Annotated in this window: 105 protein-coding genes and 10 pseudogenes (2 of these 115 only partly in view); 66 read left to right on the top strand and 49 right to left on the bottom strand. The window is 58.3% G+C overall.

Annotated elements, in window-relative coordinates:
* Positions 1-560, bottom strand: the 5' portion of a protein-coding gene (locus HU752_RS20425) for an aldo/keto reductase family oxidoreductase (protein ID WP_186676043.1). The gene continues 310 nt to the left of window position 1, outside the view; 560 of the gene's 870 nt are visible here — the first part of the coding sequence; it begins with the start codon at positions 558-560; its stop codon lies beyond the left edge, outside the window.
* Positions 561-653: 93 nt separating this feature from the next.
* On the opposite strand from HU752_RS20425, the gene HU752_RS20420 reads away from it, so the two are divergent.
* Positions 654-1,553, top strand: coding sequence for a LysR family transcriptional regulator (locus HU752_RS20420; RefSeq protein ID WP_186676046.1), 900 nt, complete (start codon positions 654-656; stop codon positions 1,551-1,553).
* Positions 1,554-1,790: 237 nt separating this feature from the next.
* Here the strand turns inward: HU752_RS20420 and HU752_RS20415 are convergent, their stop codons facing one another.
* From HU752_RS20415 to HU752_RS20405, 3 genes are read right to left on the bottom strand one after another with little or no spacing between them, the layout of a single operon-like run.
* A complete protein-coding gene (locus HU752_RS20415; protein WP_186676049.1) occupies positions 1,791-2,099 on the bottom strand; it encodes a YciI family protein in 309 nt (102 codons plus the stop codon).
* 24 nt (positions 2,100-2,123) lie between these two features.
* Positions 2,124-2,756 carry an FMN-dependent NADH-azoreductase gene (locus HU752_RS20410; RefSeq protein ID WP_186676058.1) on the bottom strand — a complete coding sequence of 211 codons (633 nt, stop codon included), beginning with the start codon at positions 2,754-2,756 and terminating at the stop codon, positions 2,124-2,126.
* A 57-nt stretch (positions 2,757-2,813) separates the two neighbouring features.
* Positions 2,814-3,518, bottom strand: a complete 705-nt coding sequence (locus tag HU752_RS20405; RefSeq protein ID WP_225920037.1) for an alpha/beta fold hydrolase — start codon at positions 3,516-3,518, stop codon at positions 2,814-2,816.
* Between the two features lie 241 nt (positions 3,519-3,759).
* On the opposite strand from HU752_RS20405, the gene HU752_RS20400 reads away from it, so the two are divergent.
* The gene (locus HU752_RS20400) at positions 3,760-4,794 is read left to right on the top strand and encodes a GlxA family transcriptional regulator (protein WP_186676060.1); all 1,035 of its coding nucleotides are present in this window, start codon (positions 3,760-3,762) and stop codon (positions 4,792-4,794) included.
* Between the two features lie 227 nt (positions 4,795-5,021).
* Positions 5,022-5,258, top strand: coding sequence for a casein kinase II subunit beta family protein (locus HU752_RS20395; RefSeq protein WP_186676151.1), 237 nt, complete (start codon positions 5,022-5,024; stop codon positions 5,256-5,258).
* Here HU752_RS20395 and HU752_RS20390 read toward each other — a convergent pair.
* The 3 genes from HU752_RS20390 to HU752_RS20380 form a co-directional block, all read right to left on the bottom strand.
* On the bottom strand, positions 5,251-6,447 hold the full coding sequence (locus HU752_RS20390; protein ID WP_217838491.1) for an IS256 family transposase: 1,197 nt from the start codon (positions 6,445-6,447) through the stop codon (positions 5,251-5,253). The genes HU752_RS20395 and HU752_RS20390 overlap by 8 nt on opposite strands.
* A 466-nt stretch (positions 6,448-6,913) precedes the next feature.
* Entirely contained in the window at positions 6,914-7,306 is a 393-nt protein-coding gene (locus tag HU752_RS20385) for a tautomerase family protein (protein WP_186688158.1), read from the bottom strand.
* Positions 7,307-7,367: 61 nt separating this feature from the next.
* On the bottom strand, positions 7,368-8,279 hold the full coding sequence (locus tag HU752_RS20380) for a DMT family transporter (RefSeq protein WP_186688159.1): 912 nt from the start codon (positions 8,277-8,279) through the stop codon (positions 7,368-7,370).
* A gap of 100 nt (positions 8,280-8,379) precedes the next feature.
* On the opposite strand from HU752_RS20380, the gene HU752_RS20375 reads away from it, so the two are divergent.
* Entirely contained in the window at positions 8,380-9,270 is an 891-nt protein-coding gene (locus tag HU752_RS20375; protein WP_186688160.1) for a LysR substrate-binding domain-containing protein, read from the top strand.
* Between the two features lie 274 nt (positions 9,271-9,544).
* Here the strand turns inward: HU752_RS20375 and HU752_RS20370 are convergent, their stop codons facing one another.
* Together HU752_RS20370 and HU752_RS20365 are read right to left on the bottom strand one after the other, a co-directional pair.
* Entirely contained in the window at positions 9,545-10,915 is a 1,371-nt protein-coding gene (locus HU752_RS20370) for an MFS transporter (RefSeq protein ID WP_202894699.1), read from the bottom strand.
* A gap of 64 nt (positions 10,916-10,979) precedes the next feature.
* Entirely contained in the window at positions 10,980-11,912 is a 933-nt protein-coding gene (locus tag HU752_RS20365) for a ketopantoate reductase family protein (RefSeq protein WP_186688161.1), read from the bottom strand.
* A 224-nt stretch (positions 11,913-12,136) separates the two neighbouring features.
* Here HU752_RS20365 and HU752_RS20360 point away from each other — a divergent pair, with 224 nt between their 5' ends.
* Together HU752_RS20360 and HU752_RS20355 are read left to right on the top strand one after the other, a co-directional pair.
* Entirely contained in the window at positions 12,137-12,544 is a 408-nt protein-coding gene (locus HU752_RS20360) for a MarR family winged helix-turn-helix transcriptional regulator (RefSeq protein WP_202894700.1), read from the top strand.
* A 675-nt stretch (positions 12,545-13,219) separates the two neighbouring features.
* Positions 13,220-14,776 (top strand): methyl-accepting chemotaxis protein, encoded by a 1,557-nt coding sequence (locus tag HU752_RS20355; protein ID WP_186688167.1) that lies wholly within the window; start codon positions 13,220-13,222, stop codon positions 14,774-14,776.
* A gap of 806 nt (positions 14,777-15,582) precedes the next feature.
* Here the strand turns inward: HU752_RS20355 and HU752_RS20350 are convergent.
* Positions 15,583-16,211 (bottom strand): annotated as a pseudogene (locus HU752_RS20350) (IS5 family transposase); the annotation flags it as partial.
* A 276-nt stretch (positions 16,212-16,487) separates the two neighbouring features.
* Entirely contained in the window at positions 16,488-17,051 is a 564-nt protein-coding gene (locus tag HU752_RS20345; protein ID WP_186688169.1) for a hypothetical protein, read from the bottom strand.
* Here HU752_RS20345 and HU752_RS20340 point away from each other — a divergent pair.
* Positions 16,987-17,262, top strand: coding sequence for an abortive infection family protein (locus HU752_RS20340; RefSeq protein WP_225920036.1), 276 nt, complete (start codon positions 16,987-16,989; stop codon positions 17,260-17,262). The two genes, HU752_RS20345 and HU752_RS20340, sit on opposite strands and share 65 nt — an antisense overlap.
* Before the next feature lie 208 nt (positions 17,263-17,470).
* Positions 17,471-18,658, top strand: a complete 1,188-nt coding sequence (locus HU752_RS20335; RefSeq protein ID WP_186688171.1) for an MFS transporter — start codon at positions 17,471-17,473, stop codon at positions 18,656-18,658.
* A gap of 81 nt (positions 18,659-18,739) precedes the next feature.
* Here the strand turns inward: HU752_RS20335 and HU752_RS20330 are convergent, their stop codons facing one another.
* Complete coding sequence (locus tag HU752_RS20330) at positions 18,740-19,672, bottom strand: LysR family transcriptional regulator (protein WP_186688174.1); 933 nt, start codon at positions 19,670-19,672, stop codon at positions 18,740-18,742.
* A gap of 103 nt (positions 19,673-19,775) precedes the next feature.
* Here HU752_RS20330 and HU752_RS20325 point away from each other — a divergent pair.
* The 5 genes and pseudogenes from HU752_RS20325 to HU752_RS20305 all read left to right on the top strand — a co-directional run.
* Positions 19,776-20,067: pseudogene (locus tag HU752_RS20325) on the top strand (integrase core domain-containing protein); the annotation flags it as partial.
* A 168-nt stretch (positions 20,068-20,235) separates the two neighbouring features.
* Positions 20,236-20,523, top strand: coding sequence for a PqqD family protein (locus tag HU752_RS20320; protein WP_225920035.1), 288 nt, complete (start codon positions 20,236-20,238; stop codon positions 20,521-20,523).
* Positions 20,520-20,933 (top strand): lasso peptide biosynthesis B2 protein, encoded by a 414-nt coding sequence (locus HU752_RS31985; RefSeq protein ID WP_186688180.1) that lies wholly within the window; start codon positions 20,520-20,522, stop codon positions 20,931-20,933. Before HU752_RS20320 ends, HU752_RS31985 begins: the two co-directional genes overlap by 4 nt.
* A 10-nt stretch (positions 20,934-20,943) precedes the next feature.
* Entirely contained in the window at positions 20,944-21,900 is a 957-nt protein-coding gene (locus HU752_RS20310) for a phosphoenolpyruvate carboxykinase (ATP) (RefSeq protein ID WP_186688183.1), read from the top strand.
* On the top strand, positions 21,897-22,751 hold the full coding sequence (locus HU752_RS20305) for a sulfotransferase domain-containing protein (RefSeq protein ID WP_186688186.1): 855 nt from the start codon (positions 21,897-21,899) through the stop codon (positions 22,749-22,751). The genes HU752_RS20310 and HU752_RS20305 overlap by 4 nt, the downstream gene beginning before the upstream one ends.
* Positions 22,752-22,831: 80 nt before the next feature.
* On the opposite strand, the gene HU752_RS20300 is transcribed toward HU752_RS20305, so the two are convergent.
* Together HU752_RS20300 and HU752_RS20295 are read right to left on the bottom strand one after the other, a co-directional pair.
* Positions 22,832-23,293, bottom strand: coding sequence for a PAS domain-containing protein (locus HU752_RS20300; protein ID WP_186688189.1), 462 nt, complete (start codon positions 23,291-23,293; stop codon positions 22,832-22,834).
* Positions 23,294-23,323: 30 nt separating this feature from the next.
* Positions 23,324-23,425, bottom strand: a pseudogene (locus HU752_RS20295) (DUF2256 domain-containing protein); the annotation flags it as partial.
* A gap of 149 nt (positions 23,426-23,574) precedes the next feature.
* On the opposite strand from HU752_RS20295, the gene HU752_RS20290 reads away from it, so the two are divergent.
* Positions 23,575-24,033 carry an Hsp20 family protein gene (locus HU752_RS20290; RefSeq protein ID WP_186688192.1) on the top strand — a complete coding sequence of 153 codons (459 nt, stop codon included), beginning with the start codon at positions 23,575-23,577 and terminating at the stop codon, positions 24,031-24,033.
* A gap of 157 nt (positions 24,034-24,190) precedes the next feature.
* On the opposite strand, the pseudogene HU752_RS20285 reads toward HU752_RS20290, so the two are convergent.
* From HU752_RS20285 to HU752_RS20270, 4 genes and pseudogenes are all read right to left on the bottom strand, one after another.
* Positions 24,191-24,433, bottom strand: a pseudogene (locus HU752_RS20285) (transposase domain-containing protein); the annotation flags it as partial.
* Positions 24,434-24,436: 3 nt separating this feature from the next.
* On the bottom strand, positions 24,437-26,362 hold the full coding sequence (locus HU752_RS20280) for an asparagine synthase-related protein (RefSeq protein WP_186688194.1): 1,926 nt from the start codon (positions 26,360-26,362) through the stop codon (positions 24,437-24,439).
* A 38-nt stretch (positions 26,363-26,400) separates the two neighbouring features.
* Positions 26,401-26,559 (bottom strand): hypothetical protein, encoded by a 159-nt coding sequence (locus HU752_RS20275; RefSeq protein ID WP_186688196.1) that lies wholly within the window; start codon positions 26,557-26,559, stop codon positions 26,401-26,403.
* A gap of 67 nt (positions 26,560-26,626) precedes the next feature.
* The gene (locus tag HU752_RS20270) at positions 26,627-27,376 is read right to left on the bottom strand and encodes a hypothetical protein (protein WP_186688198.1); all 750 of its coding nucleotides are present in this window, start codon (positions 27,374-27,376) and stop codon (positions 26,627-26,629) included.
* A 66-nt stretch (positions 27,377-27,442) separates the two neighbouring features.
* Between HU752_RS20270 and HU752_RS20265 the strand changes: the two genes are divergently transcribed.
* Positions 27,443-28,174, top strand: a complete 732-nt coding sequence (locus tag HU752_RS20265; RefSeq protein WP_186688200.1) for a class I SAM-dependent methyltransferase — start codon at positions 27,443-27,445, stop codon at positions 28,172-28,174.
* 52 nt (positions 28,175-28,226) lie between these two features.
* On the opposite strand, the gene wecB is transcribed toward HU752_RS20265, so the two are convergent.
* The 4 genes from wecB to HU752_RS20245 all read right to left on the bottom strand — a co-directional run bounded on the left by wecB (position 28,227) and on the right by HU752_RS20245 (position 34,139).
* Complete coding sequence (gene wecB, locus HU752_RS20260) at positions 28,227-29,321, bottom strand: non-hydrolyzing UDP-N-acetylglucosamine 2-epimerase (protein ID WP_186688202.1); 1,095 nt, start codon at positions 29,319-29,321, stop codon at positions 28,227-28,229.
* Positions 29,312-31,000: an ATP-binding cassette domain-containing protein gene (locus HU752_RS20255; RefSeq protein WP_186688204.1), complete on the bottom strand. Its 1,689-nt coding sequence runs from the start codon at positions 30,998-31,000 to the stop codon at positions 29,312-29,314. The genes wecB and HU752_RS20255 overlap by 10 nt, the downstream gene beginning before the upstream one ends.
* A 92-nt stretch (positions 31,001-31,092) precedes the next feature.
* Entirely contained in the window at positions 31,093-32,844 is a 1,752-nt protein-coding gene (locus HU752_RS20250) for a glycosyltransferase (RefSeq protein ID WP_189656794.1), read from the bottom strand.
* A complete protein-coding gene (locus tag HU752_RS20245) occupies positions 32,835-34,139 on the bottom strand; it encodes a hypothetical protein (protein ID WP_186688207.1) in 1,305 nt (434 codons plus the stop codon). Before HU752_RS20245 ends, HU752_RS20250 begins: the two co-directional genes overlap by 10 nt.
* Positions 34,140-34,244: 105 nt before the next feature.
* On the opposite strand from HU752_RS20245, the gene HU752_RS20240 reads away from it, so the two are divergent.
* Positions 34,245-35,405 carry a nucleotidyltransferase family protein gene (locus tag HU752_RS20240; RefSeq protein WP_186688209.1) on the top strand — a complete coding sequence of 387 codons (1,161 nt, stop codon included), beginning with the start codon at positions 34,245-34,247 and terminating at the stop codon, positions 35,403-35,405.
* Between the two features lie 119 nt (positions 35,406-35,524).
* Positions 35,525-36,697, top strand: coding sequence for a sugar transferase (locus HU752_RS31820; RefSeq protein ID WP_225920034.1), 1,173 nt, complete (start codon positions 35,525-35,527; stop codon positions 36,695-36,697).
* On the opposite strand, the gene HU752_RS20230 is transcribed toward HU752_RS31820, so the two are convergent.
* A complete protein-coding gene (locus HU752_RS20230) occupies positions 36,627-37,559 on the bottom strand; it encodes a class I SAM-dependent methyltransferase (RefSeq protein ID WP_186688211.1) in 933 nt (310 codons plus the stop codon). The genes HU752_RS31820 and HU752_RS20230 overlap by 71 nt on opposite strands.
* Before the next feature lie 225 nt (positions 37,560-37,784).
* On the opposite strand from HU752_RS20230, the gene HU752_RS20225 reads away from it, so the two are divergent.
* The 10 genes from HU752_RS20225 (at position 37,785) to HU752_RS20180 (ending at position 49,178) form a co-directional block, all read left to right on the top strand.
* Positions 37,785-38,999 carry a hypothetical protein gene (locus HU752_RS20225; RefSeq protein ID WP_186688213.1) on the top strand — a complete coding sequence of 405 codons (1,215 nt, stop codon included), beginning with the start codon at positions 37,785-37,787 and terminating at the stop codon, positions 38,997-38,999.
* Complete coding sequence (locus tag HU752_RS20220; protein ID WP_225920190.1) at positions 38,999-39,925, top strand: NAD-dependent epimerase/dehydratase family protein; 927 nt, start codon at positions 38,999-39,001, stop codon at positions 39,923-39,925. Before HU752_RS20225 ends, HU752_RS20220 begins: the two co-directional genes overlap by 1 nt.
* Positions 39,922-41,322, top strand: a complete 1,401-nt coding sequence (locus HU752_RS20215; protein WP_186688217.1) for a hypothetical protein — start codon at positions 39,922-39,924, stop codon at positions 41,320-41,322. Before HU752_RS20220 ends, HU752_RS20215 begins: the two co-directional genes overlap by 4 nt.
* Positions 41,323-41,337: 15 nt before the next feature.
* Positions 41,338-43,179, top strand: a complete 1,842-nt coding sequence (asnB, locus tag HU752_RS20210) for an asparagine synthase (glutamine-hydrolyzing) (RefSeq protein ID WP_186688219.1) — start codon at positions 41,338-41,340, stop codon at positions 43,177-43,179.
* On the top strand, positions 43,172-44,170 hold the full coding sequence (locus HU752_RS20205; protein ID WP_186688222.1) for a class I SAM-dependent methyltransferase: 999 nt from the start codon (positions 43,172-43,174) through the stop codon (positions 44,168-44,170). The genes asnB and HU752_RS20205 overlap by 8 nt, the downstream gene beginning before the upstream one ends.
* 14 nt (positions 44,171-44,184) lie before the next feature.
* Positions 44,185-45,471 (top strand): hypothetical protein, encoded by a 1,287-nt coding sequence (locus HU752_RS20200; RefSeq protein WP_186688224.1) that lies wholly within the window; start codon positions 44,185-44,187, stop codon positions 45,469-45,471.
* A complete protein-coding gene (locus tag HU752_RS20195) occupies positions 45,440-46,222 on the top strand; it encodes a WecB/TagA/CpsF family glycosyltransferase (RefSeq protein ID WP_186688225.1) in 783 nt (260 codons plus the stop codon). Before HU752_RS20200 ends, HU752_RS20195 begins: the two co-directional genes overlap by 32 nt.
* Before the next feature lie 14 nt (positions 46,223-46,236).
* Positions 46,237-47,463 carry an O-antigen ligase family protein gene (locus tag HU752_RS20190; RefSeq protein WP_225920033.1) on the top strand — a complete coding sequence of 409 codons (1,227 nt, stop codon included), beginning with the start codon at positions 46,237-46,239 and terminating at the stop codon, positions 47,461-47,463.
* Positions 47,464-47,784: 321 nt separating this feature from the next.
* Complete coding sequence (locus HU752_RS20185) at positions 47,785-48,495, top strand: hypothetical protein (RefSeq protein ID WP_186688226.1); 711 nt, start codon at positions 47,785-47,787, stop codon at positions 48,493-48,495.
* Between the two features lie 56 nt (positions 48,496-48,551).
* On the top strand, positions 48,552-49,178 hold the full coding sequence (locus HU752_RS20180; protein ID WP_186688227.1) for a hypothetical protein: 627 nt from the start codon (positions 48,552-48,554) through the stop codon (positions 49,176-49,178).
* An 89-nt stretch (positions 49,179-49,267) separates the two neighbouring features.
* Here HU752_RS20180 and HU752_RS20175 read toward each other — a convergent pair whose 3' ends face one another.
* The 6 genes from HU752_RS20175 to HU752_RS20150 form a co-directional block, all read right to left on the bottom strand.
* A complete protein-coding gene (locus tag HU752_RS20175) occupies positions 49,268-49,633 on the bottom strand; it encodes a DUF6124 family protein (RefSeq protein ID WP_186688228.1) in 366 nt (121 codons plus the stop codon).
* A 431-nt stretch (positions 49,634-50,064) separates the two neighbouring features.
* Positions 50,065-50,580 (bottom strand): hypothetical protein, encoded by a 516-nt coding sequence (locus tag HU752_RS20170; protein ID WP_186688229.1) that lies wholly within the window; start codon positions 50,578-50,580, stop codon positions 50,065-50,067.
* A 37-nt stretch (positions 50,581-50,617) separates the two neighbouring features.
* Complete coding sequence (locus HU752_RS20165) at positions 50,618-50,872, bottom strand: hypothetical protein (RefSeq protein WP_225920032.1); 255 nt, start codon at positions 50,870-50,872, stop codon at positions 50,618-50,620.
* Between the two features lie 104 nt (positions 50,873-50,976).
* Positions 50,977-51,354 carry a TIGR03745 family integrating conjugative element membrane protein gene (locus tag HU752_RS20160; RefSeq protein WP_186688231.1) on the bottom strand — a complete coding sequence of 126 codons (378 nt, stop codon included), beginning with the start codon at positions 51,352-51,354 and terminating at the stop codon, positions 50,977-50,979.
* Between the two features lie 37 nt (positions 51,355-51,391).
* On the bottom strand, positions 51,392-51,625 hold the full coding sequence (locus tag HU752_RS20155; protein ID WP_225920031.1) for a TIGR03758 family integrating conjugative element protein: 234 nt from the start codon (positions 51,623-51,625) through the stop codon (positions 51,392-51,394).
* A 2-nt stretch (positions 51,626-51,627) separates the two neighbouring features.
* Positions 51,628-51,957, bottom strand: a complete 330-nt coding sequence (locus HU752_RS20150; RefSeq protein ID WP_186688247.1) for an integrative conjugative element protein, RAQPRD family — start codon at positions 51,955-51,957, stop codon at positions 51,628-51,630.
* Between the two features lie 302 nt (positions 51,958-52,259).
* Here HU752_RS20150 and HU752_RS20145 point away from each other — a divergent pair, with 302 nt between their 5' ends.
* From HU752_RS20145 to HU752_RS20130, 4 genes and pseudogenes are all read left to right on the top strand, one after another.
* On the top strand, positions 52,260-52,442 hold the full coding sequence (locus HU752_RS20145; RefSeq protein WP_186688249.1) for a hypothetical protein: 183 nt from the start codon (positions 52,260-52,262) through the stop codon (positions 52,440-52,442).
* Between the two features lie 48 nt (positions 52,443-52,490).
* Positions 52,491-53,362 (top strand): annotated as a pseudogene (locus HU752_RS20140) (IS3 family transposase); the annotation flags it as partial.
* Between the two features lie 288 nt (positions 53,363-53,650).
* The gene (locus tag HU752_RS20135) at positions 53,651-54,736 is read left to right on the top strand and encodes an IS110 family RNA-guided transposase (protein ID WP_217838494.1); all 1,086 of its coding nucleotides are present in this window, start codon (positions 53,651-53,653) and stop codon (positions 54,734-54,736) included.
* Positions 54,737-54,752: 16 nt separating this feature from the next.
* A pseudogene (locus HU752_RS20130) lies at positions 54,753-55,049 on the top strand (integrase core domain-containing protein); the annotation flags it as partial.
* A gap of 190 nt (positions 55,050-55,239) precedes the next feature.
* Here the strand turns inward: HU752_RS20130 and HU752_RS20125 are convergent.
* The 4 genes from HU752_RS20125 to HU752_RS20110 form a co-directional block, all read right to left on the bottom strand.
* Complete coding sequence (locus HU752_RS20125) at positions 55,240-55,644, bottom strand: helix-turn-helix domain-containing protein (RefSeq protein WP_186689324.1); 405 nt, start codon at positions 55,642-55,644, stop codon at positions 55,240-55,242.
* A 235-nt stretch (positions 55,645-55,879) separates the two neighbouring features.
* A complete protein-coding gene (locus tag HU752_RS20120; protein WP_186689323.1) occupies positions 55,880-56,209 on the bottom strand; it encodes an integrative conjugative element protein, RAQPRD family in 330 nt (109 codons plus the stop codon).
* A gap of 242 nt (positions 56,210-56,451) precedes the next feature.
* On the bottom strand, positions 56,452-57,105 hold the full coding sequence (locus tag HU752_RS20115) for a hypothetical protein (RefSeq protein WP_186689321.1): 654 nt from the start codon (positions 57,103-57,105) through the stop codon (positions 56,452-56,454).
* A gap of 84 nt (positions 57,106-57,189) precedes the next feature.
* A complete protein-coding gene (locus tag HU752_RS20110; RefSeq protein WP_186689318.1) occupies positions 57,190-57,627 on the bottom strand; it encodes a hypothetical protein in 438 nt (145 codons plus the stop codon).
* A gap of 579 nt (positions 57,628-58,206) precedes the next feature.
* On the opposite strand from HU752_RS20110, the gene HU752_RS20105 reads away from it, so the two are divergent.
* Complete coding sequence (locus HU752_RS20105; RefSeq protein WP_186689316.1) at positions 58,207-58,407, top strand: hypothetical protein; 201 nt, start codon at positions 58,207-58,209, stop codon at positions 58,405-58,407.
* A 55-nt stretch (positions 58,408-58,462) separates the two neighbouring features.
* Positions 58,463-59,014 carry an STY4526/YPO1902 family pathogenicity island replication protein gene (locus HU752_RS20100; protein ID WP_186689314.1) on the top strand — a complete coding sequence of 184 codons (552 nt, stop codon included), beginning with the start codon at positions 58,463-58,465 and terminating at the stop codon, positions 59,012-59,014.
* A gap of 183 nt (positions 59,015-59,197) precedes the next feature.
* On the opposite strand, the gene HU752_RS20095 is transcribed toward HU752_RS20100, so the two are convergent.
* Positions 59,198-59,608 carry a hypothetical protein gene (locus HU752_RS20095; RefSeq protein ID WP_186689311.1) on the bottom strand — a complete coding sequence of 137 codons (411 nt, stop codon included), beginning with the start codon at positions 59,606-59,608 and terminating at the stop codon, positions 59,198-59,200.
* Positions 59,609-60,207: 599 nt separating this feature from the next.
* Here HU752_RS20095 and HU752_RS20090 point away from each other — a divergent pair.
* Entirely contained in the window at positions 60,208-61,404 is a 1,197-nt protein-coding gene (locus HU752_RS20090) for an IS256 family transposase (protein WP_217838493.1), read from the top strand.
* A gap of 265 nt (positions 61,405-61,669) precedes the next feature.
* On the opposite strand, the gene HU752_RS20085 is transcribed toward HU752_RS20090, so the two are convergent.
* A complete protein-coding gene (locus HU752_RS20085; protein ID WP_186678837.1) occupies positions 61,670-62,311 on the bottom strand; it encodes a TetR family transcriptional regulator in 642 nt (213 codons plus the stop codon).
* Between the two features lie 35 nt (positions 62,312-62,346).
* Positions 62,347-63,120 carry an IclR family transcriptional regulator gene (locus HU752_RS20080; protein WP_186678839.1) on the bottom strand — a complete coding sequence of 258 codons (774 nt, stop codon included), beginning with the start codon at positions 63,118-63,120 and terminating at the stop codon, positions 62,347-62,349.
* A 233-nt stretch (positions 63,121-63,353) separates the two neighbouring features.
* Between HU752_RS20080 and HU752_RS20075 the strand changes: the two genes are divergently transcribed.
* The 3 genes from HU752_RS20075 to HU752_RS20065 are packed head-to-tail and all read left to right on the top strand — an operon-like array spanning position 63,354 to position 69,101.
* Positions 63,354-64,490 (top strand): efflux RND transporter periplasmic adaptor subunit, encoded by a 1,137-nt coding sequence (locus HU752_RS20075; RefSeq protein ID WP_186678841.1) that lies wholly within the window; start codon positions 63,354-63,356, stop codon positions 64,488-64,490.
* A gap of 52 nt (positions 64,491-64,542) precedes the next feature.
* The gene (locus HU752_RS20070; protein WP_186678843.1) at positions 64,543-67,692 is read left to right on the top strand and encodes an efflux RND transporter permease subunit; all 3,150 of its coding nucleotides are present in this window, start codon (positions 64,543-64,545) and stop codon (positions 67,690-67,692) included.
* Positions 67,689-69,101, top strand: coding sequence for an efflux transporter outer membrane subunit (locus HU752_RS20065; protein WP_186678845.1), 1,413 nt, complete (start codon positions 67,689-67,691; stop codon positions 69,099-69,101). Before HU752_RS20070 ends, HU752_RS20065 begins: the two co-directional genes overlap by 4 nt.
* 161 nt (positions 69,102-69,262) lie before the next feature.
* On the opposite strand, the gene HU752_RS20060 is transcribed toward HU752_RS20065, so the two are convergent.
* Together HU752_RS20060 and HU752_RS20055 are read right to left on the bottom strand one after the other, a co-directional pair.
* Positions 69,263-70,264 carry an amidohydrolase family protein gene (locus tag HU752_RS20060; RefSeq protein WP_186678847.1) on the bottom strand — a complete coding sequence of 334 codons (1,002 nt, stop codon included), beginning with the start codon at positions 70,262-70,264 and terminating at the stop codon, positions 69,263-69,265.
* Between the two features lie 73 nt (positions 70,265-70,337).
* Positions 70,338-72,110, bottom strand: coding sequence for an acyl-CoA dehydrogenase C-terminal domain-containing protein (locus HU752_RS20055; protein WP_186678849.1), 1,773 nt, complete (start codon positions 72,108-72,110; stop codon positions 70,338-70,340).
* Between the two features lie 213 nt (positions 72,111-72,323).
* Here HU752_RS20055 and HU752_RS20050 point away from each other — a divergent pair, with 213 nt between their 5' ends.
* From HU752_RS20050 to HU752_RS20010, 9 genes and pseudogenes are all read left to right on the top strand, one after another.
* The gene (locus HU752_RS20050) at positions 72,324-73,553 is read left to right on the top strand and encodes an acyl-CoA dehydrogenase family protein (RefSeq protein ID WP_186678860.1); all 1,230 of its coding nucleotides are present in this window, start codon (positions 72,324-72,326) and stop codon (positions 73,551-73,553) included.
* A 39-nt stretch (positions 73,554-73,592) separates the two neighbouring features.
* Complete coding sequence (locus tag HU752_RS20045) at positions 73,593-74,102, top strand: flavin reductase family protein (protein WP_186678861.1); 510 nt, start codon at positions 73,593-73,595, stop codon at positions 74,100-74,102.
* Positions 74,103-74,172: 70 nt separating this feature from the next.
* On the top strand, positions 74,173-75,102 hold the full coding sequence (locus HU752_RS20040; RefSeq protein ID WP_186678870.1) for a VOC family protein: 930 nt from the start codon (positions 74,173-74,175) through the stop codon (positions 75,100-75,102).
* A gap of 37 nt (positions 75,103-75,139) precedes the next feature.
* Entirely contained in the window at positions 75,140-76,009 is an 870-nt protein-coding gene (locus HU752_RS20035) for a fumarylacetoacetate hydrolase family protein (protein WP_186678871.1), read from the top strand.
* A 67-nt stretch (positions 76,010-76,076) separates the two neighbouring features.
* Positions 76,077-77,012 (top strand): 3,5-dioxohexanoate:acetyl-CoA acetone transferase, encoded by a 936-nt coding sequence (kce, locus tag HU752_RS20030; protein ID WP_186678872.1) that lies wholly within the window; start codon positions 76,077-76,079, stop codon positions 77,010-77,012.
* 143 nt (positions 77,013-77,155) lie between these two features.
* The gene (locus tag HU752_RS20025; RefSeq protein WP_186678883.1) at positions 77,156-78,334 is read left to right on the top strand and encodes an OmpP1/FadL family transporter; all 1,179 of its coding nucleotides are present in this window, start codon (positions 77,156-77,158) and stop codon (positions 78,332-78,334) included.
* A 115-nt stretch (positions 78,335-78,449) separates the two neighbouring features.
* Positions 78,450-79,202 (top strand): TetR/AcrR family transcriptional regulator, encoded by a 753-nt coding sequence (locus HU752_RS20020; protein WP_186678886.1) that lies wholly within the window; start codon positions 78,450-78,452, stop codon positions 79,200-79,202.
* 761 nt (positions 79,203-79,963) lie between these two features.
* Positions 79,964-80,092, top strand: a pseudogene (locus HU752_RS20015) (DUF2256 domain-containing protein); the annotation flags it as partial.
* Between the two features lie 183 nt (positions 80,093-80,275).
* Positions 80,276-81,526: a DUF1173 family protein gene (locus HU752_RS20010; RefSeq protein WP_186678889.1), complete on the top strand. Its 1,251-nt coding sequence runs from the start codon at positions 80,276-80,278 to the stop codon at positions 81,524-81,526.
* On the opposite strand, the gene HU752_RS20005 is transcribed toward HU752_RS20010, so the two are convergent.
* The 3 genes from HU752_RS20005 to HU752_RS19995 all read right to left on the bottom strand — a co-directional run bounded on the left by HU752_RS20005 (position 81,504) and on the right by HU752_RS19995 (position 83,682).
* Positions 81,504-82,139 (bottom strand): hypothetical protein, encoded by a 636-nt coding sequence (locus tag HU752_RS20005; protein WP_186678891.1) that lies wholly within the window; start codon positions 82,137-82,139, stop codon positions 81,504-81,506. The genes HU752_RS20010 and HU752_RS20005 overlap by 23 nt on opposite strands.
* 196 nt (positions 82,140-82,335) lie before the next feature.
* On the bottom strand, positions 82,336-82,962 hold the full coding sequence (locus HU752_RS31815; RefSeq protein ID WP_225920030.1) for a hypothetical protein: 627 nt from the start codon (positions 82,960-82,962) through the stop codon (positions 82,336-82,338).
* 186 nt (positions 82,963-83,148) lie between these two features.
* Positions 83,149-83,682 carry a DUF3577 domain-containing protein gene (locus HU752_RS19995; RefSeq protein ID WP_186678901.1) on the bottom strand — a complete coding sequence of 178 codons (534 nt, stop codon included), beginning with the start codon at positions 83,680-83,682 and terminating at the stop codon, positions 83,149-83,151.
* Positions 83,683-84,222: 540 nt separating this feature from the next.
* Between HU752_RS19995 and mobH the strand changes: the two genes are divergently transcribed.
* Positions 84,223-86,148 (top strand): MobH family relaxase, encoded by a 1,926-nt coding sequence (gene mobH / locus HU752_RS19990; protein ID WP_186678912.1) that lies wholly within the window; start codon positions 84,223-84,225, stop codon positions 86,146-86,148.
* Between the two features lie 120 nt (positions 86,149-86,268).
* Here the strand turns inward: mobH and HU752_RS19985 are convergent, their stop codons facing one another.
* Positions 86,269-87,297: a GlxA family transcriptional regulator gene (locus tag HU752_RS19985; protein WP_186678914.1), complete on the bottom strand. Its 1,029-nt coding sequence runs from the start codon at positions 87,295-87,297 to the stop codon at positions 86,269-86,271.
* A gap of 116 nt (positions 87,298-87,413) precedes the next feature.
* Between HU752_RS19985 and HU752_RS19980 the strand changes: the two genes are divergently transcribed.
* On the top strand, positions 87,414-88,517 hold the full coding sequence (locus tag HU752_RS19980; protein ID WP_186678917.1) for a cis-3-hydroxy-L-proline dehydratase: 1,104 nt from the start codon (positions 87,414-87,416) through the stop codon (positions 88,515-88,517).
* 67 nt (positions 88,518-88,584) lie between these two features.
* Positions 88,585-89,511, top strand: a complete 927-nt coding sequence (locus HU752_RS19975; RefSeq protein ID WP_225920029.1) for an ornithine cyclodeaminase family protein — start codon at positions 88,585-88,587, stop codon at positions 89,509-89,511.
* Positions 89,512-89,717: 206 nt separating this feature from the next.
* Here the strand turns inward: HU752_RS19975 and HU752_RS19970 are convergent, their stop codons facing one another.
* Positions 89,718-90,554 (bottom strand): DUF3037 domain-containing protein, encoded by an 837-nt coding sequence (locus HU752_RS19970; RefSeq protein ID WP_186678920.1) that lies wholly within the window; start codon positions 90,552-90,554, stop codon positions 89,718-89,720.
* Positions 90,551-91,294 carry a HipA family kinase gene (locus HU752_RS19965; RefSeq protein ID WP_186678924.1) on the bottom strand — a complete coding sequence of 248 codons (744 nt, stop codon included), beginning with the start codon at positions 91,292-91,294 and terminating at the stop codon, positions 90,551-90,553. Before HU752_RS19965 ends, HU752_RS19970 begins: the two co-directional genes overlap by 4 nt.
* A 628-nt stretch (positions 91,295-91,922) precedes the next feature.
* Here HU752_RS19965 and HU752_RS19960 point away from each other — a divergent pair.
* From HU752_RS19960 to HU752_RS19905, 15 genes and pseudogenes are all read left to right on the top strand, one after another.
* Positions 91,923-92,390 (top strand): hypothetical protein, encoded by a 468-nt coding sequence (locus tag HU752_RS19960; protein WP_186678926.1) that lies wholly within the window; start codon positions 91,923-91,925, stop codon positions 92,388-92,390.
* 927 nt (positions 92,391-93,317) lie between these two features.
* A pseudogene (locus tag HU752_RS32245) lies at positions 93,318-93,406 on the top strand (type II toxin-antitoxin system MqsR family toxin); the annotation flags it as partial.
* Positions 93,407-93,408: 2 nt separating this feature from the next.
* Positions 93,409-93,810 (top strand): type II toxin-antitoxin system MqsA family antitoxin, encoded by a 402-nt coding sequence (locus HU752_RS19955; RefSeq protein WP_186678928.1) that lies wholly within the window; start codon positions 93,409-93,411, stop codon positions 93,808-93,810.
* A gap of 307 nt (positions 93,811-94,117) precedes the next feature.
* Entirely contained in the window at positions 94,118-94,786 is a 669-nt protein-coding gene (locus HU752_RS19950) for a GntR family transcriptional regulator (protein ID WP_186678930.1), read from the top strand.
* A gap of 72 nt (positions 94,787-94,858) precedes the next feature.
* Entirely contained in the window at positions 94,859-95,665 is an 807-nt protein-coding gene (locus HU752_RS19945) for an ABC transporter substrate-binding protein (RefSeq protein WP_186678932.1), read from the top strand.
* 12 nt (positions 95,666-95,677) lie between these two features.
* Positions 95,678-96,454, top strand: coding sequence for an amino acid ABC transporter permease (locus HU752_RS19940; RefSeq protein ID WP_186678934.1), 777 nt, complete (start codon positions 95,678-95,680; stop codon positions 96,452-96,454).
* A 2-nt stretch (positions 96,455-96,456) separates the two neighbouring features.
* Entirely contained in the window at positions 96,457-97,236 is a 780-nt protein-coding gene (locus tag HU752_RS19935; protein WP_186678936.1) for an amino acid ABC transporter ATP-binding protein, read from the top strand.
* 21 nt (positions 97,237-97,257) lie between these two features.
* Positions 97,258-98,349: a polyamine ABC transporter substrate-binding protein gene (locus HU752_RS19930; RefSeq protein ID WP_186678946.1), complete on the top strand. Its 1,092-nt coding sequence runs from the start codon at positions 97,258-97,260 to the stop codon at positions 98,347-98,349.
* 26 nt (positions 98,350-98,375) lie between these two features.
* Positions 98,376-99,986, top strand: coding sequence for a gamma-glutamyltransferase family protein (locus HU752_RS19925; protein WP_186678948.1), 1,611 nt, complete (start codon positions 98,376-98,378; stop codon positions 99,984-99,986).
* 417 nt (positions 99,987-100,403) lie between these two features.
* Positions 100,404-100,730, top strand: a pseudogene (locus HU752_RS32240) (PAS domain-containing protein); the annotation flags it as partial.
* Positions 100,731-100,781: 51 nt separating this feature from the next.
* A complete protein-coding gene (locus HU752_RS19920; RefSeq protein ID WP_437182381.1) occupies positions 100,782-101,969 on the top strand; it encodes a methyl-accepting chemotaxis protein in 1,188 nt (395 codons plus the stop codon).
* Between the two features lie 96 nt (positions 101,970-102,065).
* Positions 102,066-102,908: pseudogene (locus HU752_RS32235) on the top strand (MCP four helix bundle domain-containing protein); the annotation flags it as partial.
* Positions 102,903-103,766, top strand: coding sequence for a methyl-accepting chemotaxis protein (locus HU752_RS32230; protein ID WP_437182380.1), 864 nt, complete (start codon positions 102,903-102,905; stop codon positions 103,764-103,766). The pseudogene HU752_RS32235 and the gene HU752_RS32230, both read left to right, overlap by 6 nt.
* A 202-nt stretch (positions 103,767-103,968) precedes the next feature.
* Complete coding sequence (locus tag HU752_RS19910) at positions 103,969-104,286, top strand: helix-turn-helix domain-containing protein (protein WP_186678958.1); 318 nt, start codon at positions 103,969-103,971, stop codon at positions 104,284-104,286.
* Entirely contained in the window at positions 104,279-105,541 is a 1,263-nt protein-coding gene (locus HU752_RS19905; RefSeq protein WP_186678961.1) for a type II toxin-antitoxin system HipA family toxin, read from the top strand. Before HU752_RS19910 ends, HU752_RS19905 begins: the two co-directional genes overlap by 8 nt.
* A 185-nt stretch (positions 105,542-105,726) precedes the next feature.
* On the opposite strand, the gene HU752_RS19900 is transcribed toward HU752_RS19905, so the two are convergent.
* The 4 genes from HU752_RS19900 to HU752_RS19885 form a co-directional block, all read right to left on the bottom strand.
* Positions 105,727-106,833: a class II histone deacetylase gene (locus tag HU752_RS19900; protein WP_186678964.1), complete on the bottom strand. Its 1,107-nt coding sequence runs from the start codon at positions 106,831-106,833 to the stop codon at positions 105,727-105,729.
* Between the two features lie 14 nt (positions 106,834-106,847).
* The gene (locus HU752_RS19895) at positions 106,848-108,026 is read right to left on the bottom strand and encodes an MFS transporter (protein ID WP_186678967.1); all 1,179 of its coding nucleotides are present in this window, start codon (positions 108,024-108,026) and stop codon (positions 106,848-106,850) included.
* A 21-nt stretch (positions 108,027-108,047) separates the two neighbouring features.
* Positions 108,048-108,929 (bottom strand): transporter, encoded by an 882-nt coding sequence (locus HU752_RS19890; protein WP_186678970.1) that lies wholly within the window; start codon positions 108,927-108,929, stop codon positions 108,048-108,050.
* Between the two features lie 111 nt (positions 108,930-109,040).
* The gene (locus HU752_RS19885) at positions 109,041-110,003 is read right to left on the bottom strand and encodes a helix-turn-helix transcriptional regulator (RefSeq protein ID WP_186678972.1); all 963 of its coding nucleotides are present in this window, start codon (positions 110,001-110,003) and stop codon (positions 109,041-109,043) included.
* A gap of 426 nt (positions 110,004-110,429) precedes the next feature.
* Between HU752_RS19885 and HU752_RS19880 the strand changes: the two genes are divergently transcribed.
* Positions 110,430-111,773 carry a GGDEF domain-containing protein gene (locus HU752_RS19880; protein WP_186678974.1) on the top strand — a complete coding sequence of 448 codons (1,344 nt, stop codon included), beginning with the start codon at positions 110,430-110,432 and terminating at the stop codon, positions 111,771-111,773.
* Positions 111,774-111,776: 3 nt separating this feature from the next.
* On the opposite strand, the gene HU752_RS19875 is transcribed toward HU752_RS19880, so the two are convergent.
* The gene (locus HU752_RS19875; RefSeq protein WP_186678975.1) at positions 111,777-112,682 is read right to left on the bottom strand and encodes a LysR substrate-binding domain-containing protein; all 906 of its coding nucleotides are present in this window, start codon (positions 112,680-112,682) and stop codon (positions 111,777-111,779) included.
* Positions 112,683-112,791: 109 nt separating this feature from the next.
* Between HU752_RS19875 and HU752_RS19870 the strand changes: the two genes are divergently transcribed.
* Positions 112,792-112,888: the beginning of a glutathione S-transferase family protein gene (locus tag HU752_RS19870; RefSeq protein WP_186678976.1), read on the top strand. 515 nt of this gene lie beyond the right edge of the window; only the first 97 of its 612 coding nucleotides appear in the window; its start codon is at positions 112,792-112,794; its stop codon lies off the right edge, out of view.

Here is a 112,888-nt window from a genome sequence, read left to right as displayed (position 1 = left end):
TGATTCTGCACTTCGACGATCGTGCAGATGCGGCGTCCTTCGGACACCTGCAGCGGCGTGACGTTGCTCAGCCCAATGTTTTTAACCAAACCACGGTGCTGGAGTTCAGCCAGCGCTGTGAGTGGTTCTTCGATTGAACCATCAGCCGGACCATGTGCATTGAACATGATGCGCAGGTTGACGACATCAAGCACCTCCCTGTCCAAGTTGCGCAAGTTGTCGTGCACGGCCTCTACCAACTCTTGGTGCGACATCGCCGTCAGCCATGCTCCGTCAGCGCTGCGACGTGCACCGATCTTGGTAGCGATCACAAGGTCATCACGATAGGGATACAACGCCTCGCGAATGATCTGGTTGGTCACATGCGGGCCGTAAAAGTCGCTGGTATCAATGTGATTCACGCCCAGTTCAACGGCTTCGCGTAGGACGGCCAGTGCTGCAGAGCGGTCCTTGGGCGGACCGAATACCCCAGGGCCGGCAAGCTGCATGGCGCCGTAGCCCATGCGCTTGACCGTGCGCTCGCCAAGGTGGAAGGTGGAGTGTTCATTGTTGATTGACATAGCCAGTCTCCTGAGTGGTGGAGTCAAAGTAAGCGTTGGCCAGTCGTGCGACAATTGGGCATATTTGATACGGGTTGTGCGGAACGACGAACAATGCAGATAGACCTCGGCGAGTTGAGCGCCTTCGTGGCCGTGGCGCGCGCAAAAGGATTTCGCGAAGCAGCCCGAATCAGCAACAGCAGCCCCTCCGGATTGAGCGAGGCGGTGCGCCGGTTGGAAGCGCGCCTGGGTGTGAGGCTTTTAAATCGCACCACGCGCAGCGTAGTGCCTACAGAGGCAGGTCAGCGTCTGCTTGAGCGCCTGGCTCCAGCCCTTGGTGAGGTTGAAGCCGCGGTCGATGTGGTCAACGGATTTCGCGAACGCCCGATGGGCACCTTGCGGCTTAACGTACCAGTCAGTGCGGCACGGCTGGTGTTACCGTCCATCCTGCCGCGCTTTCTCATCGAATACCCTGACATTCGCGTAGAGGTCGTCACTGAGGAGAGCTTCGTCGACGTGCTCGCAGCGGGCTGCGATGCCGGCATACGCTACGAAGAACGACTGGAGCAGGACATGATCGCGGTGCCGATCGGCCCACGCATACAGCGGATGGCAACCGCCGCGGCGCCTGCTTATCTCGATCGTCATGGTCGCCCCAAACATCCTCGCGACTTACTTGGCCACGCCTGCATCCGCACTCGATTCCGCAGCGGAACAACGCCGTCGTGGGAGTTCGAGCGCAACGGTAAAGTACTCAAGATCGACCCTGACGGATCGCTGCGGGTGTCCATTGGCGGTATCGACCTCGCAATCGAAGCGGCCATCGCTGGAACGGGCGTTGTCCATCTCTTTGAAGAATGGCTTCGCCCCCACCTGACAGAGGGTTCGCTTGAACCCGTATTGGAAGGATGGTGGCAGCAGTTCAACGGACCGTTCCTGTATTACTCCGGACGGCGCCTGGTACCCACACCGCTCAAGGCTTTCATCGACTTCATCAAATCGGCGTCCATCTGACTCAGAGCGCCGACACGTGACCCTCACCGGTACCCTCGGATGTTCGCCGCGCCGCTGTGTGTTCGAGTCCGCTTTTGGCCGAAAGCTGCCTCTCACAACCGTCTGCTCTGGAACGATAACAGGCGCTCGCATGCGACTGCTTTCGTCCCATGCCGGCCGTTGGCCGAGATCGGCCAGCGGCCAGAAGCTGCCCTTGAAGGTGTCTACGAAAGTGGGGAAGACTCAGTCATAAGTGATTCATACAGGCTTCGCATCGCGAGCCCAATGAGCCGCGAAGTCTGAAGAGCGAATCGCAGGGTCAGACTCTACGATGTCGAACGTGACCAGTCGGTGAGCAACAAATGGGTCCTCTGCCACTATTTTCTGGATGTCCAACAACTGTTCTGCGTGGGCAAGAATGAATCCGCCACTTTCATCCGTGAGCGGGCCGGCAAAGACAACATTTGCGGACTTGATGTATTTCACCAGCCAGTCCTTGTGCGCTTCCAGGTGCTCTCGAATCTGTTCGGCAGGACTGATGTAGGTCAGCGTGATTGCATATAGCATACGTTCATTTCCTCATCTCAAGCGTTATAAAGCGGCTACCGACAGATGTGCCACGGCAGCGGGAATGGCGTTCCTGGCGATCGCTACGCCTTTATTGCGAATCGGCTCGCCTTTAGAGGCGCCTTCGGCACGAACGAACTCGATATCGGTAATCCCTAGAAAGCCAAAAAATGTTTTGAGATAACTTTCCTGGAAGTCCATGTCTTGCAAGGGGCCTTCAGCGTAAAAACCTCCACGCGCTGAAACAACGATGATGCGCTTGTCGCCGGACAAGCCAACAGGGCCGTATTCGGTGTATTTAAACGTCCGTCCCACCTGGGCGATTCTGTCCAGCCAGGCCTTCAACTGGGTGGGAACGCTGAAGTTGTACATGGGCGCACCGATGACCAGCACCTCACTGGCCAGGAACTCGGTCACCAAAACTTCCGAGAGTTGATGCTCCAGCAAAGTGGCCGCCGGAAAATCACTGACCCCGGTTTGCCGGAATCCTGCGGCAATCGAGCCGCTCAGATGCCTCACTTCATCATTCGCGAGGTCGCGGTGCTGCACGTGAGTATCGGGATGACTGGCCTGAATGCGCGCAACGATGGCAGCGGTAAGATCACGGGTGATGGAGTCGCTGCCCATGATGCTGGAGTCAATATGCAGTACTTTCATATTTGATGCCCTCAGGATAAAGCGTGGGTGTTTTCAAAAAGCGTTGTGACGCCAAGCTCATCGTCCCAATTCGCTTGCAGCGTGGTCGATGAGCTTGGCGACGGCATCGGGATGGGACGCCAGCGACAAGTGGCTGGAGCGAACGGATACTGCCTTGGCACCAATCTGTTGCACGATGGACTGCTGCACCGATGGGGAAAGGGCATGGTCCTCAGTGGTTTGCAGGTACCAGCTTGGCTTGTCGTGCCACGCCGCGTGCTCGACCTTGCCGCTAAAACAGGCGGCGGCAATCGGTTGCTGTACCGATGCCAGCAACTGGGCCTTCTGCATCGGTAGATCTGCCGCCATGACTTTGTGAAACTGCGATGGATCGTCCAGCCAGATCAGTCCATCCGCGTCAGGGGTGAGGCCCGTCATCGGTGCCTTCAACCGTTGCAGGAGATCCGCCGCAGACTCGCCACTGTCCGGCACGAGCGCGGACAGATAAACCAAGCCTTTCACATTACTGGCGTTGCCTGCCTGTGTTATCACCGCGCCGGCCCAGGAATGCCCCACCAATAACACCTCACCCTGTTGCCGGCGCAGGACCCGTTCGGTGGCAAGCACGTCATCGCTTAATGAGGTCATTGGGTTCTGCACGGCGGTGACGTGATAGCCGATCGCAGTTAGCCGCTCAATCACCTGCGACCAACTGGAGCCATCGGCGAACGCGCCATGCACCAGTACGATATTGCGCACGGTATGTTCGGTTGATGCAGCCATGGCGGGGCCTCCAGAGACCAACAGGGACAATCCCCATGCGAGGGTGAGTCGACCCAGCCACCTCAGTGGGCTGGGCTGACTTTCTTTTTCGGGGGGGACATTCAGGTGGAATGGCATTTTCATGCGGGGGCCTCTGCAGTATGTGTTGCCAGTCTAGGCAGGCCCGGCCTAAACCGTGAGATACCAAACTGGACATACTTCATGCAAAATTCGCCATCTGGATCATCAGGTAGGATCTACCATGCGCATTGCGATCATTGCCTTAGAAGGCAGCTTGATGTCTGCCATCACGGGGTTGGCTGATCTGTTCTGGATGACCAACCAGGCGTTGCGATCTCCTCCAGCGGGGCTGCCACCCGCCTTAAATCGCAGAGTCTGCAATGAGTTCGAGACGCTCATAGTCAGTGCAGATGGCAAGGCGTTGCGAGATCCTCAAGGCCGGCTGATCCCCGTTGATGCCGGATTTGACAATGTGGGGCCTTGCGATGCTGTGCTGGTTACAGGAATGGGTCTCGGACCGGATCGACTGCCGCCCACCTCCGAATCACTCACGCGAGCCGCGCGGTGGGTCAACGTCAATCATCAACAGGGCGCACTGGTCGGTGCAGCGTGTGCAGGTACGTTTGTACTGGGGGAGGCTGGCCTATTGAACAGCCGGCGCTGTACGACAACGTGGTGGCTTCACCATGTGTTTAAACAGCGATTTCCCAAGGCACTACTGGCATGGGGCTCGGCAGTGGAGGTGCAGGATCGCGTCGTGACTACCGGAGGACCTTTATCCTGGGTTGATCTGGCGCTTTATGTGATCAGGGTTTTCGCAGGGAGCGACGTCGCGAAATTAACGGCTGATATTTCTGTGACCGATAGTTTGCCATTGCCCCAGTCGGTGTACGCGCCCCGAGGTTTTATAAACAATGCTGATCCACTGCTGCTGGAAACAGAGCAAATTATTCGACACGGCAAGCCTGGATTAACCGCCGTCGAGCTGGCTAAGGCTTTGAACGTAAGCGAACGGACTCTACATAGGCGAGTTAGGAGTCTAACCAACGAGTCGCCCAAGGAACTCATCACACGCATCAGAATAGAAACCGCCTGTGTCCTGCTACAAGTACCAGGGGCCAGCGTTAAACAAGTGGCGCTTAACTGTGGCTACAGCGAGGACACCTCATTTCGCCGAGCCTTCATCCAACTGACAGGTATGACCCCCGCAGATTATAAACGTTGGTCGAAAGGGCGCGCTTTTGAAGACGTCGAGGCGGGAACAATTGAGGACTGAGGATGACCTTTTTTGTCCAACCGCTTCCGGAGTGGAGGTTTTCTAGGATGACCGCTTCTGGCCGTTAGCCGACCTCGGACAGCGGCCGGTATAGGTGGGTAGTTGCCATCCGCGACAGTTCTCGGCTTCAAGCGAGGACCTGCAAACCAATGGCTGACAGGCACATCCGTATACCCCTTCTCGCGGGTATGCTGAGTCACACGCACGGGATGGAGCAAAGGAAACGCATGAGCTACAACATCGTCATCTTGAAGCCGATGAGGCCTGGCATTGCTGATTTGGCAAACGTCGATGAAGTGCTGGACATTGGGGATGAAGCATCGGTGCTCGAGTCTCTGGCGCAGGTGTTGCCAGGGTGCATTCAAGGAGTATTCGCAAAGGATGACTCGTTCACGATTGGATCGTGTCCCAGGACGTGGTGTAACTCATCATCGCTCTGGCCACTGAGTTTGCCGTTTAGTTGATCACGGCCGACAGCTTGGCCTGCGGATTATCGCTGACCGCCTCGAAGGCCTCCAACTGCATATAGCGCCGTTGCAGGCACCACTCGTCGTTCTGCTCCAGCAGCATCGCCCCAACCAACCGTGTAATCGCCGGATCGTTGGGGAAGATGCCCACCACTTCGGTACGCCGCTTGATCTCAGCGTTTAGCCGTTCCAGCGGGTTAGTGCTGTGCAACTGCTGTCGATGTGCCTTCGGGAAGGCCATGTGCGCCAGCACTTCATCTTCGCAACCGTCCATGAGCGTGGCGATCTTGGGGTATTTCTCACGAAGTTGTTCAGCCACCAACCGCCATTGCTGATGGCATTCGGTTCGACTGTCCTGGGCAAACACCGTGCGCAGCAAGGCCGCTACCATGGTGCGCTGGCCCTTGCCGACATGGGCCATGGCATTGCGCATGAAGTGAACGCGACAGCGTTGCCAGGTCGCGTGGAAAACCTTGGAAACAGCGGCCTTGAGCCCTTCGTGAGCGTCAGAGATCACCAGTTTCACACCCCGCAGCCCGCGTCGCATCAGGCTTCTCAGGAAGTCCGTCCAGAACGGTTCGGCTTCCGACGGGCCAACCCGCATACCCAGCACCTCGCGCCCGCCGTTGGTGTTCACGGCCACAGCGATTATGACGGCGACCGAGACGATGCGCCCGGCCTCCCGCACCTTGACGTAGGTAGCGTCAATCCACAGGTAGGGCCAATCGCCCTCAAGCGGTCGATCAAGGAAGGCGTGGACGCGCTCATCGATCTCGCCAGCGAGCCTGGATACTTGGCTTTTCGAGATGCCGGACATGCCCATGGCCTTGACCAGTTCGTCGACCGAGCGCGTCGAAACGCCCTGGATATAGGCTTCCTGGATCACGGCTGCCATGGCCTTTTCGGCGGTGCGTCGTGGTTCGAGAAAACCGGGAAAATAGCTGCCCTGGCGCAGCTTGGGGATCTTCAGGTCAACGTCGCCAGCGCGAGTTTGCCAGAGGCGATCGCGGTAGCCGTTGCGGCTGTTTGTTCGGTCAGGGCTTTTGACGTCGAAACCGGCGCCGCACAAGCCCTCGACGTCGAACTCCATCATGCGCTGGGCAACAAACTGGATCATTTGCTTGAGCAGATCAGCGTCTGCCCCTTTCTCAACCAACTCGGTCAATGCGATAGTGGGCTTGGTCATCGTGGTTTCCTGGTGAAGGTTAAGTCCGCAAACTCAACGTTAGCCAAGAACCACGATGACCCACCTCTTTCGCCCGCAGGGCGCCTTCGGTTGGTTCAGTTACACCACTTCTCGGGACACGATCGTTGCCGACGCCCTCGTACCCAATTACAGTATCTTTTGCGCGTATTCCGATGGGCTGTACTTCGATCCGCACGCCGATGTCTGGGACGATTTTGATAACTATGGACGGTGGATCTGCGCAGCGGACGCGTCTGAAGGTTTTCGGCTCTACCAATGGCTATGTATCTAAACGTGAGCGATTGCCGACATGCGCTGAAAGTCCATACGGGTGCCGACTCTCCCGAAAGTCAGATCCAAATATATGCGGAATTCAGACCCTAACCGAGGTCGCTCGCCTGGATGATATGTATTTTATTTGATCGCTCTCGCAGCGTAGAAGGCGACAGCGACCGCCGCCACCGCATCAGTCGTTAGGAGCGTATTGCATTTCGCCGTTCCCGAATGACCAATCTTCTCGCTTGACATCTACCAGGCTAATCCAGACATCCTGTTTTCGAATTCCGGTTTTGGCATGTATGCCATCCGCAATAGCCATGTAAAATGCTTTCTTGACCTCAACGGTTCTCCCGGAATTCCAGGTGACTTGAATAAATACTATGCCGGGAGTGTAGGTAATACCCAAGTAGCCGGCTGAAGGGTAAACAAGTTCATCCCCGCGGTGACGATTAATTATCTGGAATTTGTCATGTTCTGGCACGTCCGCGTTGGTTACCATGGCACCATATATGACGCCGCTGATTTCTTTAACAGTATTTTCGGAGAAGTCAGCAGATAAATCGATTCTAACTAAAGGCATTTTATACCCCTTCGGATTGCGAATTTTGAATGGTTTATTTTTTATGCAGCTGCAGTTTTCATCACGACGACGGCGAGGTTGATGGCCTCGACTGCGTGGACTTTCCGAGCTGGAGAATGTAGACCCCAGCGATGATGCATACTAGTGCTAGCAGGTCGTTGATGTGCAAAGGCTCATGGACTAGTAATGCACTGATACCCATTGCCACCACAGGTGGAATGTAGGTCACGCCGGAAGCCCTAATCGCACCGAGATGCTGAACGAGAAAATAGTAAAGAATATAAGCCACACCGGTTCCCAGTATTCCGAGTCCGAAAACCAGTCCGGCTAAGGCTCTTGGGTTATTTGAAATACGCTCGATTCCCTGTAGATCGGTCGTAAAAACAAGCACTAGAAGAGCCAACCCGATTTGGTATGTCGACAAAGCGAGCGGCGAGAGGTCTTTATTCACCAGAAACCGTTTTGCGTAGACAAATGAGCAACCCAAGCTAAGCGAGCCACCAATCATATAAACTACGCCGTTGATATCAATTCCGTCGCCGTTACTGCTCCATGGGCGAGCGATTAAAAGCACTCCCACAAATCCAATAATCAACCCGGCTACCGACAAGCGATTGATTTGCTCTTGCTGCAGAAAGAGACATGCCGTCATAAAGGAGAAGAGCGGGATCGCCCCGCTGAGCATTCCTGCGATTCCCGAAGGAAGTAGCGCCGCACCTTTGGCAAATGCCAAATAGTAGAACGTAGTCGCTAGCAACGACATGACTAGAAAATGATGAGCGTAACGAGCATGAGACCATTTCAGCGCACAACGTGACAATGCCAAGATCAACACTGGAACGAAGCCGAAGAGGACGCGCAATAGAACCGTTTGGAGCGGGGAAATGGTCTCGGTAGCCCACTTCATAAAAATGAAATTGCTTCCCCAGACTATCCCGAGCAGGACAAAAGCCGGGTAGACGAATTTTTTCATGATGGCCTCTGTGCGTAGGGGGTTGATACGCGAATGTATTTCAGAAAAACTGAGCTAGACAAGCGATTAAAAAACCCACATGAAATAGAAAAACTACATCATGAACAGCGTGCCTCCAATGAAGGCTTTATTCGCGTTTGACGCCGCGATGAAGCACAACAGCTTTGCTAAAGCGGCATTTGAGCTTCATGTCACCCCGGGCGCGATCGGACAGCAAATTCAGAAGCTAGAAGATTGGCTGGGGACGCCCCTTTTCACGCGTTCAATCCGCCAGGTCCGTCCCACTCCAGCAGCTTTGAAATACTGGGCGGAGATACAGCCATCGTTGCTCCAGATACAGCAAGCTAGCACCCATCTGCGCCTACGCCACGTGAGCGAGGTATGGTTGTCTATGCCGCCAACTTTGGCAGCAAAATGGTTTGCGTCTCGCATGGCCAATTTCTTGACCTTCAGGCCAGACATAACCTTGCATCTGAGTGCCTCTACAGCGCTTATCGATTTCGAACGCGACAGAGTCGACCTCGCAATTCGATACTTTGACGGTGTGGACCCGTCGCTGGATTCCACACTACTTTACCGAGATGAAGCCCGCCTTTATTGCTCACCCGAGTATGCTGCAAAGCTTAACTTACAGCACCCTGATGATCTGGCTCGTGCAACTTTGCTTCACACTACTCTCCTCCCTCACTGGAATCATTGGTTTAAACGATACAGTAACCTCTCCGACGAGCAAATTGCTGGCATCGCTTGCCAACATTGTGACCAATCTATTCTCGCTATTGAGACCGCACGTCACGGACAAGGTGTTCTGCTAAGCAGCGCTATTCTGACTGAAGCCGAGGTCAAAAACGGATCGTTGTTCGAGCCCTTCGGGATGCGGCTCCCGGTGTCCAAAGGGTATTACCTTGTTCACGACCGCCAATTTTCTTTAAGGCCATCAGCTGCAACGTTAAAAGCCTGGTTGATCGATCTTGCTGCGAGAGAACAATAAAGTTTTCTATCCCCGCACGGGGGAAGGTACTTAATATCTGCAGCCCAATTAGGTTGAACCTTCTGAGGTTATGCCACTTCTCTTGCAGACCATTATGGAAATGCAGTTATTTAACCGAAATCGCAGATGACAGCATGGGTAGCTGTTGGCTTGGGCATGTTGGTTGTGCAGGAGCAATGTCAGAGCATCTGCCGCGGCAATTCCGGCGCGGCAGTGCCGTGGTGGGTGCCGTGTATCTTCGATCTTCTAGCTTCTAGCTTCTAGCTTCTAGCTTCTAGCTTTTAGCTTTTAGTGAAAGTGCCGATAGGGAAGCTAGCAACCCAAATAATGCCATTAGTAACCAAGCTGTAGTGTATTGGCCCGCACTGACAGCGGTCCCTGATACGGATACGAATACAGCTACGCCCATCGCAGCGCCTATCTGCCTAGATGTATTAATTATTCCTGTGCCCGCAGCGTAATTTTGCGGTTTTAATTCGGCAGTCCCTCCCACTATAAAACCTGTTTGTCCAATACCTGCAGCAATACCCGTTAAAATAAGTCCCGGTAATAATGACGTAACGTATTCCGAATTATCTCCTAGTGTATAGAGCCACCAGATCCCAGCACCGAGAAAAAGAAACCCTGAAATAAAGGTAAAATAAGTCGCTGATAATTTTATTTTGCCTGTAAGTAGAGAGGCTATTACGGCAGTTCCCGGGCCTACGCCGACAGCAGCGCCTGCAATCATAGGATTAAATTTCCATATTTGAGTCATGAATAGCGTAGTTCCAAGAAGCATAATGGCGAAGCCCATGTAAAAGCACGCCATTCCGATTGTCGCAACTGTAAAATTTGGCGATCTGAACACACTAAGATCTAGTGCAGGCGAATCAACATTAAAGCACCGTCTCACAAATATTCCTAAAGATAACGTCGTGACACAGAGCGTCAACAAGAAGCTAGGGCTCTTAAAGCCCCAAGTCGGCGCATAAGAGATTCCGGCCACTAAGCATGCGATTCCTATGATCAAAAAAAGTGTCCCGATAATGTCAGGTAAAGCGCTTTTCTTTTTTGCGCTTTCTACTAAGTATCGACTGAACCACAGTGCAATGAATGCAATTGGGATGTTAATAATGAAAATAAGACGCCAGTTGATATCTACCAAGGCTCCGCCAAGGGTTGGACCTAGCGCAGCGGCCACAGAGCCCGTGGCTGCCCAAATGCCGACCATTTTTTTATGGCTTTCTTTTGGATAAGACGCTAACAAAAGACCTAGACTGGTTGGTATGATCATAGCGGCTGCTATACCTTTACACCCGCGAGCAATGATCAAAGATAAGATATCGGGTGCAACAGCGCAGGCCAAGCTTGCAATGGCGAAAGCTGCTATCCCCGCTTTGAAAATGCGTTTACGTCCATAGATATCGGCTAATGTGCCGCATGGCACTAAAAATGCTGCAAATGAAATTGAATAGGCGCTTAGGACCCATGCCATTGCAAGATTGCTTGCCCCCCCGAAGCTGTCGCGTATTGTAGAGAATGCCAAATTCACCACGAAAAGATCGAGGGACGATAAGATGCTTCCAGCGCCGACTGCGACCATGACCCATGGTGATACAGCTGAGCGTGAATCTTTAACGGAATTGAGGGTTTTTTCTTGCACAAACTTTGCTCCGAAATATGATGCGGGTCGGCACTGGTTGGTATCTATTATTTCGCGGTATACGTTATCTGTCTTTTTGCAGTTTCAATTGTCTTTCATTTACTTTCAGGTTTGCATATGCAAGCGTAAGTAATGGAGATTCAATTTTGAAATTTGCAGCCCTGGTTAGCAGATCGCCAATTATCTGTTCGCTTTCGAGTTGTCTCCCTGCCAGTAAATCCCTAAACATAGAAGATGTCTGAGCAGAGTCGGCTAAGGTGAGTGTTTGACGAGCGCTTGCTACAAACTCTGCGCTAGGTTCCTCGCCCACAGTCCGAACAATTTTCAGTACTTCATCGATCACATTATTTGCAAATTGCAGTCCGCCTTTTACGGCGACTACGTCTCCGATGCTCCCGCGCATTAAGCAATTTATGCATCCCATCGCGGCTAATAGCACCCATTTTTCCCACAGCAACCGGCGTATGGTCGATGAAGTTTCTGCTTTGAAACCAGCTCCACTCAATAAGTTGTGTACTCGCAGTAGTCGTTCAGAAACTTTCCCGTCAAGCTCGCCGTAGTAGACATCGCAAAATGTACCTTGTTGTATGATTGTTCCTTGGTCATTAAGATTGGTGGCTAGCTTGCATACACACCCGAGTAAGTGATCTGCTCCAAACCTGTCTTTGATTTGCTCTATATGTTTAATTCCGTTTAGTAACGGTAGTATCACGGTGTTTGGCCCGACAGCATTCGCCATGTCCGCTAGAGCAAAATCCAACGAATACGCCTTAACCGCGAGGAGAATAACGTCGTACGTGCCTACAATCTGGTCCGAAGTTACTAGTTTTGGATCGAAGTGCATCTCTTTTGATGGCGTCACAACCCGCAAACCCTGCTGTCGCAGTTGTTCAGCTCGCCGCTCGCGAACCAGGAAAGTGACGTCTCGTCCTGCTTGCGTTAGTAACGCGCCAAAAAAGCCTCCGGTTGCACCGGCCCCTACGATCAAAACGCGCATTTTCTACCTCCAGACCCGCAAAGAAGATTTTTAATAAGCGTGCATATGCACGCAAATCAATCTATGTGATAACGCTTGGGTCGTCAAGCGAGCTCCAGAGACGGCCGACTGAGAAGCATTATCCTGGGGTAAGCGATCGTAAGCCTCCATTCGGAATATTAAATTTACTCCTGCGACAAACGGGGCTATTGCCAGCGTGCTTTTGCGTGTATATGCTTGCGTCTATGACCATCGACCTGAAATGCTATTCCTTCTTAATGCGCGCTGCGACTAGGCGCATTGTGTCTACCTATGATTCGGCCTTGTGTCACCTTGGCATTAATGTTGAGCAGTATTCGCTTTTGGTGTTGATCCAGCGCTCTGGAAGAGTGAGTCTCACCGAACTCGCACGATTGGCTCATTTGCAGAGGTCTACTGTCAGCCGGAACGTACGAGTTCTGGAAGGTAAAAAAGTAGTAAGTACCGGGCGAGGTGGGTCTGATTCGAGGGAAATTCTTGTCGCTTTGACTGAAGCCGGCATTCTTGTGGTCGCAGAGGCAGCTCCGATTTGGCAGCGCTGCCAATCTGAAGTTGAAAGCCAGGTGGGAAGTAGTGAAATGGAGATTTTGAAAAGGATCCTCAAAAAGATTTGATTTTTTTTGATGCGTGTAGGTACACGTATTTTTTGCTTATTTCCAGGGATGCCCGTTTTACGGTGTTCAAGGACAGCTGCACCTTTCGTTTAGATGATCGACTGCCGTGCATCTCTTTGATAAATAAATGCACTGCGTGAGTGAATCCAATGTTTCTAATATAGGGATGCAGCTAGGTAGCTTGACCGGTTTTTGGGGGAGGTATTAAATCAACGCTAAGCTAGGATGTGAATATGCGTGGTTCCTCATATTTGATAAGGGTAGTTGTTCTCGTCTGTTTTTTAGTAGTCGTCTTGGACGTTGTAATCTTGAATTGCGTAAAGCTTGGGTGGCTCTGAAAATGGTGTAATGAAAATGCGCTCAGACCGATGAGGTCTCGCTTTTTTCACCGTTCTAGCGTAATCGCAGCACGACGTCACAGAAAGTTTGTTCGCACTCAATTAATACTAATAATAATCTCGAGGTGTAGCATGTTTGAAGTGGAGTCTGGATTTTTTTTGCAGGTTTTTCGCAGGAATCTTATTTCTCCATCGTGGCGTACGGCCTTTGTAAATTTTAGCCTCGCATCATTACTGAATTCCTCCGAGTAGCGCGACTCCAGACTCAAAGCGATACAAATTTCCTCAAATTAGGGTGTTAGTCATCCTACTAGAGACGATTTAGTTAGGAGTAGGTATGTTTGGTTGGATTGGTAATATTCGTGTAAGAACGAAGCTGATTTTTGGCTTCGGTCTAGTGCTGGCGCTATCGTCTCTGCTTGCTTTGGGTGGATGGGTCGCTATTGATAGTCTTGATGAGAGAGGGATCAAGATTGAAAACATCGCCCATGTCGCTGAGATGACCAAGGACTTGCGGGTTCATCGATTACAGGTGGAACTCAACCCTAAGGGCAATGGCGCAGAGCTAATTTCTCAGACGCTTGATAAACTTAATAGGCATTTGAATACTGCCCGCGCTAACTTAGAAGATCCTTCGGATCTGGTATTGATAGATCGGCAAGTTGCTGCTGTCGATGTTTACCGTGACGCACTGACTGCCCTGCGCAATAGCTCAGCCGAGTCGCCTGGAGTGTTCGCCTCGATGGCTACCCAAGGTGACATTTTGCTTAGCACTACGCAGCAGTTGATTACCTCGCAATCTGCTAAACGGGATGTAGATTCGGCATTCGCTAAATTTATGTTGAGCAGTATAGCTATTTTGGCATTCATTCTCGGGATCGTCGCAGCATGGGTGATTACACGACAAGTTGTGACTCCCTTACAATATGTTCTACTTAACGTAGATCGCATAGCAAAAGGGGATCTAGGAGTTGATTTTGATGTAAGTCGTGGTGATGAACTCGGTGATCTACAGCGGCGTTTGAATCATATGATCGTCAATCTCCGGGAGCTGATCGGGGGAATAAGAGCAGGTATCATCCAGTTGTCCAGTTCTGCTGAGGAGCTATCAGCCATAACTGAGCAAACCAGTGCAGGTGTAAACAGCCAAAAGGTTGAAACAGATCACGTTGCGACAGCGATGAATCAAATGGCTGCGTCAGTACAAGACGTTGCGCGAAACGCGGTAGAAGCCTCCATGGCCGCTGCTGAAGCTGACCGTCAAGCTCTTGAGGGAGACAATGTCGTTGCTGAGGCCGCGGCTCAAATAGAGCGTCTGGCAATCGAAGTGAATAACTCCACAGTTGCTATGTGTAACCTGAGAGAGGAAAGCGAAAAAATTGGTGGAGTGCTCGATGTTATTAAGTCGGTCTCGCAACAAACTAATCTTCTCGCGCTAAATGCCGCGATTGAGGCTGCCCGTGCGGGGGAGGCTGGAAGAGGTTTCGCAGTGGTCGCGGATGAAGTTCGCAGCCTAGCCCAGCGAACTCAGCAATCCACCGAAGAAATTCAGAAGCTAATTTCTAGTTTGCAGGAGGGTACTCGAGAGGTATCTGAGGTCATGGATGTAAGTCGAGCGCTGACTGATAGCAGTGTTGAATTGACCAGACGTGCTGGGAAAGCTCTTGAGAGCATCACTCAAACAGTATCAACAATTCAACTTATGAATCAGCAAATTGCGTCGGCTTCTGATCAGCAAACTGTGGTTGCTGAAGAGATCAATCGTAGCATTTTGAACGTTCGTGACATTTCTGAGCAGACTGCGAGCGCGAGTGACGAGACTGCCGCCTCTAGCGTCGATCTAGCGCGTTTAGGCCATGAATTGGACCGATTGGTCAATCGATTTCGATTGTAGGTAAGAAGCGTATCGAGCTTTCGCGAGCCGGAGATCTAGACCGAGCCTGAGCGGCTGCTTCTCACCAACAGCTGACGGTCATAACGATTCACGGGCATCAGGGGCGATTCATCGGCAGTTGGCAGATTGCTGAGAGCTATTAGGACTTCTCTCGCTTAATGTGTACTCTTGGTAGATCCAAGGAGCATGACCAAATGTCTCGTCCCATAAATGTGTTTAATCAGCTTTTCTTTCAAATTCATTGGTTTCACCAGAGCGTACGCGTGTGCGAGCGTAAATGATTTAGCTAGTTTCCTTCTTTACCGTGAGAGTTAGGACAAATGGAAGAGGATAGTAGGCGGGCTGAGCTACAACGCTGCAATCGAGGCGGGTTTAGAGCTCGGCTCATATGAATATAAGGATGTTCCTGAAGCTGTGTGGACAGCACGGCTTGATTTTAAGGTTTGGTCAAATCAGACTGCCGCTGGCAACCTTAGGTGTTACCTAACTTCACTTGCCGACAATTGCCGCTACCTATTATCGGCATTCCGTCCAAAGCAGCCGGGCAGCCGACGCTATTCGCCTAGAGATGACGGCATCGACTTCTCGCAACCTGGATTGAACGGTCAGACGTTTTTGTTGGAAGTTGGTAGAAATGCGAAAGGCAAGGTTTCATGGGGCGGCGCGAAGCTCAATCAATGAGTCTGAAGCGCTCCTTGTAACTGGCCGCTACCGGCTACGAAGCTTTTGCTCGGATGCCTGATTCCGGTCGAATGCTGTTTTTAGCATCTCTAACCGTGTATCAAGAGAGCGCAAATCTACGTGTGCATGCGATATCGGTCACAGTAGCGCCGCAGTGCATCAGCGTCGTAGCCCTTGTCGGCCAAAAGCCAGCGGCAGCGCTTGCTAGGTCGGCCTCGCTTGCTCGTCGGGATGCGGACATCATCCAGCAATGGCTGTGCGTAGCTGATGTCGCTGGCTTGACCGCCAGAAAGGAGAAAGCGCAATGGCACGCCATTGGCGTCGCAGAGCATATGAATCTTGGTGGTGAGGCCACCGCGACTGCGGCCTAGAGCGTGATCGGCGGGTTCATCAGGCCCCCTGTTTTACCTGCACCTGATGAGGCGCGGGTAACACGGACAGCAGTTGAATCGATCATCCAGGTTTGCAGGTCAAGGAGCCCTTGATCATTGAGCTTGAGATGCAATCGCTTGAGCATCTGATCAAATGTTCCCCGGTTTCGCCAAATTCGGAAGCGGTGATAAACCGTTCGCCAGGGCCCAAAATACCCGGGCATGTCCCGCCAAGCAGCACCTGAACCCAACACTCAAAGCACTCCATCGAGCATTAGGCGATCACTTGATCGCGGCCTACCTCTACCTCTGGCGTGGGTTTGGGTGAAGAGATCCGCGACCACATCCCATGCTTCATCCGAAATTTCGTAGCGCTTAGCCATCACAGGATTCCTTTCCTTAGATGGCTGAAAACCTTACAAAATCTCAGCGCTCACGGCAGTGGTGTTCGGTTTCTCCGAATTTCAGACAGAACCTAGGAAAATTTATTGGTGTTCGGGCGAAAAATCATGGCCACTGAGAGGGGGCGCCGCCGGTGGAGAGGGGCCTGGCGGACGCCAGGCCTCCCGAACCAGGTCTGATTCACTCTTCCAGCCGTGCGCAGCAGCAGCGGCCACTGGATGTGGCCTGCGCCGCATCCATGAAAGGTCAGACCGTGGTCAAACGCGGATAGGTACACGCACCGGTAGTGGGGTGTGCAACCAGTTGCGCTGCGTGAGCGCACGCATGCCTGCCGCCCGGACCTGGGTGTCGCCATCAAGCGAGCGAATGGTGACGATGATCTGTACGGGCAAAGGGTCGGTCAGGTTGGGTTCGTATGCCCTCAACAACGCAGTAGCCTGCAGACCCCAGTTGGTGCCGCTGATACCACGGGGGAAGGCTTTTCGATGGACCTTGACCGGCGACCATTTGCTGCCGTTGGCGATCTGGGCACTCTCGTACCCGCTCTGACCTTCATCGCTCTCCATCGGGACCTTCCCGGTGATGTTGTTGCCATCGATGAGACCGAAGCTCAGCTCCACGTTTGCGCGAACGTACTCGCTCCCTGCGTTCGAATCTAGTGGTGGGGCATAGACCGCGGTGATAATGATTTCGCCACGGAACTTGCCATCCTGCATCAGCACATCCGGCATCGGATAAGGCGTCTTCCGCCAGAAGGTGACTAAGGCCTTACAACTGGTTCCCGATGGTGTGAGTGATGCAGCCAAAGGTGCTGAAAACATCAAAAATGTACTCCGCAACCTCACCCAGTTAACCAGCAATCTCACGCAGTTAAGAGGGTTATACGGTACTGGGCATGGGAAAGATGGCCAGCACCGCGGGCTGCAGCCGAGGCATGCTCGGCTTGCGGTTGCGGCAGCGGTGGCATTTGTCGATTTCGTATCGGAAACGCATCGATATCGAGAGGCTACGCAGCCAGAGGTAAAGCGGTAGCTACGCTCCCATCATCACCGAAATTGACGTTTTCATGGCCCTGAGACGGCTTGTGTCAAACTATATTGTAAAAACTGAGGGCTTTATTTGGTGTGCCTCGGGGATGTGTCAATCTATGTTGCGACACCTTCGCAAGGAAGACGTTCTCCAGGTCACATATTTCAGGGGGGCTGTGTCAAACTATGATGTCAGCACCCAGTGCCCACCCATGTCTGCTTACGAATCACCCCCTTCGGCGGCTTCTGTTGCAAAAGGCGCCGGCATCAGCGTCGCGATACTGGCCTTCTCAGCCTTTCTCATCGTTACGACCGAGTTCCTGATTGTCGGACTGCTCCCGAACCTTGCCAGAGACCTCAACATCTCGATTTCTGCCGCAGGGCAACTGGTCACGCTGTTTGCGTTCACGGTCATGGTCTTTGGCCCGCCCCTGACAGCGGCGCTTTCCCATCTCGATAGAAAAAAACTGTTCATCTCGATCCTTTTGATCTTCGCTGCAGCGAATGCGCTCGCTGCGGTCTCGAGCAACTTCTGGATTCTTGCGGTTGCGCGGGTAGTGCCCGCGTTGGCGCTGCCCGTATTTTGGGGAACAGCGAGTGAAACCGCAGGACAGCTCGCTGGCCCAGCACGAGCAGGCCAGGCTATTTCCAGGGTTTACCTGGGCATCTCAGCAGCCATGCTACTGGGCATCCCGCTTGGCACCGTTGTCTCCAATGCCATTGGCTGGAGAGGCGCCTTCTGGTTGCTGGCGGGGATGTCCTTGATAATGGCTGTGGCGATGTTGGCCTATATGCCGAGTGTTGTCCGCTCTGCCAAAGTCGATTTTCTGAAGCAGGCGCGGATATTCAAAGAGGCCTACTTCCTCTCCAACGTCCTTCTGTCGATCGTCGTGTTCAGCGCGATGTTCATCGCTTACACCTACTTGGCCGATATCCTTGAACGGGTAGTCGGCGTTGCCCAGGAAAATGTGGGGTGGTGGCTCATGGCATTCGGCGCCATCGGGCTGGTAGGTAACTGGATCGGCGGAAAAGCCGTCGACAAGTCCCCCATCAAGGCGACCGTGCTCTTTTTGCTCCTGCTGGCCATCGGTATGGCTGCGATTGTGCCGCTGGCGCATGCAGGCTTGCTTTTCTGCGCTGCATTGGGCCTGTGGGGAATTGCCAATACTGCGCTTTATCCGGTGAGCCAGGTGCGGGTCATGAGCTCGGTTTCGCACTCTCAGGCGCTCGCGGGCACCACGAATGTTTCCGCCGCCAACGCAGGTATCGGTATCGGCGCGGTTGTCGGCGGCATGACGATCCCAAGTCTCGGCGTGGAGTTTCTCGGCTATGTTGCAGCCGCAGTGGCGGTGCTCGCTTTAGCTGTTGTTCCGGTGGTGCGTCACTTGGCACCCAGATAAAGGGTTAAGCGCATACGGGGCTTGAGGGCAGAAGCGGAGCGGCTTCGAGTCAGACCGCTGCTCCGTTTTGCTGCCAGCCTTCTACGAGTCCATGGGCCTTGTGCCGTGGGCGGTCAACCGGGGAAGCAGGTAGTCCAATACGGCGCGAACCTTGGGAAGCCCTTCGCGGCTTTTCAGCCACACCAGATTCATCGGTAGGCCATCGGTCGCCAGATCAGGCAGCACCTCAACGAGAGCGCCAGAGTCTACGTGCCGCTGAGTCAGCCAGGTGGGTAGCTGACCTATCCCGTGACCTGCTAACACCGCTGCGACTTCTCCCTCTCCATCGCCCACCGCAATGCGTGGCTGGATGGTTCGGCGCTCCATCTCCCCAGCATGACGGCCCTTGAAGAACCAGGGGGTGACCATCCCATCGCTATGCCCGTAACCCACACAATGGTGATGTTCGAGTTCGCGTTCGTTCTGGGGAGTGCCGTTGCGCTCCAGGTACTGAGGGGATGCGCAGAAGATGAGGCGCTGTGCACCAAAGTACTGGTGCCCCAGATTCGACGGCCACGCGTCAGGCCCGCCAATGCGAACGACGATGTCGATGCCCTCGTACGCCGGATCGATAAAGCGATCCGTGAACGATATGTGGGGTTGCAGCATGGGATGCAGTAGCAAGAAATCCATGAGCAACGGGAGCACATGTAGCCGTCCGTAGGAGGCTGGAAGATCGATACGAACCTTGCCGTGGGGCTCATTGCCTTCAGCCACGATTGCATGCTCGACCTCTTCCAGATCCGCCAGAACCGATAGGCAGGTTCTGTAGAACACGACGCCGGAATCCGTGAGCGACAACGTGCGGGTCGTACGATTGAACAGTCGGGTTCCCAGACGCGCCTCTAGACGAGCTACGCTCTTGCTGACTGCCGAACTTGTCAAATTCAGCCTTTGAGCCGCAGCCGTGAAGCTCCCGAAGTCAGCAACAGCGACGAAGACGTCGATTCCTTTGAGCCGCTCGGATGAGAACATCGAAGGTTTCCATTGATGAAATTTATTCAGCTTACTCGGTAGTGCTTCACGGCGATATGCCCGAATTTCTCCAATAGGCTAGATCGCTCGCGAGGCTGAGTGAAGAGACCGGCCTCAAGGGTTGCACTCTCACTCGGACAGTGCTCGCAATACGTAGTCGTCAGTTTCGCCAACGGCGCTGGCGTTACCGCATACGCCAAAGCATGAGCCGTCGTGGAAACTGTTGGGAGAGTGCGCCGATGGAGCGCGTGTTTCGCAGTTTGAAAACAGGATGGGCCCCTATTGGGTCCTACATGAAGGCTCAAGAAGCGCGCCTAGACATCAGTCATTAACTGATGCATCGGTACAACTGGGTTCGACCGCACCAGTTTAACGAATCGCTGGCCCCGGCTTAGGCCGAAAAACCTAACGTCCTATCCGGGGTCAGTTGACCCCTACAGATCCCACTCAACGCAGACAGCTACAGCCCGGGAAGGCCAATCGCCCGACTTCAGCATATGGACTTGTGGATCGTCTGAAGGCTCGGCATTATGGGCTGCGCTTGACTGGGGGGCGGAACTAAAATGATGAGCGAAATCACTGGAGAGGCGACTGTTATCAGGAATGCTAACGTTCTAGTCGCCGAGATCGGTGGGGAATTGGTGCTGATGAGTGTATCGCAGTGGCACTACTTCGGCCTTAATTCCGTCGCTAGCGAAATTTGGGAGCGACTCGCTTCGCCAATGCGTGTAGATGCCTTGTGTGACACACTGGCGCTTGAGTACGACGCGGACATCCAGGTAATTCGTCAGGATGTTATGGAGCTGCTGAGCAAGCTGGCCAGTCGTGAACTTATTGAGGTTCAGGCTTGATTAGTGCTCACCGTCTTCGCGTTATTGAAGCCGTTCTCTTGTTTTCGGTTACTCCTGTCTTATGTCATCTTTTTTCGTGGCGCCTTTTGCTGAGTCTAAGTGGCGCTCGCATTGAGTCCGCATCACCTCATTTAAATCTCGCATTGTCGCCGACGGCTCGTGCTGTGCGCGATGCCGTGGCCGTGGCTGTCCGGCGACTTCCCTGGAAACCTCTTTGTTTGCGCCAAGCATTAGTGGCCGCTTGCATGTTGCGCTTGCGCGGAAGGCGGTCCGTGCTTTGCCTGGGTGTACGCAGAGAGGGTGACTCCATAGGCGCACATGCATGGCTGGTATTGACGGGGAAGGATGGCGGCGTCGTTTGCGGAGCGGAGAATATGGGCAATTTTCGCGCCTTGAAGCAGCAAAATTAGGTGTCCCGCTATGTATGACGATTACTCGCTTTGCGGCTGGCGTGTGCGCAGTGATTTGCCGCTGCCGGAGCTATTGCCCTGGGCAGGGGATCTACAGGCCCCTATAGACCTGCATATCGAGCTCGGTGCGGTTGAAGCACGGCTGCCGGATACTGAATATGAGGGCCCCATTCTGCAAATGGGCGCCGATGGAACCTGTCGTTTCGCTGTCGAGTCAGTTGCGACCTATCGCATAGCACACGATGGCCGCGCGATTCGTGTACAGCCCAGCCACTCGGTGGATGCCCCAGCAGTAAGGGCGTTTTTATTCGGTACAGTGTTTGCCATTGTTTGCCAACGCCGAACCGTTTTACCTCTACATGCCTGTTGCGTGAAGCTGCCGTCTCCTGAGGGGGATGTGGCGATCGCCTTTACCGCGCCTTCAGGCACAGGGAAATCGACCCTGGCATCTGCCTTCATGCGGCGGGGGTACCCGATTCTGGCGGACGATGTCACGGTGCTGAGTCTCGACCAGGAGCGGGGGGCGGTTGCGTTGCCTACTTTCCCCAGGATCAAGCTCTGGCAAGATGCAATGAGCCAGTTTGGCCATGCCGTGGGGGACGCAGAGCGCGTGCGCCAGGGTATGGACAAATTCTCTGTCGGCTTGGGGGCAGAGCACTTCGCCCAAGGCGCGCCATTGAAACTGGCAGCGCTTTACCATCTTGAACGAGTCGAGGATGCCAAGTTTGCGGGGCTGGAGGCGATTGGTGGGTTGCCGGCCTCGGTTCGCTTCTCCAAGGCCTTGTATCAGGAGCGGGTACTAATGACGGTTGCTCCTGCTAAGGGCGCGCACTTCACGCTGGTCACTCGATCGGCGGCTAGCATTGCGCGGCATGTTCTGGTTCGACAGCTTTCAGGCTTTGAGCATTTGGATGAACTCGTCGAGCGCATCGTGGCGTTTCACGTCGGGGCTAGCCATCAGGCATGAAGGGATTCTACTGGCTGGCGTCCTACCCAAAGTCAGGTAACACTTGGCTGCGGTTGGTCCTCAATAGTTATCGTCTGGGCGGATCGGAACCAGACTTCTCTCGCAAGCAAAACTTCGCCCCTATTGCCAGCAGTCGTCGCCGTTTCGACGAGCTTCTGGGCATCGCCTCGTCTGATTTGCTCCCTGATGAGTTGTTGACCTTGCGTCCACGCATGTATGAAGCGCAATTAACAGAGGCGCGCGAACCATTGTTCAATAAGGTTCACGACGCTTGGCAATTGACTTCGCTCGGGGAGCCACTGTTTCCCGCTACAAGCACGCTTGGCGCTGTCTATATCGTGCGTGATCCTCGAGATGTGGTGCTCTCGTTGGCCGGACACATCGATATCAGTGTGGACAGGGCGATCGACCTTCTCCTCGACGAGGCAGCCATACTGTGTGACCAAAAGCTCGGGCTCAGAGATCAGCTACCTCAACGACTCAATAGCTGGAGTCGGCATGTTCTGAGCTGGATAGATTTGCCCGCGCCCTGGAGCCCTTTGCTCATTCGCTATGAAGACATGTTGGCTACGCCGATGGCGAGCTTTGCCTGTGTCATTAAGTACTGTGGCTGGGCGCTGGATGACAAGCGCCTTGAACAAGCCTTGGAGGCTACCCGCTTCGACCGGCTGCAGGCTGCGGAGGCCAGCCACGGTTTCAGTGAGAGGCCGCAGCGCGCCGCTCGCTTTTTTCGAGAGGGACGTGCTGGAGGATGGCGTGAACAATTGAGCCAAGCTCAGCTACGCCGCATTGAGGATGCCACCGAACCGGTGCGAGCACGTCTTGCTTATCACTCGGCGTTTGAATCGTAAGCGAACGGCAAACACGCCTACCAAACTCCAGTTTTAAGGGCGATGGTGTCCGTCTTTTTTTGCCGTTTTTCTATAGCCCTCTAAGTCGATGAAATGCTTCGTTGTAATCGAGCCAGCTGAATTTTCAGATCCTCGACTTCAGCCTCCAACTGACGGGCACGTTCGCTAGCCTCAACCTGGACGGTAACGTCCTTTTGGATGCCGATGTAATAGGTGAGTTGATCCTCGTCGTTAAACACTGGGGTTATCGAAAGCTCATTCCAGAAAACACGGCCGTCTTTGCGATAGTTTCGAATGATTTGCCGGCAAGGCTGAGAATTTTTTATTGCTTCGCGGATAGCAGCAATGCCTGGTTGATCTCGGTCATCGCCCTGCAGGAACCGGCAGTCCTGATACAGGGTTTCATCAATGCTATAGCCGGTCAGGTGCTGAAAGGCTTGGTTGGCGTAGATGAGGATGTGTTCATCGCCTTCCTGCTCTGCCACCACAATGCCATCGTTGGAAGACTCGATCATCAGTTTCAGCAGTTCTGCATCGATCATTTTCGGAGCCCTTATGAGTTTCAAAGAAGTCTATACCAACCTTTCCGATCTGACCTTGAGAGGCGATTTGCGCCAGCAACGCTTCGAGCAGTAACGCACTTCATCCCAGCAGAGTGCCCATTTCTTCCTCCAAGCTAGTAGATCACGGCGGGATCAGATCAGCGCTAAAAATTTTCCGAGCGCCCTTGAATTTTTGTCTTCGGTGCCTACTTAGGATTTTGCGCGATGCCGAATGCGGGTCGCGCCTCAAATCACTTGGAGAAAACTCAGGAGATTTAGCAATGGCTACTACTCTTTCGTTGGCCCCACTTTTCCGTCACTCGGTCGGCTTTGACCGTTTCAACGACCTTTTCGAATCGGCGCTTCGCAGTGAGGCCGGAACTTCCTATCCTCCTTACAACGTTGAAAAACACGGTGATGACCAATATCGAATTGTCATCGCGGTGGCTGGCTTGGCTGAGGAGGACTTGGACATTCAGGTTGAAAAGGGCGTTTTGACGGTCGCCGGCGACAAGCGAGAAAGCAACGGTGATGTCACTTACCTGCACCAGGGTATCGCTCAGCGTGCTTTCCGGCTGTCGTTCCGCTTGATGGATCACATCGAGGTGCAGGGCGCGAAGCTCGCTAACGGTTTGCTGAACATAGACTTGCTTAGAGTGGTACCGGAGGAAGCGAAGCCTAAACGCATCATGATCGGAGGGGCTGAGTCTGCTGACTCGAGGCCGGTCAGTGAGCAGTAAGGTGAACAATGGGGCGCTCTTCGGAGCGCCTCTTTTTTGTGGGTATCTCAGGCTCCTTCCTGACGACGCAGCAGTGACCTTCACCTTCAGAGCATGGCGGTTGCGCTATGCAATCTCCTGATTGGGGAAAGCGTCCGCCCAACTCACCTTGCCTAAGTCAGGCCGGCATCCACTGATGCGGCAGCAACTGCCCAATCTCACTGGTCCGTTGGGTCGCCAGCCGCGCCAGCACATTCTTTAGATAGGCATACGGGTCATACCCATTCATGCGTGCCGACTGGATCAAACTCATGATGGTCGCAGCCCGCTTACCGCTGCGCAGGGATCCCGCAAATAACCAGTTCGAACGCTCGAGTACCCAGCGTTTCAGGCTGTAATCGAGGGCTTTGGCCGTGGTCGAACGCTAATTCTTGAGCTGGCAGCCACTTTCGATCCACTGCAGGAACACGCCAAAGTGTAGGCCTCGGTGAAGAAATATGAGGTGCTCTGGGCTCGCGAGCTGGTTTGGCCAGTTCGAAAGCAGTGATCTCATTCGTTTAAGGTCTAGCAGGCGTTGGGCAAGCGCAGAGGCCTCCAACTCTTCGAGACGGTTGCCGAGAAACGGGCGCACTTCACTCATGCGATGAAGGTATTCAGGGCATTGCATGCCGCGTTTGCGATTGTTGACCACTTCGCTAGGCAGGCGGTCCGCTGTCACTCGGCGGGCGAGAAGGCGAGATACGCCACCTTGCAAGTAGAGGCTATCGGGAAGTGAAAAGCAGAATTCCAGTAAGCGCCGATCAGCCATGGGGTCGCGAACCTCGAAACCATGGAGTGCGCGTACAAGTCCTGTTGCCTGCAGCGCTGACTGGCGTTCCCTGAACCACGCCTGCCGTAGTTGCCAGCTTGCCATCGAAGCCATTTTTTTGCGGCGCCTGACTCCATCCTCGGTCCGAATTCGTGCCTTTATGCTTGGCTCAATGGGAGATTGGTGCCCCCAATACGAGGCGTTCGACCTGGCTTGCAGTTTTGCTATCCAGCGCTGAAGGATGTCGGGTGCAAACGGGGCCAGGGTGGTTCGCCACATCTGGCGAGCAAGGTTAGCTTTTTGTCCGCTCGTGCGGGCAAGAGCGTAGGACTCTTGAAAGGCTTTGAGCCAGCGACCTTCCCTCATCAATCCGGTAAGGGTGCCTTGCCCATCCCAAGACAACGTCACATTACCGAGCGCCCCGGCCAGCAGTACACGTCCTCCTTTGTGCCTTATGTGATCCCGGGCCGAGCCCATCCACGCCATGTTCATCACATTGCGCCAAGGGACGCCTGTCAGCTGGAACATCTGTAGCCAGTCGGTATCCCATCGATGTTGCAGTGGCGCATTAAAAAACAGCGGCTGCAATCCTGGGGCTTGTGCGCAGATGCTTGCTACATAACGCCGCTCACTCATGTAGTGATGATCTGAGTCCGGCGGTTCGGTATTGACGGCAGGGAGGCAGGTGATGGTGGTCAATGTATTGCCAGGCAGGTGTTTAACGGCTGTCACTGACACGGCGGAGGAGTCCAATCCTCCGGTGAGAGAGGAGAATGCAGGACCCTCGATTCTCAGGCAGTCTTTGACTGCGCGTTCGAATAATTCACGTGCGGCCTCGACGTAATCCTCATCTCTGGGCAAGCGTAGCTCGGTTCTTTGCTCAGGTGTCCAGTAGAAACGTTGCTTGAGGTGGCCTGAGCTTAAAACTGCGACCGAGCCTGCAGGGAGAAGGCGCAAGTGTTTATACGGTGTGCCGTTGTCGGGCACGGGCAAGTCCGATAGCTGGGCGACAAAGTAATCTTCGTCCAGTTCGGGGTTGATACCCGGAACTGCCAGCAGGGCTGTTGGGTTAGTGGCGAAAGCAAAGAACCCATTCCCCTCGTGGTAATACAGAGGACGTTGGCCGACTGCGTCACGTGCGAGTATCAGGCTGCGATCGGCAAGATTCCACGCCGCTAGCGCAAAATCTCCGAGCATCCGCTCGGGACCGCCCGCTCCCCAACGAGTGATCGCTTCAAAGGCAATGGCGCTATCGGCCCAGGCGCGTGCTTGCCTGGGGAGATTCAGAGCCTCTATGAGTTCATTGCGATTAATCAGGTAGCCGTCAAACACCAGCGCCAGGGGCACATCATTGCGAATGATGGGCTGATGATCCTGGTGATCCTCTGGGGCTGTGATGCGTAGACGATGGGTGAAGTGAAGGCCTGGAATAGACCAGTGGCGCGGTGTTTCCAGTCCTGGCGCATGGAGCGCAGCAGCAAAGTGCTCAGGTAGTTGCGCAGGTATGGCTTCCGCGGAAAGCAGACCAGCAAATGCGCTCATCGGTGATCAGGGGAGTAGTAATGAATGCGCATGCTGGTTTAAGAGACGTTGGAAAAGCCAAACGTACCGTCATTGCCGCTTGTGGCGAAAATAGATGAAGTCACATCCGAGATGGAGACCTCAATGATTTCCGGCTTCTCCCACACTTTACGTTGATGCTCGATCTCATTGGATTCGTTGGTGTCTTGCTCGGCCATCTTCTAACTCCTGTCAGTCGTCGGGTCAAATTACATGAAGTGCTCGCATGTTTGCAATTGGGATTGGCTAGGGGGTCGCAAGATAGGAGACAGGCTCAGGATACAGAGCTCTGCCTTGGGTGAATTTTTTGTAGCTCTCGTCACCCAATTGGTACGCAATCTGCACCCAGGTCATCATTGTCAACGCGGGTTGTCTCGCCTTGGGCGTAGCGGGCTGGCGCAGTCGCTGCAGCAGTTCCCGCTCGGCGGCAGCCAGATCATCGCTGAAGGTGAATTCATTTGAAGGACCACAGTGGACCTCATATTCAGTGCAGCCGCGCTTTATGCTAAGGGAGACGCCGGCGCCAAGCTCAGGTGTAGCGAGTACGTGTTCTCGGACTCGTTGGTAAGCTTCGCGGGCACTCTGTAGCCCATCAAGGTAGAACAGGGCTCGGTAGGGGCCTGCTTGGTAACGTGCATTCAGGCTGGCACCGGCCTTATAGGCATAGGGCAGATCATGTGCGATCTTCTGGGTCGCAATCAGCTGTTCCAAGCTGGTTGGATGAACCTGTACCTTGTAGCAGTGGCGGCAGCCTACTGGTACGGCCGCTTGAGCGTAGGCCTGGCGGAATAGGAAGCCTAGGAGTTTCCCGCAGGGAAACGGTGTTCGGTTTGGGCCGAACACCCAGTTTTCAGCCAATCGTGCAGGGCGCTTCAATTCCCAGGTGGCATCTTCGTGCAGAATTACATCGCCTCTTTCGCGTGCAATCAGGAGATTTTCCCCAATGGTGGACTTGCCCAGTTTGAGGTTAAGAAAGTTCGTGCTTGTGGTGGTCAAGGTAACCCGCTCCGCATCCTTTGTTGACGAACAGTTTCCTTGTCATAGAGATTAGGGTAAAGCGAATTGAAGCGTCTTTGGTTGTTGCGCGAATGGGTGCGTTTCATTGTGCAGGTTTTGCGCGGCGGCGAGCGACGGAGTTCTGCTCTGCTGATGCGGCGGCGCCCGCCGGGCTTGTTTCAGCCGTACGGCACGACACAGGAAGATCGTTACCCCGAGGTGTTCCACTCGATTCGTCAGGTAGTGGCGGATGTTGAGCAAACGCACATCTTGTCGTTCGGCTGCTCCACGGGCGAGGAAGTGTTTACCTTGGCCCGCTATTTCCGGTATGCCCATATCCGTGGCTTGGATATTGATGCGGGGCGTATTGGTCGCTGCTGGGCACGGTGGCAGTGTGAGGGGCGAGAGCCTCGCCTGAGCTTTGCCTGTGCGGGTAATGTCGCATTGGAAAAAACCGCCAGCTATGACCTGGTGCTGGCTATGGCCGTCTTCCGCCATGGAGCGCTTGGGGGGAGCCCCGTTGATTGTTCTTCCTGGATTCGCTTCGCAGACTTTGACCGCCTGCTTAGTGATCTTGTCAGAGTGCTCAAGCCGGGTGGTTTGCTAGTGATCCGCCACGCTAACTTTCGCTTCGGCGATACAGGCGTGGCAGGTCAATTTGAGTGCTTGCGTGGCGAGCCGGGGCAGGGGTCGCCGGTTTACGGGACGGACAATCGGTTGCTGCCTGGTGTGTCTGGGGATGACGGAATCTATCGCAAACGGTCAGCGCCTCCTACCTCGTCGCACATGGCGCGCTAGCGTTTATCCGAAGCTTCGTCCCGCGGTGGAGGGCTACTGCCACCCTCGGTCTCTATGGCTTGCCGGTTCCGAAGTCATTCAACAATACCTGCAAAATCCGTTGCCCGGCCTGACCGTCGCCAAAGGGGTTGCTCCAGGTAACGCGTGAATGGAGCAGCTCATCGGCTGCCTCGATCAAGCTGGTCTCTGTCTCCACGGGCGCCAGCCTGGAGCCTCCGCAGTCAAGGCTTTCCGGGCGTTCGGTGTTGTCCCGGAGCACCAGGCAGCGGCGTTGCAGCACGCAGGCCTCCTCTTGCAGGCCGCCACTGTCAGTCATTACCAGATCAGCGCCCTGTACCAACGCTAGCATGTCGATATAGCCAAGGGGGTCAGTGGTCTTTATCAACGACGAGCGCTCGATGATTTGCCAGTGTTTTAGACCCAGCCGTGGATGGACGGGGAAAATCACAGGCCTACTGCGTGCTGCAGCCAAGCGTTGCACGGCTTCGATCAGCGTGGTGAAGTGTGCGATATCGTCGGTGTTGGAGGGGCGATGGCAGGTCAGTAGCAGGTAGCGTTCTGCTCTAAGCCCCAGTCTCTCTAGAATGTCCGTGTTTGCTTGGGCTGCCTGGGCATAGCGCAGGGTGGCATCGTTACCGGTGTTACCTGTGATATGCACATTGCGGCCTTCAATGCCCTCACTGGCAAGTAGCTCGACTTGGAGTGCTGAGGGGCAAAACCAAAAATTGGACATGTGGTCCAGCGCTATCCGATTGGTTTCTTCCGGCATGGTCTTGTCGAAACTACGCAGACCAGCTTCAACGTGGGCAATCGGGATATTGGCCTTTCGCGCAGCAAGCCCTCCGGCTAACGAGCTGTTGGTGTCGCCCTGGACAATCACATAGTCCGGCTTCATGGCCTGCAATATTGGCTCGATACCCATGACCATGCGCTTGACCTGAACCTGCGCGACATCAGAGCCCACCCTTAGGTTGAAGTGCGCGAGTGGTAGCTCAAGTTCCTTGAAGAAGAGCCTGTCCATATTTGCAGCGTAATGCTGGTTGGTATGGATCAACGTATAGCGAATGCCGCGTTCAATGCATGCACAAATCAGCGAGGAAAGCTTGATGATTTCGGGGCGTGTGCCCAATACAAACGCTAAATGCATGAAGGGTAACGCTCTGCAAAGTGGCTAGGCTGATCGGGCTCAACTGAACAGGTGAAATCCGTGAGTGCGCCGTCGGCCATGAGCATGTTGCGGTCTGTATGGCGCAAGGCGGTGAGGCGATGGGTGATCAGCACCACGGCAAGCTCGGGCCTGGCTGCGCGCAAGGCTTGCAGAAAGCGGCTCTCGCTCACTTGATCCAATGCTGCTGTGGCCTCGTCCAGAATCAGCAGCACCTGTGCATGGGCAACCGCGCGAGCAAGCCCGATGCGCTGTCGCTCGCCGCTGGATAGCTGTTGCTCGACCGCGTCCATGGGCGTGTCCAGCCCTTGAGGGAGGCGGTTCAGCAGGACGTCAACGCCGGCAATGGCTAATGCTTCGCTGAGTGTCTGTTCTGTACTGCAGCCCAGGAAGGTCACGTTGTCGCGCAGCGTGCCCGGAATTAGCGTCGTGCCTGAGGCCGCATAGCCAATGGTCCGATGCTCGACGGGTAAATCGATCCATTGCAGCGAACCGTGGCTTGGCTGCCGTTCACCGATCAGTACATCCACCAGTGTCGATTTACCCACGCCCGATTCGCCGACCAAGCCTACCCACTCACCTTGGCCGATGCTCAGGTTCAAATTGTTGATAACAGCATGGCTGACTTGGGGGTAGCTGTACTGGAGTTCTTCGCACACGAGTACCGGCCTGGGCGAGGCACGAGTAGGGGCGGTGAGCGGCTGGGCTGGGGCTTGCGCAGGGCAGGAGGCTGAGTCGGGCGCAGTTAACTCCTCGAAATAGGGACGTGACAGGTGCAGCGTCTGCAGGCTGAATAGGACACGACGAAAACCTGATAGCAAACGCAATCCCACGGCTGAAAACAAGGCGATCGCATGCAGCTCAGTTTGCCCGCTTCCTTGGCTGGCCACTGATACGCACAGCACCAGCATCATCAGGAAGAACAGCTCCATGATGGGGGACTGGACCTCCACTAGCGTACGTTCGCGTGCCGTGGCGCGGGCGAAGCCTTTGGCTACCGGGTAGTAGCGCTCAAGCACCGCATCGACGAGGCCATACAAATGTATTTCGCGCAGGCAAGAGATGCTGTCGGCCACCCAGCGCTGCATCAGTACCTGGCTTTCACCTCTTCGCGTTTCCCTGATGTTATTGAGCCGCGCCGACAGAACGCCGCCACCGACGGCGGCCATCACTAAAGCCCCCAGCAGCATTGCCGTCGCCAGTGGCTCCAGAGCGAGCAACACGCCAAGCAGGACTGCGACCACCAGTGTCTCGGTGAGCAGCTCCAGACTTGGCAATAGTGTGCCGATGACAATTCTGGGCGCCATGAAGTTGACCGCCACATTGCTGTCCTGCGCCGTTGTGTTTGAGCGCTGCGCAGCGGGGCGTGTCAGTTCGTGCTGAAAAATGCTCAACGAGATCTTCAGCGTCCAAGCGTCGATCAGCCGGCTGCGTGCCACCGATAGCAGTGGCGCCACCACCCCTTTGCTCAGTACCAAGACCGCCACAAGCAGCGGCAGCGCGGATAGGCCGCTTCCGGCAAACGCTTGCCACTGCATTTCGAGTTGTGCATACCAACCGGAGGGCGTGCGCCCCGCGGGAAGAAATGTGCCCAACAGGATCGCGACCAGTAACGCACTAGACGCATCGATGATGGCCTTAGTCAGTAGTAGCGTTAGCATCGACACTAGGCTGGACGTACTGGCACCACAGCGTCTGACGAATGCCAGTGTCCGGGGAGGGAGGTCGAACAGTGCAAACGATTTTAAAAGTTTCATGGGCTTACGGCGATCAAGGATTTGGGCAGGCCCAGAATTCGTTCGCGGATGATACGAGCGGCAGGAAACAACATCTGCATCTGTCTGCGAGTTAGGAGGCGGGCGCTGTCGACCAGTTGCTCGGCCTGTCCGTGGTCCACTGCCCTTGGCCAATGTCCCAGTGCTGTGTGGCGTACCAGCCAGATCTTGAGGCGACGAGGTAACCAATGGAAAAATGGCGTCATGCAGTGTGGTTCTAGCGGGCACCAGAAATCGGGTGTCTGAATAAAGTAGCGCTCAGCGACGCGTGCCAACTCACTGGCAAAGCGTTCGACACGCTCCGGGTTGCCCACATGCTCAATCACCGAGTTGGAATGCGCGATGTGAAAAGCGCTATTTTCGAACTGACTGAGGTCGCAGCCATCGGCGCATACCGATCGGAAAGGAGACTGCGGTATCTGACTGGCAGGCCTGGTGTTCAGCAACGTGATCGACACACGGCGCGAGGCCAAGTAGTCGGCCGGCAGAATATTCCAATAACGTTGCGTACCACCTACATCCAGAACGTTGACGTAGCCATAGCGGGCGTAGGTCTGCTCAATCATTTCTCGTAATGGTCCGGCACGTCGTCTGCGCAGCCACGTTCCCAGCGCATGCGGGTTGTCATAGTCGGTAAGGTGGACCGCCAGGCGCTTCATCCAGCCAGCCGGACGTTGTCGCTGCACGGCCTGGTTGTAGAAGGCAACCAGCTCGGCGGCCTTGCGTTGCCAAGTAAAACCTTGACGGACTGCCTCGACTACCGTGGCCGGCACAGTGCGCTGCGCGCTCTGTGCGGCACACGCGCCCAGGGCCGGGATGTCGCCCAGGGCGAACACCCCATTCCAGCCGACGGCATCGGTGATCGCGCGGCATCCTTCAATATCTGAGCAGGCGATAGGTACGCCGGCCAGCAGCGCTTCAATAATGACCGTCGGCATACCCTCGCGCTCGGAGGCGAGGACCATTGCTTTGCAACCAGCCATCATCTGCTGGGTCACGGCATCGTCTTGCCAGCCATGAAAGCGGACACGCGAGGACAGGTCCAATTGTGCTGTCAAGGTTTCCAGTCGTGAGCGGTCGACGCCTTGCCCGACGATGTGAAGTACCGCTTTGGTGAGGGGGGGCGTTTTCAGCGCGGCTATGACATCGTCGAGACGTTTGACCGGATCCAGGCGCCCGATAGATAGCAAGGCAGGTTCCCCCTCCAGCGGCACTGGGTGGGTGATGGTCGGCTGGCGATGATCGTCAACGCAGTTGGGAATGGTCAGCACCCGCTTGGGCTGCAAGCCGCGTTGGGCAAGGTCGGTTTCCCACCCCTTATGCAGCAGGACCACAGCGCTCGCGGCACGAACCATCAGGCGCTCAACGGTGCAGTCCCAGAGGCGCTTAAGCCGGCGCAGCCATTTTGAACCGGTATCATAGTAACAGTGCGGGGTGTACACCAGCGGCCGGCCTCGAACGATAGCCAGCAGCGCGGTGAAGGCTGCAAACGGGGTACGGGCGCCATGCACATGCACCAGGTCATGGTCAGCTAGGGCTGCCCATAGGCTAAGATAACCCCCTTGGCGTACGTCGAGGTCGCGGCTGGCTGCATCCACCAAAGGGGCAAGAATAGTAATGCGTGTGGCGTCATCGCTCTGTATTGCGGTGGCCAGACCCTGGATATGACGAGCCACGCCACTGGACAGAGGGAAAAACTCCTTGCTGACCTGCAGAATCCTTATCGCCATGCCACAGAATCCTCACTTTTGGCTTGCTCAAGCCGTTGCAGTAAGTGGGTGAGCCCGTTGGAGTGCTTGGTAAAATGGCTGCGTAACCATCGGTTCTGCGCTTGTCCCATCGTTTGGCGAAAGTCCGGGTCATCGCGCAGGCGCGTATAGAGGATGGCCACTTGCTGAGCTGACTCGGCCTGCAAGGGCGCGGCCATCGCCTGGCGTACCGCGCGGTTGCCTGGTAATTCCAAGTGCAACGTCAATATCCAATGTCCCGCAAGCGCGGCCTCCAGCATGGCAGTGGAACAGTAGCCCACCACCAACTGCGGCAGGGTGCCACGTGGTTGCAATTCTGGGTGCGGTGGGCGGTGAGTAGCGCAGGCTGCTGCACCGCTGTAAGGCTGGCCTTCCTGAGGATGCAGGAGAATGCGGGCATCCGGCACGCAGTGCAGCAACTCATCGGCAAAGTGTGCCAGGGCTTTGCCAATACCCTCGCCCAGTACCTGGGCATGGGTTTGCGAGAGCAGGGCAATGCCTTGAGGGGCATGCGCAGCATTGTCCAGTCCTTCACCCCGGCCCAATGCGTCCTCTACCAGTAGGGTGCTCGACGTGTCATTGGCCTCGAACACCCGGCGACTTGCGTCTCCCCATACAAGGTAGTGGTCGGCCTGGGTCGGAAAGAACTCATCTGTGGCAATGCCGTGTTGAACGCAGATGGTGGCTAGTCCCTGACCAATCGCTGCGCGGCTCATCAGGTCGAAATCGTTGTGCAGCAGTACGACGCCAGCGCGATCTTTCAGCGTGCGCCGTAGGCTGGCGGCCCAGAGTACCCGGCGGGCCAGGCAACTGGCGATCAACAGCGGCTGCCGTTGCCAGAGCGCAGCGATGAACACCCGCAATGCTGAGCGCCAGGCCCCTAAATCGGGCGGCGCCGGTCGGATGCAGGGCAACGAGGGGGATACATCATCAGTGATCAGACGCGGGTGCAACAACACCAGCGGCGCATAGCCTGCCGCTAACACGGTGGGCAGCGCCCGCTTCAGGGTGGACCAACCACTCGCGCCAGCCAGAGTGGTCAACAGGATGGCCTGTTTGGGCCTCGGCGCGTTCAGGTCAGCGCTCGTGCGTCTGAGCAAAAGCCAGCAGTCACGCAGCAGGGCCGCCAGGGCGCGGACTCCGGCGGACATCTGGCTTTTTCCAGCGTGTAGATAGAACAATTCATGGCGTACATCTACTGCATCCGGGCCAAACTGCTGGCGCACGTTTTCAACGTGCTCCGTGAAAGTTTCCCGTAGCCAGGCGGATGACTTCATAGGGTATTATCCAATTTCTCTTATGGCCGCCACGCTACAGCCAGGAAGCTGAATTGCCAACCACGTTCAGCTGTTTGTGTCGTGCACATGGATACATGCCTCGTTATGTCCACGCTCCATTCTTACTGCACCGCCAGCGCCGCCGGACAGAGCGCTGATGAGACTAATGGCGACGGTGTCGAACTGTTGCAGGCAACCTTGTATTTGATGGGGTTCGAGCAGCCATTTACTGCTCCCGCCGTACCCGCCTTGTGCCAATTCATCCGCCACCATGGGGTGGCCGGGCTACTGCAATCCGATAGAGCACAAAGCCAGGCCCCTGAGTGCGTCGCCGCGTTGAAGGTCGAACGTCAGCGCATTGCTTTACGTGCGCTGGCGCTGGCTGCCGGGCTCAAGCGCCTGGTCACTGCATTGACAGTGCACGATCTGCAGCCGCTGGCTCTGAAAGGGCCGGCGCTGGCTGTGCAAGCCTACGGTAATCTTGGCGCGCGGGGCGGTGTGGACTTGGACATACTGTTGCCGTCCGAGCAGTGGGCCGATGCATTGGTCATATTGCAGGACATGGGGTATCGCGTGGCCCCAGGCCAACATTGGCCCTTACCCGATGCCACTCATGAACTGTTGCTGATACACGATAATCAGCCGCGCGTCGAACTACACCGCCGCCTTCTACGACACCAACATCTGCTCCACGCGCCGCAGCAAATCACTCAGGTGCTCGACCTTCAGGGCACCCACGTGACGTGCTTGGCACCGGCCTATGCGCTGCCGTATTTAATTGCCCATGCCAACCAGCATTGTTTCCGCCGCTTGATTTGGCTGATGGATATACATGCGCTGTTGCTGTGTGCCGACTTAGACCATGAACTGCTCGCCAGGCAGTTAAAACGCAGCGGCACCTGCGCGATGCTGGACACCTGCCTCAGCTTGTTGACCCTGCTATTTGGTCTGCAGGTGCCGGCGCCTCTGCAGAAGGTGCGTCGTCCTTGCCAGGCAAGTCGGGAGATGGTCGGGCTGGCTCTAGAGGCGCTGCGCGGCTCATTGAGTGATGATCAGGTGGCGACGGGTCGAGGTTTCTTTAAACGAGTGAGGTTGGACATCGCGTTACAGGACACGTTTTCGGCGCGTTGGCAGGCGCTGACGGGCTGGTTGAGCCCGACGGCAAAAGACTACCAATGGTTGGTGCTGCCGCGCGGGCTGAGCTTCCTTTATCCGTGCGTGCGTCTTTTGCGGTTGGCGTTGCGCAAGCAGGGGCGCGAAGCTTGACTCTAGCCTTCCCCCTCTCTCGTTTACTGGCTCGTGGTCTGAGCGTCGCCCTCAGCCCTTTCTTAATGGGCTGGCTCGTCGATTCCGGGGTAGGGTGCCCAAGCTCCCTAGGCCTTGGTTTGGCTGTTTCAGTTCCGTTCATGGGGCTGGACTGGATGCTGTTACGTCCCCGTCATCGCCTTGCTGAACGCCTTGCCACAGGTATCGGGCAACTGTTTGTGCTGGTGGGTGTGTTGGCCTGTCTGGCAGGCCTGTTCGGCAATTCACTCTCGGTATGGTGGTCGCTAGTCTGGCTGCTGTTGTCCAGCGTCCTGCTTGCTCTGCTGGAAGTGGGCAATGAGCGGGTCGCATTTTGGCGTCTCGGCGTCCCCCGCATGTTGCTCGCGGGCGCTTGCTCACATGTCAATCTGTTCGCGGAACAACTGGGGCAGACCTGCGTTCGCTTGTCGCGCGAAGACGCCCTGTGCTGGATGATGTCGCAGTCCACTGGGCAACTGCCGGAGCGGGTGGTGATTTTCGACACCTGCCTGCACGCTACAATGCCTCACTGCGAGCGATGCTCTTGCCCCGCGTGGCCTGTACAGGACGGGCATGTTCTTTCCTCAGGAGCTGCGGCTGCCAAGCGCTTGTTTGACTGCTTCAGCGCGCTGGTGCTGCTCAGCTGCTGTGCGCCGCTGCTGGTGGTTATCGCGCTGATTGTTCACCTACAAGATGGCGGGCCGGTGTTATTTCGTCAGCAGCGTCTCGGCTTGCACGGTTCGATCATCACGGTGCTCAAGTTCCGCAGCATGCGGGTAGCTGCCGGCAGTGACCTGCTGGCGCCTCAAGCGTGCCTTGATGATCCGCGTATCACGCCATTTGGCAAGTGGATGCGCCACTGGGGCATTGATGAACTGCCCCAGTTGATAAACGTGTTGCGCGGTGACATGTCCCTGGTTGGCCCACGACCCCACGCGGTGGCTCATGACCTGCATTACGGCGCCAAGGTTTGTGGTTACACCGCGCGTCAGGCAACCAGGCCTGGTATTACTGGCCTTGCCCAAATTCGTGGTCGGCGTGGGGAAACCCGCGCCGTATCGGACATGGCTTCACGGGTGAGCGATGACCTTGAGTACATCGCGCGTTACTCGTTTTGGCTGGACCTGTACATCTTGCTAGCCACCCCAATGGCCTTACTGCGCAGTGGCCATCGGCGCTGTGAGCCGGAGGACTCAGTCCCCTTCACAGACGAGCAAGCCGCCACGCCATCCGAGGATAGCCGTTACGCAGACTCAAAGGCCGAATCTGTTTGAGGATGTGAGCTTGTAGGTCGTGCACGGGCGTGGGGAGTGGCGCGACCTCAGGTTTCGCCGTTTCGCCCAGCCTTGCGTACGCGCGCAGATTGCCTTCGTAGATTCCGTAGGCTTCCCGGGACCAATGCTGGACATAAAACCCATTTGCGTTCAGCAATTTCTCAAGCGTTTGTTGGGAAAAATAGCTTCGGTGCGAAACATGCACCTGCAGCAGACCAAGCTCGTGCCAGTCAGCTTCGATATCCGGCACCTCGATCACCAGCCAGCCCTTCGGATCCATCAGTTTGGCTATCCGGGCCAGTGCCTTGCCCGGCTCCTGAATATGCTCCAAAACATGGAACAAGGTGACCAACTGGGGGGCAAAAGGCAGCTGTGTCTCTTCGTCAAGTTTCTCTGGCCGAACGTGTCCGCCCAAGCCGAGCACCTGAACCGCATGATCGTACTGGGGGCCGCCTGGCTCTAGGCCTATGTAGGAATCATAATTGTGGGCACGACAAGCCGCGAGGAAAAATCCCAGGCCGGCACCAACATCCATCACCGATTGGCATTGACCAACAACGGCGCTAATTTCACTAAAGCGATAGCCAGCGATTAACTTGTAATTCCACATCGCTTTGGTCGCGGGTGGTTGTCGCATAAGGCGGGGGTATAGCTGGCCATAGAAGCGCGCTTGGGTATCGTCTTTCATGCCTCGCGCCAGATAAACCAGGCCGCAATGGCGACAGGCCGACAGATTAACTCTCAGAAAATAACGGTCATATCGCCAGATAAGATGCGGGTCGTCTTGGTCGCAGCCAGGGCAGGGAAGCTCGACGAGATGCCGATTGATTTGGCGAAGCTGATTGAGCAGAGAAAATGCCATCTTTGCCTGTTCTCGCATTGAATCGAAGCAGTCCGTAAAAGAATCAATACTCTAACAGTCTGCAAGAGGATGGTAATGGACTGATTCTAACCATTGCTTGCCCCGAACAATGTCAGCACATTGCAGCGGCCCAGTGGCTGTGGCAAATTCTCCTCCTTTGCGACATCACCAAAAGGCCGCTTGCCTTTTTGCAGCTAGGCCCAACAGATTGGAATGATGCAGACAATGCCCACCGCTAGACCTATCACGCCTAACGATGAAATTTCGCTGGCGGAGTTGGCGCTGCGAGCCGTTAAGTTCTATGGACGATTTGGACGCCTTTTGCTGCTACTTGCTTTGCTGGCGGCATGTGTTCTATCAGCCTGGGTAGCCAGTCGGCCTCTGTACAGCGTGTCCGCACTGCTTGAAGTGCCGAAGGTAACGCTTGAAGAGTGGCGACAGGCGCAGTCGTTTCTCTGGGACAAACGCTGGGTTGATCACGCTTTTGGCGGCGATCAGCAAGCGCTCGGGCCTGAGCGCCGTCAGTTGCGTAACCGCGCGCTCAACCCTGAGTACTGGGTCCAGACTGTTCGCTATCGCTCCTCCCTCAACCGGGACGATGCCCGGGATATTCCTGTCGCGCAAATTCAGAGCAGCACAGGTCTTGGCTTGGAGTTCTCCTTGCGGGTACCCGATGAGGAGCAGGCCAGCCTGACCATCAATACCCTCGCAAGTCAAGTGCGCGAAGCTTTTCTGGCCAATGCTCTGATCGACTTGGTGAGGACCAGCCAGGCCGCCCTGGATCATCGGCCACAACTCAAGCTTGAGGTGCTCAAGGCCCAATTCGATATTGAACAGAGCCACCAGCGCATCGCCGACATGCGTCAGTTGCTGGAGCGCTACCCAGATCTACGTCATTTGGAAACCAGCACTCTGTTTTCAGTCAGCGACGGTGGGGGCAAATACCTGTCACCCTTGGCGCAAATTGTTGCCTTGGAAAGCACGGTTTCCGAACTGCAGGCCAAGGCAAGATCGGCTCAGCGTGAACTGGAGAAGCTAGACTGGACCGAGCGGCTTTTGGCTGGCATGGACGAAACGATCCGTAACGCGACCTCAGGGCAGGTGATTCTCGACAAGCTCAAGAGTAATCGTGAAAAGTTGTTCGCGAGCGCGACGCAGCTGGATTCCAGCGCTCGTGAGGCAGCCGAGGATATGAATGTCAAACTCACCCAGGCAGAGTCTCGGCAGCAGGCTATCGGTATCAAGACCCGTTCGGCGATTTCCACGGCACCGGTGTCGCTGCGCAACCCCTTGATAATGGGCGTCGCGACATTCGTGCTGGTGTTCGTGGCGCTGTCCATTTTGCTCGCGCTGCACGTTGCGCTGCATAAAGGGCGTGAAGTGCTGCTGTGGCTGCCCCGTCCGATCCGCAGCAGGCTGATTGTGGAGCCAAGGTCTTGATGCGCCTGTTGGTGACGGGTGGGGCCGGTATGTTGGGCCGCCGTGTCGTTCGGCAATGGCGGGCCGCCGGCGGTGAAGTGGCAGTGCTGGATAATCTCTCCAGCGGCCTTGCGATGCCGCTTGAGGCCAGTTGCACTGTCCAGGCTGACCTTCGCGACGCACAGGCACTGGCCGGCCTCCTGGCCTCCTGGCGCCCCGATGCCATCTTGCATCTGGCGGCGGTGCACCACATTCCCACCTGCGAGATTCAGCGCGCACATTGCCTGGACATCAATGTGGTGGCTACCGAAAGCCTGTTGGCCGCAGCAGAAGCGGCGCTGGTGAATCGTGTGGTTATTGCCTCAAGCGGCGCAGTCTACGGTTGGCAGGAAGGGCCTCTGTCGGAACTGTCCAGCCCCTTGGCAGCCTGTGACAACTATGCCTTGTCCAAATATTGCAACGAGCAGCAGTTGCAATTCTGGTGCGGACGAGGCGGGCACATCGGCCGAGTGGCACGGATTTTCAATGCGGTCGGTCATGATGACCCCAATGCTCATCTGATCCCCGACGTGTTGAAGCAACTGCGCCAATCCAGTGACGGCTCAATACGCTTGGGCAACCTGACACCCCGACGCGACTATCTGCATGCCGATGACATTGCACGAGGTCTGATCGCCCTGCTCAATGACCCGCGTACAGATATACCCTTCGACGTGTTTAATCTGTGTTCGGGGGTGGAGCATTCCGTCGAACAATTGGTGCGGCAACTCGGCGAGATAGTGGGGGTGCAGGTCAAGGTAGACGTTGATCCGGCCCGGCAGCGGAGGGTTGATCGCCCCAGTCAGTTGGGCGACCCCCGACGCACCCTTGAGTTGCTGGGCTGGCAGTCTCGCCTGTCGTTTGCCGAAGCTCTGCGCCTGGTCGTGTTTCCGGACCAGGTGTCTTGAGCGTGGCGCTGAGGCGACCACCTTCGCCCTCTTTTCCAGAACGAAAGGAACCGGCAGGTAACAAAGATTCATTGACGCAATCTCTCATGCTTGCGGCAGCGACTTTTGCCATCGGTCAACTGGCCAACCTCGCGTTCCAGGTCGTTCTGTTGAAGGCGTTGGGAGGCGCCAGCTACTCGGTGGTTGGCTTGGCACACCTGCTGCTGCTGACACTGATTTTTTTGGCCGACCTGGGCTATGGCTCACTGTTTTTGCGTGAAGACCGTAACGCCAGCCACTGGCCCGTTACCTGGCGTTGCGCTCTGGGGCAGCGCTTGCTCGCGACCCTGGTGTTGATGAGCCTTGCCTTGACGGTCTGGTTGTTTTACAGCGATGACCAAGCTGGGCGCCAGTACCTGTTCAGCGCCGCCCCTGCCAGCCTGTTTGCGCTGTTTAATTTTTCTGCGCCGCTCATCGCCGGCGGCCAGCGCCTGAGCGGGCTGATGGCAACGCAAGTTGCTTGGCCGGCGGCTTTGCTGCTGTGGTGGCCGGTTAGCGTCGGTCTGCCCCTTTCACCGGCTGCCAGCGCAGGGATGGCGGTCAGTCTGGGATACTTTGTCCAGGCCACCGTCAATGTCGTCATGAGCGGTCAGCGGCTGCTGTGGTTGCCCTTGTTTGGCAAAGGTCAGTTGGGGGCGGCGCTGCAACTGTGTGCATTAAGTGTGTTCGGCACCTTGCATGACCGACTCACCCCATTTCTTCTAGCGCCCCTGGCACCAGGGTTCATGCCGGTCTTTCTGCTACTCAACCATGCCCTCAGTGGTCTTTCTGGGGTGCAAGGTCAACTGTCCCGTCTGTTGTTGGGGGGGGCCAGCGGCGCGGGTGGTCGCCAGCGGATCGTGGCAGTGGCTTCTTTGCTGGGCTTTGCAACCTCCAATGTGCTTATGCTTGGCGCATTGTTGCAAAGTCTGGATCTGCCGATCGAGTGGCGTCAGTGGCTGGCATTGGCGGGACTGGTGGTGCTGGCCTGGGGGCTGTCTGCTTCCAGCGGTTTTCTTGTGTTGCTGCTGATTGGCGAGCGTCGCGAAGGGCATTTTGTGCGTCCTTTTTTTCTGGGGCTGGCCGCCAGCGCGCTGCTGCAAGTCATCGCCGCCTGCTGTGAGGCGACGGCCTCTGTGTTGTGGGCCAGGGTTGTGGGTATGTTGTTGGTGATGAGCGTATTACTGGTAATGCTCAAGCTGCGCCCGGGGCCTTGGGGGCTATTTGCTTTGCTGGGAACATTGGCAACATGCGCGCTGGGGCAGACGAGCTGGGCCTCCGGCTTGGCTGCCATGCTGGCGGTTCCGATCCTGATCGGTTTACTGGGAGGACGGCCTTGCTACCTGGAACCACGTCGCACAAGGGGGATGGATGAATAGGCGCGAGTACGGCTCATGTGCGGGCTGATCGCCGTACGCGCGCTGAGCGCGGTAGCGGATCTGCAGCAACGGGCGAGCAGAGCGTTGGCCAGCCTGGCCCGTCGTGGTCCTGATGGAGAGGGACTGCTGATGGTCGAGACAGCGCCACCGACGCTGCTCGGGCACCGCCGTCTGGCCATCCTCGATACCAGCAGTTGCGCTAGACAGCCAATGCGTTGCCCGGTCAGTGGTACGGTCCTGGTGTTCAACGGTGCTATCTACAACTTTGTCGAACTGCGTGACGAGCTGCGTGCGCTTGGCTGTGTGTTCGTGACCGATGGTGATACCGAGGTCATGCTGCACGGCTGGCGCATCTGGGGCGAGGGTCTTTTCTCCCGTTGCAACGGCATGTGGGCATTGGTGATCTGGGATGCGTCAAGCGGCGACCTGGTGTATAGCCGTGACCGGTTGGGGGTAAAGCCCCTGTACTTGCACCATGATGGTCAGCAGTTGGTGCTAGCCAGTGAAATCAGCGCCATCGCCCAGATGATTGGCGGTTACCCGGCGCCGAATCCTGATAAGTTGTTTGACTTCTTGCTTACAGGCTTTTCCGAACAGGGCACGGCCACCTTCTTTCAGGGTGTCCGGTCGGTTCCACCTGGTGTGGTCGGGCGCATGACTCGAGCAGGTCGATTTAGTCAGACGCCCTATCACCACTGGCCTGAACCTGGAAACTTCCAGCCTCTGTCCAGTTTGGAACTTCGTGAGCTGGTACAGGACGCGGTGCAGTTGCGGCTGCGGGCGGACGTGCCCGTCGCCAGCCTTCTTTCCGGCGGACTGGACAGCTCTATTATCACCCAGGTGGCGCTTAGCGCCTGCCGACAACCCCGGCGGCGGTTCGATGCCGCGTTCACCTATGGCTACCGTGACGTCGAACAGGTTATGTTCGACGAGTCGGCGCGAGCCTCGCTGTTCATGGCCGAACGTGGTCATGGCGACCGGCATCACGTGCTGCGCTTTGCCCCCATCCCATCGGCTGATGAGCTGATGAATCTGGTCACCGTACAAGGTGAACCCTTCAGTACGCCCTCGGTACTGGCCAGTTTTCGAACCTACCGGGCTATCGCCGATCATGGCGTCAAGGTGGTGCTCTCCGGCGAAGGTGCCGATGAACTGTTCGGCGGCTACTCTGCCCGTTATCACTCTCTGGCTGCCCGGGATGCGCTCTGGTCCGGACAGCTGATGCAGTTGATTCAACGATTGAGGCAGCGCACGTTTCCTGTCAGCTTGCTCTTCAACCGTCTGGCCTGGGACCTGCCATCCGCACTGTTGGGGCCGCTATTGCGTCGCCATCGTCCCAGTGTTGGAGTGATGAGCGCCGAGTTGTGGGAGTCTCAGCACCAGCGGCTGGAGCTAATACGTGAGCGGATGTCCAGTCCCTTGGAAAGGCGCATGCGCGAGGACCAGCTGGACAATCTATTGCCCATGGCACTGCGTATGGCCGATCGCAACAGCATGAGTGCTGGCATCGAACTGCGTAGCCCCTTTATGGACTATCGCCTGGTCGAGCGAGCGTTTCGTACGCCGGCCCAGGAGCGGATAGGCGTAGGCCTCTCCAAGGCCCTGCTGCGCGATGCCTTCAAGGGGGAGTTACCGGATCGGCTGGTCGCTGCACCGAAAAATACCGGATTCGGCCATGCCGAACAGTTCTTGGTAGCGCAGTTGCCTTGGTATGAGCTACTGCAGGACCTGCCCTCGCAACTGAATGACCTCATCGACCTGCAGGCGCTGCGTTCGCACTTGGCCAGGCCGCCATGCCACAGCACGCTGTGGCAGGCACTGTCCGTGGCGCTCTGGTACCGGAGCATTTATGCCTGAACATTTCCACGCGGATTGGCTGGCGCCGGATACAGGTCAGTGCCGCGTGTGTGGTAGCAGCGTTGCACAGCGCTACTTCTGGCACGAGGTCTATACACATTCAGGCCAGGCTCTGATGCGCTGCGGCTATTGCGCAACGGTCTATCTGGCTCCAGGCTTCAGTGCAGCCGGGCTTGAGCGCTTTTACACCGGGCCCTATCGTCGCTTGTTTCCTGCAGAAGTGCCCTGGCGCAATAGGGCCCGTTTTTTTTCCTGGCGTGGGGATACCGATGTGGCGCGCGAACGCTTTGCGCTGATTGACGCCAAGCTGCCGCCACAAGGGCGGCTGTTCGAAATGGGCGCAGGTTTTGGGGCCTTTCTCGGGCAGGCCGCGCAGCAGCGACCCGATTTGCAACTGAGCGCCAGTGAGCCGGACATCGCGCAACGTCAAGCCTTGACCGGCCAGGCTTCGGTGCACTTTGTCGAGAGCTTGGCTGCCCTGCCGGAGCAGAGCCTGGATGGCGTTGCGGCCTTCCATGTACTCGAGCACCTGATCGACCCCCGTGGTTTTCTTGAACTGGCCGCTCAGCGGCTTCAAAGCGGTGGGCGCCTATGGCTGGAGGTACCCGACCTTATGAGCGAATGGCAGACCCGGCTGTTCGTCCATCCGGCTCACTTGAGTTACTTCTGTGCCGACAGCCTGCGGCGCCTAGCTGAAGCGGCCGGTCTGCAGGTTCTATACTGCGGGGCCCATCCCGTCTGTGCGTTGGCGGGGACGCTGTGGTTGGAGGCGCTGCGCACAACGCCGCCGGTGTGTCGGCCTGTGTCGCCGGCAGCGCAACAGCAGGTGGAGGCTGTCGATCAATGGATTGCACGGGTCGGCTGGGGGTACAGAGACCGGATCAAGGCGCTGTTAAAAGCGCTGGGGCTGCGTGTTCTGGGGCCAGGCCTTATAGGCGAGTGGCAGCGCTGGCTACAGCATCGTCGTCACTTAAAGCGGGGGCGGCGATGAGATACAGGATTGTGTTGCTGATCATCCTCTGGATGCACCTGGGCGACCTGGTCAGTGCCTGGCTATATGGCGACGGGGCATGGCCGGGAGTAGGGGTACTGCGCTACCTGCGTGACGGACTGGTAGTGGTGCTCGCCGGTTGCTGCCTGCTCAGCACTCGCTTGCCGAGTCGCCTGTTGCTACCACTGGTGGCCTACTGCGCCGTCGCGCTGTGCTACCTGTTGGCCAACAGGGCGAACATGTCAACGAGCATCCTAGTGGGTTCTTACGGCACGCTGATGATTCCCGTGCTTTTTTTTCTGCTGGGGTTCTACTGCGTACGCCAACCTGAACAGTTGCGAGGATGTGTCAGTTTGCTGGTGCTGCTGGGCATTGCCAGTACTTTATTTGGCATCTGGGAGCAGCAGAACACCACGTTTTGGACCGAGACGATTGGCTATCCCCGTTACATGCGAGATATCAAGGGCATGGCGTTGGGCGCCAATTGGGAAACTGGCTTGCCGTGGAACTTCTACGGCGGTGTTGATCTAGAACGCCGTGCGGCGGGTCTGTTGGCGGCACCGTTGGCGCAGGGAATGTTTCTGGCGGTTGTGGCCGTGGCTGCGATCGCCTGGTCGCAGCGACGTACTGGCTACTTCAGTCTGCTGCTGAGTTGCCTGCTGTTTGTGGGCGTATGGATGTCGGGTACGCGCGGCGCCATGCTGGCCGGCAGCTTGGCTTTGATCGGTTACTTGGCCAGTGGTAGCTCACTGTTTCGTTACCGCGCGATACGCTGGTTGATCGCAGCTATCGTCTGCTGCGCCATAGCGATGGTGTCCTACAGCGTCGTCCAGATGAGCATCAATTTTCTCGACGGCTCAACGATCGGCCACTGGAAGGCCTTGCAGAAAAACTTGTTGGATCTGCCTAACGTGCTGTTGCTGGGCGCAGGGATCGGTGCTCAGGGCGCGCAGACGGCTCAGCAACAACAGACGCTGATTGGAGGAGGTGAGGGGGCCATCTTCAGCATTGCGTTCCAACTGGGCCTGCCCGCCGCGCTGCTGTTTCTCTGGTTCTACCTAAACATCTCCTTGGCCTTATGGAATCGTTATCGTCAGCAAGCTGAACCAATACTGCTGGCCATGTTCTGGTTGACGCTGGGCCTGGCCACCACCTTAATCAGCTCCGAGCATCTGCTTACCGTCTCCGGTACGGGGGCCTTCTGGCTACTTTGCGGAGCCACGCTGCGCAGCACCTCGCCCACTCGCTATCACACAGAGCCCATCATCGATGAACAGCACTCCGAATCGTCGCCGCATTGAGTTTCTAGGGTGTCCTCTGGACCTTCTCAGTCCGCAAGACATAATCGAACAGGCCAAACTTGCCCTCGTGGGGGGTAAGCGTCTGCGCCTGGAAGGGCTCAACGTTGCAAAGCTTGTCGATGCGCGCGCCGCACCTTGCCTGATGCAGGCTCTGCATCAGGCAGAGCATATTCATATCGATGGCGCGGGGATTTCTCTGGGACTCAAGGTGTTGGGCGTCGAAGCTCCCCCGCGGTGCGCGGGTATCGATCTGATGGGGCTTCTGTGTGAAATGGCTGCTGCGACCGGTGCTTCGGTTTATCTGCTCGGAGCACGCCAGGAGGTGGTTGAGTTGACGGCAGAGCGTTTGCTAACACGCTATCCCGGCCTGCGTATTGCCGGTCTGCGCAATGGTTACTTCTCAAGCAGCGAAGAGGCAGACGTGATTCGGGAGGTCCGCGACAGTCAGGCGGATATGCTGTTTATCGGCATGAGCTCCCCCCGAAAGGAACTGTTGCTGCAAACCCATTGGTCAGACCTAGGTGTAAAGGTTGGCATGGGGGTTGGTGGTTCGTTCGACGTGCTCTCCGGTCAGCTACCTCGAGCGCCGCGCTGGGTCCAGCGGATTGCTATGGAGTGGTTGTTCCGCCTGTTGCTGGAACCTCGCCGTCTGCTCTGGCGTTATGTTTATAGCAATAGCATCTACTTATTATTACTGGCCGCTACCCGTATGGGACTTACGAGGCGTAGCAAGGTCAGAGTTCAGAGCTAAGAGCAGCAATCACCATGTTTTCTTCATCCTTGCGTACTCTGCTGTCCCGCCCTGGCCTAGCCTTTTTGTCGCTGGGGCTGTTCGTACAACTGAGCGGTTTTCTATTCAATAACGATGGCAGCCACCGGGCCACGCAGGTTTACCTGTTGCTGTTCTTACCTGCACTGATTCTGCTCGTTGCCAAACGATGTGCGCTTTCTTTTTGGCGTCAACCCTGCGCTCAGGTGCTACTGGCACTACTGGCCTGGGTGGTGCTACGCAGTTGCTTTGGCGATTCTCTGAAGGCTCCGGGCTATCTGCTGAAGCTGGTGCTACTTATCTTGCTCTATGTGTTGGTGATTGGTCATCTGCTAAATCGAGCTGTTATAGAGGTACCCTTGGCTCTTGCGGTGCTAGTCGCCTGCTGTTTTGCTTGGCTGACACTAATTGTTCAGTTCGTTGTTCTGGATAAGTCGATGGCCTATGAGGTACTCAGAAGCACTGGTCGGCTGCGAGAGTTGGGTTGGCATGGTTTTGCGAATTTATCGCACCCAGTGCCAGCTGGCCTTTACTACGGGATCTTTACAGTTCTGCTGCTCAGCGTTCTGGTGGAGCGAGAGCTCGCTGCATGGGCCTGGCTGCCTCTCATGGTGGGCCTTGCAGGCTTGTTAGTGTACGTGCTCTTCACCTTCTCGCGTGGCGCTTGGTTCTCAACCCTGGCGGGTAGTCTTACCCTGCTGCTGCTAAGTCCTCACCGGCGTGCTCGAGTCATGCTCTGGGTCGGAGCACTGCTGATACTAGTAATGATGACGGTGTTCTGGTCCCGGGTTGAGCATGAGTGGGTCCTCGGCACCAGCCAGCGTGGTCCGATATGGCTAAGCTGGCTCGCCCGCTTGCCCGACTTCTGGGTTCTGGGTGAGGGTGCTGGAGCACGCTTTATCTATCAATATCCGTGGGGCGATATCGTGTATCACGCCCACAGTCAGTACTTGCAACTTTGGTTCGAATACGGAATTGGCGGCTTTATCTTGTTCTTGCTGCTGCTCGGCACTGCGCTGCACAAGGCATGGCGGTTGCGTGCCGATCCCGCTGCCCGCGTGACCCTAGCAACATTGGTGTTTGCCCTGGTGGCGATGGTGTCGGATATCTCAACCGTGTTTACCCGACCCAACGTCTATTGGGTGGTGTTTTGGTTGCCGATCGGGCTGAGCATCGGATTGCAGGCGCCGTTAGGAAAGTTGCAAGGACGTCCGGTGGCTTGAACTCCACGGCTTCATGTTCCATCGACGTTCGGACTCTAGCCACCACGACAGGCGCGGACAATTTTCTCCCGCGCCTCTACGGCGTAGGAAATCGGCACAATTGTGCAAGGCTATCTCGTGCTATACCCCGTGTTGCAGAGTGATGCTCGTGGACGGTCAGTGATGAGGTCGAACGCATGCGACAGGGGGGCGATGGTCATCAGGATGCAGCACCTCCTGTCATGGGCATCCCCTCCCTCGAGCCCATCACACCCGTTCGCTTCCCCGCGACAGAGGGTGGACCATAGTGCGCTCGCTGATACTGCAAAGGACGCTTGATCTGTGCACACCTACTTCCCGACGTTCTGGCCCAATGGCCCAAACGTTGATCACAGTGCTGCGACTGTCCATCTTAGCGAGCTCTTACCTGCCGTCGGCACCACCACCGCGGCCTACTTCGAAAGGTCTGATCGTGTGCAGGTCGGCGAAACGATCCGCCTCATCTGGAACCCACCAGTTTCAGACCTCAACGGCTGGAGTGAGCAACCCTCCGAAATTGCCTTGAGCTACCTGCTGATTGCCATCGTGGTCAGCGATGCCAGCGCCCCCATACGAACAGCGCGTGATCCTCGATTTCTGCATGAGGGCAAGCAGACGCTCGCGCTTGAGATACTCTCCTGTGAGCGGCTACTGACCGTCTTGAAGGCATCACCGGCGGGCTCAGGCGATTGGCGCTTGCTGGAGATTGGAGGAGAGCAGGGCGTCCATCTGGCCTGGGACGAAGTGTCCTGGTGCGGCAAGGCGACTGTGGAAGGGCTCATTTATCTCACCGCGAATACGCGTAATGAGACCTCTCTGGCGCTACTCTTGGCGCCAGACGGCGACGAGATCATGGGGCTCTTTTCACTGCACATTGACCCTGGTGGGTCTGAGTTCGGTTTTGGCAGAAGGCGCTTGACGGCTGATGAGAAACGATCCGTCCAGCGGGCCCTGGATAGAGCTCATCTGCTGCACGACACCCAGCCGGCCTACCTCGTTACAGGCGACACATAGAACGCGAGACTCGACACTTCGGCTGCGACTTCAATCGGAACAAAAGGAGAGGGACGATGACCAGGTTTAACGTGAATTTCGCTGTCGATGACATGCAAGGCAAGACCGTGCTGGTCTTTCTCAAACCGCAAAACCCGCAGCGCGACTACCGGATACATGCTTGGCAGGTCTTGACGGGTTCGGCGGGCTCCACCGAGTCGTTCCTCTACGAGAAGGTGATAGGAACCGATGTGACTTCATACGGCGACAGGCCCGATCAAACGGTTGTCTCGGAACGTCGGATTATCCATCCCGGCATGCTCCTGGATGTGGTCAATCCTGGTAGCTGGTCATCGCTGAACCTGGTGCCGGGCTCGGCCTCATTGGCGTTGGAAAAGCTGACACCTCAGCAATGCGGGGTGATCAACAAGACCAAACCGTTCATCCAGTTTGACAGCAACTGGTACGTCAGCGACCACCCAGTCGTCACCATGCCTCATGTGGATGCGTTGATGACGGTGAGCTTCGAGTATCTGCCGTGCTTCTACTTCATGGTGGCAACACCACCGCTGGCCGGACAGACCTACATCGTGCAGAACTTCTCCGACATGACCCAGTACATCCTGCCTCTAACGGCTACTGAGGTGGATGTGACCCTGACCCGTGATCACGGCCTGTGGAACTTCAATTTCGAAGCCCACTGACACAGACACGCGGCGGTGCCCAGTTGCCGTCGCGCTCGCCCGTCCGGGAGAGCGGGAAGCCAGGCTTCCCGTTCCTGCGCTGAGTGCTCTTAGCCGGTAACGCAGAGGGTTTGCTTCTCCAGCAGCAGGTCCATTCGCAGCTGTGCCAGCTCAATCAGGTGTACTACGCCCATGGCGACTCTGCGATTCGAACCGGTCTGGTTGTCGGCATGCTCGTAGGCGGTTGCAGCCGCTGACTGCAGAATTGAATGCAGGTCGAGGAGGGCGTCCTCGTGGCTCAACGAAACCGGGGGCTGTCCAGGTGGCGCAGCTGCCGTAGAGACAGCAAACGCTGGTAAGGGGTTCGGTTGTGCATCTGGCCCCAGGTCATAGTGGGATAGCGCCCGGTCGGCGATGCGAGGATCAATGGTGCCGGCATGACGTGAGGCCGGCGGATTGGGAGTGGGTTTGAACATGGTGTCGCTCCTGTGATGAAGGACTACCACCCACCGCTGTCAAACAGTAAGGGTGGCAGCTGTACGTAGGTTGACAGACCGGACACAGGATACCCGGCGCATCCGAAGATGCCCTGCGCACAGCCGCCATAACACGCAACCGCAGGTGCTACGAAAGCGCCTGCTGAGGTGGTCGGGGCTGTTTGGGCCTGTGCATTTCAGTCTGTCAAAACCGAATCACCGAATTTGCGGTGACGACCGGGAGACTATTTCACCGGAAATGGCAGGCGCAAGCGCTCGAGATTTTCTAGGAAATTTCACTCAAGGGAAAGGGAGTTGTCTGGTCGGGTGTTGAATGGGGTAACTGCTGTCTATCACGACTGACCGTTTCGACCCGAAGCGGAAGTTCGCTTCTCCGAAAAACGGTCGTTCAACCGCGTTCGCAATCAAGGCTAGGCGTTCAGCCAGCTCACTTCAAGAGTAGCTGAGTGAAGTCCTGGTGCAGGCCACCGCTTGCCTTGGAACTGACTCGCATGGACTTGATACGCTTGGGTAGGCCTGAAAATCGCACCGCGCCGAAACGCGTCTGCGCGAAGCCGCGACGAGGCTGCTGAGATTTCGTGCATGAGATTCGCGAAATGAAGGTTGACACCGGAGCGCATTGGATGACTATCCAGTTCCACTTTCCCTGCATGGTAGTCCAAGTCCCATGCGCGCCAAATTGCTTCGGCCTCTACGACCTTGTCCAGTAGGATGACATCGATGGGAGCAAGGTCATAAATTCCATGTTCAGGTGTTGAACCGCCTTCACGGAGCCAAAAGTAGTGTGGCGCGCCTCCGCAATCTGCCACTCCTTCTTCCGGCAGTTCGACCTCTCCATCGTAGCCAAAGTAGCTATAGACGCGCTCAGTTACCATCGTTTTCTCTACTTCATAAATGTCGGCAGTTGGCCGATTCCTGCCCTTCATGAAAGCCCGCTTTCTGCAAGATGCCAACATCACCGACCTATCGCGGCACGACCTCATAGGTCAGCCCCGTCTCTCTGAAAGTGGCCCCCCATTCTGGAAAGCCCGGTTGCGCCTCACAGATCAACTGGATTGATCGACCCTCCGGCTCCTCCCAGATGCGCAGCACACGGGCAATGTCGCCAGGCACTGCATCCCTGAAGCTCAGCCAGTCCGTGAAGGTGATCGCGGCCAGATCGACCGTGATGAGCCTGAGTGTGTCACCGATGGAGAGTGTCATGGGGGAAGTGGGCATGGTCTCGTCATCTGAAGGAGTTCGGCGCATCTCCGACAGCATACGCCTCGGCTGAAACAGGTTTTCAGGGTATCTCCTGGGCCTCGCCACGGTACTGCAACAGATCACAGCACACCAGTGCCCTTGGTCAACAGCCAGATGACGATCACCAGCAACAGGGCACCCACCCCACAGGTCAGGCCGAACTGCCCCCAGGTCTTCTTGCCGGTTTGCACCTCGGAGTAGCAACTGTAGGCGTGGTAGGCCACGCCACAGAACGCCGCTGCAGAAATCGCCAGCGCGACCAGTGCCACGATGTCATAGCCGTAGTTCTGCAAGGTCTGAATGATGCCGTTGCTGTCACCTCGGCTGGGGGCCTCCATCTGTGGCAACCCTGCGTGGCTGCGCGAAGGTGAAAGCATCTGGCCGGCGAGCAGGCCCAGAGTGAAGACCAGCCGGGTGATGTGTCGCGACGGGGAACTGAGGTGGGAGAGGGTGTTCATCAGGATTGCCTCCAGTGTGTTGTGTGCAACGAAAAGGTCAGCGCAGCACCAGAAAGGTGAGCAGGATGTAGATCAGCGCCACCTTGAGCATCAGGCTGAAGAACCTGCCTTGGGACAGATGGCCGGCAGCCCAACCTCGGTACCCATTCAAGATCGCCCAGCCAGCAAAGACCAAGGCCACCGCCAGCACCAGACCGGACAGCAGCAGAGTGCTGTCCGCCGGCGTGAAACCGCCCATGGCTTCAAAGGCGGTCTTCTGCGCTGGGCTCATGCTCATGGCGAGGGATTGGTCTTCTGGGTGTAGTCACCGGTCAGCTCTGATAGGTCGCTGGGCTGTACACGTGACGGCGTGAGGTGCTCGACGATGCCCTGGCGAACCAGCTCCAGTTCGGCCGAGAGGCGGGAATAGTCGAAGGTGTAGCGCGCTTGCTCATCCGTGGGCAGAGCAGCACTGGCTTGCACCTGCTGCATCACGACCTCGAGCTGGCGCAGCAGACCCTCCAGGTGCGCGCGTTCCTGGTCAGTCGGTTGGGCCTGCACCCGGTCTGCGCTAAAGGACGCTGAGAGCGCGATCAGGCGAAGGTGTCTCATGGTCAGGGGCATAACGGCGCTCCACTCGAAGAATGTTCACCGAGCGTGCCGTAGGCAGCAGCAGAGGGCAGCAGGAAAACGGGATCGGGAGGCGTGGGTTTCTGGCTCAATCCGCTACCTGGCTTCAAGGGGGATGGAGGAAGCTAGAAAGGGCCACAAGTGTTTCTGATTGTGAGGATTACCTACATCTACCTTGGCGAACATGAAGGAGGTAGTGATACTTCTGCTTGATTCTAAATCTTGGTGCAGAAGCCTTGGGCTCGATAAAGGCAGGGCGTTGGTCGGGATAGCGTCGAGCGACAAATGAGGTGATTATGAATATCAGTGAAGTTTTTGAGTACTCGATGGAAGGGTTTTCCGATGAGGACGAAGACGCTTCGATTGAATGCGTGGCAGCGCTAAGCAACGAAATGTCGGAGCTATCGCGTAAAGTCCTGAATGGTGAAGATGTTAATATCGAGCCTTCTCGCGTGCATACCTATGTAGTGGTCTACTAACCCCGGACACCTTTTTAGGCGAGAATGATCGCCATACAGAGGTGTTCGATGAGCAGACAACGACGTACTTTCACCCCGACTTTCAAGCGCGAGGCTGCCAGCCTGGTGCTTGACCAAGGCTACAGCTGCCCCGAGGCCGCCAGGTCCCTCGACGTGGGTGAGAGCTTATTGCGCCGCTGGGTTGCCCAGTTGCAACTGGAGCGCGGAGGCGTTACGCCCACTGCCAAGGCGCTCACGCCGGAGCAGCAGACCATCCAGGAGCTTCAGGCCCGCATCAACCGGCTGGAGCTTGAGAAGAAAATCTTAAAGGAGGCCACTGCGCTCTTGATGGCCGAGGAGCACGGGCGCAGACGTTGAGGTCGATTCGGCAGTTGGCCAAGCATTACCCCGTTCAATTGTTGTGTTCGGTCTTCGAGCTGCCCCGATCTTGTTACTACGCCCATCTGGCCCGGTGTCGTCGTATCGATGTGCGCCGAGTGAGCCTGCGCAGCCGCGTCAACGAGCTGTTCAGCCAAAGTCGTAGCTCAGCGGGTAGCCGCAGTCTCGTTGCCATGCTCCGGGATGAAGGCGTCGAGGTCGGGCGCTTCAAAGTCAGAAGATTGATGAAGGAGCAGGGTTTGATCAGCAAACAGCCTGGTTCTCATGCGTACAAGAAGGCCACGGTTGAGCGCCCCGACATTCCCAATGTCCTTGATCGGCAGTTCACCGAGGCAGCGCCGAATGTGGTCTGGTGCGGTGATATCACCTATATCTGGGCACAGGGGCGATGGAGTTACCTGGCCGTTGTCCTGGACTTGTACAGCCGCAGGGTGGTGGGCTGGGCGATGTCCGCCAAGCCTGATGCCGAACTGGTCGTCAAGGCGCTCGAGAGGGCTTACGAGATGCGCGGCAGACCACGGGGTGTCCTGTTTCACAGCGACAGTAAGAATGTACTGGCCAGTGTTCTCGTATGGTCTGACTCACACAGCGATAGACCGATGATGGATGATCTGGTCGTGAAGTGTCCCGCGTGGCCTGACCCACACTCCGATCGACCCTTGTGTCTTTCCCTGGACCTGTCGACCATCCGGGAACACTGCACGTCAAGGTGACCGCCTTGCCGATACATGTGACCCAAGAAGGGCCTGACGCCACGTCACTTTACTGTCTTGTCCAGGTGTCCGGTTGGAGCGGTTCAGTTCGTGCTCGGCGAATCGGAGCAACCAGCCATGCGCAACGTTAAAGTCAGCAGTGTTTCGAGACAGGTCGTAGGCGGTGTAGATACCCATAAAGATCTGCACGTCGCTGCAGTCGTAGATGAACAGGATCGTATCCTGGCCAGCGAGAGCTTTGCGACTACTCGTCAGGGCTACAAACAAATGCTGACGTGGATGTGCTCGTTTGGTGAGGTGGTGCGAGTGGGCATCGAGTGCACCGGCACGTACGGCGCAGGCCTATTACGTTACTTGGAACAAGCTGGAATCGCCGTCCTTGAAGTTACTGCACCTGATAAAAGTGACAGGCGCAAGCGGGGCAAAGATGACACCCTTGATGCTGGAAATGCCGCACATGCGGCCTTCGCTGGTATTCGTACCGTTACCCCAAAAAAACGAGACGGTATGGTCGAATCGTTACGCGTGCTCAAGGTGTGTCGGAAGACGGCCATACAGGCCAGGCGCATTACCTTGCAACTGATCCAGAACACTATCGTTAGTGCGCCTGATGAGCTACGTGAATCATTACGCACGTTGACCCGCATGCAACTGATTAGAACGCTGGCAGCATGGCGTCCAGATCTATCAAGCTATCGTCAAGTCGCGTCCGCCTACCGGATTGCCCTGAAGTCGCTGGGGCGGCGTTATCTCGAGCTGCATGACGAAATAGCGGACTTGGATGTGATGATTGCAGCCTTGGTTGACGATCTTGCACCAGAGTTGGTTTCCCGAAATGCCATTGGTTACGAGTCCGCTGCCCAGTTGCTACTGACGGCAGGCGACAACAGCGATCGTTTCCGCTCAGAGTCCAGCTTCGCGGCCTTATGTGGGGTTAGCCCAGTCCAGGCCTCTTCAGGGAAGGTCACCCGGCATCGCCTGAATCGAGGTGGTGATCGTGCCGCGAACAGTGCGCTGCATATCATCGCTATCGGACGGCTTCGGACAGACGCCCGAACGCAGGCTTATGTCAGTCGACGTCTCGCAGAGGGACATTCGAAGCTGGAAGCTATCCGCTGCCTAAAGCGCTACATCGCACGGGAGGTCTACAGCATTATCCAGAGGCGAAATAGCATCATCAACCAAAGCGCAGTATCCACTTGACACTTAGAAGGGCGTCCAAGGCAGTCAATATGGCAGTCGTAGTTTTCGCCAGCGGCTCTGGCGTTATCGGATGACCCAAAGCATGAGCCGACGGGGAAATTGTTACGACAACGCACCCATGGAGCGGCTGTTTCGTAGTTTGAAAACGGAGTGGGTGCCGACGGTGGGTTACAAGACGACAGCGTTGGCCGAGCAGGACATCGGCCGTTACCTCATGCAGCGGTATAACTGGACAAGGCCGCATAAGCACAACAGTTTCGTACCGCCGGCGGTTGCGGAAGAAAAACTCAATTCTGTGTCCGGGAATTGTTGACCACTACACCTATTCCTTCGAATAACCTAGACCGACTCGCTGTGATTGGTAGCATCCTTGATCCGCCTCTGAGCGGCGCGTGTTCGTTCATGCCAGCCTGTATGGCTATGACTGGATGTCACAGTACGCCTGCTCGCTGTGAACCTGATCGCAGCCAGACTCGAACCTTGATTCTGAATCGCGACAGCGACTAATCGGCAAAGCAGAGCTCTGTTTGCTGGATTGAGCCTGTGGAGTTTATGGTTCGAGGCTGAGAGCGACGCTGCGTTGGAGCAGGCTCTTCAACGGACGGGATCTGCAGTTGCTTGAGTACCCCAGAGCGTTTCAGCTCTTCGGCTTCCTGCTCAATACGGCTGACCAGGTTTTCGATGGGCTGACCGCTCTGTGCTCCCAGCGTAATGGCAATCAGCGTCAGTGGGCTCACATTCAGTGCTTCACTCAGGGCCGTGACCATTTCCAGCGTCGGACAGCATTGCCCACGTTCCAGCTTCGAGATGTAGGTGCGACTACTGACTTCGGCCAGCGTTTTCTGTGAGATCCCACGCGTGGCGCGCATGGCTTTGAGGACGGCGGCGAAGGTGGCTTTGAGCGACATGAATCAATCCGTGAGCAGGGCAGCACTGTGTCGGTCAGGAGATCAAAACCGATGAAAATCAACCTCCTGAAGCGGATGAGGCTAGCACAGCTCAGGGCGCTATCGCTTGAGCAGAGGTGCGCTCTTTGGAGAAAAAAGGGAGCACACTTCCCACCATCCCTTGCCATAAGCCATGGCTAACAGACAGTTTTTCACGCGCGTGGAAAGCCTGACCTCAATTGCGCTGGGCTCATGCTCATGGCGAGGGCTCGGTCTCCTGGGTGTAGTGACCGGTCAGCTCTGGTAGGTCTCGGGGCTGAACACGTGACGGCGTGAGGTGGTCGACGATGCCCTGGCGAACCAGCTCCAGTTCGGCCGAGAGGCGGGAGTAGTCGAAGGTGTAGCGCGCTTGCTCATCCGTGGGCAGAGCGGCACTGGTTTGCACCTGCCTCATCACGACCTCGAGCTGGCGCAGCAGACCCTCCAGGTGCGCGCGTTCCTGGGCGGTCGGTTGGGCCTGCACCAGGTCTGCGCTAAAGGACGCTGACAGCGCGATCAGGCGAAGATGTCTCATGGTCAGGGGCATATCGGCACTCCACTCGAAGAAAATCCATCGAGCGTGCCGTAGGCGATAGGACAGGGCAGCAGGAAAACGGGTTTGCGTTGTGTGGGTTTTATGGGCCGATCGGCTTGCAGACCTGCTCGCCGGCGCTGAGCGCTGCTCGGTCGGTTTGGAAAAAACATAGAAAAGCCCGAACGAGTCGGGCTGAAGTAGGGCTGGTGGTCAGGTCCGAAGCCTGACCTCAATGGTTTTGAATCGGCGTCGCCTTACTGGCTGCCGCTGTAGTGCGGATACTGCTCCGGTATGCAGAGCACATCGGTCTCATCGAGTGCCTTGAGCACGGGGTTCCTCCATTTCAGCAGCTCGAAAAACCGCTTCAACTCCTGCGCTTCTCGGTAAACGACATCAGCGATGTCGGTCTCGTGGGTGCAGGTCTCAGCCGTGATCTTGCGCTGAAACATCCGCAACCAGAGCTCAACCTCAGAAAGCTCATGGGTCACTTCAGCGGGACGACGCCAAACGATCTCCGACTCCTCGACCACGCCTTGCAGTAAACACGCAGTGCCCAGGCCCATGGCTTGGGTGCTGGCTCGATAGGCCTTGGCCGCGGTGTAGTAGACCTCGACCCGGTGCGGTTCAAACAGGGCACCTGGCTGGATCTGTGGGTAGGCATACAGGTCGAAGAACTTCGAGGTGCAGAGCCTGATGGCATCCTCGATCGAACCACTGTAGCCCAGGATGTATTCCGCTTTGACCTGGCGATAACCGACGCCTGGGCCATTGATGGGCAGTTTCAGCTCGCCTGTGCAGACGATGGTGAACTGCTTGAGTAACGCATCCAGTCGTAGGAACGAATGGGGCGCGTAGGGGTTACGAACAAACGGAAAAAGCGGCCGCAGCACGTCCAGTAATTTTTCCATGGTGATTCTCCTGTTCACAAAATAGAACGCGGAGAATTCGCCCGGCGGGGAGGATTCCCCGCGTGGGTGGTGACAACGAGTGTCTTAGTTGAAGAACTTCAGTGCCGCGAACAACAAGCTACCGGCGATCCCTTGCAGTGCGGTCATGACGACCACCATGCGCACGGTCAGCGTGGTGTTCAGGTTGGCCATCTCTTTGAGCAGGCTTTGCTCCACGGTCTTCAGGGCAGTCGCCACTTTCGTGATGTCTGCCTTCAGTTCGAAGCGAACGTCTTTGAGCTCAGAGCGAACCGCTGCGATTTCATCTTTCAGCTCTGTACGAACTGCCGCGATTTCAGCCTTCAGCTCTGTGCGGAAGGTGGCGATCTCGGTCTTCAGTTCATTACGAACCTCGGTGAGATCGGCCTTACTAGCCAGGACAGTGGTCATTTGTTTCTCCAGCGCATTCACGATAGCGGACGCGTTTCGATGCGGCATGCCGCTGTTGCGTAGCGCGCCGTAAAACACGGTTTCCATTTTCATCAGACCTCCAGATTTCATGGAGGGCCTGCCCATACGGGCGAGGCCCGTATGGGGGAAACATCAAGAACAACGTGCTTCCATCGACCGCAATGGCAGTCGAGTGGTCGCATCGTGGGAAGCTTGGCGACCGGGTGGTTGGATCACACGCAATGGCGCGTCGTAGCCCCTCCGATCCCAAGCTACTGTGCATGTCGCTGACAAGGTCAGCCAGACGCCCCGTCACAATGACGAGCCCACGGGCGGTCGTCAAAGCCTGCTCTGCAACAAGCTTTTACCGACCCTGAATCGGATACCGGCTCCCTACAGACCGCGGGGCATCGCGCCCTGACTACCCAGCCACGAGCACCCCACAGCAGCTGCCCGCTTTTCCTCAATAACGTGACGCCTTGCCCTACAGATGCATTTGAGCCCAACAACTAAATATTGAGGTGCAGCACAACAACGAGCAGCAGGGGATCGGATGAGGCGCTGCGACACGGCCCTGGTTTCGTCGTTCGCCCTCAGAAAGTTCGCTCCGCTGGCTCAGTTATCACGCTCATCGCTTCGCGATACGAGCGCCTTCACACGGAGTACCCACACATGGATTTGAGTTCTGACAACACCGCCGAAGGGACCTGCAGGGTCCTACTCACCATCAGCCTGGAACAGACGAGTCGAGACGGCTTTTTGCTCGAGCTGGTCAGTCACGTGAACGACTGGCCCGGCGTCGATCTGCTGGGCATCGAGTTCGTGCCGGAGCCCGACGAGGCCGATGCCGGCCCCTTGAACACGTTCAGCTGAAACCTACCGGCCCGCATGCGGGCCGCTTTCTGACCATGGAATGGTGGAGGTACACATGCACCCTTTGAATATGGCGGCAGCCTTTCAAATCATGAGCAACATCAAGAACGGCCAACTGCGTCATTGCCTGGCCATGGGGTTTGACGAGAAAGACCTGTCGACCCTGAGCGATCCCCGATACATGGGCGCCCTGGCAAACTCACCGGTGCCCTGGTTCAAGCTGCTGATCGACGGTGAGGTTGTCCATCGCTTGCTGGCGCATGTCCGGGACGGTGATGAGGAGGCCTTGATCAGCCGTGCAATCAGCTTGGGGGCGAGCGCTTCGATGATCCAGGAGCTGTTCGGGTTGCCACCCAAGGAGGTGGCGGTTCGGCGCAACATGCTGGGCCTCGAATACCGCAAGGGGCGCTGGCCCCTGATCGGTCATGAGGAGGAAATGCGCCTGTGGAATCACTGGCAGCGGATTTCGAAGGAGCAGGGCACCGATATCCAGAATCCCCACTCGATGCTGCACGCGGCAATGTTGATGACCGAATGCGAGCCGGCCTTGAACTTGACCATGGTCTGGACACAGGTCCAGCGCTGGATGGCCGACGACCTGCTCTGAGGTTCGACCGTTGCGCCAGGTCAGGAACGCGATGTTCCCTTGGCCTGGCGCACGGCGTTGAGCCCCATCTCTGCGAACGCCCCGTTCGCCGCTTGATACTTCCTCTCTGCTGATCCCTCTTTCCTGACCTCGTAAAAAAGTCCACTCACCGGTGAAGGTGAGTAGACAAGCAGTTGGATTCAGTTACTTGCGGTTATGAAGGTCTTGCATGCAGTCGAACTCATCGGCCAGCAGCATGACGGTATGTGTCCTGCTGGGGGCGGTGCGGATGAACAGGCAGACCTCATCGTTGGCGCCTGAGTAGTAGACTGAGGACAGTCCCTCACCGTTTTGCAGCGCTTGCTGGTTGATAGCCCATTCTGCCAGGTCCAGGTTTCCCCAGTCGCAGAGTAGATGCCGGATCAGGTAGGGAAGGCCGTCAAGCATTCCCAAATCTTGAAGCGCCTGCACACCATCAGTCATGAGCAGCCTGCCCGGTTCAAAGGGCAATGGCAGATCCTGGCTGATGTTGAGTACGCGCAGGATCAGCGAGGCATGTGCGTCGCAAAACTGAGCCGCCAACAGCGCTTGGTACATCGTTGTTTGTGTCTTCATTCAGACCTCCGGATGACAGGGGGAGGGCCGGCCCCAACGGGCGTGGCCCGTAGGGGGAAAACATTGAGAACAGCAGTGCTTCCACCGACCGCAGTGGCAGTCGATTGGTCGCATCATGGGAAGCTTGGCGACCTGGGGAGTGGATCATGCGCAATGGCACATCGTAGCCCTTCAGATCCCAAGCTACTTCGCAGCGTGCTGACAAGGTCAGCTGTTCGCCTCTGCACAATGAATAACCCGCGTGGGCCTGTCAAAAGCCAATCTACTACTGGTTTTTTCTGGAGCCGGTCGCAGACAGCGGCGCCTGACTCCGTACGTGGGATCGACGTCAGGTGCCTTGTGAGAGCGCTTCAGCCACTACTCAAGGATTTCGCACCGTACCTGCAGGTCGACGCCATCCAGAAAAGCCAGCTAAACAAGGGCTATGCGCCCAGCCATGGCGGACAGCAGATGGACAGCTCGTTGATGTTTGAAAGATCGTGTCCCTAGAAGTGGTGTAACTGAACCAACCGAAGGCGCCCTGCGGGCGAAAGAGGTGGGTCATCGTGGTTCTTGGCTAACGTTGAGTTTGCGGACTTAACCTTCACCAGGAAACCACGATGACCAAGCCCACTATCGCATTGACCGAGTTGGTTGAGAAAGGGGCAGACGCTGATCTGCTCAAGCAAATGATCCAGTTTGTTGCCCAGCGCATGATGGAGTTCGACGTCGAGGGCTTGTGCGGCGCCGGTTTCGACGTCAAAAGCCCTGACCGAACAAACAGCCGCAACGGCTACCGCGATCGCCTCTGGCAAACTCGCGCTGGCGACGTTGACCTGAAGATCCCCAAGCTGCGCCAGGGCAGCTATTTTCCCGGTTTTCTCGAACCACGACGCACCGCCGAAAAGGCCATGGCAGCCGTGATCCAGGAAGCCTATATCCAGGGCGTTTCGACGCGCTCGGTCGACGAACTGGTCAAGGCCATGGGCATGTCCGGCATCTCGAAAAGCCAAGTATCCAGGCTCGCTGGCGAGATCGATGAGCGCGTCCACGCCTTCCTTGATCGACCGCTTGAGGGCGATTGGCCCTACCTGTGGATTGACGCTACCTACGTCAAGGTGCGGGAGGCCGGGCGCATCGTCTCGGTCGCCGTCATAATCGCTGTGGCCGTGAACACCAACGGCGGGCGCGAGGTGCTGGGTATGCGGGTTGGCCCGTCGGAAGCCGAACCGTTCTGGACGGACTTCCTGAGAAGCCTGATGCGACGCGGGCTGCGGGGTGTGAAACTGGTGATCTCTGACGCTCACGAAGGGCTCAAGGCCGCTGTTTCCAAGGTTTTCCACGCGACCTGGCAACGCTGTCGCGTTCACTTCATGCGCAATGCCATGGCCCATGTCGGCAAGGGCCAGCGCACCATGGTAGCGGCCTTGCTGCGCACGGTGTTTGCCCAGGACAGTCGAACCGAATGCCATCAGCAATGGCGGCTGGTGGCTGATCAACTTCGTGAGAAATACCCCAAGATCGCCACGCTCATGGACGGCTGCGAAGATGAAGTGCTGGCGCACATGGCCTTCCCGAAGGCACATCGACAGCAGTTACACAGCACTAACCCGCTGGAACGGCTAAACGCTGAGATCAAGCGGCGTACCGAAGTGGTGGGCATCTTCCCCAACGATCCGGCGATTACACGGTTGGTTGGGGCAATGCTGCTGGAGCAGAACGACGAGTGGTGCCTGCAACGGCGCTATATGCAGTTGGAGGCCTTCGAGGCGGTCAGCGATAATCCGCAGGCCAAGCTGTCGGCCGTGATCAACTAAACGGCAAACTCAGTGGCCAGAGCCATGATGAGTTACACCACGTCCTGGGACACGATCGTTTGAAACTATTGGTACTTGGCCGTTGGAGGCGCAATGTCCGATGTATAGCGGACTGGCTGTAACTTATAGTTTGTCAAACCGTGGCTTCGATATGCTTTGGCCTTGTAAAACTGAGGCGCTTAGCCAGTTGCACGCTCAAGGACGTGGAGCAGAACTCCTCATCTGACGGCCAGAGCAATCAAGGTTAGCGCAGCGAGCAATCTGATCATCTCGAGCGCTGCACCTTTAAATTGCCTGGCTCAAACAAAGCAAAAATCAATCGTTCGATCGTGAAGGCCATAACTGTGAGATCAGTTTCGGCAGGTTTCATTACCCAATGAGAGACCATGCCTGATACATAAGCTTTTACCCCTGCGACCGCGACTGGAACGTTGCTATGAGGGGTCCCGTCTTGCTGCCGAAAGCGTGCGCTTAACGCCACGGTCAGGTAGTTTTTGATACGATCCAAAATCGCGACCAAACGGCGATGCGCCGGGTGGTCGTCGCTAACCACTTCTGTGCGCTTCAGCAGTATCAACGTGATCCTGTGCTGTCGCGAGTCATCAACGGTTTCCTGTACTGCCTGGCTAATGATCTCTCCCAACTCCTTGGGTGAGGGCGCCTGTTCAAGAGAAACAAACTGCTTGGGCAAACGGTCCCACGGCAACTGTACGTCCTCAAGCAAGGCATCCAGCAACTGCGCTTTGTCACGAAAATGCCAATAGATCGCACCGCGAGTCAGACCGGCGCGCTCAGCGATTTCCTGCAACGTCGTGTTGGCATAGCCGTTTTCACTGAAAACTTGTTCGGCGGCATCCAGAAGCAGGTCATAAGTCTTGTCTGATTGCTCTTTGGGTTTCCTGGCCATAACGCGCCCTCTCTTTCATGCACTTGATATGAGGTTCAAACACCGCCCACGAGTTTGATGATCGAAGCTTTGCAATCTTCCAATGCTTGCCTGTATTGGCCTGCGCGTGTCCGATAACGTGACTGAGGAGCCACAACGGTGACTGCATGCGGTCCCATAAAAGTCGGAATCAGGATTGCGCAAGCACTGATCCCCGGGGTGTGTTCTTCATCATCAGTGGCAAAGCCGCTAACACGGATTCGACTCAGCTCATCCATGAGTGATGAGAAGTCTCGTGTCGAATCGGTGAAACGCTGAAGCTCAGTGCCCAACCATTGTTCGACATCGTCATCGGTCAACGTCGAGAGCAGCGCCTTTCCGTCAGCCGTTGCATGCATTGGCAACGAGCGTCCCATAGGGAAAACCACCCGCAGTTCTACCTCGGCGATCACTCGATCAATGACAACCACCTGTTTGCCACTAATGCAGGACAAAATGACTGTTTCCTGCAGCTGTTCGCTCAGTGATTCGAGTGCCTTCCGCGCGATAGAGATAATGTCGGTGTGGGTCTGATGGATCAATTGCGCGAGTGCGGGGCCCAAGCGAAATCCGTTACCGGGACGCATCGCTTCCACCAACTGCTCGGTTTCAAGAGCCGCAACGATTCGCTGCACCGTAGACCGTGCTAGGCCTACTTCTTGGGCGATAGCGGTCAGGCTCAAACCCTGTGGATGACGCCCAAGCGCGCGCATCACGGCACTAGCGCGTGCGATCACTTGAATACCGCTCGAACGAGCGTTTTCGATATCAGTGTCTATCCCATTACTCATTTTCTGCCTCATACGATGGGGGGCCTGCGGCGCGCGCATTGCGTCTTTGACTAAGAGGCCGAGTTTACAGATTCCATCACCCCATCACTTCCTACTCAGTTGCATAATTTGAAATGACCGCATTATGATACACCGAACCGCATTGCGGGCGACGCGCTTTGCATCGTCAATTTATTTCTGCCGCTGTGTCAGCGGGGTGGCCGTTGTCCGCTCACGCTTCAAAGGAGTATCGAATGAAAATCAAACCTTCCCGGCAGGTCTGCCGGGTGCTGCCGATGACATTGTTGCTACTTGCCGGTTGCAAGGAAGCGGCGCAGGTTGGGGTTCCGAAGCCTCCGGAAGTGGGCGTTGTCACGCTCAAGGCTCAGAGTGTGTTGTTGAGCAGTGAGCTGCCAGGACGCACCTCAGCTTTACGTGTCGCTGAAGTGCGCCCACAGGTCAGTGGCATCATCCAGAAGCGTCTGTTCAACGAAGGCGCGATGGTGAAAAAAGGACAACAGCTGTACCAGATCGACCCCTCGAGTTATCAGGCGGAGTACGACAAAGCCAAGGCTAATCTGAATACCACGCGCAACCTGGCCAAGCGCTACAAGACCCTCGTGGAAAGCCGCGCAATCAGCCGCCAGCAGTTCGACGACGCCGATGCTAATTTCCGTCAGGCACAGGCCGATCTAAAAATGGCGCAAATCAACCTCGAGTACACCAAAGTTCTGGCACCGATCGATGGTCGCATCAGCCGTTCTAATGTGACGGAAGGGGCGTTAGTCAGCACCAATCAGACAGAGGCGCTCGCTTCGATCAACCAGCTTGATCCGATCTATGTCGACGTCACTCAGGCATCCACCGATTTGTTGCGGCTGCGCCGGGAGGTGGCGTCCGGACAACTGAGCATGGCCGGTCCTGATCAAGTCCAGGTTCAGCTGACTCTGGAGGACGGCACCGCGTACGCCCAACCGGGAACGCTGAAATTTACCGAGGTGACGGTCGATCCTGGCACAGGGGCTGTGACCCTGCGTGCCGTATTTCCTAACCCCGAAAACATCCTGCTGCCTGGAATGTTCGTTCACGCCAAGCTGGCAGAAGGTGTACGCGAACAGGCAATTCTTGTTCCGCAGCAGGGCGTGACCCGTGACTTGAAGGGACAAGCCATAGCGTTTGTGATAGGTGCAGGTAACAAGGCAGAGCTCCGCGAGCTCAAAGTCATGCGCACCCTGGGCAACCAATGGTTGGTGGAATCTGGCCTTAACGCAGGCGATCAGGTCATCACAGAAGGCGTGCAGCGGGTCAAAGCTGGCATGGAATTGGCCCCGGTGCCGGCGCGCAATGTCGCCCCCAACGCAACGATAGGCAGTGCCGCGCAGCGACCCTGACCGGCACTCAGCCATGACGCTACGGCGTTTCTCGCATTACAGGTAATTCTCAATGGCTAACTTTTTTATCAACCGGCCGATCTTCGCCTGGGTGATCGCGATTGTGATCATGCTGGCGGGTGCTCTGTCGATCCTGAAACTGCCGATCAACCAGTATCCGAACATCGCGGCCCCTGCGGTCAGCATCACGGTGACCTATCCGGGCGCTTCGGCGCAGACCGTACAGGACACTGTGGTCCAGGTGATCGAGCAGCAGCTCAACAACCTCGATGGCTATCGCTACATGTCGGCGGAAAGCAACAGCGACGGCAGTGCAACCATCATCGTCACCTTCGACCAAGGCACCAATGCCGACATCGCCCAGGTACAGGTGCAGAACAAGTTGCAACTGGCGACTCCGCTGCTGCCTCAAGAGGTACAGAAGCAGGGCCTTCGCGTGGCGAAGTATCAGATCAACTTCATGCTGATCCTGGCGCTGTATTCCGAAGATGGCTCGATGGACGATTTTGACATCGGCAACTTCATTGCCTCCAACCTAAAAGATCCGATCACCCGTTCCAAGGGTGTCGGTGACTTCCTGTTGCTGGGCTCGCAATATGCCATGCGCATTTGGGTCGATCCGCAGAAACTGGTGAGTTATCAGCTCACACCTCAAGACGTGATCGATGCCGTGCAATCGGAAAACGTGCAGATATCATCAGGCTCGCTCGGCGGCCTGCCGACTCATAAAGGGGTGCAACTGAACGCGACGATTCTGGGCAAGACCCGGATGCAAAGCGCAGAGGAATTCAACGAGATTCTTCTCAAAGTCAATCCGGATGGCTCACAGGTTCGCGTTCGAGACGTCGCCGAAGTCGGGCTGGGCGCCGAGAGCTTTAGCATCTCCGGCACCTACAATGGCAAGCCGGCCTCGGCCATAGCCTTGCGCCTAGCCACTGGCGCGAACCTGCTTGATACGGTCAAGGCCGTGCGCGCCACCGTAGCTGAAATGGAGCCCTATTTGCCCAAAGGCTTGAAGGTCGCCTATCCCTACGACACATCGCCAGTAGTTGGAGCTTCTATTCACGAGGTCGTTAAGACGCTGTTCGAGGGCATCCTGCTGGTGTTTCTCGTGATGTACCTATTCATGCAGAACATCCGCGCCACTCTGATCCCGACACTTGCAGTGCCAGTGGTGTTGCTTGGTACATTCGGGGTGCTAGCAGCCTTTGGTTTTACAATCAATACCTTGACCATGTTCGGGATGGTGCTGGCCATCGGTTTGCTTGTGGACGACGCCATCGTTGTGGTGGAAAACGTCGAACGGGTCATGATTGAGGACGGCTCTTCTCCGAAAGAGGCCACGCGCAAATCGATGGGGCAAATCCAAGGCGCGCTGGTAGGCATCGCGTTGGTATTGTCGGCGGTGTTCGTGCCAATGGCATTCTTCGGCGGGGCCACGGGCATCATCTATCGCCAATTCTCTGTGACGATTGTTTCGGCCATGGCCTTGTCGGTTTTGGTAGCGTTGATCTTCACACCTGCGTTGTGCGCCACCCTGCTCAAACCTGTGCATGCCGATCATCACCATAAGAAAGGCTTTTTTGGATGGTTCAATCGCTCGTTCGATCAAGCAGCAGACAAATACAGGGGAGGGCTAGCCATTATCGCCCGACGCAGGAAGCTGTTCCTGTTTGTGTATGCAGCAATTATTGGCGGCGTGATCCTGCTCTTCCCGAAGATCCCGACGGCATTCTTGCCTGAGGAAGATCAGGGAACGGTTTTTATCCAGGTGCAGATGCCACCCAATACCAGCGCCGAGCGAAGCCAGGCAGTGCTTGATGAAGTCCGGGATTACTTGCTTGTGCATGAAAGCGGCATCGTTGATTCGGCCTACGCCGTCAATGGCTTCAACTTTGCCGGTAGAGGACAGAACTCGGGCATGCTTTTCGTTGCTCTTAAGCCTTGGGAAGAGCGCACCGGTGACGACACCACGATTAGTTCTCTGGCGGGACGTATTCAGGCGCGAGTTTCTCAGATCAAAGATGGATTCGTGATCGCGTTCATTCCGCCCGCCATTATGGAAATGGGTAATGCCAGCGGCTTTGATATGTACCTGCAAGACCGCACCGGGCTCGGCCACGAAAGTCTGATGCAAGCGCGCAATCAGTTCCTTCAACTGGCGGCGCAAGACCCGGTACTGGCCCGTGTGCGCCCCAACGGCCTGAGTGACGAACCACAGTATCAGGTTCAAATCGACAACGAGAAGGCCCGGGCTTTGCAAGTGAGTATCGCGGATATCAACAACACAATGACGACGGCATGGGGCTCATCCTACGTCAATGACTTCATCGATCGTGGCCGGGTAAAGAAGGTCTATGTTCAGGGCGAAATGGCAGCGCGGATTTCCCCGGAAGATATCGACAAATGGTATGTCCGCAACGCCCGTGGCGAGATGGTGAAATTCTCAGCATTCGCGACCGGTCACTGGACGTATGGTTCGCCCAAGCTTGAGCGCTACAACGGTATCGCCGCGGTCGAGCTTCAGGGCGAGCCGGCTCCAGGTTACAGCTCCGGCGACGCCATGGCGGCTGTGGAGCGTATCGCCAAACAGCTGCCTGATGGCATTGGTCTGCAGTTCACCGGGATGTCCTATGAAGAGCGCATGTCCGGATCCCAAGCCCCTGCGCTGTATGCGATCTCGATATTGATCGTGTTCCTGTGCCTGGCGGCTTTGTACGAAAGCTGGTCGGTACCGGTGTCGGTGATTATGGTGGTGCCGCTGGGTGTCATCGGTGCCGTAATGGCGACGCTGCTGCGTGGGCTGTCAAACGATGTGTTCTTCCAAGTCGGGTTGCTGACCACGGTAGGCCTGTCGGCGAAAAACGCGATCCTGATCGTCGAGTTCGCCAAAGCACTGCATGAGGAGCAGGGCAAGCCCTTGTTTGAAGCGGCAGTGGAAGCGGCGCGCCTGCGCCTGCGGCCGATCATCATGACATCGATGGCGTTCATGCTCGGCGTCCTACCGCTGGCGATTTCCAACGGCGCAGGCTCCGGCAGTCAGCACTCCATCGGTACTGGTGTCATCGGCGGCATGGTCACGGCAACCTTCTTGGCAGTGTTTTTCGTGCCGATGTTCTTTGTCGTGATCTGCAACTTGTTTGGCAAGAAAGCCCCAAGCCTTAGCAAGTCCCATGCACAACTCTCCGGAGAGCAGCGATGAGCATTTTCCGACTGCGCGCCACCGTGCTGGTGGCGCTGATGGGCGTTGGCGGCTGTTCGCTGATCCCAGATTACCAACGTCCAGAGGCCCCGGTGGGGCAGGGCTGGGGAACCTCGCCAATTGCGCAAGCCAATGCGCCGCGCGTGGCGTGGCAACAGTTCTTCAGGAGCGACGCGCTGCGCGAGTTGATCACTCAGGCACTGCTGAACAATCGCGACCTGCGTGTAGCGGCCCTGAACATCGAAAAGGCTCACGCGCAGTACCGGATTTCGCAGGCCGATCTGCTGCCCTCGATCAATGCGTCGGGTTCGGGCGCCAGTCAGCGCGTACCGGCTGATCTGAGTACCACTGGCGACAATCAGATAACCCATCAGTACAGCGCGGGCGTGGGGTTTACCGCCTACGAACTGGACTTTTTCGGGCGGGTTCGTAGCCTCAATCAACAAGCGCTGGAGCTCTACTTCTCCACAATCCAGGCGCAACGTAGCGTGAAGGTGGCGCTGATCGCAGAAGTCGCCAGCGCCTATTTCCAGTTGCAGGCGGATCAGCAGTTGCTAGGCATAGCCCGCAAAACGCTGGCCAGCCAGCAGGATAGTTATGCGTTGGTCAAAAGCAGCTACGACCAGCAGATTGCGACGGAGCTTGACCTGAGCCAGGCCGAGAGCACCGTGCGCACCGCTGAAGCTGCGCAGGCGCAGTACGGGCGGCAAGTGGCTCAGGATAGGAACGCGCTGGTGCTGTTGGTGGGCAAGCCGCTAGCGCCTGAAATGTTTGCGATGGTCGCCATCGACGCCCAGGCGGTTGATGAGCAGTTGCCGGTGGGGCTGCCGTCGGACCTGCTGATGTACCGACCTGACATTTTGGAGGCCGAGCACCAGCTCAAGGCTGCCAATGCCAATATCGGTGCAGCGCGGGCGGCGTTTTTTCCCAGCATTACGCTGACGGCCTCTGCGGGAGCGGCCAGCGCTGATTTGGGCCAACTGTTCTCCGGTGGGCAAGGCACCTGGAGCTTCGTGCCATCAATCAACATCCCGATTTTCAATGCTGGACGCAATCAGGCGAATCTTGACGTCGCTCGGGTGCAGTCCTCCATTGAGGTCGCTAATTACCAAAAGGCCATTCAAGTCGCTTTTCGTGAAGTCGCCGATGGCCTGGCTGCCAGAGATTCGTTGACCACCCAAGTCATCGCTCAGACCCGGCTCGAACAAGCCAACCACCGTAACTATGTGCTGGCCGACAGTCGGTATCGCGAGGGCGTGGACACTTACCTCAACGCCCTGGACGCGCAGCGCAATCTATTCAGCGCTCAGCAAAGTTTGGTCAATACCAAGCTTGCCCGGATCAACAATCTGGTATCGCTCTACAAGGCGCTGGGAGGTGGAGAGAGCACGGAGCTCGCCACCCGTTAAGCTCACTGACCGCAAACGTCCGATCTAGAGTCTCCTCCCCTTGGGCCCGCATGCTGTTGATGTGGGCTCTTTTTTTTGCGCGCGCTCAATGCTGCATCGCAGGATCGGTTGCTACGTAAGCCAGGCCATCGGGACTCAGCCGCACCCGATGGCCTGATCCTTCAGGCAAGTCTAGGGAACAGGGTCAACGCGTTATCGCGCAGCACTCGTTGCAGCAGAGTTGGCTTGAGCAACGGCGTGCCATCGAGTATCTGGGATAATGTGCTGACCACAGGCTCCGGCGTAAACGGCCAGTCGCTGCCGTAGAGCAGCTTGTTGTGGTCGGCGACCTCAAGCAGCAGTTTTAATTGATTAGGGACTGGAAAGCCCGCCACGTCGAAATGCAGGCTACGGATCAACTTCGCCATTCGCTCGCTGGTCAAGGGTGAGGGCAGATTCAGCAACACCGATGTCCCGACGAGGCGATCCAGCAGCAACGGCAAGGTGGCGCCTGCATGGGGGATGATCAAGCGGATGTCGGGGAATCTATCGAGGGTGCCCTGCAAGATCATGTTCGTGACGGCGCGGCTGGTTTCAAACAGGAATTCGATCAGAGGTGCAGGGTAGCCCATGGTCAGGGTTTGGTTGCAGCATGCGCAGTTTGGGGAAGTGGGGTGGATGAACAGCACGGCCTTGCGCCGGTTCAGTTCTTCGAAGACCGGATCAAGGCGCGCATCGCCTGGATAAATTCCGTGGTGGTTGGTTTCGATCACGATGCCGTCAGCGTGTAAGACATCCATCGCATAGCTAAGCTCGCGCAGCGAGCCTTCGACATCAGGTAGCGGCAGGGACGCGAACAGCCCGAAGCGACCGGGGTAATCGTGCACCGTCCGGGCGCCGTCCTCGTTGACCGATCTTGAGAGCGCGCGTGCTTTGGCGTCATCGCCAAAATGAACGCCTGGGGATGAAATCGACAACATGGCGGTGGCGATGCCGTTGCGATCCATCACCTCCAGCGCTTGCGTTGCGCTCCAGTCCGGCAGGTACGGAAAGCCGTCTGGCTGGCCTCGTCCGGCAGCGATGACCTCTTCGCGATAATGTTTGGGCAAATAATGCGCGTGCACATCGATGCGCGAGGGCTCGACAGCGGCGGCGTTCGGGTTCGAGGGAGGGGTAGAGTTCATTGGGCCTCTCGACGGTGATGGTAATGTTTGCGTACAGCGCCAGCCTCTGTGGGCTGGCCGCTACACGATGAGGTCAGAACTGCTCGGCGGTCAGCGCATACAGCGAGTTGGTGCCATTGCGGATACAGGCTTCCAGGCTCTCGATGCGTGGCAGCAGCCGTGCGAAGAAAAACTCGGCGGTGGCACGTTTGGCGCCGTAAAACTGAGTGTCGGTGTCGTAGTAACGGTCGGCGAGTTCGGCCATTCGCGACCACAGGTACGCATAACTAACGAAGCCGAACAGGTGCAGGTACTCCACGCAGCTGCCGCTGATGATGTGGGGGTGGGAGGCGGCTTGCTCCCTCAGCCATTGGCTCAGATCGACCAACCGGTCTAGGGCCGATTGCAACGGGGTAGCGTACCCGGAGCGCGTGTGCTGAGCATGTTCGCGGATTTCGTCGGCGAATAACTGCAGCGCCTCGCCCGAGCCTCCCAGTACCTTGCGACCGAGCAGGTCCAGGGCTTGAATGCCATTGGTGCCTTCGTAGATCTGAGCGATGCGCACGTCGCGCACCAGCTGCTCCTGGCCCCATTCGCGGATGTAGCCATGGCCGCCGAATACTTGCTGGCCCAGCACGCAGCTTTCCAGGCCGTTGTCGGTGAAGAATGCCTTGGCCACGGGTGTCAGAAGCGCGACGAGAAGGGAGGCACGCGAACGCGCGTGCGGGTCAGGGGAGTACTTGCTCAGGTCCAGTTGTTGTGCGACGTAGCAGGCGAATGCGCGGCCGCCTTCGGTCATGGCCTTGATAGTCAACAACATGCGGCGCACGTCGCCGTGGACGATGATCGGGTCGGCGATGCCAGCCGAGACGGCCGTCTTATCGGCAGAGCGGCTTTGCAGGCGCTCCTGTGCGTATTTGCGCGCGTTCTGGTAGGAGGCTTCGGCGCAGCCCAATCCCTGAATGCCGATGGACAGGCGCTCGTAGTTCATCATCGTGAACATCGCTGCCAAGCCTTTGCCAGGTTCACCAATCAGCCAACCGGTGGCGCCATCGAAGTTCATCACGCAGGTCGCTGAGGCCTTGATTCCCATCTTGTGCTCGATCGAGCCGCAGCTAACGGTATTACGGCTGCCTAGAGAGCCATCTTCATTGACCAGCACTTTAGGGACCAGAAATAACGAAATGCCTTTGGCGCCAGGCGCCGCATCAGGGAGTTTGGCCAAGACCAGGTGAATGATATTTTCGGTCAGGTCCTGCTCACCGCCGGTGATGAAAATCTTACTGCCGCTGATCCTATAACTGCCGTCTGTGCAGGGTTCGGCACGGCTTCGGATCAGGCCTAGATCGGTCCCGGCGTGGGCCTCGGTCAGGCACATCGAACCGGCCCAGCGGCCTTCGTACATTGCCGGCAGGTAGCGGCTTTTCAGGGCTTCGTCAGCATGGGTATCGAGGGCAAGGCAGGCGCCTGAACTCAAGACCGAATACAGCGCGAAGCTGCTATTGGCGGCATAGAGCATTTCTTCGAACAACACTGAAAGCATCTTCGGAGCGCCCAATCCGCCGTACTCGGGGTTGCCACTGAGCCCGACCCACCCGCCTCGAGAATACGTTGCGTAGGCATCGAGGAACCCGGCTGGGGTGGCGGCCTTGCCGTCTGAAAAACTCACGCCCTCTTCATCGCCGCTGCGGTTGAGCGGCGCTATTAGCCCGCTGGTGATGCTGGCCGCTTCTTGCAGGATGGCGTCGGCCGTTTCGGCGTCGATCTGTTGCGCAAGTCCAGGCATATCGGCCCAGAGGGCAGGGGCCTGGAACAGTTCGTTGAGCACAAAGCGCATGTCGCGCAGCGGAGCATTGAATTCGGGCATTTGCACTTCTCTTGTCGTTGTTGAATGAATCTTTGGAATCTCGTTTTTTGGGCGTCAGGTGCGACCCAATCGGGGGCTAAAAATTTTTTGAGGACATTCTCAAAAAATATATTGATGACTCTATCAAAAATGATGAATATATCAATAATGCTCCGGTACGGTGACACCCCGGCCTGGAGACCGATAACAACAACACGAAAAACAGGTGAAGCAATGACTGCAATTCTCTATTCCGAACCCGCCCATGCTGCTGCTGATCAGGCGCAGACCGCCGCCACGCTTCTCGATTACGCCCGTACCCTGGTGCCCCGCTTGAAAGCCCGCAGCAAAGACACCGCGCAACTGGGACGCCTGCCGCCCGATACCCTGGCCGACCTCGAAGCGGGCGGCCTGCTGACCCTGACCACACCCCGTCGCTATGGCGGCAGCCAAGTGTCGGTGCGCACCTTTTTGGAAGTGGTGGCCGAGCTGGGTCGTGGTGATGCGTCGGTGGCCTGGGTCGCGGCGCTGACCAACGTCACCACCTGGTGCGCGGCGGCCTTCTTCGGTGAAGAGGCGGCTCAAGAGGTGTTCTGCGGCACCAAACCCGCCCGCGTCACGGGCGTGCTCTCGCCGCGCAAGGCGGTGGTGCGCAAGGTCGAAGGCGGTTATCTGATCGAGGAGGGCATGTGGGGCTTCAACTCCGGGGTCAACCATGCGACCTGGGACATGCTCGGCATTCCGCTGGTCGACGAGCACGGCAAGGTGGTTGATCAAGGCGTGGCGCTGATTCCTGTCGAGCAGTTGCAGATTCTCGATGACTGGAATGTGATCGGCATCAGCGGCAGTGGCAGCTCTACTGTCACCGCCAGCAAGGTCTTCGTGCCGCACTCGCGCATCGCCTCGGTGACCCGGGCCATCGAGGGCGATTACCTGGCCACGCACCTGGCCGGTGAGTCGCTTTACCAGAGCGCGTGCATGCCGATGCTGGCGATCATCCTGGCGTTCCCGGCGCTGGGCCTGGGCGTGGCGGCGCTGGAAACCTTCCTAGAGACCCTGCCACGGCGCGGCATTCAGTACTCCTGGTACGCGAAGCAGTCCGAAGCGCCGATCACCCACCTGCAAGTGGGCGAGGCCTCGGCGAAGATCGATGCGGCCCGCGTGATTCTCGAGCGCCACGCCGACGCCATTGATGCCAGCGCGGCTTCGGGCAGTTACATGGCGTTCAATGAACGAGCCAAGGTTCGCCGCGACGTTGGTTATGCCGAAACACTGATCTGGGAGGCGGTCGACCTGTTGGCTTCGGCATCTGGGGGCTCGCTGGCCTCGGTCAACAATCCGATGACTCGCATCTGGCAGGACGCACGCATCGCCTCGCTGCACGGCATCGTCAGCCCCAACACCAACTTCGAGACCTACGGCCGGATTCTCTGCGGCAATACGCCGGGTACACCGTTCATTTGAATGCGAACCCGCAATGCGTATCGACCGGGAGTGAGCACCATGCAAATCAAAGAAGTGGAACCGCGAATCTTTCGCCGCGTGATGGGCAAGTTCGCCACAGGCGTCACCGTGATCACTTTCAGCCACGAAGGGCAGTTCAGCGGCATGACGGCCAATGCGTTCATGTCGCTGTCGATGGACCCGCCCATGGTGCTGATCGCGGTGCGCAATCAGGCGCGCTTCGCTGCCAGCGTCAAACCAGGTGATGCCTTCGGCATCAGCTTTCTGCGCGAGGACAACGAGGCGCTGAGTAGCCATTTCGGCGGCCGTCCGCAAGCGGATTTGGAGCCGGACTATCGCCTGCTGGGTGAGGCGCCGGTGTTGGCCGGTGCGCTGGTGCAACTGGCGGTGCGGGCCAATGCGGTGCACGCCGGTGGTGATCATCTGATCTACACCGCTGATGTGCAGGCAATCGAGGAGTCGGACGGCAGGCCATTGCTGTTCTATTCGGGTTCCTACAAGCAGCTTCACGCGCTGGATCCGGCGACCTGCTGGTTCGATCTGGGCTGAACCATCGCCGGGCTCCGGGGCCCGGCGATCCGCACGATGCCCTCCAACAATGACAATAAAGGAGCACAGCATGATTGCTGTACGCGATATCGCCTACGTCCGTTATCAGGTGCCGGATCTGGATGTCCAGGCCGATTTCCTGCGCGACTTCGGCCTGCGTCACCACGCCCGCACGGAGACCGCCTTGCACATGTCCGCCTACCACGGCGGCTATCCGGCCTACATCGCCGAGCTAGGCCCAGCCAAGGCGCTTGGCGTCGGCTACCGCATGGACAGCTTGCAAGCCTTGCAGGCTATCGGTGAGCGCTTCGAAAGCCCGGTGCGGCCCAATGACGAGTTGGGCGCCGGCTGGGTCGTGACGCTGCGTGATCCGGACGGGCTGCGGGTTGATCTGCTGTATGGCGGCCAGACGGTCGAGGTGCAGGACGTGCGTCCTGCCCTACAACTGAATACGGTTGATGACCGCCGACGCCTGGGCAGCACCAATCGGGTCAGCGTGCAACCGTCCTGCGTGATGCGCCTGGGCCACGTAGTGCTCAAGACGGTCAACTTCAAGGAAATGTTCGCCTTCTACCAAGACGTGCTCGGGCTGCGGGTTTCGGACAGCTATTACGCCGCGAACCCGGGCAACACCGTGGCGGCCTTCATGCACTGCGGGCTGGGCGAGGAATACACCGACCATCACACCGTGGCGCTGTTGAATCTGGGAGCTGCGGAGCCGGGTTTCGATCACTGCGCTTTCGAGGTGCTCGACTGGGACGACCTGGCCTGCGGCAACCAGTACCTGCGCCAGCAGAACCGTCGCCATTCATGGGGTATCGGCCGCCACGTGCAGGGTAGCCAGATTTTCGACTACTGGCTCGATCCGTTCGGCAACAAGGTCGAGCACTGGACCGACGGTGACCTGGTCAACGACGCGATGCCAGTGGGCAGCGAACCGTTGTCTCCTGACGCCCTGGCGCAATGGGCGCCGCCGTTGTCTCCAGACTTTCTCGATTGATCTTGCTTTTACGCTAATAGTCATAATAGGAACGCTCATGAAAATCGCTCGATATACCTACAACGGCAAGACTTCGATTGGTTTGGTACGAGACCAGCTTATAACCAACATCGATGCTTTGTTGCCAAATGCCGATCTGGTTGATGTGGGCACTCTCCTTGGCAACCCCCAAGCGATGGCTGCCGCCCGCGAGGTGGGGCTCAACGATCACAACAGTGTTGCGTTGAATCAAGTGAAGCTGGAGGCACCTATTCTGCGCCCGGGTAAGTTCTTGGCCCTGGGCATGAACTACAAGGACCACGAAGCCGAGGCGCTACGCCTTGGCGTAGCTATTCCGACCTCGCAGGTCTGGTTCAGCAAACAGATCACCTGCATCAACGGTCCGTTCGACGATGTGCATCACCCGGCGGTGTGCGAGCGCCTCGACTACGAGGCAGAGCTGGGCGTGGTGATCGGCAAGGGCGGTCGGCGCATCAGCGAACAGCAAGCATTGCAGCACGTGGCCGGGTACTTCGTGGCCAACGACGTCAGCGCCCGCGACTGGCAGGCCAAGAGCCCAACCTGGACGCTGGGCAAGTCCTTCGACACTCACGGCCCCATCGGCCCGTGGATCACCACCGCCGATGAAGTCGCCGACCCGCAGCAACTGACCGTGACCCTGAGCGTCAACGGTGAACGCCGTCAGCATTCCTCGACCGAATTGATGACCTACAGCATCGCCCGGCAGATCGCTTACCTGAGCGAAGTCATGACGCTTGAGCCTGGCGACATTCTGATCACTGGCACCCCAGCAGGCGTTGGTATCGCCATGCAGCCTCAGGTGTTCCTGCAGGCCGGCGATGTGGTGAGAGTTGAGATCACCGGCCTGGGCTATATCGAAAACACCATCGTTGACGAGCCGCGATAACCGCAACGTAGCGGCATCGAACCTCGATGCCGCTCCATGCATCCATTTGCCTCGGGGAAAAACAGCCATGGCTGCCAAAGTGCCAAAAGTCATTATCACCTGCGCCATTACCGGTTCCATTCATACGCCGTCGATGTCGCCGTATCTGCCCATCACACCCGAGCAGATCGCCCGCTCGGCCATCGAAGCGGCAGAGGCGGGAGCAGCGGTGGTGCACCTGCATGCCCGTGATCCGCAGAGCGGCATGCCGAGTCAGGACCCGCGTCTGTTCGAGCATTTTCTGCCGCAGATCAAACGCGAATCGGACGTGGTCCTGAATCTGACCACCGGCGGTGCGCCGACCATGTCGGTGGAAGAACGCATAGCGCCAGCCCTGCAGTTCAGCCCGGAGATCGCCTCGCTGAACATGGGATCGATGAACTTCGGTATGTATGAACTGCTGCAGCGATACACCGAGTTTCAGCATGAGTGGGAACAGCCGTATCTGGCGGCCAGTGAGGAGCGGATCTTTCGCAACACCTTCAAGGACATCGCCCAGATCCTGGCCGCCTGTGCCGAGAACGATACGCGCTTCGAGATCGAGTGCTACGACATCGGCCACCTGTACACCGCTGCGCATTTTCGCGACCGCCTGTTTTTGAAGGATCCGTTGTTCATTCAGTCGGTATTCGGCATTCGCGGTGGCATTGGCACCCACCCCGAAGATGTCGTGCACATGAAGCGCACCGCTGACCGCCTGTTTGGCGACAGCTATCACTGGTCGGTGCTGGGTGTCGGTGCGCAACAGCCGCGCATCGCGACCCAATCGTTATTGATGGGCGGCCATGTGCGGGTGGGGCTGGAAGACAACCTGTGGCTGCGCAAAGGCAGGTTGGCGCAGAGCAATGCCGAACAGGTGAGCGCCATCAAGGCGGTGATCGAGTCGCTGGGCTTCTCGGTTGCGACTCCGGATGAAGCGCGGGAAATCATGCAGTTGAAAGGGCGCGACAAGGTCGCCTTCTAAGTCGTTGTATCGATACCGCGAACGTATTTCGCTTTTTGGGGCGAGATCGTGGTTTCGACGCTGTTTTCAAGCCCCATACGTGCGCTGTAAACGCTTTGATCGATCAGTTCCAACAACAATAAATAAACTGTGCAGGCGTAACGATGAATAACAAGAAAACTATGCTGAATGCATTGGCGACGGGGCTGCTGTGCGCCTCTTCGATTGACTGCGCATCGGCGATGAACTTCAACATTCCCACCTCCGCCAGTGTTGAGTCGGCGCAAATGGGCGGCGCGTCCATGGCGTTCCCGCAATCCACCGCCATTGCCAGCGACAACCCGGCGGGCATGGTCGAGTTGGGCAATCGCATTGATGGTGATGTGCAGCTGTTCTTCGGCAGCTTCCGTTCAAGCTTTGGCAACGAACACAATCGTGATGATTTCAAGGTCCGCGTACCGGTGCCCTCCGGTGGCGTTAACTTCATGCTCGATGAGCGGACTTCGGTGGGCATGTCGCTGTATTCGATCGGCTCCGGCTCCGACTACAGCCACGCGGCCATTCCGGGGAAGGGGTTTCCGGCGGTGAAAACCAAGATCACCCACATCAACTTTGCGCCAACCATCGCGTACAAGCTCACCGATGATTTCTCCGTGGGTTTCTCCGTGCTGCTGGGCATCCAGCAATTGCAGGCTCGCGGCCTCGTCGCACCGCAGCCGGATGGCAGCCTGGGGGTTTCGCCGACCCACGGCATCGTCACCACCACCGGGCTTGGTTGGCGGATAGGGGGCTTATGGAAAATCAATCCTCTGCTCAGCGTCGGCGCTTCGTATTCGCCGAAAATGCGCTTCAGCGATGCGTCTGGCTACAAGGACGATCTGCTGGCGATTTCCGGTGGACATCTGGATCTGCCGGAGCTGGCGGGCATAGGCCTGGCGCTGCACCTGACGCCGGATTTGACGGTTGCCGCCGATTACCTGCGCATTGAGTGGGACAAGGTCGGCTTCTTTAATAACCCCGACGGCGCCGGGTTGAATAGCCAGAACGTGTACCGCTTCGGTGTGTCGTGGAACGCCGTGCAGTCTTTGACCCTGCGCGCTGGCTTCAAGCGCGCGAGTGCAGCGGTGGACTCCGACCACACCAACGCTAACTACTTCTCGCCGGGCATCCTGAACAACTCGGTGTCGGCCGGCTTCAGCTACCACCTTTCGCCGCAGACCGACCTGTCGCTAGGGTACGAATACGAGATCCCGGAAACCATTCGCGGCCGCGGAGCCAGCACTGGTACCAACATCGGCGCGCATTATTCGTCGGTGCTGATGGGAATAGGCATGCGGTTCTGATGAAACCAGAAAGCCAGACGGGTCTAAATGAAGATGCGTCTGGCACGCGCTGTCACCGTTTGAGCTAGTCGGTTATTCTTGCTTCACCGCTCAATAACGCAAATCGATCAGCATCATGACTAAAAAGAGAGTGCCTACACCCGCACCCGCCAAAAGGCCAGCGACGGTCGCTCCGGCCAGAAGCAAAGCCACTTTGACCGAGGTTAAGCCGGACGTCAGCGCTGAAACCACGGGTGAGTTGCGCAAACCACGTATCAACGAAAAGGCTCGCCAGAGAACCCGCAGCAAACTCCTGCGCGCCGCCCGGTTGGTCATGGGGCGCAAGGGGATAGAAGCCACCGCTATTAATGACATCACTGAAGAGGCAGAGCTTTCGTTCGGCTCCTTTTATAATTACTTCTCCAGCAAGGAAGAGGTAGCGCGTGCCGTGTTCATCGACGACGCATTGGCCATGATAGAAGAGCTGGACGCCACGACATGCCCCTCCTCATGTATTGCTGAGCGCGTGGGAGTTAACATCCGAAGGACTATTCATCGCGGCTTGACTGACCCTGTCTGGGGCTGGTTTCTAGTGCATTCGGTCTACAGTATTAACGACATGATCGAAACTATGGGTAATCCGCTGGCACGAGATATCCGTATCGGGAATGATGAAAATGCTTTCCATGTTATGGATATTGCTTCCACCGTAGACTGTATTATTGGCGGCATGCTCTATCTTCTTCGCAAGATCCTGGAAGGGGAACGTCCAGCTTCCGCAGTTGAGAGCATGGTGGAGTTTATCCTCGGTGGGCTCGGCGTCCCTCATGCAGAAGCCGAGCGTATCGTTGGAATAGACTTGATAGATTACGGAATTGAAGATATTTGAAATTGTCATCTTTTTTTAGATAACAAGGATGCTATTGCTTCGAGATGAAGGGTGTTAACGATCAGTTGTTTTCGAGCGGCCGAAATTTTTCTATCTGCGTTCCACATTGTCGCCGATCGTAGTGGTGCAACAATAATCGGCGCCAATCGCCTCAGTTTCTACTTGAGTGCTGGTTCGATTGAGCCCTTAAGGGGCTATGGTATCGGTCGAGTAATTGCGAATATGGATGAATTGCTCCTGCATCCGGCTGGCACTGTCTCTCAAAACGGTATAGCTATACCAGCGATAGCCTGCAAAATTTTCACGCACTTCGATCAAGGCCTGTGTTTCTGGTGAAGTTTAAGTCCGCAAACTCAACATTAGCCAAGAACGACCATAACCAACCGCTTTCGCCCGCAGGGCGCCTTTGGTTGGTTCAGTTACACCCCTTTCTGGGACACGATCACAGCGCCGGCCAGTGCACTGGCTCATACGTGCCAGCGATGTCCCGTTCGCTTTGGCTCAATGGATGTTGCCTGAGGTATAGCGAAATCTGTGGGTATCTAACTGTGGCTAGTGGGTTTCATTAGACATGGCTATATTCGTGTAGGCATCAGCCTGTTTGAGATCGATCTGGTCCCGTGCGATGATTTCCTCGTGATGGGGGCGGACGGAGCGGGCGGGGCCTGACAAACCCTCTCTGGAACAAGCGTCTTACGCGGGCGGCCGTCAAAAGGTGCCGTTCGCGATTCGTCATGCTCTTGCGAGCAGGAGTCAGGCATTTGAAAAAGGCCGATCTACCCGTCAAAACCTGCGCGACCTGCGGCTTGCCCTTCACTTGGCGGAAAAAATGGATTCGCTGCTGGGATGAAGTGCGTTACTGCTCAGAGCGTTGTCGGCGAAGCAAGTCTCCCAGCAACCAGCAGGCCAAGGGCCATTGGTTTGTTCTTCCTGGCCTGGCGATGGTTCAGCTCCGTGGGAGGCCTTTGGCAAACACCTTGTAACGTGCTCACGCTTCGATCCCCAGGCGCTCGGGGCTACAGTCGGTCTATAGCGCCCGCTACCCAATGGATCAAGGCAAGGAGTGCCTGTGCATGGTGTATGAGCGATTCCCCGTCGTTATTGACGGCAAACCCTTCTCGACGATTGTCCAGACTCAGCACGAGTACGCCAGCGCCTGGAAGGCCACGCTCGAAAAAGCCTATGGCCGCACCCATGCCACCTGCCGCTGCCCAGGCAGGGGGGCGCGCAAACTGGCCATCAAACGCCGGGACGACACTGACGGTTTTCACCTGGCCCGCTTCGCCGGCACAGGCCCTGAGCACGCCAACGAATGCCGCTTTTACGCCCCTGCACCTGAGCGCTCCGGTATGCAGGGCTATGAGGTCGGCGTGGTTGAGGAGGGCGACGACGGCACGCTGCGTGTCCGCCTGGCCCGCGGCCTGGTCGAACGACCCGCCAGAGCCTCCACCCTCAGCGGTGCTCGTCTGCCCCAGAGCACCAGCGGTACCCGCAAACGCGCCATGACGCTCCTGGGGCTACTCTGCCTGGTCTGGCAGGAGGCCCGCCTGAACATCTGGTACCCCGCGATGGAGGGCAAACGCAACAGCGGGCAGGTCCATGGCCTGCTGCGCAAAACGGCCCACCGCATCAAGGCCGGTCGTCTCATGCTCCACCAGGTGCTGATGGTGTCTGCCGCGCCACGTTCCAAGGCCGAGGCTGCCAACAGGACGGTCACGCAGCAGGTGAGCAAGGCGGGACGCAGGGCGCTGGTGATATCGCCCCTGGCCCGCTTTGACGTCAGCCAGCACGACGCTTCGATGAGCAGGCTGCCCATCGCCGGGCGTTATGGCATGCCGTATCTGAACCTGGCGCAGGAGGTCTGGGAGAGCGCCCAGAAACGCTTTCCTTCCGAGGTCGCGGCTTGGACGCGCGGCGAGCGCGTCATGGTGATGGCTCAGCTCAACCTGCACCCTGGCAAGGCCCAAGTGCAGGCCGAGGTGACCGACTTGGCCCTGATGCACATCAGTCCGCGCTGGATCCCGCTGGACTCTGGCTACGAGTCCATTCTTGAATCAACGTTGGCCGGTACCGGCCGTAGCTTCGAGAAACCCCTGCGCTACGATGCGGGCGAGTGTGAGTTCTTCCCTGACTTCTGGCTCCTGGACATGAAGCGCGACTTCCCTTTGGAGGTCTTTGGCATGGACACCCCTGGATACCTGGCCCAAAAGGCCCGCAAGACCGAGTGGTACAACCGGGTCTACGGCCCTGATGGCTGGTGGAGTTGGGAGGCTGCGCTGATGCCGGATGCGGGCCAGGTCTCTACTTTACCGACTGTGCGATAGGGGTAGGCCCCGCCGGGAGCGAGATCGAAGCCGAAGGGGTAGCCGCGCTGCTCAACGCGTGAGTAATGGACGGTGCGTCGAGTACTGCACGCAGAACCTCGGCTCCGGCTCCAACGAAGTTGTTCACGGGGCTGCTGTTTTTGACATTGCACGCTGCCAGCACGGTGCCTTGTTCATCTATCACCGATACGGTCACGTCAAAGTCGAACCGGGCATTCATGTAGGCGTCCATCTTCCACTCCCGCAGGGTCACCACCAGCAACCGCTGGCCATGAGATGCGGCGTTAGCCCCATCGCTGGCGGCCACCTTCACGGAGGCCTTGGTCAACGCCACACGCAAGGCCTGCTCAATGTCGGCGGCCAACGGCATGCCTGACTCTGTGTTCACGTTCCAGGGGTTGTAGTAGAGACCCCGGAGCCGACCCACGAACGTGGGTTGCTTCTCGAGCGCCAACACATAGGGGCGCTGATCGATCACCTGCAATTGAACGGGAGCAGTCGTGCGGACGGTCAGCTCCGGGCTCGCCTTTCGATAGTCAATCGTCTGGCCAATGGCGCAGCCTCCCAGCGTGAGCAGAGCGCAGCCGAGCATTAAAATCCTGAGGTACAGCATGGGTTCATTCCATTTGATGGCCGAGCCGGCGATTGTAACCTGCGTGCCTTTAGCTCGATGCACCTGGATGCTGTTCGTTGGCCCGTTCGGTGTTTGCTGAGATGTTGAGCTGAGGGAGTGAAACAAAAAAACCGCCCACTTACCCCATAGGGCAAGCAGGCGGTTGCGAGGCCTCAGCTAGGCTGGGGCAGGGTGGTTAGTATTCCGAGGGCAGGAGCAGCGTGGTGCAGCTTCTGTCCGCTTCAGTGATGATCCAGAGCTTGTCCTCTCCTTCGGTGTCTATGTTGTACGCGGAGAACAATCGTAAGCCGTGCTCCAGCGCGTACTCGTTGCTCTGCTTGTCTTCATCGCCGAGGTCCCCCCAGTCACCGGTCAGGTGTCGATTGACGTAGACCGAGGCTTCCAGCCGTCGCTGTTTCATCAAGGCATGCACAGCCTTCGTGGCTACCACCTGGCCAGGTGGGAAAAACAACCCAGGTACACGCTGTTCAGGGTCATGAACCTCATCCCTGAGCGTGATGTGCAGCCCACAAGGCCGGCCCTCTGTGCGCAACACGACAACACGTAGTTTGAGCCAGTGATCCTTTGACAGATCACCCGTCGTGATCACGCACGGCACCTCTATGTCATAGAACGCCTGAACGTCAGAGGTGGTGCGCAGAACAATGGCTTCCAGTGCGGCGAGGACGGCGTCATCTTTGCGCTGAAACAACTGCTCAGGTGTGGCGTCACCTTCCAGGTTCATGGCGTGCCAGGCTTTCTCAGAGAAAACGATAGGCGTTTTGGGTGATTCATCCTGCTGCTTGCTCAGATCATTGAACACAATGGAGCTCTCCAGATAAGCCCAGCACGGAGAGCCACCTCGCCCGAGCGGGGAGAGTTCCCCGCCTGGGCTGTTTCAGATCAGTGCTTTAGCAGCACCATTTGACGCTGGCACACCCACCTGAGGGGCGGTATGCCTTCGTATAGGGGCAAGGCGCCGGTAACGGCACCTTGCGTGAGTGAATGATCAGGCTGCTTCTTCAGTGCCTGGCATGGGTGGTGCGGATGCCCCAGAGGGGCTTGGTGTGTCAGGAGGGTCAGTTGGGTCTATTGGCTCAACGTCCTCGACAGGCTCTGGCGATGGTGAGTCACCGTTTTTCTTTTGGGGGGAGGTGTAAATCACCTCGCCATTGATGATCAGGTTCTGTATCGAGATCAGGTCTGCCCTGAGGTTTGAGCCCAGCTGCCCCTCTTTATCACCCGTTGGGTAGACGAAGGGGATGACCCAAAGATTGCTCAGAATGAACCGGGCAAAGACCGTTTCTCCTGTGTTTATCGGTCGAGCACACAGCTTGATGATTTCTTTGGCTGCGTTACCCATGACGCGACAATCGAAGTAGGTGTAACTGTGGCTCCCTTCGGGACCATGGAGTGCTGAGACCTTGACCACTAGAAAGGGGTCTTTATTGGGCGGTGTTAGGGTGCGGACATTGTTGAGGTAGCCAATGCCGTGGATGTAATAGTTGAAGTACTTTTTTTCTTCTGTCTGGCTTTCACTCATGTGCCTCTCCTTTCTCAACACGGAAAAGGGGGAAGCACTTGCCCCAGAGGGAAGTGACTTCCCCCGTGGGTGGTCCAGCATGCGTTCGCTCACCAGACTGGCTGGGGAGTGACCGCATCTCTGAACGCTTCAGCGGCCTTCATTCGATCCCGCGACTGGCACGGAGCAGCCTCTCAGATCGTGGCTACCTGTCGATGTCGCCGACAATGTCAGCAGAACACGCCTCAAGCATGGAAAAGTCACCTGGCCCGGTCCAGTCCTCTTCTTCGATCGTGGCTGTAGGACAACTCACTTCGTCAGCCTCGCTCTGCGCTGCTCAGCTCACACCTGATTGCCCAAGAAAACACGCCCATCCCCAGCTCGTTTTCCGCTCGAAGGGCCCGCCGCGAAAAGGGCATTCTGAAAGGAAAAAAGGCTTCGAAAGGTGAAAAGGGAAGGGCCAACAAGGGAAGCAAAACGAAGGGTAAAAGGCCTACCCGAAAAGGCTGTCTGGCCTCTCAAAGGGCTATCCCACGAGACGACACACACGGACGAGACTGCATGCTCTGGAGCTGGCTGCTGAGAAAAAAGGCCGCAAACCCCGACCCGGATGAGAAGGATGAGCCGCCGGCTCAATACACCCCGCCTCAATCGGCCAGTGAACTGCTCTCGACGCCTCGGCGAAAGAAACTCATGGCGCAGATCTGGCAGCTCACCTCACTGTCACGCCAGCAGTTTGCCGACCTCTACCAATACCCCATCGAGCGCTATGCCGAACTCGTTCAGCAATTACCGGCCTCCGAAAATCACCACCATGCGTACCTGGGCGGCATGCTCGACCATGGTCTGGACATCGTGGTGTATGCCTTGAAACTGCGCCAGTCGCACTTGATACCGGCTGGCACCGATGCCGAAGTCCAGGCAGCCCAGACTGACGCCTGGACGGTGGTGATCGCCTACGCCGCGCTGCTGCACGACATTGGTAAAATCATCGTCGATGTCGAGGTGCAAATGTCCAACGGCACCTGGTGGCACCCCTGGCAGGGCCCACTCAACAAACCCTACCGCTTCAAATACGTCAAAGGCCGGGAGTACAAACTCCACGGCGCTGCCGCCGGCATTCTCCTGACCCGCATCCTGCCGGAGTCGACCCTCGATTGGCTGATCAGCTACCGGGGACCGTGGAGTGCCTTGCTGTACGTCCTGGCAGGGCAGTATGAGCACGCCGGTATCCTGGGCGAGTTGGTGGTACAGGCGGACCAGGCCTCGGTCGCCAAAGAGCTGGGCGGCGATCCGACCCGGGCACTGGCCGCTCCGAAGTCATCCCTGCAACGAAGGATTGTCGAAGGCCTGCGCTTTCTGGTGACCGAGCAACTGAAAATCAACCAGGCGCGGGCCTCAGACGGTTGGTTGACCGAGGACGCACTCTGGCTGGTCAGCAAGACGGTGGCTGACCGACTGCGTGCGTACCTGCTGTCCCAAGGCACGGATGGGGTGCCGTCCTCGAACGCCACGCTGTTCGATATCATGCAGGACAACTCACTGATCTTGCCCAATGCCCATGGCAAGGCCATCTGGAACGTCACGATCCAGAACGGCAAGTGGAAGAAGACCCTGACGTTCTTCAAGGTCGCGCCGGCGCTGATCTGGGACACGGCCGAGCGACCTCCGGTGTTCACTGGCTCGGTGACTGTCGAGTTGGACACCGAGGCGAGCGAGGAGGGCGAGCAGCCTGCCTCAGGTCCAGGACCCACACCAACAGAAAACGCGCCGCCCCCAGTACCTCTACAAATCCAGGTACCCGTTCAGGGCGCCTTTGCACTGGAGGTGCCTTCGCACCACCTCACTGAGGTACCTGACTTCGACGAGCCACCCCCATGGGAGGGGCAGCAGGAAGATTACACAGAGGACGATCTCATCCCTGACCAAGATGTCCCCTGGGGCGAGGCGATCCCTGAACTCCAGAGCGCCCCAACCGAGCCCATACCGGACCACCCGCGACAGACGTCGCCTGCACCTCAACCACCACCCACACCGCTCCAACCGGCTAACCCTAAACCGAAGCCCAAGACTCCCTCACCGCAACCCGCGGCGAACGCCGACGACCTGGGCAAGGCCTTTATCAAGTGGCTACGCCACGGCATTCTCACCCACAAGCTCCCGATCAACGACGCCACGGCCAAGATTCACAGCGTGGCCGGAACGGCCTTTTTGGTCTCGCCCGGCATCTTCAAACGCTACACCGACGAACACCCCGAGGTCGCCCAACTGGCCAAGCTCCAGGGCACCACCGACTGGCGCTGGCTGCAGCGCTGCTTCGACAAACTGGGCGTTCACCACAAAACTGAAGACGGCCAGAACGTCTGGACCTGTGAGATCAAAGGCCCGCGCAAGACTCGCGACATCAAGGGCTACCTGCTCAAGGACCCCATGTTGATCTTCAGCGAACAGCCCTATGACAATCCCTATCTGCGGTTGAAGGCGTGAGTGAGGAGTGGTGAGGCTCGTAGAACGTCGTACAGGGCAACCGCCACCTCACTGCTTCAGGACGAACTCTGCTGCATCGTCTGCGCGCACGAACCGCTGTACCAGGCGGGCCGACTGCCTCTAATGCGCCCCCATCTCCTTACGCAGTTTCCGCAGCCGAGACGGCGTGACCTGGTACGCACGCTTGAACCAGTGAATCAAATGCGAGCTGTCGGTGAACCCGCATTCGTAGGCGATCTGAGTGAGTGAGCGGTTGCTGTTGATCACCATCCAGTGCGCCGATTTCAGGCGAATCTGACGCCAGTATTCGGCGGGCGGCAGCCGCAGGTATTCCTTGAACAGCCGCGACAGTTCGCGCTCCGACACCCCGACCGCCTGAGCAATATCCCCCACGCTGGCCGTCTCATACAGCCGTTGGCGCATCAGCCCCACGGCGTTCACCACGCGCCGGTCGGCGCAGTCGAGTCCGACCTCGGCGTGGTCGCTCAACGCCTGCATTTCCGCGAAGCCGCGGTCGGCCATGAGGTAGTGCAGGGTCTTGTCCGAGCGCACGCGGCCGCAGTGTTCGGTGACCAGTTGCATGGCCAGGTTGATCGACGCCAGCCCACCGGGGCAGGTGATGATGCCGCCGTCTCGTACCACCGGCTGGTCGCTCACCGGGATCACCCGTGGGTGCAACTGGCGCAGGGCCTCGACCATGGAAAAGTGCACGGCGCAGCGCCGCTCATCCAGCAGGCCGAGCCCGGCCAGCACGAATTGGCCGGTGCACAGGCCCACGACCGGCACGCCGGCACCCACCGCCGCCACGACGTAGTCGCGCAAGGCCTGCGGTACCGGGGTGGTGCCATGCAGGATGCCGCCATGCACGACGATGTAGTCGTAGTCGCGCGGGTCGCCGAAGCGTCGAGTCGGCAGCATCTCGAAGCCACAGCTGGCCGGGATGGGCTGTTCGTCATGAGAGAGCAGGTCCCAGGCGCAGTAGATCTGCCGGCTGTAGTCGCGCTCGTCGGCCGACAGGCGCAGGTACTCGACGAAGCATGATAACGACATGAGGGTGAAGTCCGGGGTAGGAGCGATGCCGACTCTCAAGGGGGTGTCGACCACCGGCGCCGGTTTGGCCGGGCCCAGGTAAGCGAAGTCGGTGTGCATGCTGGCGTCCTCAAGTCGCTACGTACCATTAACTGGCTGGAATCTACAATTTTCCTCAGGGATATGGAAATACAGTGTGCTCACTCGTGACAACAATCCCAACAGGAGCGACACCCGTGAAAATCACCCGCATCGCGATCCATCAGGTCGATCTGCCGCTCAAGGAAGGCTCCTACAGCTGGTCCACCCAGAGCTTTTCCGCCTTCGACAGCACGGTCGTGATCATCCATACCGACAGCGGCCTCACCGGTGTTGGCGAGGTTTGCCCGCTGGGGCCGTCCTACCTGCCGGCCTATGCCGAGGGGGCACGGACCGGTCTGGCGCAAATCGCGGCGGGGCTGATCGGCGAAGACCCGTTGCAACTCGGTCGCATCAACCAGCGCATGGATGAGCTGCTCAAGGGCCATCCCTACGTGAAGTCGGCGATCGACATGGCGTGCTGGGACCTGCTCGGCAAGGCCACCGAGCAGCCGGTGTACAACCTGCTGGGTGGGCTGCTGCAGGACAAGGTCACCCTGTTCAAGGTGATCAGTCGCCAGGCACCGGAGGCGATGGCGGCCAAGCTGGCCGACTACCAGCGCCAGGGTTTTCATCAGTTCCAGATGAAGGTCGGTGCCGGCGCCGGCCAGGATATCGAGCGGATCTTCGCGGTGTCCGAAGTGCTGGCGTCAGGCAATGTGCTCGCCGCGGATGCCAACACGGGCTGGAAGCAGCACGAGGCGATTCGCGTGGTGAAGGCCATTCGTGATGTCGACATCTACATTGAACAGCCTTGCCTGTCCTACGAGGAATGCTTGGCGGTTCGCCGTCATACCGATCACCCGTTCATCCTCGATGAATGCATGGATGACCTACGTGTGCTGATGCGCGGCTACCAGGACAGCGCCATGGACGTGATCAACCTCAAGGTCAGCCGTGTGGGCGGGCTGACCCGGGCAAGACAGTTCCGCGACCTGTGCGTGAGCCTCGGTATCACCATGACCATCGAGGACTCGTGGGGCGGCGAGATCGCCACTTCGGCCCTGGCTCACTTGGCGCACTCCACGCCGCAGGGCTTCCACTTCCAGTCGTCGGCCTTCCATGAGTACCACAGCCTGAAGATCGCCGATGGCGGCCCGGTGATCAGCGATGGCTACATGACGGCCTCCAGCGCCCCCGGCCTGGGTGTGACACCGGATATGGCTGTGCTGGGCAAGCCGCTTCACGTGATCGGTGCCTGAGGCACCCTTTGAATGACCAGGGCGCAACCCGTGCAGCGGGCTTGCGCCTGTTTTCGTGGGAGAACGAATGATGCAATTGATCAATGCCGAACAGATTCAGGCGGTGCTGGAGTGGGGCGGCGTACTCGACGCCCTGCATGAGGCCCACCTGGGGCCGCGACCGGCAGGCGACAGCTATTTCATTGGCGACAGCCATTATGGCCTGTTCAGCCGCGGGGTGGTGTTGCCGGGGCGGGGAGCGGGGGTGAAGCTGGCCTCCATTCATCCCGATAACGCCAAGGCTTCGCCGCCCCTGCCGACCGAGCACGCGGCCTTTCTGGTCATCGACGAGACCAGCAAGGCCGTGGTGGCGATACTCGACGGCCCGGTCATCACCGCTTGCAAGACCGCCGCCGATTCGGCCCTGGCGGCCCGACGCTTGAGCCGCGAAGACAGCGAGGTGCTGCTGGTGCTGGGCGCCGGCCCCGTGGCCAGGGCACTGACCGACGCCTATCTGCACATCCGGCCGTCCATTCGCCGGGTGCTGCTGTGGAACCGTTCTCCCGGCAAGCTCGAGTCGGCACGGGCGCAACTGCAGCAACGCGGCATCGACGTCACCCTGGTCGACGACCTAGACGCGGCGGTGGCGCAGGCCGACATCATCAGTTCGGCCACCAGCAGCACCGCACCGCTGATACACGGGCGACATGTCCGCCCCGGCACCCACGTCGACCTGGTCGGAGGCTTTCGGCCCGACATGCAGGAGGCCGACTGCGAGCTGATGGGCAAGTCGCGCGTGTTCGTCGATGACCGCCAATCGGCAGCGGTTGCCGGTGACCTCGTCATCCCGATGAAAAGCGGTGTACTGCGGGAGGAGGGGATTGAAGGGGATCTGTTCGATCTCTGCCAATTGCCACGGTTTGTCCGAGGGGCTGATGAGATCACCGTCTACAAAAACGCCGGCGGGGCGCACCTGGACCTGGTCGTCAGCCAGTATGTGATTTCCCGGATGTAGAAATAGACCGCTGGGGCCGGCGCACCTGGCGGTTTGCCTCTCTTGTATCGGTTCGACTTGCCCCTGCTCGGAGAGCTGGAGTGAAGGCGCGGAGGATGTCTGAAAACTGCTTGAGAAAGGTGAGGAGAGAGGCAAGATGCCCAGCGTTGGCTGGGCTTGCCCGGCTAGAGTTGGCTCATAGGGATGCCTGCGAGGCAGTGCCAGTGTCAGTGCACCGAAGTCGGAATTCCTTTTCGGATTTCCTCCAGGATGTGTGCCTGGCTCTCTGCGGTGCTCGTGACGCGAACCCCTGAGAATCCCTTTAGCTCTTCACAGATTTCTTTGAACGCTCTGAGCAGTTTCGGTTTACCTGCTTCGGGTGGCCCTGCAATGAACAGTGTGTCGTGAGCGAGATCTTCAGAGGCATGGAGACGGCGCACCTTTGAGATCCATGCGTCGCCATGCTCGATGATCTTCGAAGGCTCATCGTGTCCGAGGTGCAGCGGTTTCAATGCTTGCACGGGCTGAGCGCCGTTGCTCATCACAAATGGAAACTTGACCACGTAGTCCGTACCACCGAGTTTCTGTTCGCTGTAGCGTTGCTTGAGATTGCTTGAGGATAGGAGCTGGCCGAGCTGCCGCTCAAGAAAGCTCTCCTGGTATTCTTTGTTGGCAAAGCTGTGATTGACGTAATGATCAAACAGGATGTTCACGGCATCATTTGCATTCTCAATTGCCATTGTCCCGGGATCGCTAAAGCGCATCATCGTTTCACGCGGGTGAATGAGGTGCTTGAAGGTCGTAATGAGTCCAGGAAGGTCTGTGCGGTTGGTGGTGAAGAACCCGCTAAGTCTGGTTAGCTCGGCTTCGATTTCACGGCGAGCCCGAATGAATATCTTCGGCTGCAAGCTGGGAAAGAAATGGGTCACGCGCTGGCGTTTTTTCTCGATTTTGAAGCGAAAGTCGCCATTGTTGGCGATCAAAACGACCCCAATGTTCACAAATTCGCCTGTTTCTGGGTAAGGCAGGAACCGTACAATCGAGTAGTTGCAGATGTGCTTCATAGTGCTCCCCAGAATCGCTCGTCCTTGAACATCTCCAGCATCTCCAGCCTTTCAGCTAACGTGGGCGCCGTTTGGTCGATATGGTCGCTGTCACGGTAAAGCCAGTCCTTTGGCAAAAGGTCGGTGATCGTACCCCAGCTATCGGCTATCCCGCCAAGCATTTGCATGTACTCCTGACGAACGACCAAGTCTCTAAAGAATGACCGGCAATCGCGGAAAACGTGCCCGTTCATAAAAGTCTCGGGATTGAAGGCCCGGTCAAACGCACAATTGTGATCGATGACGTTCAGATTTCCGCTTGAGTCGAGGATGAGGTTAACATTTCCGCCGAGTTCTCCAAGGCACCGATCCTCATTCCGGATCCACCAATCGAAAAGCAGAATCTTCCTACGTAACTCTAGCGAGGTGCCATGGATGCTGCTGAGACTGAAGTCTGAGGCGTTCTCGACTGCCCTGGATGCAAAGGCGATTCCGCCACGCAGGTCATCAACATTTGGGATTACGCTGAAGGCAATGAGCTCATCAGCAATATGTATGAGTTCCCAAGGCGGAATGGGAAGGCCCAACCTTACTCCAAGCTCAGCACCTAGCACCTCTGAGATCAGTGCTGGGCCGCCAGCTTTTGCGAGGCCTTTTACGAAGTACGTGAAACCGTCATCACCACGAACGATAAAGGGTTTGATTGAGTAGCCTTGATGGCTCTGTCTGATGATCTCAACCGCCGTAATGCTCTCAGGCATTATTGGTATTCCCTTTCCTGTGTATTGTTCGTCTTCTGCGTTGGTTGGGGCTGACGTTACTGCGTTATGGTGCCGACGATGCTTCAATGGTTTAGTGCAACGCCTATAGCGCTTGTATCTCCAGGCTGACGCTTCAGCCTGGTGGATGAAGATTAGCTAGGTTTAGCGGTTTTGGAGCTGTTTGGACTTTCGGCGGCGATTTCTGGCCGAGGGGTTGTGGTGAGTCGTATTGTCTTTCATCAGGGCGCAGGCTCCAGAAGTAATGCTTGCCAATACGAGCATGGTCATGGGGGCGATATGGGCAGTTGGGTCACGTTCAATTACACATCACAGCTATTCGAATCCAACGCTTCTTAAGCGTGGCGGCGCTGGTGACCTCGACGATATGCCTCTACACAATGAGTATCTCGCCCAGGGGCTGTCAAACCCTCTCTGCAACAAGCTTTTACCGTGTTCAGTGTTCTGTATGAACGCAGCGGTACGGCCGGGACCAAAATCTTTTACTGGAGTAGGAGGCGTGCTTACAGGCACGTCGGTTGCTTCTGCCAGCGGCATAGGAAAGAGCGCTCTGGCGTCAGGGAGGCGATGCGATAAAAGGAATCCATCCAGTCGAACCGGGGGAGAAAAAATGGAACCCGATAAGGAAAAAATAAAAATAGTCGCTGAGGTTGAAAGGCTTCAGAACAACATGATCTACGCAAATTTGCGTTGTGTGGAGGAGGATGAGGCTTTAGCGCGTTCGGTCACCAGTACGTTGCTTGATCAGGTGTCCCAAATGTATCCAGACATGATGGATGAGCTCGAAAAGCTCTTCGTGATGGCGGAAAAAGGAATGTACGTGCCAGATGATCCTTTTCTACCTGATTGGGGAGTTAACGATATGTATCTGTGGATCTCTCGCCCCGGTATGGAGCATGGTCACATCCTTCTCTCCAACGAGTACGTTGAGGAGTTTTCCGAGGAGTACGGGCAGCCGCAGCTCTTTACAACGGATCAGTACCGTGCAGCGTTCAAGTTCTGGATGGAGTTTCAGGCGCTTTGCCAGCTCAAGGGCAAGGAGAACATGGTGGGGGAGAAGGTTTATGGCGTTATTTAGGCGACGGGGTTCATGAGCGTCTGTAGACGTTTCCCCGCACGATTCGCTCGCCGAAAAGGGTCATAACGCAAAGGCAAAAGGGTAAAAGGAAAGGGCCAACAAGGCATACAGAAGGATAAAAGGCCTACCCGAAAAGGGGCGAAGAAATCCCACTGAACCCATAGCTCTATGAGGTTTGACCAATAGCTCGCTTATCGCCCCGTGATTTTCTGACTGCTAGTGGGATCCGCGGAAACAACCTGCCAAAAACTCCTACATTTCCCACGCGCTTAAGGCGTGGGACAATATTGTGTGCGCCCAATGCGATGGCTACTGTTCGACTGCCGCTGCCAATTCAGCGGCTCGGGTTTCGCAGCCCGGTCGTAAACAGGCGCACAGCGCCGCGTAAGCGGCTTTTTGTTGCTCACGTTATGGCGAGCTGTGCGCAGGAGACTTCGGTCTGCCGGGTTCCTGTTTACCCTGTTCTGCGAACCTGCGCGTAGCTCGCCACCCTTGTTTCGCAGCGAGGATGGATGAGCTCCTTCACTGTTAAACAGGGATTCACCATGGCTAAGGAAATCACTCCCGATCCTCCACAATCCTGCAATGCGTTCAGTACGGCCGACAAAGACCGATACCTACACCAAAGCACAGACAACGGCCCCACGACACCCTGACCTACGTTTCCCACCTGCTCGAAGCCACCGAACTCAACGGCGACGAAATCGGTCTGCACGACAATCCCGTCGAGCGGGCGCTGTTCTGGAACATGCTGCATTCAGTGGAAGTGACGCGAGCGGTTGTGGATGCACTGCTTGGAGAGATGTCACGGTCCCGCCAACCATCGTCCGTGTTGGACAGTCATCCGATTGACTGAGGTCGTTGCGCTGAAAGAGATCAAGCACTTCGCCGCTTGATCTCTTTTACGTGTGAGGGCTGTGCAACACCGTGTACCGCCCCAGCACACCGGGGGTGATGTCTATTTGAAACTGACGGTCATCGATGACGTACTGATCGTATCCTTCAAGGAGCTATGAACATGAAATGTCCTGTTTGCGGCGCGGCGGAGCTGATCCACGATACCCGCGATCTGCCCTACACCTACAAGGGTGAAACCATCGTGCTCACCGCGGTGACGGGGGAGTTCTGTCCGGCCTGCGCCGAGTCTGTCCTGGATGTAGTCGAATCGGATCGCGTCATGCGTGAGATGCGTGCCTTCTCAAAGCAGGTCAACGCAGCCATTGTTGATCCGGCATTTATCGCTAGCGTGCGCAAGAAGCTGTCTCTTGACCAGCGGGAGGCAGCGGAGATCTTTGGCGGAGGTATCAATGCCTTCTCTCGGTACGAGAATGGTAAAACCAAGCCCTCGTTGGCCTTGGTGAAACTACTCAAAGTGCTGGACCGTCATCCAGAGTTGTTGAATGAAGTCAGAATGGCCTAGGGTACGGTGCTCGCGCTTCAACCGTTCTTCGTTGCTGACGGTTCAGGGGCTTGGTTCCATGTACCGTCTGGCTCTGGGATCAGGTAGGCGCACGCTGTTACCCAACTACCAACTCGCACGCGCCCGGTGCACTTCGTGAGCCATTCGGTAGCACTTCCGTCCACTCACCACCAACCCCCAACCGCGCATCCCCTGGCATCTTTCCCTTTCACATCAATCGATTGAAATCACTCTGTCCAATCTGGCACACGCTTTGCTATTTTGCATCCATGGATAATTGGATACAAAAATACAAAAGGTGTCGCCCATGCAATTCGCCCCCGCTTACGTTGAACGCCAGCCGCAGACTGCGGAGGAGGAGGCCTACAAGTTCCTGCTGGAGGCCATCTGTGGCGGCCGCTACCGCAAGGGTGAGCGCCTGATCGCCGAGGACATCGCCACTGAAATCGGCATGAGCCGCATGCCGGTGCGCGAGGCTTTTCGTCGCCTCGATGCCCAGGGCCTGGTAACCCTGCGCCCCAATCGCGGCGCCGTGGTCAGCGGCCTGGATATCGATGAGCTGCACGAGGTGTTCGAGATGCGCAGCGCCCTCGAGGGCCTGGCGGTGCGCGTGGCCGTCGGCCGTATCAACGAGCGCCAGTTGGCGGCGCTCGAACGCATGCTCGACGAGATGGACGACTACCGCGATGACGGCGCGCAGTGGGTTCGCCGCCATCGCGCCTTCCACGAACACCTGTGCAGCTTCAGTGGCCGTCCGCGGCTGATGAAGCAGATTTTCGCGCTGTACTCGCTGATCGAGGCGCCCATGCGCCTGTGGCTGCAGCATGGCGAAAAACCGCTCAGCGCCCGCGAGGAGCACGCGGTGATTCTCGAGGCGATTCGCTCTGGCGACGCGGCCAAGGCCGAAGCCGTGGTCCGCGAGCACATCGAGGGCACCGTCCCCGCGCTGATTCAGTTCCTGCAATCGGAAAAATAGAGGCGGGGCCCGAACCCGCCCGAGTGTTGACTTTGAATCCTGCCGTTACCCAACGAAGTGGAGTGTCTGGTCATGCATTTACGCCGTACCTTGCTGCTGGCTGTTTCCCTCGGTTTGTCCACGCAGTGGGCCGTCGCCGCACCCCAGGTGCCGGAGCGCCTGAAGTCGGTCGATAAACTCACCTACTGCTCGGGGATGGATTCACCGCCCCTGGTGTCCTTCGATGCCGAGCAGAAGCCCCGTGGACTGACCATCGACCTGGGCCTGGAAATCGCCAAGCGTCTGGGCAACAAGCCCGTGCAGTGGCGGGTGATTCCGTTCTCCGGGCTGGTGCCGGCGCTGCTGGCCGGGCAGTGCGACATGATCGTCGACCAGCTGTTCGACAAGCCTGAGCGGCGCCAGGTGATCGACATCGTCAACTACATGTATTCCAGCCAGGCGGTGGTGGTGCCCAAGGGCAACCCCAAGGGGCTCAAGACCCTCGACAACCTCTCCGGGCACAAGGTCGCGGTGCTCAACGGCTCGACCATCAAGACCCTGCTCGACGCCCAGAACGACAACTTGACCAAGGCCGGCAAGGCGCCGATGAAGGTCGTGGTCTACAACACCGACACCGACGCCTTCCAGGCCCTGCGCATCAACCAGGTGGATGCCTACGGCACCACGGTCGAGACCGCCGGCTACTACGCCGCCATGGCACCGGATCTGTTCGAGGAGGGCGTGCCGGCCTTCAGTCGCATTCTCACAGGCCTGGGCATTCGCAAGGACGACGCGCAATTGAGCGCGGCCGTGCAGCAGATCCTCAACGACATGCGCGCCGATGGCAGCTACGCCAAGTTGCTCGCTACCTGGCACGTCAGCAGTGACACCCTCGACTGAGGAACCTGATCGATGAATTTCAATTGGGATGTGTTCTGGCAGTACCTGCTGCAGCCCAGTGGGGTGTACCTCACCGGGCTGTGGCTGACCTGCCTGATCGCCGTGCTGGCCATGCTGCTGGGCTGCGTGCTGGGCCTGGCGGCGGCGCTGATGCGGCTGTCGCGCAATCCGCTGCTGCAATGGCCGGTGCGCTTCTACGTGTGGCTGATGCGCGGCACGCCGCTGCTGGTGCAGATCGTCTTTCTGTACACGGCCCTGGCGGCGGGCGGGATCTTTCGGTTCGAGGACCTCTCGCTGTTCGGCCTGGTGGTGCCCGGCAACATTCAGGCGGCGATCATCGCCCTGGGCCTGAATGAAGGCGCCTACATGGCCGAGATCATCCGGGCCGGTATCGGCGCGGTGGACAAGGGCCAGTACGAGGCTGGGCGGTCGCTGGGCATGACTTTCGGCAAGCTGATGCGCCGCATCGTGCTGCCGCAGGCCTTTCGGGTGATCGTGCCGCCGATTGGCAACGAATTCAACGTGATGCTCAAGAACACCACCCTGGTCAGCGTGATCGGCGTGCAGGAGCTGCTGCTGAGCACGCAGATGGTCACTTCGGCGACCTTCCGGGTGTTCGAGCTGTACCTGGTGGTGGCCATCTACTTCCTGCTGCTGACCACCCTGTGGGGTTTCTTCCAGCGCTGGCTGGAAAGCCGCTCCGGTCGCTGCGACCGACCAAACTCGTCGCCACCGGCCGCCAGCCGGATGTTCGGCCGCGGTCCCCTGAAACTGCTGAGAGGACGTTGAGCATGGCGCACAAAAGCGAAGAGCTGGTCATCGAGGCGCTGGACATTCACAAGTCCTTTGGCCATTTGCCGATTCTCAAGGGTGTGTCGCTGCAGGTGCGGCGCGGCGAAGTGGTGGTGCTGATCGGCGCCTCGGGCTCGGGCAAGACCACCTTCATCCGCTGCATCAACCTGCTGGAAGACATCCAGGGCGGGCGCATTCGCGTCAACGGCCATGCCATGGGCTACCGCGAGCGCCCCGACGGCAGCCTGGTGCGCGACTCCGAGCGCAACATCGCCCGCCAGCGCCGCGACATCGGCATGGTCTTCCAGCGTTTCAACCTGTTCCCGCACATGACCGCGCTGGAGAACATCATCGAGGCGCCGATCCAGGTGCTCGGCGTGCCCAAGGCCGAGGCCCTGGAACAGGCCCGGCAACTGCTGGCGCGGGTCGGCCTGGCGGACAAGGGCGGGCATTACCCGTCGATGCTTTCCGGCGGCCAGCAGCAGCGGGTGGCGATCGCCCGGGCGCTGGCGATGAAACCCCAGGCGATGCTGTTCGACGAGCCCACCAGCGCCCTCGATCCGGAAATCGTCGGCGAGGTGTTGCAGGTCATGAAGGAGCTGGCCGAGGACGGCATGACCATGGTCGTGGTCACCCATGAAATGGGCTTTGCCCGGGAAGTGGCCGACCGCGTGGTGGTGCTCGACCAGGGCGAACTCATCGAGCAGGGCCCGCCGGAGCAGATCTTCAACCATCCAACCCACGCACGTACCCGGGCCTTTCTCAGCCGCGTGCTCTGACACCGTCAAAGGAACTTCGCCATGCGTTTACCGAGTCTGTTCGCGGTGCTTTGCTGCGCCGCCGTGATGCCCCTGACCCAGGCCGCCGAGCAGGAGGTCAAGGTTTACAACTGGTCCGACTACATCGCTCCGGACACCCTGGCCAACTTCGAGAAGGCCAGCGCGATCAAGGTCCGCTACGACGTGTTCGACACCAATGAAATGCTCGAGGCCAAGCTGCTGTCCGGGCACTCCGGCTACGACGTGGTGGTGCCGTCCAGCCAGTTTCTGTCCAAGCAGATTCGGGCCGGTGCCTACCAGCCGCTGCAGAAGAACCTGCTGGGCAACTGGAAGCACCTCGACCCGCGGCTGATGAAACGCCTGGAGGCCGCCGACCCCGGCAACCGCTACGCGGTGCCGTACATGTGGGGCACCGTCGGTATCGGCTACAACGAGGAAAAGGTTCGTGCCGTGCTCGGCAGGGACGCGGTGCTGGATTCCTGGGCCATGGTCCTGGAACCGGCCAACCTGGAGAAACTGAAAAGCTGCGGCGTGGCCTTTCTCGATGCGCCGGTGAAGATCATTCCGCAGGTGCTGCTCTACCTGGGACTCGACCCCAACAGCACCCGCCCCGAGGACTACAAGAAGGCCTCCGATCGCCTGATGGCGCTGCGACCCTCGGTGACCTACTTCAACTCCTCCAAGTACACCGCGGACCTGGCCAACGGGGACATCTGTGTCGCCATCGGCTACTCCGGCGACGTCATGCAGGCGCGCAGCCGCGCGCGGGAAAGCGGCAAACCGGTGGATATTCGCTACCTGATTCCCAAGGAGGGCGTGAACCTCTGGTTCGACATGCTCGCCATTCCCAAGGACGCGGCCAATGTCGCCCAGGCCCATGCGCTGATCGACTACCTGCTGCGCCCTGAGGTCATTGCGCCGATCAGCAACTACGTCGGCTACGCCAACCCCAACAAGGACGCCACGGCGCTGATGGACCCCAAGGTCAGCGGCGACCCCGGGATCTACCCCGGTGACGAGGTGATCGCGCATACCTTCGTCTCCGCCGACCTGCCGGCCAACATCCAGCGCCTGATCACCCGCGAATGGAGCCGGATCAAGTCCGGCCAGTGAATTCACCCATTGAAGAGTCTTTTGTCATGTTGAATCTCTCTGCCCACGAATACCCCTATCCCTCGCAACGCCAGAGCGTCTTTGCCCGCCGTGGCATGGTCGCCACCACCCAACCGCTGGCGGCCCAGGCCGGTATCGAAATCCTGCACAAGGGCGGTAACGCCATCGATGCCGCGATCGCCACCGCCGCCGCGCTGACCGTGGTCGAGCCGACCGGCAATGGCATCGGCGGTGATGCCTTCGCCCTGGTCTGGACCCAGGGCCAGTTGCATGGCCTCAATGGCAACGGTCAGGCTCCCGCGGCACTGAGCATCGAAGCCGTCAAGGCGGCCGGCCACAGCGAGATGCCGCTTTACGGCTGGACCCCGGTCACCGTGCCCGGTTGTCCCTCGGCCTGGGCGCAACTGTCACAGCGCTTCGGCAAACTGCCGTTTGCCGAGCTGCTGCAGCCGGCGATCAGCCTGGCCCGGGAGGGCTTTCCGGTGTCGCCGGTGGTCGCCCACCAATGGCAGATCGCGCTCGACGAGTTCGCCCCGCACCGCGACGGCGTGCTGCAGGCCTGGTTCGACACCTTCCTGATCGACGGCCGGGCGCCCAGGGCCGGAGAGCTGTTTCGCAATCCGGCCCAGGCCGACACACTTGAGGAGTTGGCCGCCACCCGCTGCGAAAGCTTCTACCGTGGGGCCTTGGCCCAGCGCCTGGACGCCCACGCCCGCGCCACGGGCGGCTACCTGCGCGCCAGTGACCTGGAGAGCTATCGCGCGCAGTGGGTCGACCCGATTTCGGTCAACTACCGAGGTGTCGATGTTTGGGAAATCCCCCCCAGCGGGCAGGGGCTGGTGGCGCTGATGGCGCTGAAGATTCTCGAAGGCTTCGACTTCGACCATCGCGACAGCCAGCAGACCTGGCACCGGCAACTGGAGGCGATGAAGCTCGCCTACAGCGATGGGCTGCACTACATCACCGACCCGCTGCACATGCGCGTGGCGGTCGAGCAACTGCTCGGTGACGGCTATGCGCGGCATCGGCGCGAGCAGATCACCGAACAGGCCCAGCGCCCCAAACCGGGCGATCCGAAGGCGAGTGGCACGGTGTACCTGGCGACCGCCGATGCCGAAGGCAACATGGTCTCGTTCATCCAGAGCAACTACCACGGCTTCGGCTCGGGGGTGGTGCTGCCCGACAGCGGCATTGGCCTGCAGAACCGCGGGCAGGAGTTCAGCCTTGATCCGGCACATGCCAACTGCCTGGCGCCGGGCAAGAAGACCTTTCACACCATCATCCCCGGCTTTCTCACGAAGGACGGGCAGGCGCTTGGGCCGTTCGGGGTGATGGGCGGCTACATGCAGCCACAAGGGCATGTGCAGATGGTGATGAACCTGGTGGACTTCGGGCTCAATCCGCAGGCGGCACTGGATGCACCGCGCTGGCAGTGGCAGGGGGATAACAAGGTCGGGATCGAGCAGGGAGCCTCGCGGGATCTGATCAATGCCTTGGCACGCCGGGGGCACGAGGTGGTGGTCGCCAGTGACCTGACCGATTACGGGCGCGGGCAGATCATCTTGCGCGATCCGGTGAGCGGGGTGCTGTGGGGCGGCACCGAGCCCAGGGCGGATTCGGTGGTGGCCGTCTGGTGAGGCGGCTTCGTTCCTGACGGCCGGGCAGGCATCGCCCCAGCGCCATCACTGTTTGGCCACAGGCCCCACGAGACCTTCTCCTGGGGCCTTGTCTGTTGAACGGGTGAAAAACCGATTTGATTCTCCGTTACCAACCTCCTGCATTTGCCAGCGGCTCGCAAATACACTTTCGTAGCTCGCTAAATACTGATCCAGCGCAATAAACCCTTCGAAAAGCGGCGGTGTAACAGAAAATTACACGTCGTCGATTTGACGGCCCAAGGTGCTCACCTAGCCTCACGCAATGCCAGCACCAAGCCAGTATCGGCCAACGGAGCGGCATCGCCGACCTGGCGCGCAACCTCGCAGGACGCACGATTGAGCTAATGGATAGCCGTTAACCCCACCTTGCCCAACGCATCCCAAGGGATTTGCATCATGCGAACCAATCTTCCGGTTACTCAGAAAGAACTCGAGTTTTCGGCAGGCCAGCGGCTCATCTCCGCGACCGACGTTCATGGAAAGTTGACGTACTGCAATGATGAGTTCGTCGCCGTCAGTGGGTATTCCCGTGAACAGTTGCTGGGCAGTGCGCACAACATCGTGCGCCATCCCGACATGCCACCTGCGGTCTTTGCCCACATGTGGTCCTATCTCAAGGACGGCAAGAGCTGGATGGGCATCGTCAAGAATCGCTGCAGCAACGGCGACCATTACTGGGTCAATGCCTACGTCACGCCGATCTTCAGCGAGGGCCAGATCAGCGGTTTTGAATCGGTCCGGGTCAAGCCCGAGCGTGAACAGGTTCGGCGGGCGATGCAGTTGTATGCCCGTTTGAGCAAACAGCAGGCCGACAAGCCGGTGCTCGAACACCTGGGGTATTGGGCGCAGACACTGCTGCCGCCGGCACTGGTGCTGCTGACCAGCGCCGCCGTCCTGGAAGGGGCGGGCCCCTGGCCGGGTGCGCTCACGGCGGCGGCCGGGATGTTCGCGCTGCAAGGCTTGGCGCAGTGGCGCTCCCGCCAGACGTTGGACCGGATCAGGGGCGCTTCGCAGGGCGGTTTTGACAGCGAACTGATTGCCCGCACCTACACCGATGAGCGTGGCATGGCCGCGCAGCTGCAGATGATCCTGATCAGCGAGAACGCCAAGATCAGGACGGCACTGAGCCGCCTGGGCGATTTCGCCACCCAGACCGCCACTCTGGCCACTCGCAGCCAGTCGTTGTCCCGCCAGTCCGAGCAGGCGTTGAACCGCCAGCGTGACGAAGCGGACCAGGCCGCGACCGCGATGAACCAGATGGCGACTTCCATTGCCGAGGTGGCCGTGCATATCAATCACACCGCCAAGGCCGCCGACGAGGTCAACCTCTTGACCCAGACCGGTTCGCAGGAAGCCCACAAGACTCGCCACGTCATCGAGAAACTGGCCGAGACCGTGGAGGCCGTGAGCCAGTCGGTGGAGGGCTTGGCCAGCGAGACCCAGTCCATCCAGCAGGCCGCCAACATGATTCGTTCGATTGCCGAGCAGACCAACCTGCTGGCCCTGAACGCTGCCATCGAGGCTGCCCGTGCCGGCGAGCAGGGGCGCGGTTTTGCGGTGGTCGCCGACGAGGTCAGGGCGCTGGCCTCCAAAACCCAGGAGTCGACCCAGACCATCCAGCGCATCATCCAGACCTTGCAGGACGTGGCTGGCCAGGCCGTGGTCGTGGCGCGACAGGGCAGTGTCGAGGCGCTCAGCGGCGTGGCCCAGGTGATCAGTACCCAGCAGGCATTGGAGGGCATTGACGGTGCGGTGGGGCGTATTCACGAGATGAGCCAGCAGATGGCGGCCGCTTCGGAGCAGCAGGCCCAGGTCGCCGAGGAGATCTCCAGGCAGATCACCAGTATCGCGCGCGTCTCGGATCAGAACGCGGAGATTGCCGTCAGCTCGTGTGCGTTGGGGACTGAACTGGAGGGGACCGCTCATGCCCTGGACGCGCTGGTCACTCGCTTCAATGGTTGAGTGTCAGCGTTCCCGGCGCTGGTGAGGGCTTTGTCACCGGTCACGTCAAATAAAACGGCTCGCGGCCCTTAAGGCCGCCCAGGCACGGTCGATAGGATGACTATACTCATTCGACCGTGCGGTCACCGCTTAACCCTCTCTAGTACAGGTTTGCCCATGAAGTGGTTTTACGACGCCAAGCTATCAACCAAGCTTTATCTCGCTTTCGCCCTCTGTGCTTGCATCACCTTGGTGGTGGGCATGCTTGGCAGCGCGGGTATTGGTTCGTTGTCTTCGAGCCTGCAACTGGTGTTCTCCAACAACCTCGTGTCAGTCGCCAAGACCGGCGAGGCCCGTTCCTATGCGATGACCCAGAGCCGTGAGCTCTATCGCCTGCTGGCCGCTGCGGCGGCGGGCGCCACAGCTTCCGAGCGCAGCCCGATCGTCGCCGCGATGAAGGACAGCCGCGAGAAGAGCGAGCGGGCCTTCGCCACCTATCGCACCACACCGCTGGCCGATGACGAGCGGGTGGCCGGCGACCGGATGGAGAAGGACTGGCCTGCTTACCAGGCCCTGGTCGATCGTGCGGTTTCGACTATCGACAGCGGTGACCTGGCTGGCGCCCGGCGGCTGATGACTGGGGAGTTGCATGAGGCTTTTCGCAGCATCAATGATGAGTTGAACATCATCGTCGAGTCCAACAACCGCCAGATCGGCGAGGGCAGCCAGGAGGCCCGTGCCACGGAGTCCTCCGCCAAGCTCAATCTGTATATCGGCATTGGCTTGGCCTTCCTGGCGGCGGCGCTGTTGGGCATGTTCATCAGCCGCGTCATCAGTGCCCCTATCGCTTCGGCCGTGCGCAATGCCCAGCGCATTGCCGGCGGCGATCTGAGCCAGGCCATCGAACGGGGTCATCGGGACGAAGTCGGTCAACTGCTGACCGCCCTCGGGACCATGCAGGGTGGACTCAAGGGCACCATTCAGCAGATCGCCAGTGCCGCAGACCAACTGGCTTCGGCCGCCGAAGAACTCAATGCGGTGACCGAGGAGAGCAGCCGTGGCCTGACCCGGCAGAACGACGAGATCCAGCTGGCCGCTACCGCTGTCACCGAAATGAGTGCTGCCGTTGACGAAGTGGCGCGCAATGCCACCTCGGCCTCCGAAGCGTCCCGCAATACCAGCCAGGAGGCCTCCAGTGGTCGTGACCAGGCCCTGGAAGCGGTCAAGGCCATCACCAGCGTGAACAACGAGATTGGCCAGTCGACGGTCATCGTCGATGAGCTGGCCGGCAGTGTGCGTGATATCGCCAAGGTGCTCGATGTCATTCGAGGGATCGCCGAACAGACCAACCTGCTGGCGCTCAACGCGGCCATCGAGGCGGCCCGGGCCGGTGAACAGGGCCGTGGTTTCGCGGTGGTGGCTGACGAAGTGCGAGCCCTGGCGGCCCGCACCCAGGCCTCGACCGGTGAAATCGAGGCGATGATCGCCAGCGTGCAGTCGCGCGCCGATGACGCAGTCAAGGCCATGGGCAACAGCCGGACCCTGGCCAGCAGCACCCAGGAACTGGCCAAGGCCACCGGCGAGTCGCTGGAGCGCATTGCCCAGAACATCGCCTCGATCAACGATCGCAACCTGCTGATCGCCACGGCCTCGGAAGAGCAGGCCAACGTCGCGCGCGAGGTCGATCGCAACCTGATCAACATCCAGGACCTGTCCACCCAAACCGCCGCCGGTGCCAACCAGACCAGCGCATCGAGCCAGGAACTGTCGCGCCTGGCCATCTCGTTCAACAACCTGGTGGGGACCTTCAAGCTGTAGGTCGCCCCTGTCGAGACGATGGCGTCAGTGCCACCCAGGCGAGAGCACTGACGCTATTATCGAGCTAATTCCATTGTGTTGTAGGTTATCGTCGTAAATCTCGTGTAAATCCTGTATTGAGTGGATTAAGGTGCTTGAATGGAGCGCGGCTTAATTCTAATATTTTGTGTGTTAAGTGACCATATGGGCATTGGGACACACTATGTTGGATTTAAGCTTCAGTAAGCCGGATGAAATCGTCAAGCGCCTCTGCGAGCGCCTGCGTGCCGAGCGGCTGGCTCAGCAGATGACCCAGGCGGATGTGGCGGGTCGCGCAGGGGTCGGTATCAATACCGTCTCCAACCTGGAGGCGGGTCGCAATGTGGGTTTCGAGAATGTGATTCGCGTGGCCATGGTCCTGGGCCGCGTCAAGGAGCTTGAGGCCTGTTTCCTACCCAGGCTGGACAGTCTCGACGATATTCGCCGCTACGAGAGCAGTGCCAAGCGCCAGCGCATCCGGAGAAAAGCTGAGCATGCTTGAGCAGGTCGAGGTTTACTACGACGGCTGGGGTGAGCGCTGGCTGTGGGGGACGTTGGCCTCGACGACGGCGATTAGCCGTCGTCCACAGATCGTCTTCGAGTACAGCGATGAAGCGAAGCGCAGGGGCCTGGAGCTCTCGTCCTACACCCTTCCTCTGAAGGGGCCCCAACTGCGGCAGAATTTTCCTGCTCACCAGTTGGGTCTGCCCGGACCTGTCTATGACGCATTGCCGGACGGCTGGGGCCTGTTGTTGATGGACCGGATGTTCAGGCGCCGTCATCTCAACACGGCGCGCATCGGGCCGCTGGAGCGATTGGCCTACATCGGCAACAATGCCATGGGGGGTATGTCTTTCGAACCGGTAGTGCCTGAGGGGCAGGCGTCGCAGGTGCATATCTCCCTCGACCTGCTCGCGGCCGAGGTGCAGGAGGTTTTGAAGGGAGAAGGCGGTGAGTTCCTGCAAAGATTACTGCTGGTAGGGGGCTCGCCTCAGGGTGCCAGACCAAAGGCACTGGTTTACCGCGATCCCGAGACTGACGCCTTTACCACTGCAGTCACGCCGGGTTTTGAAGCCTGGTTGGTCAAGTTCCCGGCCAAGGGTGAGCATCCCGAAGTCTGTGCTATCGAAATGGTCTATGCCGAGTGCCTGCGCCTGTGCGGCATCCAGACGCCCGACACACGTCATTTCAGTCTGCCCGGCGGGCAGGCTGCCTTCGCCAGCCGGCGTTTTGACCGACAGGAGGGGCGGCGTGTGCCCATGCAAAGCCTGGCGGCCTTTACCGGGGCTGATTACCAGTCACCGGGGAGCCTGGATTACGTCAATTTCCTGCGCGCGACCCAGATGTGCACCAACGACGTACGGGAGAAGGCGGCTGCGTTTGAGCGTGCTGTCTTCAATGTCGTGTTCAACAACCGGGACGACCACCCGAAAAACTTCGCTTATCTCATGTCGCCGACCGGGAAGTGGACGTTGGCGCCGGCCTACGACGTGACGTTCTGTGAAGGACCGGGCGGGTACCATCAGATGGACGTCATGGGTGAGGCGCTGGCCATTGATCGAGAGGCCATGCTCAGGCTGGCGGAGGAGGCCGAAGTCTCAAGGCAGAAGGCTGGCCTGATCATTGACCACCTCTGCGAGGTGGCCAGTCGTTTTTCGACCATTGCCGAGAGCCTGCACCCGTTGGAAATCACGCAAGAGACCCTTCAACTTATTCAAGGGCGTATCGAGGACAATATCCGTCGCCTGCAGGGGTGAGTCAGTCTGCAACCAGGCTTGTCGGTGTTCGCCATGGCGGAACTCTACCGGGCTGCGCAGCCGGCCGTTCGACAAGCCACCTGATAGATCGAGCCGATGTCATTTGGCAGCGATTGGGCTATTGCTCGGGCACTGAGTGTGACCGCCAGCGCTGGCCATGCAGAGGCGGTCTCATTGCCCTTTGCCTAGAACCAGGCCTGGCGCTGGCTATCGAGTAGCTGACGCTGCCAGGCCTGCATCTGGCGGTTGGGCTGCTGCAGGCCAATGAACGCCAGCAGCGGATCCTCGACCGCCGTGCGCAGTCCCGACAGGGCCTCCAGTGTCGCCAGACCACAGAACGGCACGTACGCCTCGGCATACCCCCCTTCGTGCACCAGCACCAGACGCCCACCACACAAACGCTGCGCCGCCTCACGCACCTTGGCGGTCATCTGGCGGAACGACTCGCTGTGCAGCAGCATCCGCGCCAGCGGGTCGACCGCATTGGCGTCGTAGCCGCAGGCAACGATGATCAGCTCCGGTTCGAAACGCTCCAGTGCCGGAATCACCAGCGTGTCCATGGCGTACTGATAGGCATCGTCGCCGCTGCCCGGCAGCAGTGGAATGTTCAGGTTGGTACCGACGGCAGGCCCTTCGCCACGGTCTTCGGCACCGCTGTAGCCCGGCGGGAAGCAGCCTTCCTGGTGCAGCGAGATGGTCAGCACGTCACTGCGCTCGGCATAGATCGCCTGCGTGCCGTTGCCGTGATGCACATCCCAGTCGATCACCGCGACCTTGCCCAGGCCGTGACGGGCCTTGGCCGCTTCAATCGCCACGGCAATGTTGTTGAAGAAGCAGAAGCCCATGGCCTGGTCGGCCGAGCAGTGATGCCCCGGCGGACGCGACAGCGAATAGGCGTTGCTCGCCTCGCCGAGCAGTACCGCCTCGACGGCGGCAATTGCCAGGCCTGCCGACAGCTTGGCAATCTCGAAACTGCCGGGCCCGATGGGCGCGTCGTTGCCCAGGCTGCCACCCCCGGCGTCGCTCAGCGCCTGAAAACGCTTGAGGTAGTGGGCAGGGTGCACCCTGAGCAGATCGGTGTCGGAGGCGGGTTCGGCGCTGCGCACGTCCAGTTGGCGAGTCAGTCCGCTCACATCCATCAGGTTCTTCAGGCGGCGCTTGGTTTCTGGCGACTCGGCGTGTCCGGCCGCCGAGGGCGGTTGTACCCAGCCGCCCACGGGCAGGGTCAGGGCGTGCAGCCCGGCGCTGTGCCAGAGGCTGAGTTCGTCGAAAAAAAAGGCGGTCTTGCGCATGGTGCAGGTCTCTTTCAAGGGTGTGAGGAGGCGGTGGCACGGGAGCGCCGACCGGCCAGGATCAGCAGCAGCGACAGCAGCGTCAGGGCCGCCGCGCCCAGCAGGGTGGAGCGGTAGTCGCCGCTGGCCTGGATCAGGTGCCCGGCGATCCCGGGGCCGATGGCCAGGCCGGCGCCGATCACCAGGTTGGTGAGGTTCATCAGCCGGCCGCTGGGGTCCAGTTCAGCCAGGTAGGCCAGGATCAGCGGCAGCACGAAGGTCCAGGTGAACTTGAAGATCAGCGCCGCGCAGGCGAAGCGCAGGGCGGTCGGCTGATCCTGGAGCAGCAGCACGGCGCCGATCATCAGGCCGTACCCCAGGATCAGCAGCGCAGTGCGCGGCAGACGATCGCCGATCACCGCCGTGCACCCTGCGCCCACGATGCCCATCAGGGTGGCGATGGCCAGGACCTGTCCGCTGTCCTGTGGGTTGATCGCGGCGCGGCTGGCGATGGCGCCGATGAAGGTCCAGACGCCGCTGAGGCTGACGTAGAAGCACAGGATCGCCAGGATGCCCAGGGCCGCGCGGCCCTGGGCGATGGGGACGCGGGGCTGATCGACAGCGCCGCCCAGGGCGACGGGAAAGGTACGGACCAGCGGCAACGCCACGGCCATCAAGATGGCGAGACTCAGGTAACAGGCCACCAGGCCGTAGCGGGCGAACATCAGTGGCAGTACCTGCAGCCCGAGGGCACCGAGGACCAGTTGGCCCAGTACCCAGAAGCCATACACACGACTGCCGTTGTTCATCAGCGCGGCACTGACCATGCACAGGATCATCAGCGAGCCACCGCCCAGCCCCGCGGCCATGCGCATCAGCATCAGCAGTGAGTAGTCGCTGACCCAGGCCGAGAGCAGGTTGCCGACGATGAACAGGGCACCGGCGAGCAGCCCGGCCCTGCGCAGGTCGATCCGCTTGAGCCACCAGAACGCCGGCAGCGTCGCCAGGCTCATGGCGCCCAGCTCGGCCATGAACAGGTTGCCGATCTGCGCCGGTGCCAGTCCCCACTGGCTGGCGAGTTGCGCTGCGACGGCGGGTGCGGTCATCAGCAGTGAAGGGGTGATGGCGGCCAGCACCACCAAGGCGATCATCAAGGTCCGTTGGCTGGCGGTCGACGGGGCGCCGGCCTGGGTATTACCGATTGAAAGGCTCATGTCAAAACTCCCCCCTGTGACTTAAAACACATGGACCAGACGCAGCAGCGCCTGGCTGCCGTGGTAGCCGTTGTCGGTGTCGACATTGCGCGTCAGGGCCAGCAGCCCCTGGTTGTTCTTGTCGAACCAGTGGCCCAGTTCGAAGCCGACCTGGGTGTAGCGCTGGTGGGTGTCGGCCAGGCGGTTGTCGTTCAGGCGCAGTTCGCCGCCGTCGGCGCGGATCAGGCGCAGGGCGCCGTAGGTGCTGGGGGTGAAGTCGTAGGAGGCGAACGCCTGCAGGCGGTAGAGCGGGTCCTGCTTGAGCGTCGAGCCGTAGTAATCATCGTTCTTGCCGTAGACCTGGGCCTCGAGGTTGGCCTCGAGCATCCATTTCTCGCCGATGCCCTGGGTGAAGTTGTAGACGAAGTGCCCGGCCCAGCGATTGGCGCCGGGCGAGACGTCCGGGTTCTGGCTGTGGTACTCGCCGATCGGCAGGCTGATCAGGCTGAGAAAACCGCTGTAGGTGCGGGTGGCCGGATTGTTGATCAGGTAGAGCGTGCCGCCGACTTGCGGATCACCGAAGCCGCTTTCGTGGCTGCGCGAGGTGGCCCCGGGCAGACGCGCGTCAATGTCGGCGAACGGCACGATGAACTGCGGCGTGCACAGGGTGCCGCAGAGGTCGGTGAAGATCAGTTGGCGCCAGGCCAGGGCATTGACGTTGAGGTCGGCGCGGCCGGTGCTGTCGGCACGGCCGTGGTAGTCATGATCGCGGGTCATGGGCAGGTAGAACACGCCCAGGGTGGTGCCCACCGGGGCGCTGACGAAGTCGCGGGCGTTGAGGTCGGCGGCCTGGGCGCTCATCGAACCGAGGGCGGCGGTCAGGGCCAGTGCTGCGGTAAAGCCGGAGGCGTAGGGCGATTTCATCGAGCAGGCTCACTTGTGTCGGGAGAGAGGGACGGCAGATTTCAGGCATGAGGGCGCCCAAGCCGCCCTTGGGGCAGCAGGGATGCTCAGCGTGGAAAAGGGGGCCGGTGGTCAGTCAGGCATCGCGCGCAACAGTTGGGCGATGCGCGCCTTGTCCTTGACCCCGAGCTTCGTGTAGATCGTGCGGATGTGATGGCGCACGGTGTTCGGCGCCAGGCCCAGTTCGCGGGCCACTTCCTTGTAGGTCTTGCCTTCGCCAAAGCCCTGGGCAACGTCGTACTCCCGTGGGCTGAGGCATTGCAGCGGTGTGCGGGGGCGGGCCGCGAGCACGAACAGGTCACCGGCGCGGGTGATGGTCAGTTGCAGCGCGCCCAGGGTCTGTTCACCCTCGCTGATCGCAATGGGCAGGTTCGGCCCGCTCCACTGGGCAAAGCAGCCCAGCCAGCGCTCGATGAAGCCGCGCTCGGCGCACTGCAGGGTGCCCTTGCGATCGCACACGGCCAGGGCCAGGTTGTGCGGGGAGTCGAGGCTCTCGCGCTGGGCGATCAGGGTGCGGATCTGGTTGGCGGAGATGGCCGCCGCCAGGTGTGGCATGACGTGGTCCAGCAGCATTCGGTCGGTGTCGCTGAAGCGCGGCTGACCGGGGTTGCGGTACAGCGCCAGGTGCTCGCTGAGCTGCGTCAGCGGGTCGATGACCATCACGCAGAGCAGCTCCTGAATGCCGTGCCGAGCCCCCAGCCAGCGCAACCCCTCGGTGCTGTGCATGTCGATGATCACCGCCTGGCCCGGGTGCGAGTGGGTCACGGGGAGGGTGATGTCATCCTCGCGGATGCAGCGCCAGTCCTGCAGGTAGTCCGCCTGCAGGTGAAACAGGTGATTGCGATGTTCTTCGAGCATGCCGTCGATCAACGCGGCGCGACCCCACCAGGCCTTGTCGAAGGCGATCAGACCCTGCAGCCGGGCCAGCATCGCGTCATGAAAATGCTCGACGCTCTGGTCATGGGCCAGGCGCTGGATATCCAGCAGGGCATTGCTGAATAGGCTCAATAGCGTGTTGCAGGCAGGGCTGCTCATGCGCGGTACCTCGGTGCGACCTGTTATTTTTATTGTCACGCAAGTGGTTGGACCAGACGCCTGGGGCGGCGTGGGCAGGGCCAGTGGGGTCAGTATCGGCCGGGGTGTGCGCGATGGCTATCCTACAGATGCAGGATGGGGGCTCCCGGATATCGTTCCCCAGCCCTGAGAGTCGACGAAAAGCCCGACTGGCAGTACTAAAGACCGGCGCCCCGTCGCCGAATACCTGAGCATCTATGCTGAGTGGAAGCCGTTGGCCACTGGGGCGCTGCGCCGATGTCGAATCTGCCGGGATTGTTGTTTGGCTCTCCTGTCCTGTTGGGGATGTGCCTTTTGCTGGCCTGTGCGGTGGCCAGTACCAGTAACCTCTACTTTTGCCGACCCTCCCGGGGCCCCGGCTACTGGGCAAGCTGCTGTTGGCTGCTGGTGCTGAGCTACAGCATTTTTCTCTACGACCTGCTCGATGGCCAGCGCAACATTGACTGGTTGCCCAACCTCATCCTGGTCGCGGCCCAGACGATGATGATGTTGGGCGTGTTTCGATTTCTGGGGCGGCCATTGCCCAGGAGCCTGCTGCCGGCAACCCTGCTGGCACAGGCTGCCGTGGAGTACTTTCGCAGCCAGGGCGCGCCGCAGGCACTGGTCGATGCGGCCTATTGCGCGATCGTCGTGGTGCTGGCGATCGTGGTGCTCAACATCCTCAGGCGCTACCAGACCGTGGGCGAGGTCCGCTCGATCCGGCTGTTCATCTACTGTTCGTTGCTGGTTTACGGGGTGGTCCATGTGTTGCGCCTGGCCATCGGCGTGATGGGCATTGCACCGCAGATCTTCCCGCCGGACTCCATTCCGATGCTGTCGTTCTTCACCGGCCTGCCGTTTCTGGTCATTTCGCTGGTGGCCTTTACCGCCATGAGCCTGCACCGCACCCTGGCACAAAGCCGTGACTATGAAATCGCCGCCCGCGCCAACCTGCACCGTTTCGAGCAGTTGATGCGCATCAGCAGCGCAGCGATGCTGCTACTGCGCAAGGGCCGTATCGAGGACAGCAATCCCAAGCTGGGCGAGCTGTTCGGCTGTCGGCGCGAGGCGCTGCATGGGCTGGCCTTCGAGGCGTTGTTCCTGCCCGGCGCCGAGCCGGTTGACCCGCCCGGTACGCCTCAGCACTGCGTCGCGGTGAGGGCTGACCAAAGCACCTTCCAGGCCGAGGTCGTCATGCTGGAACTGGATGAACAGCAGTGCCTGGCCGAAATCCGCGATGTGAGCCGGCAGAAGACCCTGGAGACACAACTGCGGGAATTGGCCCATGCGGACCCGCTCACAGGGGCACTCAACCGTCGTGCCTTCGCGGCGCGTTTCGAGGCGTTCAGGCAGTCTTTCCGGCCGTCCTGCGTGGCACTGCTCGACCTCGATCACTTCAAGCGTATCAACGACCACTTCGGGCATGACGTGGGCGATGAAGTGCTGATCACCTTCACGCGGCTGTGCCAGGCCCACGCGCGTACCGGCGACGTGTTTGCCCGAATGGGCGGGGAGGAGTTCCTTTTCCTGTTGCCGGGTTGTGAGCTGGCGGCGGCCCAGGGGTTTCTGGAACGCTTGGTCCAAGAGATGGCGAGCCTGCGTTTCAGGGGGCTACCCAAGGGCACGACCGTCAGCTTCAGCGCCGGCCTGGCCGATTGTCCCCCGGGTGCCGAGCTCAACGCGGTGCTCAAGCAGGCGGACCTGGCGCTCTACCGGGCCAAGGCGAATGGGCGGGCACGGGTGGAGCTGTAGCCGTCAGCCTGGAGGGGCCAGGCCCGCCGACGCCAGGTATTGCTCGACCTGCACGAACAACCACTGCGCAAAGGCGTCTCGTCGTGCCGCCGAACGGGGATGTTGCGGCAGCACCAGCCAGTAAGGGTAGGGGTAGGGCACGACGTGCTCGGACAGTTGCACCAGCTCCCCGCGCTGGAGGGCATCATGCACCAGGCTGCGACGCTCCAGGGCAATGCCCTGGCCCAGGGTCACGGCGCGCAGCACCAGGTTGGAGTCATTGCTGCGCAGGCCCCTTCGAGGCGCCTCGATATCCAGCCCCGCCGCCTGGCACCACGGTTGCCAGGACTCCATGCTGAAGATGATCGGGCTTTCGACGATTTCTTCGGGTGTTCCGGGAAGGCGCCCGCCATTGAAGTGCGGCGCGGCCACGACCACGGACTCATCCTGGAACAGCAGGCGGCTCTCCACCCCCTCCCAGTCGCCACGGCCCATGCGGATCCCGATGTCCAGGCTCTCCTTGGGCGAACGGGACACCGCGAGGCTCGCCTGCAGGCGAATGTTCACATCCGGGTGCAGGGCCTGGAACCTGGGCAGCCGTGGTACCAGCCAACTGGCGCCGAACGAGGGCATGACGGCGATGACCAGTTCGCTGGCGGCAGGCTGCGTCCTGACCGAGCGAGTCGCCTCCACGATATTGCCAAGCGCCTCGCGAATCTGCAGGGCATACAACCGTCCATCTTCAGTAATACGTACCCCGCGTCCCTCGCGGGCCAGCAGGGTCACGCCAATGGTCTCTTCCAGCAGCTTGATCTGCTGGCTGACAGCCGAATGGGTGACGTGCAGTTCCTTGGCGGCCGCTGTCACGCTACCCAGCCGGGCGACGGCCTCGAAACTGCGCAGGCAACTCGTTGGAGGAATATCGAACATGTCAGTAGAGCTTACCGAAAAGGGTAGTATTTACCGATATTACGGTGGTTTTCAGTCGAGTAATGTAAGAAAGAGTGAAGTAAACACTGTACTGCAAGGAGCTTGAACCGTGAAACTCTTGGGCATGCTGGATTCACCCTACGTTCGCCGCATCGCCATCTCGCTCGACCTGCTCGGTGTCGAGTTCGAGCATGCGCCGCTGTCGG

The organism is Pseudomonas vanderleydeniana, assembly GCF_014268755.2.
Lineage (GTDB): Bacteria > Pseudomonadota > Gammaproteobacteria > Pseudomonadales > Pseudomonadaceae > Aquipseudomonas > Aquipseudomonas vanderleydeniana.
This window is presented reverse-complemented; position numbering and strand designations above follow the sequence as displayed.

Coding starts and splice junctions, on each gene's coding strand:
- HU752_RS20155 (WP_225920031.1), bottom strand. CDS start 51,625: ATGAGCCCAGCGCAGAAGACCGCCTTTGAAGCCATGGGCGGTTTCACG.
- HU752_RS20275 (WP_186688196.1), bottom strand. CDS start 26,559: ATGGCCGAGCAAGACACCAACGAATCCAATGAGATCGAGCATCAACGT.
- HU752_RS19905 (WP_186678961.1), top strand. CDS start 104,279: ATGCTTGAGCAGGTCGAGGTTTACTACGACGGCTGGGGTGAGCGCTGG.
- HU752_RS20110 (WP_186689318.1), bottom strand. CDS start 57,627: ATGAAAATGGAAACCGTGTTTTACGGCGCGCTACGCAACAGCGGCATG.
- HU752_RS19940 (WP_186678934.1), top strand. CDS start 95,678: ATGAATTTCAATTGGGATGTGTTCTGGCAGTACCTGCTGCAGCCCAGT.
- HU752_RS20395 (WP_186676151.1), top strand. CDS start 5,022: ATGAGCTACAACATCGTCATCTTGAAGCCGATGAGGCCTGGCATTGCT.
- HU752_RS20080 (WP_186678839.1), bottom strand. CDS start 63,120: ATGAGTAATGGGATAGACACTGATATCGAAAACGCTCGTTCGAGCGGT.
- HU752_RS20160 (WP_186688231.1), bottom strand. CDS start 51,354: ATGAACACCCTCTCCCACCTCAGTTCCCCGTCGCGACACATCACCCGG.
- HU752_RS20355 (WP_186688167.1), top strand. CDS start 13,220: ATGTTTGGTTGGATTGGTAATATTCGTGTAAGAACGAAGCTGATTTTT.
- HU752_RS20145 (WP_186688249.1), top strand. CDS start 52,260: ATGAATATCAGTGAAGTTTTTGAGTACTCGATGGAAGGGTTTTCCGAT.
- HU752_RS19920 (WP_437182381.1), top strand. CDS start 100,782: ATGCAGTTGTATGCCCGTTTGAGCAAACAGCAGGCCGACAAGCCGGTG.
- HU752_RS20225 (WP_186688213.1), top strand. CDS start 37,785: ATGCCCACCGCTAGACCTATCACGCCTAACGATGAAATTTCGCTGGCG.
- HU752_RS20175 (WP_186688228.1), bottom strand. CDS start 49,633: ATGTTCAAACCCACTCCCAATCCGCCGGCCTCACGTCATGCCGGCACC.
- HU752_RS20105 (WP_186689316.1), top strand. CDS start 58,207: ATGGATTTGAGTTCTGACAACACCGCCGAAGGGACCTGCAGGGTCCTA.
- HU752_RS20330 (WP_186688174.1), bottom strand. CDS start 19,672: ATGTTCTCATCCGAGCGGCTCAAAGGAATCGACGTCTTCGTCGCTGTT.
- HU752_RS19970 (WP_186678920.1), bottom strand. CDS start 90,554: ATGAAGCACATCTGCAACTACTCGATTGTACGGTTCCTGCCTTACCCA.
- HU752_RS20240 (WP_186688209.1), top strand. CDS start 34,245: ATGTCCACGCTCCATTCTTACTGCACCGCCAGCGCCGCCGGACAGAGC.
- HU752_RS20170 (WP_186688229.1), bottom strand. CDS start 50,580: ATGAAGGGCAGGAATCGGCCAACTGCCGACATTTATGAAGTAGAGAAA.
- HU752_RS20230 (WP_186688211.1), bottom strand. CDS start 37,559: ATGGCATTTTCTCTGCTCAATCAGCTTCGCCAAATCAATCGGCATCTC.
- HU752_RS20360 (WP_202894700.1), top strand. CDS start 12,137: ATGACCATCGACCTGAAATGCTATTCCTTCTTAATGCGCGCTGCGACT.
- HU752_RS19965 (WP_186678924.1), bottom strand. CDS start 91,294: ATGCCTGAGAGCATTACGGCGGTTGAGATCATCAGACAGAGCCATCAA.
- HU752_RS19895 (WP_186678967.1), bottom strand. CDS start 108,026: ATGAGCCTTTCAATCGGTAATACCCAGGCCGGCGCCCCGTCGACCGCC.
- HU752_RS20120 (WP_186689323.1), bottom strand. CDS start 56,209: ATGCCCCTGACCATGAGACATCTTCGCCTGATCGCGCTGTCAGCGTCC.
- HU752_RS19960 (WP_186678926.1), top strand. CDS start 91,923: ATGGAACCCGATAAGGAAAAAATAAAAATAGTCGCTGAGGTTGAAAGG.
- HU752_RS20205 (WP_186688222.1), top strand. CDS start 43,172: ATGCCTGAACATTTCCACGCGGATTGGCTGGCGCCGGATACAGGTCAG.
- HU752_RS20305 (WP_186688186.1), top strand. CDS start 21,897: ATGAAGGGATTCTACTGGCTGGCGTCCTACCCAAAGTCAGGTAACACT.
- HU752_RS20100 (WP_186689314.1), top strand. CDS start 58,463: ATGCACCCTTTGAATATGGCGGCAGCCTTTCAAATCATGAGCAACATC.
- HU752_RS19900 (WP_186678964.1), bottom strand. CDS start 106,833: ATGCGCAAGACCGCCTTTTTTTTCGACGAACTCAGCCTCTGGCACAGC.
- HU752_RS19930 (WP_186678946.1), top strand. CDS start 97,258: ATGCGTTTACCGAGTCTGTTCGCGGTGCTTTGCTGCGCCGCCGTGATG.
- HU752_RS20035 (WP_186678871.1), top strand. CDS start 75,140: ATGAAAATCGCTCGATATACCTACAACGGCAAGACTTCGATTGGTTTG.
- HU752_RS20190 (WP_225920033.1), top strand. CDS start 46,237: ATGTTTTCTTCATCCTTGCGTACTCTGCTGTCCCGCCCTGGCCTAGCC.
- HU752_RS20150 (WP_186688247.1), bottom strand. CDS start 51,957: ATGCCCCTGACCATGAGACACCTTCGCCTGATCGCGCTCTCAGCGTCC.
- kce (WP_186678872.1), top strand. CDS start 76,077: ATGGCTGCCAAAGTGCCAAAAGTCATTATCACCTGCGCCATTACCGGT.
- HU752_RS19890 (WP_186678970.1), bottom strand. CDS start 108,929: ATGAAATCGCCCTACGCCTCCGGCTTTACCGCAGCACTGGCCCTGACC.
- HU752_RS20345 (WP_186688169.1), bottom strand. CDS start 17,051: ATGTTTTCAGCACCTTTGGCTGCATCACTCACACCATCGGGAACCAGT.
- HU752_RS20220 (WP_225920190.1), top strand. CDS start 38,999: ATGCGCCTGTTGGTGACGGGTGGGGCCGGTATGTTGGGCCGCCGTGTC.
- HU752_RS19910 (WP_186678958.1), top strand. CDS start 103,969: ATGTTGGATTTAAGCTTCAGTAAGCCGGATGAAATCGTCAAGCGCCTC.
- HU752_RS20040 (WP_186678870.1), top strand. CDS start 74,173: ATGATTGCTGTACGCGATATCGCCTACGTCCGTTATCAGGTGCCGGAT.
- asnB (WP_186688219.1), top strand. CDS start 41,338: ATGTGCGGGCTGATCGCCGTACGCGCGCTGAGCGCGGTAGCGGATCTG.
- wecB (WP_186688202.1), bottom strand. CDS start 29,321: ATGCATTTAGCGTTTGTATTGGGCACACGCCCCGAAATCATCAAGCTT.
- HU752_RS20310 (WP_186688183.1), top strand. CDS start 20,944: ATGTATGACGATTACTCGCTTTGCGGCTGGCGTGTGCGCAGTGATTTG.
- HU752_RS20075 (WP_186678841.1), top strand. CDS start 63,354: ATGAAAATCAAACCTTCCCGGCAGGTCTGCCGGGTGCTGCCGATGACA.
- HU752_RS20290 (WP_186688192.1), top strand. CDS start 23,575: ATGGCTACTACTCTTTCGTTGGCCCCACTTTTCCGTCACTCGGTCGGC.
- HU752_RS20415 (WP_186676049.1), bottom strand. CDS start 2,099: ATGCTATATGCAATCACGCTGACCTACATCAGTCCTGCCGAACAGATT.
- HU752_RS20280 (WP_186688194.1), bottom strand. CDS start 26,362: ATGAGCGCATTTGCTGGTCTGCTTTCCGCGGAAGCCATACCTGCGCAA.
- HU752_RS20115 (WP_186689321.1), bottom strand. CDS start 57,105: ATGGAAAAATTACTGGACGTGCTGCGGCCGCTTTTTCCGTTTGTTCGT.
- HU752_RS20025 (WP_186678883.1), top strand. CDS start 77,156: ATGAATAACAAGAAAACTATGCTGAATGCATTGGCGACGGGGCTGCTG.
- HU752_RS20420 (WP_186676046.1), top strand. CDS start 654: ATGCAGATAGACCTCGGCGAGTTGAGCGCCTTCGTGGCCGTGGCGCGC.
- HU752_RS20380 (WP_186688159.1), bottom strand. CDS start 8,279: ATGAAAAAATTCGTCTACCCGGCTTTTGTCCTGCTCGGGATAGTCTGG.
- HU752_RS20050 (WP_186678860.1), top strand. CDS start 72,324: ATGACTGCAATTCTCTATTCCGAACCCGCCCATGCTGCTGCTGATCAG.
- HU752_RS20400 (WP_186676060.1), top strand. CDS start 3,760: ATGCGCATTGCGATCATTGCCTTAGAAGGCAGCTTGATGTCTGCCATC.
- HU752_RS20020 (WP_186678886.1), top strand. CDS start 78,450: ATGACTAAAAAGAGAGTGCCTACACCCGCACCCGCCAAAAGGCCAGCG.
- HU752_RS19985 (WP_186678914.1), bottom strand. CDS start 87,297: ATGCACACCGACTTCGCTTACCTGGGCCCGGCCAAACCGGCGCCGGTG.
- HU752_RS19875 (WP_186678975.1), bottom strand. CDS start 112,682: ATGTTCGATATTCCTCCAACGAGTTGCCTGCGCAGTTTCGAGGCCGTC.
- HU752_RS20125 (WP_186689324.1), bottom strand. CDS start 55,644: ATGTCGCTCAAAGCCACCTTCGCCGCCGTCCTCAAAGCCATGCGCGCC.
- HU752_RS20320 (WP_225920035.1), top strand. CDS start 20,236: ATGATGAGCGAAATCACTGGAGAGGCGACTGTTATCAGGAATGCTAAC.
- HU752_RS32230 (WP_437182380.1), top strand. CDS start 102,903: ATGCAGGGTGGACTCAAGGGCACCATTCAGCAGATCGCCAGTGCCGCA.
- HU752_RS20250 (WP_189656794.1), bottom strand. CDS start 32,844: ATGGCGATAAGGATTCTGCAGGTCAGCAAGGAGTTTTTCCCTCTGTCC.
- HU752_RS20375 (WP_186688160.1), top strand. CDS start 8,380: ATGAACAGCGTGCCTCCAATGAAGGCTTTATTCGCGTTTGACGCCGCG.
- HU752_RS19935 (WP_186678936.1), top strand. CDS start 96,457: ATGGCGCACAAAAGCGAAGAGCTGGTCATCGAGGCGCTGGACATTCAC.
- HU752_RS20165 (WP_225920032.1), bottom strand. CDS start 50,872: ATGCCCACTTCCCCCATGACACTCTCCATCGGTGACACACTCAGGCTC.
- HU752_RS20195 (WP_186688225.1), top strand. CDS start 45,440: ATGAACAGCACTCCGAATCGTCGCCGCATTGAGTTTCTAGGGTGTCCT.
- HU752_RS20085 (WP_186678837.1), bottom strand. CDS start 62,311: ATGGCCAGGAAACCCAAAGAGCAATCAGACAAGACTTATGACCTGCTT.
- HU752_RS20255 (WP_186688204.1), bottom strand. CDS start 31,000: ATGCTAACGCTACTACTGACTAAGGCCATCATCGATGCGTCTAGTGCG.
- HU752_RS19950 (WP_186678930.1), top strand. CDS start 94,118: ATGCAATTCGCCCCCGCTTACGTTGAACGCCAGCCGCAGACTGCGGAG.
- HU752_RS20385 (WP_186688158.1), bottom strand. CDS start 7,306: ATGCCTTTAGTTAGAATCGATTTATCTGCTGACTTCTCCGAAAATACT.
- HU752_RS19975 (WP_225920029.1), top strand. CDS start 88,585: ATGATGCAATTGATCAATGCCGAACAGATTCAGGCGGTGCTGGAGTGG.
- HU752_RS20245 (WP_186688207.1), bottom strand. CDS start 34,139: ATGAAGTCATCCGCCTGGCTACGGGAAACTTTCACGGAGCACGTTGAA.
- HU752_RS20060 (WP_186678847.1), bottom strand. CDS start 70,264: ATGAACTCTACCCCTCCCTCGAACCCGAACGCCGCCGCTGTCGAGCCC.
- HU752_RS20090 (WP_217838493.1), top strand. CDS start 60,208: ATGACCAAGCCCACTATCGCATTGACCGAGTTGGTTGAGAAAGGGGCA.
- HU752_RS19885 (WP_186678972.1), bottom strand. CDS start 110,003: ATGAGCAGCCCTGCCTGCAACACGCTATTGAGCCTATTCAGCAATGCC.
- HU752_RS20390 (WP_217838491.1), bottom strand. CDS start 6,447: ATGACCAAGCCCACTATCGCATTGACCGAGTTGGTTGAGAAAGGGGCA.
- HU752_RS19955 (WP_186678928.1), top strand. CDS start 93,409: ATGAAATGTCCTGTTTGCGGCGCGGCGGAGCTGATCCACGATACCCGC.
- HU752_RS19995 (WP_186678901.1), bottom strand. CDS start 83,682: ATGAGTGAAAGCCAGACAGAAGAAAAAAAGTACTTCAACTATTACATC.
- HU752_RS20405 (WP_225920037.1), bottom strand. CDS start 3,518: ATGGCTGCATCAACCGAACATACCGTGCGCAATATCGTACTGGTGCAT.
- HU752_RS19925 (WP_186678948.1), top strand. CDS start 98,376: ATGTTGAATCTCTCTGCCCACGAATACCCCTATCCCTCGCAACGCCAG.
- HU752_RS20335 (WP_186688171.1), top strand. CDS start 17,471: ATGTCTGCTTACGAATCACCCCCTTCGGCGGCTTCTGTTGCAAAAGGC.
- HU752_RS20010 (WP_186678889.1), top strand. CDS start 80,276: ATGGTGTATGAGCGATTCCCCGTCGTTATTGACGGCAAACCCTTCTCG.
- HU752_RS20065 (WP_186678845.1), top strand. CDS start 67,689: ATGAGCATTTTCCGACTGCGCGCCACCGTGCTGGTGGCGCTGATGGGC.
- HU752_RS20070 (WP_186678843.1), top strand. CDS start 64,543: ATGGCTAACTTTTTTATCAACCGGCCGATCTTCGCCTGGGTGATCGCG.
- HU752_RS20300 (WP_186688189.1), bottom strand. CDS start 23,293: ATGATCGATGCAGAACTGCTGAAACTGATGATCGAGTCTTCCAACGAT.
- mobH (WP_186678912.1), top strand. CDS start 84,223: ATGCTCTGGAGCTGGCTGCTGAGAAAAAAGGCCGCAAACCCCGACCCG.
- HU752_RS20095 (WP_186689311.1), bottom strand. CDS start 59,608: ATGAAGACACAAACAACGATGTACCAAGCGCTGTTGGCGGCTCAGTTT.
- HU752_RS20045 (WP_186678861.1), top strand. CDS start 73,593: ATGCAAATCAAAGAAGTGGAACCGCGAATCTTTCGCCGCGTGATGGGC.
- HU752_RS20005 (WP_186678891.1), bottom strand. CDS start 82,139: ATGCTGTACCTCAGGATTTTAATGCTCGGCTGCGCTCTGCTCACGCTG.
- HU752_RS20365 (WP_186688161.1), bottom strand. CDS start 11,912: ATGCGCGTTTTGATCGTAGGGGCCGGTGCAACCGGAGGCTTTTTTGGC.
- HU752_RS19945 (WP_186678932.1), top strand. CDS start 94,859: ATGCATTTACGCCGTACCTTGCTGCTGGCTGTTTCCCTCGGTTTGTCC.
- HU752_RS20055 (WP_186678849.1), bottom strand. CDS start 72,110: ATGCCCGAATTCAATGCTCCGCTGCGCGACATGCGCTTTGTGCTCAAC.
- HU752_RS20180 (WP_186688227.1), top strand. CDS start 48,552: ATGACCAGGTTTAACGTGAATTTCGCTGTCGATGACATGCAAGGCAAG.
- HU752_RS20135 (WP_217838494.1), top strand. CDS start 53,651: ATGCGCAACGTTAAAGTCAGCAGTGTTTCGAGACAGGTCGTAGGCGGT.
- HU752_RS20410 (WP_186676058.1), bottom strand. CDS start 2,756: ATGAAAGTACTGCATATTGACTCCAGCATCATGGGCAGCGACTCCATC.